The sequence below is a fragment of the Pseudomonas sp. ACN8 genome, assembly GCF_002303925.1.
Taxonomy (GTDB): domain Bacteria; phylum Pseudomonadota; class Gammaproteobacteria; order Pseudomonadales; family Pseudomonadaceae; genus Aquipseudomonas.
In genome coordinates this window covers 1-115,343 of the sequence record NZ_MRCS01000005.1, presented here as the reverse complement: position 1 = coordinate 115,343, position 115,343 = coordinate 1, and the positions used below count along the sequence as shown (strand labels likewise).

Annotated in this window: 93 protein-coding genes, 3 tRNA genes, 1 other RNA gene and 1 pseudogene (1 of these 98 running past the window's edge); 59 read left to right on the top strand and 39 right to left on the bottom strand. The window is 59.0% G+C overall.

Annotation, left to right across the window (positions count from 1 at the left end; all coding sequences use genetic code 11):
* Positions 1-548, bottom strand: the 5' portion of a protein-coding gene (locus tag BSF44_RS04445) for a DUF932 domain-containing protein (protein ID WP_095942440.1). Its footprint begins 421 nt before the window's first position; only the first 548 of its 969 coding nucleotides appear in the window; its start codon is at positions 546-548; its stop codon lies beyond the left edge, outside the window.
* A 77-nt stretch (positions 549-625) separates the two neighbouring features.
* The gene (locus BSF44_RS04440) at positions 626-955 is read right to left on the bottom strand and encodes a hypothetical protein (RefSeq protein ID WP_095942439.1); all 330 of its coding nucleotides are present in this window, start codon (positions 953-955) and stop codon (positions 626-628) included.
* 404 nt (positions 956-1,359) lie between these two features.
* Here BSF44_RS04440 and BSF44_RS04435 point away from each other — a divergent pair, with 404 nt between their 5' ends.
* The 3 genes from BSF44_RS04435 (at position 1,360) to BSF44_RS04425 (ending at position 4,547) form a co-directional block, all read left to right on the top strand.
* Entirely contained in the window at positions 1,360-2,034 is a 675-nt protein-coding gene (locus BSF44_RS04435) for a hypothetical protein (protein ID WP_141249991.1), read from the top strand.
* 522 nt (positions 2,035-2,556) lie between these two features.
* Positions 2,557-3,843, top strand: a complete 1,287-nt coding sequence (locus tag BSF44_RS04430) for a hypothetical protein (RefSeq protein WP_095942437.1) — start codon at positions 2,557-2,559, stop codon at positions 3,841-3,843.
* A 68-nt stretch (positions 3,844-3,911) separates the two neighbouring features.
* A complete protein-coding gene (locus tag BSF44_RS04425; protein ID WP_077182409.1) occupies positions 3,912-4,547 on the top strand; it encodes a hypothetical protein in 636 nt (211 codons plus the stop codon).
* Positions 4,548-4,962: 415 nt separating this feature from the next.
* Here the strand turns inward: BSF44_RS04425 and BSF44_RS04420 are convergent, their stop codons facing one another.
* The 4 genes from BSF44_RS04420 to BSF44_RS04405 form a co-directional block, all read right to left on the bottom strand.
* Positions 4,963-7,005, bottom strand: coding sequence for a DUF262 domain-containing protein (locus BSF44_RS04420; RefSeq protein WP_218194541.1), 2,043 nt, complete (start codon positions 7,003-7,005; stop codon positions 4,963-4,965).
* Positions 6,983-8,479, bottom strand: coding sequence for a DUF262 domain-containing protein (locus tag BSF44_RS04415; RefSeq protein WP_095942435.1), 1,497 nt, complete (start codon positions 8,477-8,479; stop codon positions 6,983-6,985). Before BSF44_RS04415 ends, BSF44_RS04420 begins: the two co-directional genes overlap by 23 nt.
* Positions 8,480-8,495: 16 nt before the next feature.
* The gene (locus BSF44_RS04410) at positions 8,496-9,230 is read right to left on the bottom strand and encodes a hypothetical protein (RefSeq protein WP_095942434.1); all 735 of its coding nucleotides are present in this window, start codon (positions 9,228-9,230) and stop codon (positions 8,496-8,498) included.
* A gap of 187 nt (positions 9,231-9,417) precedes the next feature.
* A complete protein-coding gene (locus tag BSF44_RS04405; RefSeq protein ID WP_095942433.1) occupies positions 9,418-10,065 on the bottom strand; it encodes a HEPN domain-containing protein in 648 nt (215 codons plus the stop codon).
* 219 nt (positions 10,066-10,284) lie between these two features.
* On the opposite strand from BSF44_RS04405, the gene BSF44_RS04400 reads away from it, so the two are divergent.
* The 3 genes from BSF44_RS04400 (at position 10,285) to BSF44_RS04390 (ending at position 15,796) form a co-directional block, all read left to right on the top strand.
* Positions 10,285-11,766 (top strand): hypothetical protein, encoded by a 1,482-nt coding sequence (locus tag BSF44_RS04400; RefSeq protein ID WP_095942432.1) that lies wholly within the window; start codon positions 10,285-10,287, stop codon positions 11,764-11,766.
* A 63-nt stretch (positions 11,767-11,829) separates the two neighbouring features.
* Positions 11,830-15,219 carry a TM0106 family RecB-like putative nuclease gene (locus BSF44_RS04395; protein WP_095942431.1) on the top strand — a complete coding sequence of 1,130 codons (3,390 nt, stop codon included), beginning with the start codon at positions 11,830-11,832 and terminating at the stop codon, positions 15,217-15,219.
* Positions 15,194-15,796, top strand: coding sequence for an ankyrin repeat domain-containing protein (locus BSF44_RS04390; protein ID WP_095942430.1), 603 nt, complete (start codon positions 15,194-15,196; stop codon positions 15,794-15,796). The genes BSF44_RS04395 and BSF44_RS04390 overlap by 26 nt, the downstream gene beginning before the upstream one ends.
* Here BSF44_RS04390 and BSF44_RS04385 read toward each other — a convergent pair.
* Entirely contained in the window at positions 15,783-16,658 is an 876-nt protein-coding gene (locus tag BSF44_RS04385; protein WP_095942429.1) for a WYL domain-containing protein, read from the bottom strand. The two genes, BSF44_RS04390 and BSF44_RS04385, sit on opposite strands and share 14 nt — an antisense overlap.
* Before the next feature lie 119 nt (positions 16,659-16,777).
* On the opposite strand from BSF44_RS04385, the gene BSF44_RS04380 reads away from it, so the two are divergent.
* The 8 genes from BSF44_RS04380 (at position 16,778) to BSF44_RS04345 (ending at position 23,659) form a co-directional block, all read left to right on the top strand.
* Positions 16,778-17,035: a hypothetical protein gene (locus BSF44_RS04380; RefSeq protein WP_095942428.1), complete on the top strand. Its 258-nt coding sequence runs from the start codon at positions 16,778-16,780 to the stop codon at positions 17,033-17,035.
* A 32-nt stretch (positions 17,036-17,067) separates the two neighbouring features.
* The gene (locus BSF44_RS04375; protein WP_095942427.1) at positions 17,068-17,268 is read left to right on the top strand and encodes a hypothetical protein; all 201 of its coding nucleotides are present in this window, start codon (positions 17,068-17,070) and stop codon (positions 17,266-17,268) included.
* Positions 17,269-17,404: 136 nt separating this feature from the next.
* Positions 17,405-18,274, top strand: coding sequence for a GTPase (locus BSF44_RS04370; RefSeq protein WP_095942426.1), 870 nt, complete (start codon positions 17,405-17,407; stop codon positions 18,272-18,274).
* Positions 18,275-18,290: 16 nt separating this feature from the next.
* Positions 18,291-18,845, top strand: a complete 555-nt coding sequence (locus BSF44_RS04365; RefSeq protein ID WP_095942425.1) for a hypothetical protein — start codon at positions 18,291-18,293, stop codon at positions 18,843-18,845.
* On the top strand, positions 18,842-20,605 hold the full coding sequence (locus tag BSF44_RS04360; RefSeq protein WP_095942424.1) for a dynamin family protein: 1,764 nt from the start codon (positions 18,842-18,844) through the stop codon (positions 20,603-20,605). Before BSF44_RS04365 ends, BSF44_RS04360 begins: the two co-directional genes overlap by 4 nt.
* Positions 20,602-22,245, top strand: coding sequence for a GTPase (locus BSF44_RS04355; protein WP_256588963.1), 1,644 nt, complete (start codon positions 20,602-20,604; stop codon positions 22,243-22,245). Before BSF44_RS04360 ends, BSF44_RS04355 begins: the two co-directional genes overlap by 4 nt.
* On the top strand, positions 22,238-22,507 hold the full coding sequence (locus BSF44_RS04350) for a YkgJ family cysteine cluster protein (protein WP_095942422.1): 270 nt from the start codon (positions 22,238-22,240) through the stop codon (positions 22,505-22,507). Before BSF44_RS04355 ends, BSF44_RS04350 begins: the two co-directional genes overlap by 8 nt.
* 33 nt (positions 22,508-22,540) lie before the next feature.
* Positions 22,541-23,659, top strand: coding sequence for a GTPase (locus BSF44_RS04345; protein WP_095942421.1), 1,119 nt, complete (start codon positions 22,541-22,543; stop codon positions 23,657-23,659).
* Positions 23,660-23,852: 193 nt separating this feature from the next.
* Here BSF44_RS04345 and BSF44_RS04340 read toward each other — a convergent pair whose 3' ends face one another.
* The 9 genes from BSF44_RS04340 to BSF44_RS04300 all read right to left on the bottom strand — a co-directional run bounded on the left by BSF44_RS04340 (position 23,853) and on the right by BSF44_RS04300 (position 34,464).
* The gene (locus BSF44_RS04340; protein ID WP_095942420.1) at positions 23,853-25,109 is read right to left on the bottom strand and encodes an integrase domain-containing protein; all 1,257 of its coding nucleotides are present in this window, start codon (positions 25,107-25,109) and stop codon (positions 23,853-23,855) included.
* A gap of 184 nt (positions 25,110-25,293) precedes the next feature.
* Positions 25,294-25,690: a transfer-messenger RNA gene (ssrA, locus tag BSF44_RS04335) on the bottom strand.
* Positions 25,691-25,784: 94 nt separating this feature from the next.
* Entirely contained in the window at positions 25,785-26,063 is a 279-nt protein-coding gene (locus tag BSF44_RS04330; protein ID WP_095942419.1) for a hypothetical protein, read from the bottom strand.
* 330 nt (positions 26,064-26,393) lie between these two features.
* Entirely contained in the window at positions 26,394-26,666 is a 273-nt protein-coding gene (locus tag BSF44_RS04325) for a hypothetical protein (RefSeq protein ID WP_095942418.1), read from the bottom strand.
* A 200-nt stretch (positions 26,667-26,866) separates the two neighbouring features.
* Entirely contained in the window at positions 26,867-29,677 is a 2,811-nt protein-coding gene (locus BSF44_RS04320) for an FAD-binding and (Fe-S)-binding domain-containing protein (RefSeq protein WP_095942417.1), read from the bottom strand.
* Positions 29,674-30,345 (bottom strand): lactate utilization protein, encoded by a 672-nt coding sequence (locus BSF44_RS04315; protein ID WP_095942416.1) that lies wholly within the window; start codon positions 30,343-30,345, stop codon positions 29,674-29,676. Before BSF44_RS04315 ends, BSF44_RS04320 begins: the two co-directional genes overlap by 4 nt.
* Positions 30,345-31,799, bottom strand: coding sequence for a LutB/LldF family L-lactate oxidation iron-sulfur protein (locus tag BSF44_RS04310; RefSeq protein WP_095942415.1), 1,455 nt, complete (start codon positions 31,797-31,799; stop codon positions 30,345-30,347). The genes BSF44_RS04315 and BSF44_RS04310 overlap by 1 nt, the downstream gene beginning before the upstream one ends.
* Positions 31,796-32,620: a (Fe-S)-binding protein gene (locus BSF44_RS04305; RefSeq protein ID WP_095942414.1), complete on the bottom strand. Its 825-nt coding sequence runs from the start codon at positions 32,618-32,620 to the stop codon at positions 31,796-31,798. Before BSF44_RS04305 ends, BSF44_RS04310 begins: the two co-directional genes overlap by 4 nt.
* A 149-nt stretch (positions 32,621-32,769) precedes the next feature.
* The gene (locus BSF44_RS04300) at positions 32,770-34,464 is read right to left on the bottom strand and encodes a lactate permease LctP family transporter (RefSeq protein WP_095942413.1); all 1,695 of its coding nucleotides are present in this window, start codon (positions 34,462-34,464) and stop codon (positions 32,770-32,772) included.
* Between the two features lie 261 nt (positions 34,465-34,725).
* Between BSF44_RS04300 and BSF44_RS04295 the strand changes: the two genes are divergently transcribed.
* Positions 34,726-35,493 carry a GntR family transcriptional regulator gene (locus BSF44_RS04295; protein ID WP_095942412.1) on the top strand — a complete coding sequence of 256 codons (768 nt, stop codon included), beginning with the start codon at positions 34,726-34,728 and terminating at the stop codon, positions 35,491-35,493.
* Between the two features lie 63 nt (positions 35,494-35,556).
* Here the strand turns inward: BSF44_RS04295 and smpB are convergent, their stop codons facing one another.
* Positions 35,557-36,039, bottom strand: a complete 483-nt coding sequence (smpB, locus tag BSF44_RS04290; RefSeq protein ID WP_008057382.1) for an SsrA-binding protein SmpB — start codon at positions 36,037-36,039, stop codon at positions 35,557-35,559.
* 118 nt (positions 36,040-36,157) lie between these two features.
* On the opposite strand from smpB, the gene BSF44_RS04285 reads away from it, so the two are divergent.
* The 3 genes from BSF44_RS04285 to BSF44_RS04275 are packed head-to-tail and all read left to right on the top strand — an operon-like array spanning position 36,158 to position 38,310.
* On the top strand, positions 36,158-37,561 hold the full coding sequence (locus BSF44_RS04285; RefSeq protein ID WP_095942411.1) for a sodium-dependent transporter: 1,404 nt from the start codon (positions 36,158-36,160) through the stop codon (positions 37,559-37,561).
* Between the two features lie 7 nt (positions 37,562-37,568).
* Complete coding sequence (locus tag BSF44_RS04280; RefSeq protein ID WP_095942410.1) at positions 37,569-38,003, top strand: type II toxin-antitoxin system RatA family toxin; 435 nt, start codon at positions 37,569-37,571, stop codon at positions 38,001-38,003.
* On the top strand, positions 37,996-38,310 hold the full coding sequence (locus BSF44_RS04275) for an RnfH family protein (RefSeq protein WP_095942409.1): 315 nt from the start codon (positions 37,996-37,998) through the stop codon (positions 38,308-38,310). The genes BSF44_RS04280 and BSF44_RS04275 overlap by 8 nt, the downstream gene beginning before the upstream one ends.
* Before the next feature lie 61 nt (positions 38,311-38,371).
* Here the strand turns inward: BSF44_RS04275 and BSF44_RS04270 are convergent, their stop codons facing one another.
* The gene (locus BSF44_RS04270) at positions 38,372-38,899 is read right to left on the bottom strand and encodes an outer membrane protein assembly factor BamE (RefSeq protein ID WP_007973139.1); all 528 of its coding nucleotides are present in this window, start codon (positions 38,897-38,899) and stop codon (positions 38,372-38,374) included.
* A 97-nt stretch (positions 38,900-38,996) separates the two neighbouring features.
* Between BSF44_RS04270 and fur the strand changes: the two genes are divergently transcribed.
* Positions 38,997-39,401, top strand: coding sequence for a ferric iron uptake transcriptional regulator (gene fur, locus BSF44_RS04265; RefSeq protein ID WP_003197684.1), 405 nt, complete (start codon positions 38,997-38,999; stop codon positions 39,399-39,401).
* A 79-nt stretch (positions 39,402-39,480) separates the two neighbouring features.
* Here the strand turns inward: fur and recN are convergent, their stop codons facing one another.
* Positions 39,481-41,154 (bottom strand): DNA repair protein RecN, encoded by a 1,674-nt coding sequence (gene recN / locus BSF44_RS04260; protein ID WP_095942408.1) that lies wholly within the window; start codon positions 41,152-41,154, stop codon positions 39,481-39,483.
* A 240-nt stretch (positions 41,155-41,394) separates the two neighbouring features.
* On the opposite strand from recN, the gene grpE reads away from it, so the two are divergent.
* From grpE to BSF44_RS04220, 8 genes are all read left to right on the top strand, one after another.
* Complete coding sequence (gene grpE / locus BSF44_RS04255) at positions 41,395-41,961, top strand: nucleotide exchange factor GrpE (RefSeq protein ID WP_095942407.1); 567 nt, start codon at positions 41,395-41,397, stop codon at positions 41,959-41,961.
* Between the two features lie 102 nt (positions 41,962-42,063).
* On the top strand, positions 42,064-43,980 hold the full coding sequence (dnaK, locus tag BSF44_RS04250; protein ID WP_007973133.1) for a molecular chaperone DnaK: 1,917 nt from the start codon (positions 42,064-42,066) through the stop codon (positions 43,978-43,980).
* Between the two features lie 294 nt (positions 43,981-44,274).
* Complete coding sequence (dnaJ, locus tag BSF44_RS04245; RefSeq protein ID WP_057716482.1) at positions 44,275-45,399, top strand: molecular chaperone DnaJ; 1,125 nt, start codon at positions 44,275-44,277, stop codon at positions 45,397-45,399.
* Positions 45,400-45,409: 10 nt separating this feature from the next.
* Entirely contained in the window at positions 45,410-46,213 is an 804-nt protein-coding gene (dapB, locus tag BSF44_RS04240; RefSeq protein ID WP_057716481.1) for a 4-hydroxy-tetrahydrodipicolinate reductase, read from the top strand.
* A gap of 259 nt (positions 46,214-46,472) precedes the next feature.
* A complete protein-coding gene (gene carA, locus BSF44_RS04235; protein ID WP_095942406.1) occupies positions 46,473-47,609 on the top strand; it encodes a glutamine-hydrolyzing carbamoyl-phosphate synthase small subunit in 1,137 nt (378 codons plus the stop codon).
* Positions 47,610-47,726: 117 nt separating this feature from the next.
* On the top strand, positions 47,727-50,948 hold the full coding sequence (gene carB, locus BSF44_RS04230; protein ID WP_095942405.1) for a carbamoyl-phosphate synthase large subunit: 3,222 nt from the start codon (positions 47,727-47,729) through the stop codon (positions 50,946-50,948).
* 2 nt (positions 50,949-50,950) lie between these two features.
* On the top strand, positions 50,951-51,427 hold the full coding sequence (greA, locus tag BSF44_RS04225) for a transcription elongation factor GreA (protein ID WP_034148383.1): 477 nt from the start codon (positions 50,951-50,953) through the stop codon (positions 51,425-51,427).
* A gap of 28 nt (positions 51,428-51,455) precedes the next feature.
* Complete coding sequence (locus BSF44_RS04220) at positions 51,456-51,860, top strand: MFS transporter (protein WP_095942404.1); 405 nt, start codon at positions 51,456-51,458, stop codon at positions 51,858-51,860.
* 9 nt (positions 51,861-51,869) lie between these two features.
* Here the strand turns inward: BSF44_RS04220 and BSF44_RS04215 are convergent, their stop codons facing one another.
* Positions 51,870-52,178, bottom strand: coding sequence for a YhbY family RNA-binding protein (locus BSF44_RS04215; RefSeq protein WP_007942889.1), 309 nt, complete (start codon positions 52,176-52,178; stop codon positions 51,870-51,872).
* A gap of 105 nt (positions 52,179-52,283) precedes the next feature.
* On the opposite strand from BSF44_RS04215, the gene rlmE reads away from it, so the two are divergent.
* From rlmE to BSF44_RS04130, 17 genes are all read left to right on the top strand, one after another.
* The gene (gene rlmE / locus BSF44_RS04210) at positions 52,284-52,916 is read left to right on the top strand and encodes a 23S rRNA (uridine(2552)-2'-O)-methyltransferase RlmE (protein WP_095942403.1); all 633 of its coding nucleotides are present in this window, start codon (positions 52,284-52,286) and stop codon (positions 52,914-52,916) included.
* A gap of 199 nt (positions 52,917-53,115) precedes the next feature.
* Positions 53,116-55,026, top strand: a complete 1,911-nt coding sequence (gene ftsH / locus BSF44_RS04205; RefSeq protein ID WP_095942402.1) for an ATP-dependent zinc metalloprotease FtsH — start codon at positions 53,116-53,118, stop codon at positions 55,024-55,026.
* A gap of 8 nt (positions 55,027-55,034) precedes the next feature.
* Positions 55,035-55,886: a dihydropteroate synthase gene (gene folP, locus BSF44_RS04200; protein WP_095942401.1), complete on the top strand. Its 852-nt coding sequence runs from the start codon at positions 55,035-55,037 to the stop codon at positions 55,884-55,886.
* A gap of 16 nt (positions 55,887-55,902) precedes the next feature.
* A complete protein-coding gene (glmM, locus tag BSF44_RS04195; protein ID WP_095942400.1) occupies positions 55,903-57,240 on the top strand; it encodes a phosphoglucosamine mutase in 1,338 nt (445 codons plus the stop codon).
* A 66-nt stretch (positions 57,241-57,306) separates the two neighbouring features.
* Positions 57,307-58,062: a triose-phosphate isomerase gene (gene tpiA, locus BSF44_RS04190; protein ID WP_046038710.1), complete on the top strand. Its 756-nt coding sequence runs from the start codon at positions 57,307-57,309 to the stop codon at positions 58,060-58,062.
* A gap of 4 nt (positions 58,063-58,066) precedes the next feature.
* On the top strand, positions 58,067-58,450 hold the full coding sequence (gene secG, locus BSF44_RS04185; RefSeq protein ID WP_017336473.1) for a preprotein translocase subunit SecG: 384 nt from the start codon (positions 58,067-58,069) through the stop codon (positions 58,448-58,450).
* Between the two features lie 22 nt (positions 58,451-58,472).
* Positions 58,473-58,558 (top strand) — tRNA-Leu (locus tag BSF44_RS04180).
* Between the two features lie 97 nt (positions 58,559-58,655).
* Positions 58,656-58,732: transfer RNA gene (locus BSF44_RS04175), tRNA-Met, on the top strand.
* 138 nt (positions 58,733-58,870) lie between these two features.
* Positions 58,871-59,329, top strand: a complete 459-nt coding sequence (rimP, locus tag BSF44_RS04170) for a ribosome maturation factor RimP (protein WP_007973115.1) — start codon at positions 58,871-58,873, stop codon at positions 59,327-59,329.
* Between the two features lie 59 nt (positions 59,330-59,388).
* Positions 59,389-60,870 (top strand): transcription termination factor NusA, encoded by a 1,482-nt coding sequence (nusA, locus tag BSF44_RS04165; RefSeq protein ID WP_007900474.1) that lies wholly within the window; start codon positions 59,389-59,391, stop codon positions 60,868-60,870.
* A 27-nt stretch (positions 60,871-60,897) separates the two neighbouring features.
* The gene (infB, locus tag BSF44_RS04160; protein WP_095942399.1) at positions 60,898-63,423 is read left to right on the top strand and encodes a translation initiation factor IF-2; all 2,526 of its coding nucleotides are present in this window, start codon (positions 60,898-60,900) and stop codon (positions 63,421-63,423) included.
* Positions 63,424-63,582: 159 nt separating this feature from the next.
* Positions 63,583-63,984 (top strand): 30S ribosome-binding factor RbfA, encoded by a 402-nt coding sequence (rbfA, locus tag BSF44_RS04155; protein ID WP_007973108.1) that lies wholly within the window; start codon positions 63,583-63,585, stop codon positions 63,982-63,984.
* 3 nt (positions 63,985-63,987) lie between these two features.
* Positions 63,988-64,905, top strand: coding sequence for a tRNA pseudouridine(55) synthase TruB (gene truB, locus BSF44_RS04150; protein ID WP_095942398.1), 918 nt, complete (start codon positions 63,988-63,990; stop codon positions 64,903-64,905).
* A 143-nt stretch (positions 64,906-65,048) separates the two neighbouring features.
* A complete protein-coding gene (gene rpsO, locus BSF44_RS04145; protein ID WP_015093441.1) occupies positions 65,049-65,318 on the top strand; it encodes a 30S ribosomal protein S15 in 270 nt (89 codons plus the stop codon).
* Positions 65,319-65,524: 206 nt separating this feature from the next.
* Positions 65,525-67,630: a polyribonucleotide nucleotidyltransferase gene (gene pnp, locus BSF44_RS04140; protein WP_007915263.1), complete on the top strand. Its 2,106-nt coding sequence runs from the start codon at positions 65,525-65,527 to the stop codon at positions 67,628-67,630.
* A 138-nt stretch (positions 67,631-67,768) separates the two neighbouring features.
* Positions 67,769-67,844 (top strand) — tRNA-Thr (locus tag BSF44_RS04135).
* 132 nt (positions 67,845-67,976) lie between these two features.
* On the top strand, positions 67,977-68,282 hold the full coding sequence (locus BSF44_RS04130) for a DUF6388 family protein (RefSeq protein WP_095942397.1): 306 nt from the start codon (positions 67,977-67,979) through the stop codon (positions 68,280-68,282).
* Positions 68,283-68,403: 121 nt separating this feature from the next.
* Here the strand turns inward: BSF44_RS04130 and nadC are convergent, their stop codons facing one another.
* Entirely contained in the window at positions 68,404-69,252 is an 849-nt protein-coding gene (gene nadC, locus BSF44_RS04125; protein WP_095942396.1) for a carboxylating nicotinate-nucleotide diphosphorylase, read from the bottom strand.
* Positions 69,253-69,515: 263 nt separating this feature from the next.
* Here nadC and BSF44_RS04120 point away from each other — a divergent pair.
* The 4 genes and pseudogenes from BSF44_RS04120 to BSF44_RS04105 form a co-directional block, all read left to right on the top strand.
* A pseudogene (locus BSF44_RS04120) lies at positions 69,516-70,880 on the top strand (DUF1631 family protein); the annotation flags it as partial.
* A 95-nt stretch (positions 70,881-70,975) separates the two neighbouring features.
* Positions 70,976-71,536, top strand: coding sequence for a 1,6-anhydro-N-acetylmuramyl-L-alanine amidase AmpD (gene ampD, locus BSF44_RS04115; protein ID WP_095942395.1), 561 nt, complete (start codon positions 70,976-70,978; stop codon positions 71,534-71,536).
* A complete protein-coding gene (ampE, locus tag BSF44_RS04110) occupies positions 71,533-72,369 on the top strand; it encodes a regulatory signaling modulator protein AmpE (protein WP_095942394.1) in 837 nt (278 codons plus the stop codon). The genes ampD and ampE overlap by 4 nt, the downstream gene beginning before the upstream one ends.
* A 189-nt stretch (positions 72,370-72,558) precedes the next feature.
* Positions 72,559-74,589: a methyl-accepting chemotaxis protein gene (locus tag BSF44_RS04105; protein ID WP_095942393.1), complete on the top strand. Its 2,031-nt coding sequence runs from the start codon at positions 72,559-72,561 to the stop codon at positions 74,587-74,589.
* Between the two features lie 126 nt (positions 74,590-74,715).
* On the opposite strand, the gene BSF44_RS04100 is transcribed toward BSF44_RS04105, so the two are convergent.
* Together BSF44_RS04100 and cra are read right to left on the bottom strand one after the other, a co-directional pair.
* Complete coding sequence (locus tag BSF44_RS04100) at positions 74,716-75,495, bottom strand: TatD family hydrolase (protein ID WP_095942392.1); 780 nt, start codon at positions 75,493-75,495, stop codon at positions 74,716-74,718.
* Positions 75,496-75,498: 3 nt separating this feature from the next.
* A complete protein-coding gene (gene cra / locus BSF44_RS04095; protein ID WP_095942391.1) occupies positions 75,499-76,494 on the bottom strand; it encodes a catabolite repressor/activator in 996 nt (331 codons plus the stop codon).
* Between the two features lie 290 nt (positions 76,495-76,784).
* Between cra and ptsP the strand changes: the two genes are divergently transcribed.
* The 4 genes from ptsP (at position 76,785) to BSF44_RS04075 (ending at position 84,076) form a co-directional block, all read left to right on the top strand.
* A complete protein-coding gene (gene ptsP / locus BSF44_RS04090; RefSeq protein WP_095942390.1) occupies positions 76,785-79,646 on the top strand; it encodes a phosphoenolpyruvate--protein phosphotransferase in 2,862 nt (953 codons plus the stop codon).
* Complete coding sequence (gene pfkB / locus BSF44_RS04085; protein WP_095942389.1) at positions 79,646-80,587, top strand: 1-phosphofructokinase; 942 nt, start codon at positions 79,646-79,648, stop codon at positions 80,585-80,587. Before ptsP ends, pfkB begins: the two co-directional genes overlap by 1 nt.
* An 11-nt stretch (positions 80,588-80,598) precedes the next feature.
* Complete coding sequence (locus tag BSF44_RS04080; RefSeq protein WP_095942388.1) at positions 80,599-82,338, top strand: PTS fructose-like transporter subunit IIB; 1,740 nt, start codon at positions 80,599-80,601, stop codon at positions 82,336-82,338.
* A gap of 196 nt (positions 82,339-82,534) precedes the next feature.
* Entirely contained in the window at positions 82,535-84,076 is a 1,542-nt protein-coding gene (locus BSF44_RS04075) for an alkaline phosphatase (RefSeq protein WP_095942387.1), read from the top strand.
* Between the two features lie 129 nt (positions 84,077-84,205).
* On the opposite strand, the gene BSF44_RS04070 is transcribed toward BSF44_RS04075, so the two are convergent.
* Together BSF44_RS04070 and BSF44_RS04065 are read right to left on the bottom strand one after the other, a co-directional pair.
* Complete coding sequence (locus BSF44_RS04070) at positions 84,206-86,734, bottom strand: sulfite reductase flavoprotein subunit alpha (protein WP_095942386.1); 2,529 nt, start codon at positions 86,732-86,734, stop codon at positions 84,206-84,208.
* Positions 86,735-86,988: 254 nt separating this feature from the next.
* Positions 86,989-89,313, bottom strand: coding sequence for a TonB-dependent siderophore receptor (locus BSF44_RS04065; RefSeq protein WP_095942385.1), 2,325 nt, complete (start codon positions 89,311-89,313; stop codon positions 86,989-86,991).
* A 206-nt stretch (positions 89,314-89,519) separates the two neighbouring features.
* On the opposite strand from BSF44_RS04065, the gene BSF44_RS04060 reads away from it, so the two are divergent.
* Together BSF44_RS04060 and BSF44_RS04055 are read left to right on the top strand one after the other, a co-directional pair.
* Positions 89,520-90,200, top strand: coding sequence for a Fe2+-dependent dioxygenase (locus BSF44_RS04060; protein WP_095942384.1), 681 nt, complete (start codon positions 89,520-89,522; stop codon positions 90,198-90,200).
* A complete protein-coding gene (locus BSF44_RS04055; RefSeq protein ID WP_256588960.1) occupies positions 90,201-90,962 on the top strand; it encodes a tetratricopeptide repeat protein in 762 nt (253 codons plus the stop codon). It abuts the gene before it with no gap.
* Positions 90,963-91,119: 157 nt separating this feature from the next.
* Here the strand turns inward: BSF44_RS04055 and BSF44_RS04050 are convergent, their stop codons facing one another.
* The 5 genes from BSF44_RS04050 to BSF44_RS04030 all read right to left on the bottom strand — a co-directional run bounded on the left by BSF44_RS04050 (position 91,120) and on the right by BSF44_RS04030 (position 96,395).
* The gene (locus BSF44_RS04050) at positions 91,120-92,283 is read right to left on the bottom strand and encodes a type III PLP-dependent enzyme (RefSeq protein ID WP_095942382.1); all 1,164 of its coding nucleotides are present in this window, start codon (positions 92,281-92,283) and stop codon (positions 91,120-91,122) included.
* Positions 92,284-92,944: 661 nt separating this feature from the next.
* Positions 92,945-94,102 carry a betaine/proline/choline family ABC transporter ATP-binding protein gene (locus tag BSF44_RS04045; protein WP_095942381.1) on the bottom strand — a complete coding sequence of 386 codons (1,158 nt, stop codon included), beginning with the start codon at positions 94,100-94,102 and terminating at the stop codon, positions 92,945-92,947.
* Positions 94,099-94,752, bottom strand: a complete 654-nt coding sequence (locus tag BSF44_RS04040) for an ABC transporter permease (RefSeq protein ID WP_095942380.1) — start codon at positions 94,750-94,752, stop codon at positions 94,099-94,101. The genes BSF44_RS04045 and BSF44_RS04040 overlap by 4 nt, the downstream gene beginning before the upstream one ends.
* 12 nt (positions 94,753-94,764) lie before the next feature.
* The gene (locus BSF44_RS04035; RefSeq protein WP_095942379.1) at positions 94,765-95,658 is read right to left on the bottom strand and encodes a glycine betaine ABC transporter substrate-binding protein; all 894 of its coding nucleotides are present in this window, start codon (positions 95,656-95,658) and stop codon (positions 94,765-94,767) included.
* A gap of 20 nt (positions 95,659-95,678) precedes the next feature.
* Positions 95,679-96,395, bottom strand: a complete 717-nt coding sequence (locus BSF44_RS04030) for an ABC transporter permease (RefSeq protein WP_095942378.1) — start codon at positions 96,393-96,395, stop codon at positions 95,679-95,681.
* 439 nt (positions 96,396-96,834) lie between these two features.
* On the opposite strand from BSF44_RS04030, the gene BSF44_RS04025 reads away from it, so the two are divergent.
* Positions 96,835-98,418, top strand: coding sequence for a peptide chain release factor 3 (locus BSF44_RS04025; protein ID WP_095942377.1), 1,584 nt, complete (start codon positions 96,835-96,837; stop codon positions 98,416-98,418).
* Between the two features lie 338 nt (positions 98,419-98,756).
* Entirely contained in the window at positions 98,757-99,011 is a 255-nt protein-coding gene (locus tag BSF44_RS04020; RefSeq protein ID WP_095942376.1) for a hypothetical protein, read from the top strand.
* Between the two features lie 195 nt (positions 99,012-99,206).
* Here BSF44_RS04020 and BSF44_RS04015 read toward each other — a convergent pair whose 3' ends face one another.
* The 9 genes from BSF44_RS04015 to BSF44_RS03975 form a co-directional block, all read right to left on the bottom strand.
* Positions 99,207-100,187, bottom strand: a complete 981-nt coding sequence (locus BSF44_RS04015; protein ID WP_095942375.1) for a peptide ABC transporter ATP-binding protein — start codon at positions 100,185-100,187, stop codon at positions 99,207-99,209.
* On the bottom strand, positions 100,187-101,155 hold the full coding sequence (locus tag BSF44_RS04010) for an ABC transporter ATP-binding protein (RefSeq protein ID WP_095942374.1): 969 nt from the start codon (positions 101,153-101,155) through the stop codon (positions 100,187-100,189). The genes BSF44_RS04015 and BSF44_RS04010 overlap by 1 nt, the downstream gene beginning before the upstream one ends.
* Before the next feature lie 10 nt (positions 101,156-101,165).
* The gene (locus tag BSF44_RS04005) at positions 101,166-102,077 is read right to left on the bottom strand and encodes an ABC transporter permease subunit (protein ID WP_095942373.1); all 912 of its coding nucleotides are present in this window, start codon (positions 102,075-102,077) and stop codon (positions 101,166-101,168) included.
* A gap of 10 nt (positions 102,078-102,087) precedes the next feature.
* Positions 102,088-103,098, bottom strand: a complete 1,011-nt coding sequence (locus tag BSF44_RS04000) for an ABC transporter permease subunit (protein WP_095942372.1) — start codon at positions 103,096-103,098, stop codon at positions 102,088-102,090.
* Between the two features lie 72 nt (positions 103,099-103,170).
* The gene (locus tag BSF44_RS03995) at positions 103,171-104,766 is read right to left on the bottom strand and encodes an ABC transporter substrate-binding protein (protein ID WP_095942371.1); all 1,596 of its coding nucleotides are present in this window, start codon (positions 104,764-104,766) and stop codon (positions 103,171-103,173) included.
* 78 nt (positions 104,767-104,844) lie between these two features.
* Positions 104,845-106,278 carry an OprD family porin gene (locus tag BSF44_RS03990; RefSeq protein WP_095942370.1) on the bottom strand — a complete coding sequence of 478 codons (1,434 nt, stop codon included), beginning with the start codon at positions 106,276-106,278 and terminating at the stop codon, positions 104,845-104,847.
* A gap of 173 nt (positions 106,279-106,451) precedes the next feature.
* Entirely contained in the window at positions 106,452-108,053 is a 1,602-nt protein-coding gene (locus tag BSF44_RS03985) for an ABC transporter substrate-binding protein (protein ID WP_095942369.1), read from the bottom strand.
* A 303-nt stretch (positions 108,054-108,356) separates the two neighbouring features.
* Positions 108,357-109,982, bottom strand: a complete 1,626-nt coding sequence (locus BSF44_RS03980; protein WP_095942368.1) for an ABC transporter substrate-binding protein — start codon at positions 109,980-109,982, stop codon at positions 108,357-108,359.
* A gap of 471 nt (positions 109,983-110,453) precedes the next feature.
* Positions 110,454-111,170 carry an SIMPL domain-containing protein gene (locus BSF44_RS03975; protein ID WP_095942367.1) on the bottom strand — a complete coding sequence of 239 codons (717 nt, stop codon included), beginning with the start codon at positions 111,168-111,170 and terminating at the stop codon, positions 110,454-110,456.
* Between the two features lie 317 nt (positions 111,171-111,487).
* Between BSF44_RS03975 and BSF44_RS03970 the strand changes: the two genes are divergently transcribed.
* The 3 genes from BSF44_RS03970 (at position 111,488) to BSF44_RS03960 (ending at position 115,128) form a co-directional block, all read left to right on the top strand.
* Entirely contained in the window at positions 111,488-112,750 is a 1,263-nt protein-coding gene (locus tag BSF44_RS03970) for an ATP-binding protein (protein WP_057716443.1), read from the top strand.
* Complete coding sequence (locus tag BSF44_RS03965; RefSeq protein ID WP_007973041.1) at positions 112,743-113,303, top strand: response regulator transcription factor; 561 nt, start codon at positions 112,743-112,745, stop codon at positions 113,301-113,303. Before BSF44_RS03970 ends, BSF44_RS03965 begins: the two co-directional genes overlap by 8 nt.
* 97 nt (positions 113,304-113,400) lie before the next feature.
* Positions 113,401-115,128: an ABC transporter ATP-binding protein/permease gene (locus tag BSF44_RS03960; protein ID WP_095942366.1), complete on the top strand. Its 1,728-nt coding sequence runs from the start codon at positions 113,401-113,403 to the stop codon at positions 115,126-115,128.
* Positions 115,129-115,343 lie beyond the last annotated feature (215 nt).

Sequence of the window (115,343 nt, the reverse complement as noted above, 5' to 3'; positions counted from 1 at the left end):
GGCACCTTGATTGCGCGGGTAGCGCCGTTCAGGGAGATGGTCAGGGTATTGTTGCAAACTACACGCACGGTGGTCGGGGTCGCGGTGGTGGCCAGCGTGCCGTCACAGGATGTGGCTAACAGAAGATAGCCATTCACTTGATCGTTCCCCTTCAGCACGGTTGTCTGCCCGGTTCTGGCCAGAGCCCAGAACTTGCGGCCACCTTTGAGTATCCCAGCTGTTTCCAACTCATAGCCGGAGACCTCCGTCAGATCTCTGTAGAACTCCAGCACCTCACGAGGCTGCACGACCTGGTAGCGGTTGGAAACCACCGACAAGGGGGCCTTGGTGTCAGAGCGGTAGAGAACCTTTTGTTCCGGAAAGGAGTGAATTGTGCCTAGGTTGCCAACAGTGTCGGCCTTGAAGTGAACTGGGCTGTCCTGGATTTGCCAGTTCATGCCGGCTTCTCGCTGCCAGACCTCAAGCGGTTGTTTTTGCGTCAGGCGGTTACCCAAACCATGCCAAGGGGTAGCGCCAACGTATGCCATTTGTTCGACGAGATGAGCCATGGGAGTGATTCCTTTGGGTGCGTACGGGCATAAATGCTGTGCACGCGCAGCATTTACCGAAGAATGTTGTAAGAGGATTAGGCTGGTAGGTTGAAGCGATGATTGCAGGCGAGACAAAGGTTGTTGGCGAACACATGGCGATCGAGTTTTTCGCCAAGCTGAGCACCGAGGGCACAGCCGCCTGCACCTCCAGCGAGCCCGCCGAGGATGGCACCAGAAACTGTGCCGAGGGTGATGCCAAGAGGGCCGGCAATAGCGCCGACAGAGGCGCCCACCTGGCCTGCTGCCAGAACGGCGCTCGCACCACGAGCGGCTCCGCCTACGGTTCCAACAGCTGCGCCAATCTTCATGGCTGTTTGTAAAGATGCGATCTTGGGGGAGTTACACAGAGGACAATGCAATGACATGGTTCTGAGCTCCATGGGGTGGATGTCATGGCAGTGATGTAGGACTGAATTTTTTTTGAGTCGAATCGTAATCGGCCTCCATGACGATTAAGTGCAGCAATCGGCCGATTCTGTTGAAAAGTCGGTTTGCCCAAAATGCTCGAATATTGATGGGTGAAAACATCTCTCTCGCACGCTACAACGTGAAAACCAAGCCGGATTTTTTCAATAGAATCGGCCAGAAGTAGTCATGGAATGACTACAAATTTGAGCGCGATTCAAGGTAGGTACAGCAGACCTTAGTCGGCAGCACCAACTGGAGCTACCGTCTCACGAGCCCTGGGAGATGCAAGGCTGAGGTGGGAGGCTTAATGCCGCCACTGTAGGATGTCCCAGCTGCGGACTTATCGGGAATTATGAAGGGAATGGCCAAGCCACATGCATCACTGTATACGAGATTCAAGCGCTGGTTCCGCAGGCCTAGTAACCCTGCAGGTAACGTCTATTACGCACGGCTAACCACTCCCCAGGGTCTTTTTTACAAAATTGGCTTCACGACCAAGGCTAGCCTGGTCGATCGCATGGCGTATGGTGGTCACGGCGATGAAAAACTTATCGATAAAGTGTTTTTCTTCACGCAGCTCGAGGATGCATGGGATGTTGAGCAAACACTGCTGGACCACCTCAGTAAGCATCGCGCTTTTGGAAAGTACAGCAATAACCCGTCCCAGCCTCTAAGCGGAAGGGGGCAGTCTGAGCTCTTCGCGTCCGACATTCTCGGGCTCGATGCTGCTCTTTATGCTCCTCAGGAAGTGACGACACTTGAGGCATGCGAGTACGACTCAAATCAAGCGGCGGACGGATGTTTGGGAATATTCATCGGAATAGTGCTGGCCCCATTTACGCTGGGGTTTTCACTGTTCTTTATCTTTGGCGGGCTCATGGAGTTCATTACGGCTACTAAAAAACGAACGGTAGCGGAGAAGAAGGAAATTGTGCGCAGACCCCGGCCTAAGCATCCTGAGGAAATCCAAGTCCTTATTGATTCGCTGAGTGAGTTGAATATTCCAGCTAGCGCACAGGAGAAAACAGAAGCTTGATCCGCTTCCATGCTGCATCGCGGGCCTTCGAGAGTGACCGATATTGGCCGATTCTGTTGAAAAAGTAAGTCCTTCCAGACTGCCCGCATGCTGACGGCTGAAAACGTCTTTTTTAGCGCGCAGTTACGCGAAATCTGAGCCGGAGTACTCTGCTCAAAATAAAAATTTCAATTTCAAGTACGTACTTTTCTGCCGTGGAGACTATGGCCGACTGTTTTCAACAGAATTGGCCGATTGCTGCCTGTCAGGAAGGGCAACAAATGGCCAGAAGCAGCAGTTCGCGACGAGCAGCTCTGGTAACCCATAACTACAACAACCCTAACGCTGCGCGCCGAGTAACCCAGGCGCCTCCCAGAGCCGATTCCGCCGGCAGGATACAGGTAGGCCCCTATCAACCGTGGCGGACGAGTCGAAGAGCGCGAGCGACTGATTCGGACCGAGAAAATACCGGCCCAACACCGGCACCGCTGAGCAACTGCCCTACTAACGGAACGAGCTCGAACAGATCAGGAGAACAACTCGATGGACCACACACTTTTCGAGCGCTACTCACCTGCCATCCGCAGGCTCGGCACGGCGGGCGCCAACAGTCCCGAGCTCGTGATTGAAAACACAGGCAGAGACATCCTCAGGTACATCCCTTTCGAACACGTCAACGCTGATGCCAAGTTGGTCATCGTGGGCATCACCCCAGGCCCCAACCAGCTGCGATTGGCGTACGGCGAAGTCCAGCGACTAATGGCCGTTGGCATCCCGACTGCAACGCTGCTTCATGAAGTGAAAAAACTTGGTGCATTCGGTGGCAGCGCCATGCGCCCAAACTTGCTGCGCTATCTGCGGCACTTCAAGTTCGACAAGATCCTGCGCATTCCAAATGTAGAGTCCCTGTGGGAAGAAAACGCCGACTTGTTCCACGGAACCTCGGTCATACCTCACGCGGCCTTTACAACAACGCCTGAGGGTGGCGAATCCATGTTTGCGGGCTCATTTGCCTACCTGATGGCTTCCCCTTTATTTCGAGAGTGCTTCATGGACTGCTTCGTCTCCACACTCCGCGAAATTAACCCAGACGCCCTGTATATCGGCCTGGGCGATTGCCCCGAAGACGCGTTGCAATGGTGCGTCGATAACGGGTATGTGCACGCCCGGCAGTTTTTGGGTTCTTTCTGCCATCCTTCAACCAGTGGCGGCAGCGCACCGAGTGTGTATATCAGAGATAAAACACTCAGTGACCTGAAGCCAGCAGACCCTGTACGTCACAGAGTTGCGAAACTCGATCGTGCCTATGCGCGAATGGCTGGCGCAACTGCGTTGCTTCTGCGCGGCGCTGCGCCAATGTCGGAACCGCCACGCGCCGTCCCTCTACCGGATAGTACCCAAGCTGCCCTTGCCCCACCGCCTCCGGCCAAGCCAGCCCGCAAGACCGTAGCTGTCCCATGCGATGAATTCACCAATAAGGTGATCAAGCAGATTGAACAGAGCGGATACGTGCTCGTTAGGGAGAGCAAATACCTTGCAGAGTTTTGCGCTGCCGGCCAGACGGTTTATTTATTGAAAGCAAGGACCCGCATCAACAACATCTGTCTGATGGTTCACCCCAACATCATCAGGGGGCACTTGGTAGATCTGCTGGCGGAAATTGCCGTCAGCACAGGCCATCGACACCACTCAAGCATGTCGAAGTTTCCATCGAAATTGCATAATGGCAAGCAACCCATCACTTATGGCTGGCTTGTGAGCGTTGGCGGCCTGGCAGACGTCAATGCTGTGGTGGAAGGTCTGCTTGAAATAAAACCGGCTACAAGCTGAATTGTCGTTGTCAAAATGAGCCGAAGTTTGCGCTTGGCAGACCCATCAATCTGTTATGGAAGAACACAATGAGCGAACACATCTGCGTGCGTTTCCCGACCCCGAATTTCGACCGGCTGCTGGAAACCTTGCCACTCAAAGGCGCGAAGGTATTCAAGACCGGTTCCAGTTCAACTATCTTCGAGAAGGGTGACAGTTTGCTGCGGCTAACCCTGCAAGGCAGTGGCCATAACTTCCTGGCGCAACAATCGGCTGCGGGTAACCCAAACGTGGTCAGGGTACTGCACAACTATGGTGCGGTGGCGTTATCGGACACCTACGAGTCTGGCCCTGAGGTAGAGTTCTACTGGCTAGCGCAGGTCGAGCGCCTGGTTGATATTGAAGTGGGCAGCGAGCCTGTTCTTGAGGCTTGGCTTGCGCGATTCGATGAAGAGGGGCAGCCTGGCTCGAGGGACTTACCCGTTGTTGCACAGCAATGTCGTGAACTGGCGCGCGCTCACAGGCAGTATGCTGGGTTGATGGAGACGCTGGCGCTGGCGGCGGAGTTTCCGGGGATTGAGTCGATGGACCTGCGGCTGAGTAACTGCATGCGACGGCCTTTGACCGGGGAGTTGGTTTGGACGGATCCGTTAGATGATTGTTTCTACGAACCAGACACCAATGTGGAAATTTCACTGGATGTACTCTTCGCGCTTCTCAAATGACGGGTAATCTAATCCATACACACGTTTTCGGGCCACGTCTTGCCAGGACTATGTGACCAGCTTTTTAATGAATTTTGGCTCTTCTCAGTGAACATATGCTCAGACCCATCTGGCACGCTAAATCTCCCCTGATTTTCTAGCTGCTGCGACAGGGAACTTTGGGTCGTCATTAGCCGGTCGTGGCAGACTGAGATCGACCCAAATGGACGGTAGTAAGGGATTGGGCTCCAAGCTTTGCGGGAGCGGGCTTGCACGCGATGGCATCATCCCAGTGGTTCGCAGTGTAATCCTGCTTACGCCGTAGATGCTGAACCGTCGCTCCTGGCTGTGGATTCATCGGGCGACATCGCTGCAGGGTTATCACCTGTCGTTGCGCTTAATGGATAGCGCTGATAACGCTTGCTTCACCGTCACCCTAGTCGATGGTGAAAACCCTTTGGTAATGGCATTGCAGTGCCGCCAGCATGGCAGCCTGATGAGCATCGGCCGCGACCTCTCCCCACGTTTCCTTCGAATAGATCAAGTCCATTTTCAGGGAGTCAGGCCGCTTCTCGTACGCCCGCTTGTTGAGGAATCGCTGGCGCTTTTCGTTGTAGGGCAGATTACCGTACTCCGAGTTGATACTGCGCGAGACAAGCGCGAGATTGCCAAAGCGGTCCAGCCAATCCCGCGAGACCGTGTTGGTATCGATCGCCTGTGGGGTCTGCGGCGAAATATGCTCTACCGAGTTCTTCGCGGTGAAACGGAAATTGCCCCAGAACTCATGATCACGTTGCTGTTCATACCAAAGCACGAAGTCCAGTTTATAGAACCAGTAATGCGCAAATCTGACGCCATGGTCCTCCGTCAGCACAGCTTCGAACTGCAGCGCCGAAGCGGTACGCCAGGGATCGTCCATGAACCGGCGGCTACGTACGACCAGCGCAGCATCCGTCACTTCTCCAAGCAGCTGGTTATCCAGATGGCATAGGAAGCCGTAGTACCGCTCGATTTCACCGCCACCACCCCGCACGGTGTGCGCATGCTTGTGGATAAAGTACAGGAAGGGGGTCAGCCAGTAATGGGTGGTGATTTCCTGCGAGTGATACAGCATGCTCTGCAGCAACGATAGGCCCTGGTGCACGGCATTGTCGCGACTGCGATTGATGTAACGCTTGTCTTCACTGGCGGAAATCGAGGTGTGGCAGACCTGATGGATTTCGTCATCGCCCTGATCGACCCACTTGATCACATACTCGTCCCACAGCACACGCATGCGCCAGAGCAGATCAATGAACCCTTGCGCCCTCGCCACACGCTGCGCCGAATCCGCTGGCGCCAGCAAGTGGGCTTCAAACAGGGCGAGCAACTGCCGATCCAGCACACGCGGCAGATCCGCCTGCCCTTGCTCCTTCAGCCAGATACGCAACACATGAAGCAAGAAGAGTGGAAAGCCGATGATGCTCCGCGCCCAGGGGGCTTCTCCGTCATCCTCAGCGATGGCTGCCGGAGACGCGCCGATATCGGTAACAGAGCCGTCAACGATGGCCTGCAAGGTCAGGCGGTCGTAGCCATCCGTTTGCGGGGAGTCGGTCTTTCGATCGAGCAACCCGTGTACGGCGCCTGCATGGAGCAGTTGCCCCTTGTTATAGAGATCCCCCAGTCGGTGCGCCTCCAGCTGGGTTTCCAGACACAGATTGCGCTCGACAAAGCCACTCATGTCGGCACAGGCATTCCACAATGCCGCGAAACGGAAACGGCTTTCCGCGGGGATGTCCTGCAGCAACCTAGCCTTGAGGATCTCGTGGTGCTGTAGCTGGATACCACGGTTGTTGATGACTTCGAACAGCTTGTTCAGGTCCATGCCCTCAGGCACTTGCGTGAGCACCAGCGATACATTGCGATACACAAAGCTGGCCAGCGCCTTGAGATATTCATCATCAACAGGCCCGCCGTCCGCACGCTTGTAGGTCTGCGCGAAGGAGGCCATCAATTGCTGAGCCTCTCTCATGCTCTGAGTGTCGATGATTTCGCTGCTCGTCGCTTTCCCCCCCGGCATCATGCTGGCAAGGAAGTCGTTCACCTGCTCCCGGATTGAGAAGTGCAGACGCGGAATCGTCCTTTCCTTCAGCACAACCCTACTGAAGTCCTCCATCACCTGGCTCCATACCGGCACCGTGCTGAGCATCCACAACGTGGTGAAACGCTGCTGGCCGTCGATCAGGTCGAAGCGGCGCATGCCCTGATTGCGATCTTCATCGGTGGTTTTTTCCACCAACAGCGTGCCGCCCAGGAAGAACTGCGTGTCGCCTCGATCGAAAGCATTGGCGATGTCTGTCAGCAGTGTTTTGATCTGCTCATCACCCCACACATACAGGCGCTGGTAGATCGGCACATTGAAACACCACGCAGCGTCTTTCCTGTTGGCCAGCTGTTGCAGAGTGCAGAGGCTGGAATCAATGCTCATGGCGACCTCCATGGGAGGCTTTAAGAAACACCTCAAGCCATTGCGATTTGTCCGCAAGGTTGCGGCATTCAGGATCCGCCTGCACTTTGTAGAACGCCAGAACAGCCCGTTTGTATCGACCTTGCACACCATTCCCCACTTCAATCGTTTCATCGGCATACAACGATGCCACGGCCTTTTGGCGCTTTTGCAGAAAGTCCAGCACCTGTTTCGGATGGTAGCTTTGTGCGATCACATCCAGCAGGTTTAGCTCGGCCAACCTGAAGAAGTTGGCGGCGGTTTCCTGCTTGACCTGTTTTTTCTCCAGGCGAATTGCGCCCAGCAGAAACTCCAGGCGTAAGGCAAACGCGGTCAGTTGCTCGACTTCGAACTGATCCATGTACACCAGGCTGCAGAGCATGAAAATTTCGCGCAGATACTCCTGGTTGTTGCACAGCAGCTGTCGATATATCGCGCGGAAAAAACTCACCTGCGCGCACGGCGCAGGATCGTTCATCAGCCTCTGCAGCAGGGCGGCATACTTGTCTGCGTAGAGAAAGAAGCCCACGCCCTCATGAATGGGCTGGCGCAGTGCCATCGGCAAGTTCGCGGGGTTGTGGCTGATGCGCAGATGACTGCCGTGCAGTACGTGCTCTCCGTCGCCCGTCAGCGTCAACGCAGTTGCCAGCCGATTGTGTCGGGTGGCGTAGAGCGGCACGCTGTCGACGCTGCTGCGGCTGTCCGCAACGTGGTTCCATGTGTCGCACTGGAACTCGGTCAGCAGCGTCTCGTGTCTGCCCGCTGGAGTTTGCGCACCGCGCCAACGTCGCGCACGCCAGAGAAAACGATTGAACAGGTTGGGGGCAAAATCCTGGCCGGGCGACAGTATCGCGGGTTGACGTTGCAGCGCCTCCCAGCGCTCGGCGCAGTGCTGCTGCAGGGCTGTCTTCAGATCGCCCTCAGCGTCTGCGTGATCGATCGCACGCAGGTGATAGGCCTTGAGCAGGTCGGTGGCCCGCAGAGGCACGCCGCGATTGTTCTGGGTATCGAAAAAGGTGAAGGCAAGGTCGCTGCTGTCCACCTCGATCACCGTCAGACGAAGCTTTCCGATGATCTCCGGTGCAATCGGCTCTTGCTGCTTCAACGCCTGAATCCCTTCACGGATATGTCGTGCGGACTGCCCCGAATAGCTGAGCACCTGGCCCGCTGGCAGTGCACCGGTCGCGCGGTGATACAGCAGCGACAACGCCGTGATGCGCTGCTGACCATCGATGATGAACCTTCTCGATTGGTGCACATCGCGATGCAGCAATACCGCGCCAATGTAGTAAGGCAAGGTTTTGTCCGGCTGGCCTGCGAACTCTGCGAGATCACTGGTCAGTTGCAACAGCTTGTCCGGGCCCCACACGAAGCCGCGCTGATAACTGTCCAGTGCCAATGGCCAACCTACCTTTAGCAGATCGTCGAATGCCAGGGTGCTGACCCGGACAGGAGATTCATGCGTCATTTATCGGCTCCCCTGCTCAGCTCTCTTCCCAGCGTTTGCGCAACGTCCTGATCCGGGCATCCCCCCGCAACGCACGCCGATCCGGTCCACAGAGCGCGACCGAACCTTCCGGTAGACCAAAGACTTCCTCGATGGCTGCCCGAATGCTGCTGACCTTCGCATCCGAACGTGCGGCCCGATAGCGCACCGCCCTTCGCTCGGCAGTGGCCACGGCCTGGTCTGCACCCTGCTCATCCTCGGCATCTGGTTCCTCGACATCCCAGTCCTCGTCCTCTTCATCCCCCTCTATAAGTTCCGGATCATCATCGGCCTCTTCGGCCTCTTCGGTCAGGTCAGCCAGGCTCTGACCATTGGAATACCAAGTGCAGGCGTCCTCCTGCTCCCATACCAGCCCATCCTCGACATGAAAGGTGCGCAGGGCTATGGAGGACGAAACGTAATCGCTGAACCGCGACTTCACCGCTGGCAACCGCTCGAAGCCAGCGCCCAAGGCCAGTAGAACCTTATTAGGGCCGGCAACCAACAGGAATTCAGACCAGCTCTGCTCACGGAAATTGACGCTGGCAGAAGCGTACATGTAAAGGGTTGCGCGAAGTGATGCGTCCTGTTCGGCCAACTGGGTCAGTACCTGCATCACAGTGCGGTAGATACTAAAGCCCGCATTTTCGACGGAGTGCGAGTCGACCTCGACAGTGGGCAATGGCGACCCTTTGTTGACGAACGACAGCTCCGATACCGATTTCTTGATCATTGCATTCTTTCCTTGAACAGTTCGTGGGCGGGAACGGGCGCAGTTTGCGCCCAAAGTCCCCGCATTTTCGCAGTCCCTCTGATTGAGGACGAAGATGTCATGCTCGACAGTGGCAAGTTAGGTGATGAGGATGAACAGCCAGCGGAATCACTTCGTTCGTGATCGCGTGATTGGAAAGTCCCACGACCTAAGAAACAACCGGATAACAAGCATCACCCCATAGCGTTTCCGGGTTATCCAGCATCAGCAAAATAATCACTGGCACCAACTTGCCGAGAAGGTTTGAGCAGTCGCGCAGCTGATCCCGGTTCACACTGCTGTTCCAGGTTGCGCCCCCATGCATGACCTGGTTTCGCAATGTATAAATTCGATTGAACAGAACGCCGAGCACTGCTGGGGTATTGCGGTTGGCCAACGCTTGCTGCGCTGCTCGCCGACCGCTGGCAAAGCGCTCGGTCCACTGTTGCTCGCTGATCTTGCCGTTCTGGTAATCCCAGAAGCTCTGGAACACGTAGGGGTTGTCCAGCAACGCGCGAATGCTGCCGGAGAACGCGGACCAGACCAGATTCTCGATCAGGTTGGCCGTGTCGAGCGCGCAGAGTTTGTCCAGGAACGCCGTGAACGTGGACTGCTCGGAAAGGCGGTACTGCTCGTCAATATCGGTGGCGTAGGCCGAGTTGAAGGCGATCCACAGGAAGATAAAACGCCCATCGACATCGTCAGCTTGCTCGGCACGATTGAGCCAACTCAGCGCCCGATGAACACGCAAGGTGAGGTTGGGATGATGACTTTCACGTTCCTGTCGATGACGGGTCTTGAGTGCTTGATGGTCCATGGGGTGCCGATCCTTGAGGTCATGGGCAGTACGTCAACAGATTGGGAGCGTCTGAAAACTTTACATATTTTTGATTAAACCCAGGCATGGGTAGAGAAGTTTCTATCGAGGGCCTGAGAACCTGCTCCATTTGTTTACCTGTACGGACAAACAACATGGACGGGGGCTGTGGTTTTGCTTAGGGTATGGCCATTCGATATTACCTGCAAGGTGGTCTGCATGAAGCGCGAACAGTTCCTGGCGCAACCTGAAGTTGAGTCCTTCATCGCATGGCTCGCAACGAACTTGCCGACGTTGACGTTCAAGCTGCGCTTCAAGGCGAGCAAATTTGTGCCGGGCGGTTTAACCGCTGATGTTCAGGGTTTCGAGCAGATTCTTGAGCAATACCGCTGGAAAGCAAGCTGGCAAGATACCCATCAAAATTCGGTGGATTCACAAACCTGGGCTGAAACTCAACGCTCTCTCGGACAACTTCGCGAGTGGCTGACGAGTGCGGTCAACCGGGGGGACGAACAACAAGCGCTTCAGGCGTGTTTGCAGATTCTTCGTTGGGGTGGTGTCCGGGGAGCCATTCCATTTTTGCACCGGCTGGCCGAAAAGGGCGAGCTGTCGAGCTATCTGCGGGAAATGGCCGGGCTCATGTCGCTCGACGGCGACAATGATCTGAATGATCTCGACGCGATCAGTGTCGAGCGTTTCGATGCTGGCCTGACCAAGATTCACGCCTTGCTCGATCCGTCGGGTTCACCCATCTATGACAGTCGCGTCGGCGCAGCGATAGGCATGTTGTATTCGCTGTTTCGCCAGCAATGGACGGGGAGCGGCAAACCTCTGCTGGCTTTCCCGTCTGGAGGCGCTCGTGGCAGCCAGATCCGCAACCCGGGAGCGTTCTTGAACGGACTGGCGGCGCCGCAATTTTCGGCGATCGATTATGCCGCATGGGCACGTTGGCAGGTGCGGTTGGGGTGGATTATCCGAGCCCTGCTCGAGCGTACCGGCTGGTTTGCCGAACAAGGGGCTCTGCCCGCGCGATGCCACGCCTTCGAGGCCAGCCTGTTTATGCTCGGCTATGACCTGCGGTGCTTTGGTGTAACTCTGGCGACTGATCCGAAAGAAGCAGTGCCAGAGATCGACGCGCAGAAAAGTGAACGTGACGCCACCGGCTGGGTGCCTACCGGGCACCCCTTCAGTCAGGTCCTCAAGGATTATCTGGCCTTCCGCCGCAGCGGTTCGCTCGACGATAAAGCGTCCTTCGTTGCCTGGCTGTTGACGAACCCGCGTAACGAGAACCCGCTCACGCGTGCTACGGCGCAGGGCTACTGTTTCGCGTTCTCGATTGAGGAGTTCGACCTGTTCGGCCGGCCGCTCGCAGAGCTTGAGCGAATCGTCGCGGGTGGCAAGGATGGACTGTGTGCGGCACTGGCAAGCGAGACATTAGAGCAGTTCACCGTGGGTGATGAGCGGGTAAGTGTCTGTTTGGTGGATGTATTGATCACGGGCAATGCGTATCGGCGGGCGACGACCGACAAGGAGCGAACCGATTACATCTTGAGCGCCGGATATGCCGGTACAGAGAACTCTGCAAGGACGCTGATGGCGTTGGGGCGTAACGTGGGCAAGCACTTCGGCCTGCTCGATGCACAACATTTGCCGACGACCTTATTCGAGCAGTTTTTCCGCGGATGCTCGCTCGACGCCTGACTCCCACACGACATTGAATTAGCGTGAAGCGTTCCTGGGTGCTTCACCGGACTGGAAACGACCATGCAAACCCGAAACGGAATTCAGTTGTACTCCGCCTCAGACATCTGCGGTTTTCTTGAGTGCCAGCACCTCACGGCGCTGGATCTTCAGAACCTTGTCATCCCTATGGAGAAAGCGGCGGCAAGCGAACAGAACCGTTTGATCCAGGACAAAGGTCTGGCCCATGAAGCGGCCTTTTTCGAACGGCTCAAAAACCAATACGCCAACGTTGTCGACATTGCCGAGGGCAATCCGAGTTTCGCGCGCCGGGTGGAACTGACCATCCAGGCCATGAAGGCCGGCGCCGATATCATCTTCCAGGCGTCGCTTCAGGAAGGCGCCTTTATTGGTCATGCCGACTTCCTGCGCAAAGTGCCGCGGGTGTCGGCGCTGGGCGACCACAGCTATGAGGTGATCGACACCAAGCTGGCGAAAACGGCCAAGGCCAAGTTCCTTGTACAGGTTGCGCTTTATTCACGAATGCTGATCTCGATCCAGGGCGTACAGCCACAGTTCATGTACGTCGTACTCGGTGATGCTGCGTGTACCGAGCAGGCATTTCGGGTCGCCGACTACGCCGATTATCTGGAGCATGTGCTACAGCGTTTCGAAGCGTTCGTGAACGGTGCCGAGCGACCCGTTACCTACCCGGAGCCATGCGGGCATTGTGGGTTCTGCGCCTGGCGTGATCGCTGCGACGAACAACGACTGCAGGACGATCACCTCTCGGCGGTAGCTGGTATCAGTCGTTCGCAAATCCAGAAGTTACAGAGTGCCGGCGTGACCACATTGCACCAGCTGGCGGACAGTACTGACGACCTGCGCATTCCAAAACTGCAGACAGAGTCATTGAGCAAGTTGCGGCATCAGGCGCGTTTGCAGTTCCAGGGGCGTTCCAGTGATGTCCCGCTATTCGAGCTGCTTCCCGTGTCGGGTGAGCGACGTGGTTTTTATCGGATGCCCAAGGCGGTCGAGGGCGACCTGTTCTTCGATATGGAGGGCAATCCGCTGGAAGAGGGCGGCCTGGAATACCTCTTCGGTCTTTACATCGACGAGGGTGGGCAGCGAATCTTCAAACCCTTCTGGGCGCATACCCGAGAAGAAGAAAAGGTCGCCTTCGAGCAGTTCATCGACTGGGTCACCAGCCATCTTAAGCGTTACCCCGACGCGCATATTTACCACTACGCCAGTTACGAAGAGACAGCTATCAAGCGCCTGATGAGCCAGCACGGGACGCGTGAAGCACAAGTGGACTGGTTGCTGCGCAACGGCAAACTGATCGATCTGTACAAGGTTGTGCGCGAAGCGATCCGGGTGTCCGAGCCCAGCTACTCGATCAAGAATATCGAGCACTTTTACATGGATCAGCGCGACGGCGACGTCACCAATGCCGGCGCGAGCATCGTGTTTTATGAGCGGTGGAAAGAGACCGGCGAATCGGCGTTGCTTGAGCAGATCGAGCGTTACAACGAAGACGATGTGCTATCGACCTATCTTCTGCGTGACTGGCTGTTGGAAATAAAACCGTCGAATGCAGGCGCTTTTCTCAGGCCTGAAGCCGAAAGCGAGAAATCCATGGCGGAGCAGAAGGAGATCGAGATTCGTCTGGAAGATTATCGCGATCGTTTGCTGGGTGATCTGAGCACCGACGACGAGGCCATGAGTGACGAGGATCAGGTCACGTTGCTCACCTTCCAGCTACTCGACTTCCACCGCCGTGCAGAGAAACCGACGTGGTGGCAACTGTTCAGCCGCCAGGACATGACAACTGAGGAGCTGCTGGAGGACATCGAGAGCCTGGCCGGTTTGCAGCGCACGAAAACACTGCCGGAACCGATCAAACAGTCATTTTTGTATGAGTACAGTTTCGAACCCCAGGAAACCAAAATGCGTGCCGGTTCTCAGGGCGTCATCACCGAGTCCCTGGCCAGCGTACAGCTGGTTCATCTGGACCATGACAACGGTCTGGCGACATTCAAGGCTACCCAGAGAAATGCGCCGCCTGATTACTTCGACATGATTCCCGGCAGGCCGATCCCCTCTACGCCTCTGCGCAAGGCGATGTTCCGTTATGCCGACAGCCTCTTGGCTGGCGAACAGCACTTCCAGGCGGTTGCGGACTTCCTGTATCGACGCGCCCCACGGGTGAAAGATGTCGAGCCCGGTGCACCCCTGCTTGATCCAGGCCTGCCGACGGTTGAAGCCATCAAGCAGGTGGTTCGTAACCTCGAACACAGCGTGCTCTTTATTCAGGGACCGCCAGGTGCAGGCAAAACCTACACTGGCTCGCACGTCATCGTTGACTTGCTCAAGGCGGGCAAGCGCATCGGCGTAACATCCAATTCGCACCACGCCATCAACAACCTGCTGGCGGCGGTTGAATCTCGTGCGCAAGAAGAGGGGTTCACTTTCACGGGGTTGAAAAAGTCCTCGGACGGAGAAGGTACGGAGTTCACCGGCCGCTGCATTCGTTCCATCGAGGACAAAAAGGAATTCCTCGATGCCTGGGGGCCGAACATTGACTTGACGGCCGGCACCGCCTGGCTATTTGCCGATCCCGCCTTCACCGAGCAACTGGACTATCTCTTCATCGACGAGGCTGGCCAGGTGAGTGTGGCGAATCTGGTCACGATGGGCATGGCTGCGCGTAACATCGTCCTGATGGGCGATCAGATGCAATTGTCGCAACCGGTGCAAGGCGTGCATCCGGGTCGCTCCGGCGATTCCATCCTCGACTATCTGCTGGATGGTACGCCTACCATCGCGCCTGATCGTGGGGTGTTCCTGGCGCAAACCTGGCGGATGCACCCCCACGTTTGCTCATTCATTTCGCAAGCCGTTTACGAAGGGCAACTTTCTTCGGCGCCAGGTACCGAGCAACGGGTGTTGTTACTGGATGGCCAGCGACCGGAGGTGCCGACCAGCGGGCTGATGTTTTGCCCTGTGGCGCACGATGGCAACAGCCAGAGTTCGGACGAAGAAGCGGCGCAAGTCAAAGCGCTTTACGCTTACTTCTTGCGGCAGCGTTATGTGGATAACAAGGGCGCAGAGCACGCGATCTGCATCGAAAACATCCTCGTAGTAGCACCCTATAACCTGCAAGTGCAGTTGTTGAAACAGGTGCTGCCAGCGGGCGCTCGTGTCGGCACTGTGGATAAGTTTCAGGGACAAGAAGCGGAGATTGTCATCGTATCGATGGCGACCTCGAATGAAGACTACTTGCCCAGAGACATTGGTTTCCTGTACTCGAAAAACCGCTTGAACGTGGCCGTCAGTCGCGCCAAATCCCTGGCTTGCATTGTCGCCTGCCCGGACCTGACCGCCGTGCGATGCATGACGCCCCACGAAATGAGCCTGGTCAACGGCCTGTGCATGGCGGTCAGATATGGCACGGTCGATCGCCATGCTTGATCGCCTCGAAGACAGGGCTGAGCTTGGCCTCAGCGACTGGCACCTCTGTGTACTGCTCGATGATGTACAGCCTCTCAATCCGCAGGGGTTGAATCAGCGCGACCTGGCAGGCGACACGCCACTGGACATGGCCTACCGGCTGAACCGTAGCGGCCTGATCGACACGCTGGAGCTACTCGGCGCCCGGGGCAACCCGCAGATTCGAAGCTGGGCCGGCCGGGGCAGCTTTATGCCCCACGACAAGTACATCCACCTGCCTGCGCGATACGGCAATGTCAAAACCCTGCAAGCCCGTTACCGGCTGGGCGCCAGCCTCAATGACCGTGACAGGCTGGGGAACACGCCGCTGCATTGGCTGCTGGTCAACGGCCACTTGAAGGCCGCCCGGTACTTCATCGACCGCTACGTGACGTTCGGCCTTGATCTGGGCGCGAAGAACCACCAGGGCAATACCGTGCGCAATATCGCCCTGCTCAACGGCCATCACGCGCTGGCGCAACAGCTACTCACGGCTGAAATCGAAAACTGCATCCGTGCGTTGCGTCTCTGGCGGGAAATGGGCCTCAATCATGCATGAGCCATGGCCTCAGTTCCTTGATGTTGCTGACCACGATCTGCTGAGCCTCAGGGTTGGTGGCCTGGTTTCGTGGGTCGACCTGATAGCGGCGCAATACATACTTAACCAGCGCCTTGCGGCTGGCGACTACCAGTTGTCCATCCGTCATACCGAAATCGGTTTCTATGATTGCCTGCTGCGCTGCATTCAAGCGGCCATCGGGTGCAAAGATGATGGGTACTTCGGTATTCCAGTCCACGTCCAGCTCACGTGTGTTCTGCGACTCGTCGAGCAAATCCGGATCGCCCCGCAGGCGGCTCAACACAAAATCGCGGTACTCGCGGTTTTTCTCGCAATATGCGCGCACATGCCAGCGCATCCCGGTGTACACCAGGGTGTGAGGGGCAATCAGGCGGATTTCCACGTTCGGGGTGTTGAGCGAAACGTACTCGGTCTCCAGGCGCAAACCGTCGCGACAAGCCGTGAGCAAGGGCCGCAGGATTTCTGGCCGAATCGGCCGGTCGGGTACTTCGAGCACCTTGGTATGGGCGTAAGCCAGGGCCAGCCCATCGATATGCGGTGCCCGTTCATTGTTCTGGTAAAGCAGGTGTAGGTAGGCACTTGCGCTGTCATCGATGAAAAGCGGTTTGAACTGCTTGCTCGGTACATAGCCCTTGCGTTGCTTGTCATATGTCAAGTTTCGGGGCGCATGTTCATTGATGTAGGTGTTGATGTCTTTAGAGGCTTGCTGGCGGCTGATGCCGAAGCTCTGGATCAAGTGACCCGTGGTCAGTCGGCCTTCCCACCAGGCGACGGTCTCGATCAAACGATAGCGAAGTGCCAGGTCCCAGCGCACTTGTTCGATGGATTGCTTGCGTTTCATATCCGCTCCATGTGGTTGAATACTTTACCTGTATAAGTCTACATTCTAGACCTGTCGTTAATCACTACATATCGTGTCTCTGTCTTCGGAATACATCGAAGACATGAAAGGATGTGAGCATGAGTATGCCGGATGTGGTTTCGACGGGCGCATTGGTGGTGATGGGTGTGATCCTGCTGGTGCTGGTACAGCAGTGTTTGAAGTTGAGCGAGCTTTGGAAAATGGTCGCGCATTATCAGAAGGATTTGCACTGGGCGCAGATCTGGGAAGCGGAAAACCGCGAACTGCGTTCGGCGTTGCGGGCCGAGCGAGAGCACGTCGCGCAGTTGCAGCGAAAGCTGGAAATCCTGCAGGCGCTGATCCCGGTCGAAGAATAATCCGCGGCATTGCTCTATAGGAGAACCGATTCATGCCGATAAAACCCAGGCCCTTCACGTTTGTGTGTGAAGACTGCAACTGGAAGAAAACTATTGCACCGCGCAGCGATGCATTGATGCCCGGCGACTGGTTCGTCACCTGCCCGAAGTGCGGCAGCACCGCCCTGAAAATGCGTGCGGCGGGCTGGCTTGAGGCAGCCGTAGCGGAGCTTATGGCACGACGGGGGCTTTAAGCCGCGCGACGGTAGGCATGAACAACGCGGCTGCGGTCGATCATGGCAATGTGGCATTATTTGTAGATATCTTGATATACCGCAGTCGCACAACGCGCTGTCGTTGGACGATGGCGCCCCAAGGAGTTTCAGGTTTATGGATCAAGCAGTGCTGTACATCGATGCGCTAGAGGCCGAGTGCAAACGTCTCCAGCAGCAACACACAGAGACCGCGCCACTCAAGCCGCGCATCGCTGCCTGGGGGGTGGTCAAGGCTGGCAAAAGCTCGTTGCTCAACATGCTGAGCGGGCATGTACACAAGGAATATTTCGCCACCGGCGCGGTGCGTACCACCCGCGAAAACCAGCAACTTGAGCTTGAGCACTACGTGCTGGTCGATACACCGGGCCTGGGCATCGACCAGAGCGACAGCCGGCAGGCCATGGAAGGGCTCGATATCGCCGATATCGTGCTGTTTGTTCACGCGCCTCCGGGGGAGCTGGACGAGGAACAAGTCAACCTGCTGCTCAAACTGCGTGACATCCATGGCGATGCGCTCGAACAGCGGCTGGTGTTGGTGTTCAGTCTTCTGGACTTGGATCAGAACGGCGCGATGGCGCAGGTGCGTGAGCGCATTGAAGGCCAGGTGCTGCGTTGCCTGGGGTTCCAGCCGACGTGCTTTGAAGTCTCCAGCCGTCGTTATCAGCGCGGTGTTGAGTTGGGCCGCGAAGGGATGCAGGCCAAAAGCGGCATTCCTGGCCTGGCCCTGCACCTTGACCAAATGTCGAGCGAGATGGCCCCGTCACTCGCGGCGGCTCGCCAGCAGCGCCTGGTGGAACGCCGTGAGGAATTGAGCGCAGCGCTCGACCAGGCCATCGATCAAGAGCAAGTACAGATCCAGAAACTCTGCGCGCCCTACACCCGCACAGCCACCGCCTTTATCGAACTGATGAGCAGCGTTCAAAGCAGTTTTTCGGCCAAGACCGCCGAGATCCGCACCGCCCGCGAAAAGTTGAACAGCCTTTAAGTCAAGGAGACTTGCAATGCCTCTACCCTGGTTGATTGGTGCCGCTGCGGTGGCCGCCGTGACAGCGATCGTCAAGGCGGTGTCTGATGACAGCCCGTCTTCGAGCTCATCCAGCTCTTCAAGCTCTGGTGATGCCGAGCGCCGCAAGCAGGAACGTGCCGCCAAGCAAGAGCGAGAGCAGCAAGGCTTGAAGGATCGGATCTCGAACCTGGAAAAAGATCGCCGCGAGCAGTTGAAAACGCAGCTCAACAGCGCCGCCCAAACCCTGGGTCAGCCCGTGAAGACAATGGCTCCGGCAAAGACGGCAACTCAGCTGGAGCAGGCCGTCGCCAGTACGCAATCTTCGGGCTCAGCTTATGGCGATGCGATGAAGATCATTCTGCGCGCTGACTCGGCGTTTTCTGCGGTGAAATCCAAGCGCTTCCTTTTGCAGCTCAATGTTCTTGAAGTCCTGACTGCGCCGCTGGCTGCCCAACAGGCGCAGCAGCAGGCCCAGGTTCAACTCCAGCAATCGGTGGCGCGAATCAAGCGTCTGCAGCAATTGAAAAGCACCGTGGAGCAGCTTGTATGAATGCCGTAACCCGCGACGAATTGATGGGTGCTTTTGAAAGGCTCCAGACCCAGTTTGAGCAACAGAAAAGCGATATCCACGCCAAGGATCGTACGTTCAATTTGCTGCGCCAGGAGTTTATCTCCAGCAACCTCGAACACACCCAGGCGCTGCTTGGCGCTGTCAGCAGCGACAACCCGTTGCACAAGCTGGCGCAAGGTCTGTCGCAGCGTCTGGCGGACCAATTCGAGGTGTGGCAAAAACAAGTCAAAGCCCGCGTCAAAGGTGCGGAGTTCCGCGAAAACGTTAACGATTCGCTGCTGGTATTCGTCTACGGCAAGGTCAAGTCCGGCAAAAGCTCACTGGGCAACTACGTTGCCTGGGGCCATAGCGAGCCTACGGCGCAGTTGAAGGCGCAGGCGAAGGTTCAACCGATGTACTTCTCTGCCGAGCAGACGGCGGTGGAAGGCGGTGACAAGCACAAGGAGGCCGAACAGAATTTGCAGTTTCGCGTCGGCGCCACCGAAGCGACCAGCTCGATCCAGGGCTTTCGCTTGCCCGGCCTGACCTGGGTCGATTCGCCCGGCCTGCATTCGGTCAACCGGGCCAATGGTGACCTGGCGCGGGAGTACGTCGAACACGCTGATCTGATCCTCTACACCATGAGTTCCCAAGCCCCGGGCAGGGCTTCCGATATGGGCGAAATCGGTGAGTTGCTGGCCGACGAGAAGTCATTGATGGTGTTGCTGACCGGCAGCGATACCACCGAGGAAGATGAGGATGACGACGGCAACGCGGTGTGTGAGATCGTCATGAAGCCGGCGAAGGATCGGCAGGCACAAGTCGATTATGTGAACAACGAGTTGCAGAGGCTGGACAGCAATGCGCTGAAATACACGCGTGTTGTGCCGCTGTCGACACGCTTCGCGCAAACCCGCCCGGAAGCTCTGGCTACCAGTGGTGTGGGGCAATTGTTTCAGACGCTCAAGGCCATCTGCGACAGTAATGCGCTGCAGCTCAAGCTGGCCACGCCGATGAAAAACTTGAGCAACGCGATCCAGGACACGGCGGCGGACCTGGCCCTTGTGGCGGACCTGGCCAACGGCTTCGAGCAGCAGATCCGCGAGCAGGGCAAGGTCATCGAGCAGGAAGTGCGAAACCTGGGTCTGGCGGGCGCCGCGCAGATGAGTCGCTACGTCAATCAACTGTTCGACGCTGGCTACGACGACAAGCTTGAAGGTAAGTTGCGTGACCAGCTGACGCGTGTTCTGGGTGACCGGGCTGATGACGCGATGAAGCACATCGACAAGACACAACAAGCCGGGTTGCGCCGCGCCTTCGACGCAAGCCGCTTAAGTGCCTTGCCTGAATACCGCGAAGTGACTGTTGCCAAGGAATACCGAACCGGCACCGAATCGGGGACCAAGACGGCCTGGGGCGCGGGCGGGACACTGTTGGGCGCCGCGTTGGGGTTTGCCGTGGGAGGCATACCCGGAGCGCTCCTCGGTGCGTCCATTGGCAGTGCTTCCAGTCTTGCCGGTCGAAGTGCCAAGGCCCGCTATGAAACGCACCAGGTGGTGGTCGGCGACAACCTGGAGGAGCAGCGCCAAGCCGCCCTCGACGCCTATGCCAACGCCGTGCCGGCCCTGCTGGCCGAACATGTCATGGGCCTGTATGAACCGGTGCGCGCCAGCATGCAGCGTTATTGTGAGGTGCTCGTCAACGAGATTAGCCGCTTGAACGACAGACTCGATTCCCTCGTGGAGACTCCACAGCCATGACTCAACAACCCCCAATGTCCCACGTCCTGTCGCTCTACGATGACGTGGAGGAGCTGTGTGCCGTGTACAACCCCTCGGCTACACCGGCCATCCGCAAGATGGTGGCGGCTCGGAAGGCCAGCGCTGCGGCGACCATCATGGTTTACGGCGTATACAACGCGGGCAAAAGCACGCTGATCAATGCGTTGCTCGGCGCCGAGCAGGCGCAGGTTGCCGATACGCCGGAAACCTACAAGATCCAGGGCTACCGCTGGGGCGACTTCGAGATCCTCGATACGCCGGGTATCGACGCACCGCAAGCCCACGAGCAGGTGACGCGCGAGCAGTTGTATGGCGCCGATGTGGTGATCTTTGTGGTCAACCCGTTGGGCGTTGTCGAAGAAGAAGCCACGCTTTCGGCGCTGTTGGAGTTGGTCGCACGCAACAAGCAGATCTTCCTGGTGCTCAACCGCAAGAACCCGCTGGAGCCGCTGGAAGCCGAGCGAATCAAGGACCAACTGCGCGAACGCCTCCAGCAAATGGCCCAGGCGCGCGGGTTGCCGCCAGTGTTGCAGGCTATTCCGATCCTAGAGGTCAACGCCCGGTCGGCGCTCAAGGCCAAGCTTGAGCACAAAGGCAATCTGCTGCAGAACTCGGGCTTTCCGAAGTTCGAAAGTGAGCTCAACCACTTCTTTGCCTCGATAGAGCAGCGTCAGATTGTTGCCAGCGTGGCCACCGATTTGAGCGGTTTCCTGGGTGAGACGCTGGCGCTGTTGGACCAACAGCGCGACCAGGCCTCCAGCGCTCGCATCGATGCGTTTTACGCGCAAATTGCACGGCGTGAGATTGATCTGCGCTCGCTGCTTAAAGCGTCGGTACAAGCCAAGGCGGCCGGGGTGTCCAAGGGCGCGATGATGGCGATGCACCAGGACGCCGAGGGCGCCCAAGCCAAGATCGACGGGCTGATCCGGCGCGCCAACGAACAAGTGTGTGGCGAGCTGGATGACGAGCTCAAACGCCTGGCGCTGGATGCGGCGCAACTGCTCGAAGAGATGCTCGAGCAAGTCCGTGTGCAGCACGCAGACATGCCGTCCACGGGCGCGTTGAATATCCCCGGCGCTTCAGCTGGCGAACTCGCAGGGGCTACAGATTCGGCCGTCGATATGAGCTTGCTGGAAGCGGGTGTGCGCCAGGCGGGGGGAGCGCTGAAGACCGAGCACGTGGTGACGGTGATGAAGTTGGGCAAGGAGTGGCTGCCCACCCTGTTCAAGGGGATTGGTCCGATCACCATGGGTAAAGTGGCTGAGCAGGTTGTAGGCAAGGTGCTGCCTGCCATCGGCGTCGTCTACCAGGTCGGTAAATTGATTTACACAGCTTTTGCCGGCGACCCGGAGCAGCAACGCCTCGAAGAACAGGCTCGCCAGGAGCAGCAGGAGCGTGAGCGGCGCGACCAGGCGATCAAGAGCCTGGGTGACGATATTGCCTGGGAGTTCTCGCGGGCATTGATCGAGGTGGTGGAAGCCAATATCAAAAGCAACTTTGCGCTGGTCAACGACAAGCTCAAGGCCTTGCGCGGCAGCCTCAGCCAGACCGAGCGCAAGCTAAGCGAAGATCGCGAACTGCTGGTGCAATGCCAGGTCACCCTGGATACCTATGTCTGAACACCGCCAGGCATTCCCCTGCAACCGCTGCATGCAGTGCTGCAAGCGTGTCCACCTGTTGCCACAAACAGCCGGGATGGACCGGGGTGACGGGGTGTGCAGGAATTTGGACGAAGCCGATGGAGGCTGCCGTATCTACGCAATTCGGCCGGATATCTGCCGCGTGGATCGGCAATACGAGCTGAATTATCAACGGACGATGACTTGGGATGCGTTCGTGGAAATAAACGCAGCGGCCTGCAAGCAGCTGCAAACGGTGTGATGTGTTGATCATTTGAATTTTAAGGAGGCAGTAATGTTGGACGTAGCTGATCGGCAACAGGACGCTATTGATGAGGTCATTCGTGACGCCGTGCGGGGTTCCGGCAAGGTCAATATCGTCGTCGCAGGCAAGACGGGCGTGGGTAAAAGCACCCTGATCAACACGGTGTTCCGTGGGCAGTTGGCGAAGACAGGCTCCGGCACCCCGGTGACGCAGCAGATCGAAGAGATCACCAAGGAAGGTCATCCAATCACGATCATCGACAGCAAAGGTCTGGAGTTGAAGGACTACGCGACCATTCTCAAGGATCTGGAGAGCTTCCTTGAGTTACGTGCGGGGCATCACGATGAAAACAAGCACATCCATGCGGCATGGATTTGCATTCAGGAAGGCGGTGATCGGATTGAGCAGGCGGAAATCGATCTCTGCCGTGTGTTGATCGATCAATCCATTCCAGTGGTGGCGGTTGTCACCAAAAGCATGTTCGCCAAGGACGTTGACTTTCACCTCAAGGTCAAAAAGCTGTTGCCCGGCGCTTCAGCCGTAGTACGGGTGCGCGCAGAGGCGCAACAGATCGAAGACGACGAAGGCAACGTTTTCAAGTTCGGAGTCAAAGGTATCGACGAGCTGATCTATGAATCTGCGAGGCTGATCCCCGAAGCAAAAAAGCGTGCATTCGCGAATGCATTGAGCTCGCGGCATCAATCTTCAATGAAAATCAAAGTCGAGCAGGCTGAGAAGGAAGTATTGATCGCCAGCGGCCTGGCAGCGGCGGCTGGGGCTACGCCGATTCCATTTTCAGACTCTTTTGTATTGATACCGATTCAAGTCGGGATGCTGGCTAAGATTGGTGTGACGTTTGGAATGGAAGTCAGTACCAGTGCGTTGACGACCCTGGTGGCATCGGCGCTGGGTTCGAGTGCAGCAAGCTTATTGGGCCGGGCGGTCGTGACCGGTTTGCTCAAAATGATTCCAGGTGTGGGCAGTGCGGTAGGCGGCACTATCGCCGCGACAACGGCTGCGACGCTGACGAAAGGTTTGGGAGCGGCCTACATTTCGGTGTTGACGGATTTCTGCAATAACAACCCGGGCAAGGAGCTTAATATCAGTTTGATCGGTGATGAGTTGAAGAGAAAACTCTCACTCAAGTAGTTTGCGACTTCTATGTCGACCTGTCAGGGATCTGATAGGTCGACAAGCGGTTCCGGAGTTTCAAAACTAATACTTTCTCTACGAAAATGCTTTTCGGATGGACACGGTGTTTTATGAAATGTCGGAGGGCCCAGGTTCAACGGTGTTATCTCTGATCGAGTAGCACTGGTTTTCTCCGACGCTGAGCTGTGGGTCAGCGTATTGACACGACTTTTCTGTCTCTACTTTCTTTGATAGCTGCCACCGACAGGCTGCCAGTTGCCGCTTCTTGGATGTGCTCACTCCACCAGGCCATCATCGGGCGTCTACGCTCAATGTAGTCGGCTCGGTTGTAGGCGCTGCGTACCTCATCTTTATCGACGTGCGCTAGCGCAACCTCTATTAACTCAGGATCCCAACCGTGTTCATTGAGGATGGTACTCGCCATTGAGCGCATGCCGTGACTGACCAGGCGCCCCTCGAAACCCATACGTTTCAGCGCCATGTTGGCGGTCTGGCTGTTGCAATGGGTGCGAGGGTCTCGGTCTGCAGGGAAAACGTACTCCCGACGTCCACTGTAGGGCTTGATCGCTTCCAAGAGCGCCAAAGCTTGTTCAGTGAGCGGAATGATGTGTATCCGACGTTTCTTCATGCGCTCCGCCGGTATCGTCCAGATCTTCTTTTCGAAGTCGATATCATCCCAACGGGATGTGGCAGCCTCGGCTGGCCGAGTCATGGTGTGAAGTTGCCACTCAATTAGGCAGCGCGTAGTTCTTTTTATGCTGGCATTGGCAATTGCCACCATGAGCTCTTTCAGCTCATCGGGTGCAAGGGCCGCCATATTTTTCTTTTTGGGCTTTTTAAAGACGGCTCGAATGCCACTGAGCGGATTCGCGTGAATCAATCCCGAATTGACACCATACGTCATGATCTCATTGAGGCGTTGGGTTAGACGTTTAACGGTTTCGAGACTGCCCTTCGTCTCGAGGGGGCGCAGCAAATTTATGACTTTAGGGGCCGTGATAGCAGAGATTGGGGTGGTGGCCAGATCAGGGAAGACATGCAGCGTGAGGGAGCGCCAAATATCCTCGGCGTATGCAGGGGTAACTGAATCCTTTTTGAGCTCGAACCACGCTTTCGAGATATTTTCGAAAGTGTGTTCCGTGGCTGCTTTTTTCGCGTGCCTCTCGGCGTCGCGTTTCTCTTTAGGGTCCAGCCCCTGGGCGACGAGCTCTCTCGCTTCCACGGTTCTCTTGCGTGCTTGAGCCAGGCTTACCTCAGGAAAGGTGCCCAATCCCATATTTATCCGCTTTTTCGTCACGGGTTGGATGTAATTGAAATTCCATAGCTTTGAGCCATTGATTCTCACTCGCATTTGAAGGCCGTTGCCGTCGGTGAGTATGTAGTCCTTTTCCTTTGGCTTCGCGGCTTTGACTTTTACGTCTGAAAGGCGCGTGGCTTGGGCCCCCATGGTGTATTCCAGTGCTGTTTATGTATTCCAAAAAATAGCAGCTGAGGGCTTGGAATACCACTTGGAATACACGAAATCGTAGATGGTCACGGATGCTGGTGGACGCTCGTGGACTCTAAACCCTTGTATTTACTGGATTTAAGGCACAAAAAAAGACGTCCGTGGACGTCTTTAGATGATTGTTTGGTGGAGCCGGGGGGATTTGAACCCCCGTCCGCCAGTACTCCGCTGTCGGTACTACATGCGTAGCCGTGTCTATTAAGTTAACCCTCAGCGACCCGACGGGCAGGGTGCTTTGGGCGAGTTGTGTAAGTTTTAGCCGCTTCGTCCACAACGTACTGCACGGCGATTCTGTTCTATATGACAATCACTTTGGGTTTACAGACATCCCCTGGTGATTGCTGGACCCGAAGGTACCAGAAGCTCAGGGCTAAGGCTGCTTACGCAGCGAGAGCGAATTCCTGGCCGTAGTTTTCGTCATTGGCAACTATAAGTAGTTGCAACAGTGGATTTACGAGTTCTGTTACCAACTCGGCATGCACCTAAAGTTTCGCAACCGGCGTCGAATCCTAAACGGCCCCGAGCCTGATGCTCTGTGAATCAAGTGAGCAGCAGGCCTGTACAGTGTACGTCATCACGCCCCGGAAGGCCAACCCGAAGGTTGACCACTACAGATCATGGGTTTGGCTGGTTGCTCTGACTGCCCGCGAGTGCCAATGCCTGGGTGGCCTCGATGACGCATTTATTGTCGTCTCCGGAGGCTTGTGAGGCTTCGGCGCTGGACATCAGCCTTTTGATCTCCATTGAGGTGTTTGTGGCGGTCGCCGGCAGCGCATTCACTTTGCCTTTGAGCTCTTGCAACTTGCTCGTACAAAGGTTGTTGTCCGCGGCAAATACAGGAGAGGCCAGCATGGCAGCAGCAATGAACAGGCCAGCGAGTGTGGTGCGTTTCATGGGTATCTCCTTGAGCTGATGGTCTCGGTGCTGCCGTATGAGCGGACGGTCAAGCCGAGCCCGAAGAATCAGCCACGATCTGACGGGGCCTACCTCAAAGACTACGATTCAACGCAAGAATTCGGTTTTTCAGACAATGTGCCGAGCTTTTGCAGCGACGGGGGTTACACATTTCCAGACCCCGGATGCAACAAAACCCGCAACTGGCGGGTTTTGGTTTGCTTCGTATCGGGCGCAGCCGGGCTTTGAACTCCCGGCTGCCAGTACTCCGTTGTTGATGTACGCCAGCGCGGCCCGGAAGGCCAACCCGAAGGCTGGCCATGAACCGGGTTACTTCCCGCCTTTTTTCGCGTCAGTGACGGCCTTGATGATGTCGTTGGTCTCGGCGACGCAATCATCAGTGCCTTCCTTGGTGCCTTTTGCCTGGTCGGCTTTGGCTTGCTCGACGGAGGCTTTTACCTGCTCAGTCATTTCCGGAGGAATCTGTGCCTTGCCGTTTTCGATGGTTTTCAGGTTGACCGCGCAAAGGTCTTCTGCAGCAAACGAAGTGGAAGCCATGATGGATGCAGCAACGAACAAACCTAACAGCACAGAACGATTCATGTGTTTCTCCTTGAACTGAAGGACCAGCATTGCTGGCTATCAAATCGGTCTACCGAGTTTTGGGAAGGTCCCGCATTGGCGGGACTTGATCAGTGGACTGCGGCGGCACATCAGGGTTCTTTTTTCTGCTGTAGAACTGTTGATTCCGGCAAGAAGCATCAAGGAGGGCGCATTGATGCGCATGCCTTGATGTCCAGATTTCAGGGCTCCCTAGCCTGGGTAACGCGGTCCACCAGATAGACTAGTCCGTGGTAGTCAATGCCGCCATGTTGCGTCAGACCGATCTCACAGGTGCGGCTGGTGGAAATCCCTTCGCTGCACTGTTGCACCGCGTCCTTGAGCGTGCGCAGCGAATGGGCGTTCAGCTCCGGGGTGGTGAAACCCTTGTCGCCGGCGAAGCCGCAGCAGTGAATGCCTTCGGGAATGATCACGTTTTTGCTGCACTTGCGCGCCAGGTCGATCAACGCCTGGCTTTCCCCGAGGTGCTGGGTGCTGCAGGTGACGTGAACGGCGATCGGCGCCTCCTGAGGCGTGAAATCCAGGCGATCCATCAGGTGCGTGCGGATGAAACGCACCGGGTCGTACAGGTCCAGACGGACTTCACCGAGGTCTTGAACCAGGCGCAAGGTGCAGGGGCTGGTGTCGCAGTAGATCGGATCGAGCCCGCCACGGCTGGCGTGAAGCAAGGCGCCGATCAGTTCCTGACGTTTGTGCTCGGCTTGTTCGGCGTAGCCTTTGGAGGCGAATGGCTGACCGCAGCACAGGTTGTCGAGGTTGTCCGGGAACACCACTTGATATCCGGCCTTTTCCAGCAGGCCGCGGGTCTTGTCGTGCAGCGACATTTGCTCCGTGTCGCCTGCTGCCGGCCCCATGGCGCGGGATACACAGGCCGCCACATAGACCACGCGCGGGCGCGCGTCCGTCACTGTCGGGCTGAAGCGAATGGCTTTTTCCGGTTGCGGCATCGCGTTGGTCCATTGCGGGACCTGACCCTTGGACAGGCGCGTCAGCGTCGCCGACAACTTCGCCAATCTCGGCGCTCCCAGCAACATCCGCGCGCCATTGGCCACGTGCAGCGTGAAACGCGCCCCTTGCAGTGCCGTGGCGAAGTTTCCTTCAAGCCAGTTGGCGGTTTTCGTATGCGTCGCTTTCCGGCTGCGGAGCTTTTTCACCAGCTCGCCGGTATTGATGCCTACAGGGCAACGTTGTGCGCACAGGCCTGTCGCGGCGCAGGTATCGATGCCTTGATAGTCGTAGGCGGCTTCGAGTTCGGACGTATCGATGCCCGCGCGTTTTTTCGCCTGAATGTCGCGCCAGATCACAATGCGTTGGCGCGGGCTCAGGGTCAGGCCTTTCGACGGGCAAACCGGTTCGCAGAAGCCGCACTCGATGCACTTGTCCACAATCTCGTCAGCGGCGGGCAGGGGCTTGAGGTGCTTGAGGTGGATCTGTGGGTCTTCGCTGAGCACCACGTCCGGGTTGAGAATGCCGTTGGGGTCGAGCAGTCTTTTGAGTTGCCACATCAACTGGTAGGCATCGCTGCCCCATTCCAGTTCAACGAAGGGCGCCATGTTGCGCCCGGTGCCGTGTTCGGCTTTCAGCGAACCGCCGAACTCCACCGCCACCAGTTGCGCCACGTCGTCCATGAACGCCTGATAGCGTGCGACTTCTTCCGGGCTGTTGAAGCCTTGGGTGAAGACAAAGTGCAGATTGCCTTCCAGGGCGTGTCCGAAAAGGATTGCTTCGTCGTAGTGATGTTTGTCGAACAGTTCGATCAGGCGGTTGACGCCGATGGCCAGCTGTTCGACCGGGAAGGTGACGTCTTCGATGATCACCGTGGTGCCGGTCTTGCGCACAGCGCCGACGGCGGGGAAGGTGTCTTTGCGGATGGCCCAGAGGCGGGCGTTTTCCTGCGGGTCTTCTGTGAAGTCGACCTGCTTTTCCACCGGGAACGCCTTCAGCGACGCCATGATCTGCGCCAGTTGCTCGTGCAGCAAGGTGGACGACGCGGCGCGGGATTCGATCAACAGCGCACAGGCATTGTTCGACAGATGCTGTACGAAAGCGGGCATGCCGGGTTTGTTTTGTACCGAGCGCAGGCTGCGGCGGTCCAGCAATTCCACGGCCGACACCGGTTGGCTTTTCAACACAGTCACTGCGTTGCAACAGGTTTCCACGTCCGGGAACACAATCAGGGCCGAAGCCTTGTTCGGGTGGTCGATCACGGTGTCGTAGGTCACGGCACTGATGAACCCGAGCGTGCCCTCGGAGCCCACCAGCAAGTGGCTCAAGATATCCACAGGCTCGTCGAAATCCACCAGGGCATTGAGCGACAGGCCGGTGGTATTTTTCAGACGGTATTTGTGGCGAATTTTCGCAGCCAGTTCGGCGTTTGCCCGGGTCTCGCGTCCCAGGGTTGCCAAGCGCTCCAGCAATGCGGCATGGCTTTGGCGAAATGCCGTGACGCTGGCGGCATCCTCGGTATCGAGACGACTGCCGTCGGCCAGCACCAGGCGAATGCCGGCCAGGGTGTGATAGGTATTTTGCGCCGTGCCGCAGCACATGCCGCTGGCATTGTTGGCGACGATGCCGCCGATCTTGCAGGCGTTGATCGAGGCCGGGTCCGGACCGATCTTGCGTCCGAACGGTGCCAGCCAGGCATTGGCCTGAGCGCCGATCACACCCGGTTGCAATCGAATTTGTGTGCCCTGGTCGCGAATCTCGCGACCGTTCCAGTTATCCCCCAGCACGATCAGCACCGAGTCGCTGATGGCCTGGCCGGACAGGCTGGTACCGGCGGCGCGGAAAGTCACCGGCACTTGATCCCGTTGCGCCAGTCGCAGCAGCGCCACTACTTCGTCTTCGGACTCGACGCGGATCACCAGTTGCGGAATCAAACGATAGAAACTGGCGTCGGTGCCGAAGGCCAGGGTCGACAGCGGGTCATCGAAACGTCGTTCTGGTGGAATCAGTTGCTGTGCATCACGCAGGAAAGCGGCCGGTAGACTCATTGGTCCTCCAGGATCAGTACCACCAGGTCTTTCGGGCCGTGGGCGCCGTACGCCAGCACTTGTTCGATGTCGGCGGTCTTCGACGGGCCGGACACCAGCAGCGCGTTGGTCGGCATGCCCTGGGCCCACTCGAATTCCTGCTGCACCTGATAGAAGTTGTCGCGGATTTCGCTGGCCTTGAGCAGGGCGAAATGCACCGGTGGCACCAGGCTCATCAGGCGTGGCTCTTCCCTTGTCGGCCAGAGAATCAGGCTGCCCGTGGCAGCGATGGCGCCGAGGGTGGTGGTCAGGCTCGCCGGGGTGTCGTTGAACAACTCGGCTTTCCATTCTTCAACCGGGCGGTCGTAGGCCTTGAGCGTTGGCAGGTCGGGATTGTTCGCCCAGTGTTGCGTGATCCGTTGACCGTGGGGCGTTGTCGGTGCGATCAGCAGGCTCGGCAACTGGCGGTCCCGCAGCAATTGCGCGAGTAGCGTCGGCCACTGCTCACCGGACGTCAGATGAATTTCCGTATGCACCGCTTCCATCAATTTGCGCAGTTGCGCAATGCGTTGCTCAGGCGCGTAGGTGTAAGGCTGGGTCACCAGATCGACATCAAAGTTGTCAGCCACTGGCGTGGTGCCTGTCAGGCTTTTACGCAGTTTGGCGAGGATATTTTGCTTGGCGCTCATCAGCGGTCTCCCTGTTTGGCCAAATGTTCGCGGGCCATGTCATGCAGCGAGCGGGCAGCGGGTTTCGGTGCGCTGTGGTTTTGCGTCCATGGGCCGACGTTGCTCGGCGTGAGGGCGCGCAACCGGGTGGCGAAGAAACCGAACAGGCGATACAGCGTCGGCGAACTGTTGAGCTTCGCCCAAGCGTTCCAGATGAACCGCTCTTTGCGTGAGTACTTGCTGCCCTGACCGCGCATCACTTGATGAGGGCTGTCCGGGGCCTTGACGTTTTCTTCCCGCAGGCGTCGCAGCAAAGCAGGGATCGGGATTTTCACCGGGCACACTTCACCGCAGGCACCGCACAGCGACGAGGCGCTCGGATGATCCGGCACTTTCGCCAGGCCAACCATGTGTGGGGTGATGATTTTTCCGATAGGGCCGGGGTAAACCTCCCCATAGGCATGGCCGCCGATTCGGGTGTAGACCGGGCAATGATTCATACAGGCGCCGCAGCGAATGCAGTTCAGGGTCTGGCGCAGTTCGCTGTCGGCAAAGGCCTGGCTGCGGCCGTTGTCGAGCAGTACCAGATGCACTTCCTGCGGGCCGTCGAGTTCATGCTCCTTGCGCGGGCCGGAGATCATGTTGACGTAGGTGGTGATCGGGATGCCCAGGGCCGAGCGGGTCAGCAGCGACAGCAGCGGTACTACGTCGCGCAGGTTTTCCACGACTTTTTCGATGCCGGTGACGGCGATGTGCACGGGTGGCACCGTGGTGGTCATGCGACCGTTGCCTTCGTTTTCCACCAGCAGCAAGGTGCCGGTTTCGGCCACGGCGAAGTTGACGCCGGAGACACCGATGTCCGCTTCGAAGAATTTCTGCCGCAGGACTCTGCGGCCGATCTGAATGAGTTGGTCAACGTCCTTGGTGTATTCCACGCCAAGTTTGTCGTGGAACAAGGACGCGACCTGACCGGCATTCTTGTGGATTGCCGGCATGATTATGTGTGAAGGCTTCTCGTGGTCGAGCTGGACGATGTACTCGCCCATGTCCGATTCCAGGCATTCAATGCCCCGATCAGCGAGGAAGTGGTTCATCTCCATCTCTTCGCTGACCATCGATTTGCCCTTGATCACTTGCCGCCCCTCGTGAGCGCGGATGATCGAGAGGACGATACCATTGGCCTCGTCCACCGTTTCCGCCCAGTGCACTGTCACACCGTTGCGGGTCAGGTTCTGTTCCAGTTGTTCGAGCAGGTCGGGCAACTTGGAGAGCGCGCGGGCACGGATTGCATTGCCCAGTGCGCGCAAGTGTTCTCTTTCATGGGCATCGCTGAACGCCGCTGCCCGTTTGGTCATCAATGAATCCATCGCCTTGCGAAAGTTGCCTCGCAATTGCGCGTCACCCAGCGCCTTGTGGGCGCGGGTTCGGAAATCTTCTTCTACGGCGACCGTAGGAATAATCGTCGAGGTGCTCATTTCGCACCTCCGGTTCGCTGCCAGAGGAAACTGGCCAGATGCTGACCGCGCAACGCTTCCTGCTGCTTTTCCAGCGAGCCGTTGATGTTCATCAAGCAGCCGCAGTCGGCACTCAATACCTTGTGCGCGCCGGACTCCTTCAGCGCCCGGGTCTTGTCAGCCACCATCGCGCCGGAAATGTCTGGCATACGGACGCTGAATGTCCCGCCAAAGCCACAGCACTCACTTTCGTGATCGTGATTGACCCGCTCCACATTGCTCAACTGCGCCAACAACTCGCGGCCGTGCAGGTGGGTGTTCATCTCACGGCGTGCCGAACACGAGGTGTGCAGCGCCACTTTCACCGGCTCGCCGCTGTCCTTGAGCTGCACCTTGCAGACAAACAACAGGAACTCGGCCAGCTCAAAGGTTCTGGCCGCCAGGGCCTGGACCTGTTCCAACGTGTCTGGCTCGTCCTTGAACAAGTCAGCGTAATGTTCGCGCAACATGCCAGCGCAAGAACCTGACGGCACCACCACCGGATAGTCGTCGGCAAACAGCGCCAGTTGCGAGCGCGCCACGGTCCGTGCCTGTTCGGTGTAACCGGAGGTGTAGGCCGGTTGGCCGCAGCAGCTTTGCCCTTGCGGGTATTCGACACGAATGCCTTCGCGTTCCAGCAGGTGGATCGCATCCATCCCGGCTTGCGGGTAGAACAAATCGACCACGCAGGTCCCGAACAGGTAGACCCGTGACGGTTTCTCGCTGGGGTATTGCCGAGGCTCGGGCAGTGGCGGGGCGACACGGGTCGCATTCGGCACGGCGTTGTAAAAAAGCTCGCTCATCAGGCGGTCTCCGGGTGGTCCCGGTTATTCGTCTGTCGAGGCTGCTGAATATAGAGACGGAAGCTTTCAGCAGCCTTACAGACCGGGGTGTGAATAGCGGACGCCGGGGGCGTGGCCCGGCGTCGGTTTTTATCGTGTTGCCTGTAGCCTTAATGCACCAGCATGCCGGTGAACCAGTAAGCCTGGGCCAACGTGATCAAGCCGACAATCGTTGCAAAGAATAGGCTGTGCTTGAGGGTGAAGCGGAACAGATCCGATTCTTTGCCCACCAGACCTGTCGCGGCGCAGGCCACGGCGATCGATTGTGGCGAGATCATCTTGCCGGTCACGCCGCCGCTGGTGTTCGCCGCCACCAGCAAGGTGTCGTTGACGCCGATCTGGTGCGCAGTGGTTGCTTGCAGCGAACTGAACAGCGCGTTGGACGAGGTATCGGAACCGGTGAGGAACACGCCCAGCCAGCCGAGGAACGGCGAGAAGAACGGGAAGGCCGCACCCGTCGCCGCCAGCACCAGCGCCATGGTCGAGGACATGCCCGAGTAGTTGGTGACGAAGGCAAACGCCAACACCATGCCGATGGACAGGATCGGCCAGCGCAGTTCGTAGAAGGTCTCTCTAAAAGTGGTCAGACCAGTTTTGATATTGATCTTCAACACCAGCATGGAGATCAGGGCCGAGAAGAAAATCGCCGTGCCGGTGGCGGAAATCGGGTCCAGTTTGAACACTGCCGGAAGGGCGGTCGGCGCGGCCACGATCGGTGCGACCTTGATCACCATTTGATCCAGATGCGGGATGGCGAAGTTGAATACGAAGCTGTACATCGAACCGCCGGCGGCGAACATCGCCTTGAACGGCTTCAGGGTCCAGATGGTGACCAGTACCGTCAGGATCAGGAACGGCGACCAGGCCTTGAAAATTTCCCCAAGGCTGTAAGGCGAAGCCACGGTGGTGCGCTTCTGGCCGAAACCACCGACGCTGGCGCTCACCACGGAGGCCGAGACAGCACCGACGATGTGTTGGCCGGCGGCGCGTTTGGGTTGCCAGACTTTCAGGAACAGGGTCAGGGAAATCAGGCTGGCCAGGGCCGAGGTGATGTCCGGCAGTTCCGGGCCGATGAAGTTCGAGGTGAAGTACTGGGTCACGGCAAAGCTCAAGCCAGCTACCAGGGCTGCCGGCCAGGTTTCCCGCACGCCTCGCAGGCCGTCCATCATGAACACCAGCCAGAACGGTACGAACAGCGACAGCAGCGGCAGTTGGCGACCGGTCATGGCGCCGATCTTGAACGCGTCGATGCCGGTGACTTGGCCGGCAACGATGATCGGAATGCCCAGAGCACCGAAGGCCACCGGTGCGGTGTTGGCGATCAGGCACAAGCCAGCGGCGTACAGCGGGTTGAAGCCAAGACCTACCAGCAGCGCAGCGGTAATCGCCACGGGTGCGCCAAAACCGGCCGCACCTTCGAGGAAGGCGCCGAAGCAGAAACCGATCAGCAGAACCTGCAGGCGCTGGTCATCGGTGATCGACAGGACCGAACTGCGGATGACTTCAAACTGCCCGCTCTTGACCGTCAGTTTGTAGAGGAACACCGCTGCCACGATGATCCAGGCAATCGGCCACAGGCCATAGGCGAAGCCATACCCGGCGGCGGCGAACGCCATATCGACCGGCATCTGGAAAGCGAAGATCGCCACCAGAATCGACAAAGCCAGGGTGATGCTGCCGGCCACATGCCCTTTGAGGCGGAACACGGCCAAAGCCAGGAAGAAAAACACGATGGGGATGACGGCGGCGAGTGCGGACAGGCCGAGGCTGCCGAGCGGGGTATAGAGCTGTTGCCAGGTTTGCATATGGGGTGGCCCCTAATTGTTGTTGGTCAGGCACTGATCAGCGTTCTTGGATAATTGGTAAGACCAATTTACAATCGCTGTTGGCTAGGGTAAAAGCCTTGTAGGCGGTGTGTCAATTTGCCGCCCTAAAACTTTTGTCGAATGCGAAGTGCGCAGGTCGTCTGTCTGGTCTTGCCAAATGCGCAATGGCAGGTGCTGGCGCAGCGCCAATAGGCCAGAATAGAGCCCCGGCGAGCCGTCGGATCGTGGAGTAATCGAGTTATGGGGTTTGATCAGATTCGTCAGCGCCGTTTGTCTGACGATATTGTCGAGCAGCTTGAGGGCATGATCCTTGAGGGCACGCTCAAAGCGGGTGAGCGCTTGCCGGCCGAGCGCGCGCTGGCCGAGCAATTTGGCGTGTCACGCCCTTCGTTGCGCGAAGCCATTCAGAAGCTGACCGCCAAGGGCCTGCTGGTCAGTCGCCAGGGTGGCGGCAACTATGTGGTGGAATCGCTGGGTAGCACCTTCAGTGATCCCTTGTTGCATCTGCTGGAAAGCAACCCCGAGGCGCAGCGCGATCTGCTGGAGTTTCGCCATACGCTGGAGGCGTCTTGCGCCTACTACGCGGCGCTGCGTGCCACGGATGTGGATCGCGAGCGGTTGACCGCGGCATTCAACGAATTGCAGGACTGTTATTCGCGTCACGAAGAGGTGAGTCGTGCCGAAGAAGGGGCGGCGGACGCAAGCTTTCACCTGGCGATCGCCGAGGCCAGCCACAATGCCGTGTTGCTGCACACCATTCGCGGGCTGTTCGACCTGCTCAAGCGCAATGTGGTGACCAACATCGGTGGCATGTACAAGCAGCGCACTGAAACCCGCGACATGCTGATCACGCAGCATCGGGAGTTGTATCAGGCGATTATCGAAGGGCATGCGGAGCTGGCGCGGGAAGTTTCCAGTCGACACATTCTGTATGTGCAGGAGGTGCTGGAAGAGGTGCGTCAGGAAGTGCAGCGCGTGGCCCGGGCGGAGCGGCGCAAGGGGATGTAGTCAGTTCACTGTGGCGAGGGAGCTTGCTCCCTCGCCACAAAAAGCCGCGATCAGGCCGAAAGATTAATCTTCCTTGCCCTTGTTGCGCACCGCACGCTGCAACTCGCGACCAGCGTCGCGTTCGCGTTCGGTATCGCGCTTGTCGTATTCCTTCTTGCCCTTGCCCAGGGCGATCTCGCACTTGACCATGTGCTTGCTCCAGTACCAGGACAGGCACACGCAGGCGTAACCCTTTTGCTGCACGGCCGCGGCCAGCTTTTCCAGCTCGCGCCGGTTGAGCAGCAATTTACGGGTGCGCACCGGATCCGCGATGACGTGGGTACTGGCGGTCGTCAGGGGCGTAATGTGGCTGCCGAGCAGCCAGGCTTCGCCATCCTTGAGCAGCACGTAGCTGTCCACCAGCTGCAGCTTGCTTGCCCGCAGACTTTTTACTTCCCAGCCGGCCAGGACCAGACCAGCCTCGAACCGATGTTCGATGAAGTAATCGTGTCGCGCCTTTTTGTTTTGCGCGATGGTCCCTGTTGGGTGTTTCTTCTGTTTAGCCATAGGGGCGGCATTATAGGGACTTGCACGCGAGTCGGCTACGGTATCGCTACGTGCTTGAGCAGGTTGATTGAATCCCGGACAATGCGGCCTCTTTTTTGAACGCTTGGGCGTGATAACGATGTCGACAGACAAGGTTTCTGTCCACGGCAGTTGGGCTAGCCGCTGGGTCTTCATACTCGCCGCGACCGGTTCGGCCGTGGGGCTGGGTAGTATCTGGAAATTCCCGTACATGGTCGGCGTATACGGCGGCGGTGCTTTCGTGCTGATGTTCCTGGCCTGCATCGCGCTGATCGGGGTGCCGGTGATGCTGGCGGAAACCCTGATCGGCCGGCGTGCCCGGCAGAGTCCGGCCAATGCCTTGAAGATCCTGGCGACCGAGGCGGGGCACTCACCCAAATGGTCCTGGGGCGCGTTTGCCGGGATGATCACGGCGTTGCTGATCCTGTCGTTCTACAGTGTGGTCGGTGGCTGGTCGCTGGACTACATCATCGACATGGGGCGTGGCGATTTTCAGGGCGCGACGCCTGATCAGGTGGGGGCTTACTTCGGCAATGTGATCGCCGATCCCTGGCGCCTGACACTTTGGCACACGATTTTCATGCTGCTGTCAGCTGTGGTGATCGCCAAGGGCGTGGTTGCCGGGCTTGAGCGCAGTTTGCGCATCATGATGCCGTTGTTGTTCGTGATGATCCTGGTGCTGCTGGGCTACAGCATGACTACCGGTCATTTCATGGAGGGCGTGCATTTCATGTTCGACTTCCACCCGGAAAAGGTCCTGGACGGCTTGCTGCCGGCGATGGGGCATGCGTTCTTTTCCCTGAGCGTGGGCGTCGGCTCGATCATGATCTACGGCGCCTACATGCCGAAGAGCTCGTCTATATCAGGGACGGTCGTTGGCGTGGCGCTGCTCGACACGTTCGTTTCCCTGGTGGCCGGTCTGGCGTTGTTTCCGATTGTGTTCGCAGCGGGCCTGAATCCGAGCGAAGGCCCGGGGCTGATGTTTGTCAGCCTGCCGTTTGCCTTCGGTAACGTGGCGTTCGGGCAATTGATGGGGGTGGTGTTCTTCGTGCTGGTGGCGGTCGCTGCCTGGAGTTCGGCGATCTCCCTGCTTGAGCCGATGGTGGCCTACCTGGTCGAGCGCACTAAAGTGAGTCGTGCCTGGGTCACCTTTTGGCTGGCTTTCAGCTGCTGGTTTGTCGGCCTGGGCACGGTGTTCTCCTTCAATATCTGGAAGGAGGCCAAGTTCTTCGTGAACGAAGGCGGGATGTTCCACCTCTACCAATGGGGAGCAACCGGTGGCCTGGACTTCTTCGGTGTGATCGATTTCTTCACCTCGCGACTCATGTTGCCGCTTGGCGGTTTGTGTTTCGTGGTGTTTGCGGGCTGGATCATGGGGCGTGAAGCGGTGCGCGACGAGTTGTCGATCCGCAACCCTGCGCTGTTTGGCCTGTCCTTGTTCTTGATGCGCTATGTGGCGCCCATCGGCATTCTCGTAGTGTTTGCCGCCCAGCTGTGGAAGTGACGCTGACATGACGACACACATTTCACGTTCGGCCTTGCTGCCGTACCCGGCGCAAGCGCTGTATGACCTGGTCAACGACGTGGCGCGCTATCCGGAGTTTCTGCCGTGGTGTTCCTCGGCCGAAATCCTGGAGAGCACCCCTGAGCATATGCGGGCGAGCGTCGGCGTGGCGAAGGGTGGCCTCAGTCAGCATTTCGTGACGCGCAACACGCTGGTTGCGGGGCAGTCGATCGAAATGAACCTCGAAGAGGGTCCTTTCACCCAATTGCATGGCATCTGGGTATTCAAGGCGCTGACTGACAAAGCCTGCAAGATCAGCCTCGATCTGTCGTTCGATTATGCCGGGCCACTGGTTCGTGCCACCTTGGGGCCACTGTTCAATCAGGCGGCGAACACTTTGGTGGATGCGTTCTGCCAGCGCGCCAAGCAGATACATGGTTGAGGAAATGATTGAAGTCGAGGTGGTCTACGCGGCCGTAGACCGTCAGGTGCTGCTGACAGTGGCCGTGCCTGTCGGAACGACCGTGCGTGCGGCCTTGCTCAGGTCGGCCGTGGCTGAAGAGTTTCCGGAGCTGGATCTGGCCCATTGCCCTGTGGGGATCTTCGGTAAGGTGGTGGCTGACCCGGAAAGTCGGGCAGTCCAGGCGGGGGATCGCATCGAGATTTACCGCCCGTTGCTGGCTGATCCGAAAGAGGTGCGCCGACTGCGGGCAGCGAAAGCTGCCGAGGCCAAAGCGCGGAATCAGTGAGTGGCTGAAACGCCAGACAATAAAAAGCCCGGGCATGCCGGGCTTTTTATTGCGTCGCAAATTATTGCGGCGAGGTGTCCAGTGGTTGCGGCGTCGGGACCGGAACGGTTTCTACTCCGTCGACGTCCTTCTGGATCTGATCCAGCAACGAACCTGGCTTGACCGGTTTTTCCGGTTTTGGCTTCTCGACGTTTTCTGCCGGGGCGGCCACTGTCGTGCCGCTGTCCTTGCCGAGAATGGCTTCGTCACGGCTCACGCCGGGCATGAAATCACCGGAGAGGCTGACAAGCTGATCATTTGGGTTGAAGATAACGCTAATGCGTTCCTGTTGGCGTTCACCGCCACCCGGTTGCAGGCTGTACAGATAATCCCAGCGATCGGCATGGAACGTGTCGGTCAGCAGAGGGTTGCCCATGATAAACCGTACTTGCTTACGGGTCATTCCCGGGCGTAACTGGTCTATCATGTCCTGCGTGACGACATTGCCCTGCTGGATGTCGATTTTGTAAACCCCGGGGAATGAACAACCGGCGAGTGCGAGCAGTCCCACAAAGGTGAAACTGGTTAGCAAGAGCTTGGTGTTTTGCATCGGTGGGCGACTTCCACTATCTTGGCTGGGACAACGTAAACGCCGATCATACCCGCATTAAGAGAAGCTGCGAAGCAGCATCGCGAGAAAGCTGACCATGGTTGAAAATAGCGAACTACGCAAAGCCGGCCTCAAAGTGACCCTGCCACGGGTCAAAATTTTGCAAATGCTCGATTCCGCCGAGCAACGCCACATGAGTGCCGAGGATGTCTACAAGGCCCTTATGGAGGCTGGTGAGGACGTCGGTCTGGCCACGGTTTACCGTGTTCTGACCCAGTTCGAGGCAGCTGGCCTTGTGGTGCGGCACAACTTCGACGGAGGCCATGCGGTCTTCGAGCTGGACGACGGCAAGCATCACGACCATATGGTCAACGTCGAAACCAGCGAAGTGATCGAATTCTTCGACGAAGAAATCGAGCGGCTTCAGAAAGCAATCGTCGACAAGTATGGCTTCGAGATGGTTGATCACAATCTGGTGCTGTACGTGCGCAAGAAAAAGTAAGCATGTCGCGCGAACATCAGTTCGCGAAACGAACGAAGGCGACCCCAGGGTCGCCTTCGTGCTTTCTGCCTTTATTTATTCAGGCTTTTGCGGCGACCACCATTTTTTTGGCATGCGCCAGGGACTCCTTGGTGAGATCGATGCCGCCCAGCATTCGTGCGACTTCTTCGACGCGATCGTTTTTGCTCAATTTGGATACGGCCGTGCGGGTGGCGTCTTCGCCGCGCACTTTGTGCACAAATAGATGCTGATGACCTTGCGCCGCCACTTGCGGTAAGTGGGTCACAGTCAGTACCTGCCCGCGCTCGCCGAGCCTGCGCAGCAGCTGGCCGACGATTTCCGCGGTCGGGCCGCCAATGCCGACGTCGACTTCGTCGAACACCAGGGTCGGTACACGGGAGGTCTGTGCGGTGATCACCTGGATCGCCAGGCTGATCCGCGACAGCTCGCCTCCGGATGCGACTTTTGCCAAGGCTTTCAACGGTTGGCCCGGGTTGGCGCTGACCAGCAGTTCAACCTGTTCAAGCCCGTTAGGCAGCAGTTCGTCGCTGCTGTTTGGGCGCAACTCGATGGTGAAACGCCCGCCAGGCATGCCCAGGCGCTGGATTTCCTGCTCCACGGCGCTGGCCAGGCTACTCGAGGCTTGATGGCGCAGATCGCTCAGCTCGCGAGCCCTTTCCTGGTAATGGCGAGCGTATGAAGACAGCTCGTCGCTCAGTCGCTCGATGGATTCGTCGTTGGCATTGAGGGTTTCGATTTCATCCAGCAGTTTCTGCTGCATCTCGGCGACTTCGGTCGGCTGGATGCGGTGTTTGCGCGCCAGGGTGTAGATCGCGTCGAGGCGTTCTTCCAGATATTGCAGGCGGGCGGGGTCTGCATCGAAATTGTCGAGAAAGCGATTGAGTTCGCCAACAGCTTCTTCGACCTGGATCTGTGCGCTGGTCAGCAGGCTGCTGGCTTCGCCCAGAGCGCCGACTGAATTGTTCACGCTGGAAAGGCGGTTGAGGCTGGCTGTTAGCGCATTCAACACATTCCCGGAATCACTTTCACTGCATTGCTCGACGACTTGCCGGCAGATGCCGAGCAAGGTCTCGGCGTTGGTCAGGTTCTTGTGTTCCTGCTCCAGCTGCTCCAGTTCGTTGTCGCCAAGGCCAAGGTTTTCCAGTTCTTCGAGTTGATAGCTGAGCAACTGATGTCGGGCGCGTTGCTCGTCGCCGGAGTTGGAGAGTCGCTCCAGCTCCTGGCGGGTCTGGCGCCAGCGCTGGGCGGCGAGTTGAACCTGACGGGCCAGATCGGTCGCGCCGGCATATTCATCGAGCAGGCGACGGTGGGTATCGGTCTTGAGCAGGGACTGGTGTTCGTGCTGGCTGTGAATGTCGATCAGCAGCTCGCCCAGCGCCTTGAGGTCGCCCAGCGGGCAGGGCGTGCCGTTGATGTAGCCGCGCGAGCGCCCTTCGGATGTGATGACCCGGCGCAGGATGCACGGACCGTCGTTTTCGAGGTCGCGCTCGGCCAGCCAGGCGCTGGCTTCCGGAATGTCGACCAGATCGAAGGTGGCCAGGATGTCGGCCTTGTCGGCGCCGGGGCGGACCACGCCGCTGTCGGCGCGATCGCCCAGGGTCAGGCCCAGCGCGTCGAGCATGATCGACTTGCCCGCGCCGGTTTCCCCGGTGATCACGCTCATCCCGCGATCGAGTTCGAGATCGAGATGTTCAACGATGGCGTAGTTGTGTACGGACAGGTGCACCAGCATATGGGCCGCTCCCAGGTGTTAGGTCTGGTTATTTATACAGTGTTTTGTTTCTGGCTGACAATGCCCCTCGTTAGCTCGATTCGCTCGGTCCGACGAAAGTCTTATCGCGACCGGCAATGACAAAGCAGTTGTTTTTTGTAGGGTTAATCGTTGAGCCCCCTTGAAGCCGGATTTTGCGGCCCCATATAGCTGGGCAGAAGCGCGAGTTGAGCTCGCGGACGAAATTGAAAGGAGAAATCTATGGCTGACGAACAGACAGTGGATACGCAAAACCCAGACGCCAACCAGGCGCCCGAGGCTTCGGGTGATGACCTGGCGGCTCGTGTACAAGTGCTCGAAGAGCAACTGGCAGGCGCTCAGGATCAGGCTTTGCGTGTAGCCGCCGATCTGCAGAACGTCCGCCGTCGCGCCGAGCAGGATGTGGAGAAGGCTCACAAGTTCGCGCTGGAAAAATTCGCCGGCGACTTGCTGCCGATCGTCGACAGCCTGGAGCGCGGCCTGGAATTGTCCAGCCCGGACGACGAAAGCATCCGTCCGATGCGCGAAGGCATCGAGCTGACCCTGAAAATGTTCCAGGACACCCTCAAGCGTTATCAGCTTGAAGCGATCGATCCCCATGGCGAACCGTTCAACGCCGTTCTCCATCAGGCGATGGCCATGCAGGAAAGCGCCGATGTCGAGCCGAACAGCGTTCTGAAGGTGTTCCAGAAGGGCTATCAGCTCAATGGCCGCCTGCTGCGCCCGGCGATGGTCGTGGTCAGCAAGGCGCCTGCGCCGGTTTCGCCTTCGATTGACGAGCAGGCTTGAAATCCGCCGCAAGGCCCCCATTTATAAGTCAAGCGTTTAAGTGCTACCGCAGTTAGCCACCACTGCTGCGGCAACCAAATCCAAAGTTTCGGGAGAGTGAACATGGGCAAAATTATCGGTATCGACCTGGGGACTACCAACTCCTGCGTCTCCGTGCTGGAAAACGGCAAGGCAAAAGTTATTGAAAACGCTGAAGGCGCGCGTACTACGCCGTCGATCATCGCTTACGCCAACGATGGCGAAATCCTGGTTGGCCAGTCGGCCAAGCGTCAGGCCGTGACCAATCCGCATAACACCCTGTACGCGGTGAAGCGTCTGATCGGTCGTCGTTTCGACGAAGAAGTCGTACAGAAAGACATTCAGATGGTCCCTTACAAGATCGTCAAGGCTGACAACAGCGACGCCTGGGTTGAAGTGAACGGCCAGAAAATGGCACCGCCACAAATCTCGGCTGAAATCCTGAAGAAAATGAAGAAGACCGCCGAAGACTACCTCGGCGAGACCGTGACTGAAGCGGTGATCACCGTTCCGGCCTACTTCAACGACAGCCAGCGTCAGGCCACCAAAGACGCCGGCCGCATCGCTGGCCTGGACGTAAAACGTATCATCAACGAACCAACCGCAGCTGCTCTGGCTTACGGTATGGACAAGGCCAAGGGCGATCACACCGTGATCGTTTACGACCTGGGCGGTGGTACTTTCGACGTTTCCGTGATCGAGATCGCTGAAGTCGATGGCGAGCACCAGTTCGAAGTGCTGGCCACCAACGGTGACACGTTCCTGGGCGGTGAAGACTTTGACATTCGTCTGATCGACTACCTCGTCGACGAATTCAAGAAAGAAAGCGGCATGAACCTCAAGGGCGACCCGCTGGCCATGCAGCGCCTGAAAGAAGCCGCTGAAAAAGCCAAGATCGAACTGTCCTCGAGCCAGTCGACCGACGTGAACCTGCCGTACATCACTGCAGACGCCACCGGTCCCAAGCACTTGAACGTGAAGATCTCCCGCGCCAAGCTCGAAGCGCTGGTGGAAGACCTGGTTCAGCGCACCATCGAACCTTGCCGCATCGCAATGAAAGATGCCGGTATCGACGTTGGCGCGATCAACGATGTGATCCTGGTAGGCGGTCAGACCCGTATGCCACTGGTTCAGAAGCTGGTGACCGAGTTCTTCGGTAAAGAAGCTCGTAAAGACGTCAACCCGGACGAAGCGGTTGCCATGGGTGCTGCCATCCAGGGTGCGGTACTGGCCGGTGACGTGAAGGACGTTCTGCTGCTCGACGTCAGCCCGCTGACCCTGGGTATCGAAACCATGGGTGGCGTGATGACCGCGCTGATCGAGAAAAACACCACGATTCCTACCAAGAAATCGCAAGTGTTCTCGACTGCCGACGACAACCAGGGCGCCGTGACCATTCACGTGCTGCAAGGCGAGCGCAAGCAAGCCGCACAGAACAAGTCCCTGGGCAAGTTCGACCTGGCCGACATTCCACCAGCTCCACGTGGTGTGCCGCAGATCGAAGTGACCTTCGACATCGACGCCAACGGCATCCTGCACGTCGGTGCGAAGGACAAGGCTACCGGCAAGACTCAGTCGATCGTGATCAAGGCCAACTCCGGTCTGTCCGACGAAGAAATCGAGCGCATGGTGCGTGATGCCGAGGCGAACGCCGAGGAAGACCGCAAGTTCGAAGAGCTGGCCGCTGCCCGTAACCAGGGCGACGCACTGGTTCACTCGACGCGCAAAATGGTTACCGATGCTGGCGATAAAGTGACTGCCGAAGAGAAGACGGCAATCGAAGCAGCCGTAGTTGCCCTGGAAGCCGCTGTCAAAGGCGACGACAAGGCTGCTATCGACGCCAAGGTTGAAGAGCTGTCGAAAGTCTCCGCTCCAGTGGCGCAGAAGATGTACGCCGAACAGGCTCAGCCTGCTGAAGGCGCTGCACCGCAGGGCGAATCGGCTGAGAAGGCTGACGACGTTGTCGATGCCGAGTTCGAAGAAGTCAAAGACCACAAGTAAGTTGTTGGTCGGCCGGTTGACTGCCTTCAGGCGGTGACTGGTAGGATGTCGCCGCGCGGGAGCTTGCTCCCGCGTTGGCGTATCTGGAATACGCGAATTTTTACAGCATGCGACACGGTTCGCGTGTTGTCGGCATGGTCGGGAATGCTCCTGCTTTCCGAGCTGAAAGTGCCATCGAAATAAAGACCAGGATCGTTGAATTGACGTGAGTTGGGTCCGGGCCTGTATTGGGGCTCAACGAGTTCGGCAAACTCAGGAGGGTTTTGTCGGACGTCCTCAAGAGTGCGAAGACTTATGGCAAAGCGTGACTATTACGAAGTGTTGGGTGTTGAGCGTGGCTCAAGCGAAGCGGACCTGAAGAAGGCTTACCGTCGCCTGGCGATGAAGCACCACCCGGACCGTAATCCCGATGACAAGGCGTCGGAAGAGATGTTCAAGGAGGCCAACGAGGCCTACGAAGTGCTGTCCGACTCCAGCAAGCGCGCGGCGTACGACCAGTACGGCCATGCCGGTGTCGATCCGAGCATGGGTGGTGGCGGTGCCGGTTTCGGCGGTCAGAACTTCTCCGACATCTTTGGTGATGTCTTCAGTGACTTCTTCGGTGGCGGTCGCGGCGGTTCCCGTGGCGGCGCTCAGCGCGGCAGTGACTTGCGCTACACCCTGGAACTGGACCTCGAAGAGGCGGTGCGCGGTACGACCGTGAATATCCGCGTTCCGACGCTGGTCAACTGCAAGCCTTGTGACGGCTCCGGCGCCAAGAAAGGCTCCGCGCCGGTGACCTGCCCGACGTGCGGCGGTATCGGCCAGGTGCGCATGCAGCAAGGCTTCTTCTCGGTGCAGCAAACCTGCCCGCGCTGCCATGGCCAGGGCAAGATCATTTCCGATCCGTGCGACTCCTGCCACGGCGAAGGTCGTGTCGAAGAGTACAAGACCCTGTCGGTGAAAGTGCCGGCCGGTGTCGATACCGGTGACCGCATTCGTCTGTCCGGCGAAGGCGAAGCAGGCGCTCAAGGTGGCCCGACGGGCGACCTGTACGTGGTGATCAATGTGCGCGAGCACTCGATTTTCCAGCGCGATGGCAAGCATCTGTTCTGCGAAGTGCCGATCAGCTTCGTCGATGCGGCGCTGGGTGGCGAGCTGGAGATTCCGACTCTTGATGGTCGGGTCAAGCTGAAGATCCCTGAGGGGACTCAGACCGGCAAGCAGTTCCGTGTGCGTGGCAAGGGTGTCGCGCCTGTGCGTGGCGGCGGTGCCGGTGACCTGATGTGCCGTGTGGCGGTCGAGACTCCGGTCAACCTGAGCCGTCGCCAGCGTGAAATGCTCGAGGAGTTCCGTAGTTCGCTGGCGGATGACAACAGCCATTCGCCAAAAACCACCGGTTGGTTCGAAGGCGTGAAGCGCTTCTTCGGCGATTTGTAAGGAGACAGGCATGCGACGTATTGCAGTGATGGGCGCCGCCGGGCGCATGGGCAAGACCCTGATTGAAGCGGTGCAGCAAACCCCGGGCGCCGGTCTGACGGCGGCGGTGGATCGTCCCGACAGCACGTTGGTCGGCGCGGATGCCGGTGAGCTGGCTGCGCTGGGTCGTATCGGCGTGCCCCTGTCCGGTGATCTGGATCGGGTGGTCGACGAGTTCGACGTGCTGATCGACTTCACGCACCCGACGGTGACCCTGAAGAACCTGGCTTTCTGCCGCAAGCACGGCAAGGCCATGATCATCGGTACCACCGGTTTCAGCGTTGAAGAAAAGCAATTGCTGGCGGAAGCGGGCAAGGACATTCCGATTGTCTTCGCGGCCAACTTCAGTGTCGGGGTCAACCTCTGCCTGAAGCTGCTCGACACGGCCGCTCGCGTTTTGGGCGACGATGTCGATATCGAAATTACCGAAGCTCACCATCGGCATAAGGTCGATGCGCCGTCCGGCACTGCCGTGCGCATGGGCGAGGTAATTGCCGATGCGCTGGGGCGTGATCTGAAGAAGGTGGCGGTGTATGGCCGCGAGGGCCAGACCGGCGCTCGTGATCGCGAGACCATTGGTTTCGCTACGGTTCGTGCTGGCGACATCGTCGGTGATCACACCGTGCTGTTCGCCGCCGACGGCGAGCGTGTCGAGATCACTCACAAGGCGTCCAGTCGCATGACGTTCGCCAAGGGCGCGGTACGTGCTGCTTTGTGGCTGGATGGGCGCGAGCCTGGCCTTTACGACATGCAAGACGTGCTCGATCTGCGTTAAGATGCACCCGAAATCGGGCTCGCGCACCGCGTTTGAGCCCGGTTTTGTTCCGCCAGGCGACGTCCTGTCGCATTCTCCAGCCTTTAAGGCTCATTGGCGGTAGACCAAAAAAGCCTTTTTCTGTAAGCTACAGCTTTAGTGTGTCCACTAAAAGCGCGCAGAATAATTCAGTGAACAAGCGGGGTGACGTGTCCATACGTCACTCCGCTTTTTTACAACCTGCGATCGCCCTTTCAGGCTTTATTTACGGGAGGTCTTCTTGACTAAGCCAGCCATACTCGCCCTTGCTGATGGCAGCATTTTTCGCGGCGAAGCCATTGGAGCCGACGGTCAAACCGTTGGTGAGGTGGTGTTCAACACCGCAATGACCGGCTATCAGGAAATCCTTACCGATCCTTCCTACGCCCAACAAATCGTTACCCTGACTTACCCGCACATCGGCAACACCGGCACCACGCCGGAAGACGCCGAGTCCAACCGCGTCTGGTCTGCCGGCCTGGTCATCCGTGACCTGCCGCTGGTGGCGAGCAACTGGCGTAACACGATGTCCCTGTCCGACTACCTGAAGGCCAACAATGTTGTGGCCATCGCCGGTATCGACACCCGCCGCCTGACGCGCATCCTGCGTGAAAAAGGCGCGCAGAACGGCTGCATCATGGCCGGTGACAACATTTCCGAAGCTGCCGCCATCGCCGCCGCCCAGGGTTTCCCTGGTCTGAAAGGCATGGACCTGGCGAAAGTCGTCAGCACCAAGGAAAGCTACGAGTGGCGCTCGACTGTCTGGGATCTGAAAACCGACGGCCACGCGACCATCGAAGCCTCTGAGCTGCCGTACCACGTGGTTGCCTACGACTACGGCGTCAAGGTGAACATCCTGCGCATGCTGGTCGAGCGCGGTTGCCGCGTGACCGTCGTGCCCGCGCAAACCCCTGCCGCCGACGTGTTGGCGCTGAAGCCGGACGGCGTGTTCCTGTCCAACGGCCCTGGTGATCCGGAGCCTTGCGACTACGCGATCCAGGCGATCAAGGACGTGCTGGAAACCGAGATCCCGGTCTTCGGTATCTGCCTCGGTCACCAGCTGCTGGCCCTGGCCTCCGGCGCCAAGACCCTGAAAATGGGTCACGGCCACCACGGTGCCAACCACCCCGTCCAGGATCTGGACAGCGGCGTGGTGATGATCACCAGCCAGAACCACGGTTTTGCCGTAGACGAAGCGACCCTGCCGGCCAACGTTCGCGCGATCCACAAATCGCTGTTCGACGGCACCCTGCAAGGTATCGAGCGTACCGACAAGAGCGCCTTCAGCTTCCAGGGTCACCCGGAAGCCAGCCCTGGCCCGAACGACGTAGCGCCATTGTTCGATCGCTTCATCACCGAGATGGCCAAGCGACGCTGATCGCTCGCCCTGATGTAGCAAAGCTTGAGGGTGGCCCCGTACCGGCGGCCCCCTCAAGGCTTCAGAGATTGAACAAGACGGCTTGCCGACTGACCTGCGGATTTGAGTGACAAACCCATGCCAAAACGTACAGACATTAAAAGCATCCTGATTCTCGGCGCTGGCCCGATCGTGATCGGCCAGGCCTGCGAATTCGACTACTCCGGCGCCCAGGCCTGTAAAGCCCTGCGCGAGGAGGGTTACCGCGTCATCCTGGTGAACTCCAACCCGGCCACCATCATGACCGACCCGGCCATGGCCGACGCCACCTACATCGAGCCGATCAAGTGGCAGACCGTTGCCAAGATCATCGAAAAAGAGCGTCCGGACGCGCTGCTGCCGACCATGGGTGGCCAGACCGCTCTGAACTGCGCCCTGGACCTGGAGCGCGAAGGCGTTCTGGAGAAGTTCGGCGTAGAGATGATCGGTGCCAACGCCGACACCATCGACAAGGCTGAAGACCGTTCGCGTTTCGACAAGGCGATGAAGTCCATCGGCCTGGCGTGCCCGCGTTCCGGTATCGCCCACAGCATGGAAGAGGCCAATGCGGTCCTCGAGAAGCTCGGCTTCCCGTGCATCATCCGTCCGTCCTTCACCATGGGCGGCACCGGTGGCGGTATCGCTTACAACCGTGAAGAGTTCGAAGAAATCTGCGCCCGTGGTCTGGACCTGTCGCCGACCAAAGAGCTGCTGATCGACGAATCGCTGATCGGCTGGAAAGAATACGAGATGGAGGTTGTCCGCGATAAGAAGGACAACTGCATCATCGTCTGCTCCATCGAAAACTTCGACCCGATGGGTGTGCACACCGGTGACTCGATCACCGTGGCTCCGGCACAGACCCTGACCGACAAGGAATACCAGATCCTGCGTAACGCCTCCCTGGCGGTACTGCGCGAGATCGGCGTGGAAACCGGCGGTTCCAACGTTCAGTTCGGCATCTGCCCGAACACCGGCCGCATGGTCGTGATCGAGATGAACCCGCGAGTATCGCGTTCCTCGGCGCTGGCTTCGAAAGCCACCGGTTTCCCGATCGCCAAGGTCGCGGCCAAGCTGGCTGTGGGTTACACCCTGGACGAGCTGTCGAACGACATCACCGGCGGCAAGACCCCGGCGTCCTTCGAGCCGTCCATCGACTACGTCGTCACCAAGTTGCCGCGTTTTGCCTTCGAGAAATTCCCGAAAGCCGACGCCCGCCTGACCACTCAAATGAAGTCGGTCGGTGAAGTCATGGCCATCGGCCGTACCTTCCAGGAATCCCTGCAGAAAGCCCTGCGCGGTCTGGAAGTGGGCGTTTGCGGTCTGGACGAGAAGGTTGATCTGGCCAACCCGGAAAGCATGAGCGTACTCAAGCGCGAGCTGACCGTGCCGGGCGCCGAGCGTATCTGGTACGTGGCGGACGCGATGCGCGCCGGCATGACCGTCGAAGACATCTTCGGCATGACCATGATCGACCCTTGGTTCCTGGTGCAGATGGAAGACCTGATCAAGGAAGAAGAGAAGGTCAAGACCCTGGGCCTGACCAGCATCGACCGCGATCTGATGTTCCGCCTCAAGCGCAAAGGCTTCTCCGATATGCGCCTGGCCAAATTGCTGGGTGTGACCGAAAAGAGCTTGCGCGCTCACCGTCACAAGCTGGAAATCTTCCCGGTCTACAAGCGCGTCGACACCTGCGCCGCCGAGTTCGCCACCGATACTGCCTACCTCTACTCGACGTACGAGGAAGAGTGCGAAGCGGCGCCATCGGGTCGCGACAAGATCATGATCCTGGGTGGCGGTCCTAACCGTATCGGCCAGGGCATCGAGTTCGACTACTGCTGCGTACACGCGGCACTGGCCCTGCGCGATGACGGCTACGAGACCATCATGGTCAACTGCAACCCGGAAACCGTTTCCACCGACTACGACACTTCCGATCGCCTGTACTTCGAACCAGTGACCCTGGAAGACGTGCTGGAAATCGTCCGCGTCGAGAAGCCAAAAGGCGTGATCGTCCAGTACGGCGGCCAGACTCCGCTGAAACTGGCGCGTGCCCTGGAAGCAGCTGGCGTGCCGATCATCGGCACCAGTCCTGACGCCATCGACCGTGCCGAAGACCGTGAGCGTTTCCAGCAGATGGTCCAGCGCCTGAACCTGCGTCAGCCGCCAAACGCCACCGTGCGCAGTGAAGACGAAGCCATTCGTGCCGCCAGCAAGATCGGTTACCCGCTGGTGGTGCGCCCGTCCTATGTACTGGGCGGCCGCGCGATGGAAATCGTCTACGAAGAAGAAGAGCTCAAGCGCTACCTGCGTGAAGCGGTTCAAGTGTCCAACGACAGCCCGGTGCTGCTGGACCACTTCCTCAACTGCGCCATCGAAATGGACGTGGATGCGGTCTGCGACGGCAAGGACGTGGTAATCGGCGCGATCATGCAGCACATCGAGCAGGCTGGTGTTCACTCCGGTGACTCCGCGTGCTCGCTGCCGCCGTACTCGCTGCCGGCGCACATCCAGGACGAGATGCGCGAACAGGTCAAGAAAATGGCCCTGGAGCTCGGCGTGATCGGCCTGATGAACGTACAGTTGGCGCTGCAAGGCGACGACATCTACGTCATCGAAGTCAACCCGCGCGCTTCCCGCACTGTGCCGTTCGTGTCCAAGTGCATCGGTGTTTCCCTGGCAATGATCGCGGCTCGCGTCATGGCCGGTAAGACCTTGAAGGAAATCGGCTTCACCAAGGAAATCATTCCAAACTTCTACAGCGTGAAAGAGGCGGTGTTCCCGTTCGCCAAATTCCCAGGCGTTGACCCGATCCTCGGCCCTGAGATGAAGTCCACCGGTGAAGTGATGGGCGTGGGCGACACCTTCGGTGAAGCGTTCGCCAAGGCCCAGATGGGCGCGAGCGAAGTGCTGCCGACCGGCGGTACTGCGTTCATCAGCGTGCGTGACGACGACAAGCCGCTGGTTGCGGGCGTGGCCCGTGATCTGATCAACTTGGGCTTCGAAGTGGTCGCCACTGCCGGTACTGCCAAGCTGATCGAGGCTGCAGGCCTGAAAGTGCGCCGTGTGAACAAGGTGACCGAGGGTCGTCCGCACGTGGTCGACATGATCAAGAATGACGAAGTCACCCTGATCATCAACACCACCGAAGGTCGTCAGTCGATTGCTGATTCGTACTCCATTCGTCGTAATGCCCTGCAGCACAAGATTTACTGCACCACCACCATTGCTGCTGGCGAAGCCATCTGTGAAGCGCTGAAGTTCGGTCCCGAGAAGACCGTGCGTCGCTTGCAGGATCTACACGCAGGATTGAAGGCATGAGCATAACGAAGTACCCAATGACCGTTCAGGGCGCTCGCGCCCTGGAAGAAGAACACACTCACCTGACCAAGGTCGTTCGTCCGAAGCTCAGCCAGGACATCGGTACGGCCCGCGAGTTGGGTGACTTGAAGGAAAACGCCGAATACCACGCTGCCCGTGAGCAGCAGGGTATGGTCGAGGCGCGGATCCGTGATATCGAAGGCCGAATTCAGAATCAGGTCATCATTGATGTCACGACCATTCCGCACACCGGCAAAGTGATTTTCGGCACCACCGTTGAAATCGCCAACGTCGAGACGGATGAGCGCGTCACTTACCACATCGTGGGTGAGGATGAGGCTGACTTCAAACTCGGCAAGATTTCGGTGGGTTCGCCACTGGCCCGCGCCTTGATTGCCAAGGAAGAGGGTGATGTGGTCGCCGTGAAAACGCCTGGCGGCGTTATCGAGTACGAGATTGTCGAAGTTCGTCACATCTGAAGGTTGGCGCCCGCTTCGTGCGGGCGCCATGCTTTGGCAACTGACCCAGATGTTGTGGGTCGGCGGCCTGTGGCTGTTGCAAATCGGTCTGCTGCCGGTGCTGGGGCGAATTGGCCTGGCGCCGCTGCTGATCGACGAAATCGCAGGCATGCTCAATACGCTGGTAACGGGATTCGCTACGGCGTGTGTGATTTTTCAGGCTTTGGTGCTGGTTAAGGCCGAGGGCCTTGCCAGTCTATGGCGGGATATTCGCGGGCAGCTGCTGTTGATGTCGCTGTGTGCGTGCGCGATGTACTTCGCGGTGCGTTTCGGCTGGCCGGATGCCGATCGTTGGCAGGTGTTCAGCTATCTTGTCCTGGGCTTTTCCGGGCTGGTGCTGGTGTTGCAGCCGATGCCGGGGTGGAGTGGCAGGGTGCGCGAAGCACACCCTTGACCCTTGCCATCACTTGAAGCGATGGACGTTCGACAGCTGCTTGTTGACGCTGAAGTTCTTGCGGTAGATCAGTGCCATCTTGCCGATGACCTGGACCAGATCCGCTTTGCCGACCTTGCAGAGCTCTGCAATGGACGCCAGGCGCGATTCGCGATCGAGGATGTTGAGCTTGATCTTGATCAGCTCGTGATCCGCCAATGCGCGTTCGAGTTCGGCTAACACACCTTCAGTCAAACCATTGTCTGCCACAATCAAAACCGGTTTCAGATGGTGGCCAATGGATTTGTACTGTTTCTTCTGCTCTTGAGTGAGCGGCATAATCTGACCCCTGCGTCTGATCTTGTAAAAAGCGGCGGCCAGTTTACCCGAGCGAGTCCGGGACCGCCCAGTTAATCACGACCCGTTTTATTTTCGAGGTGGCCCGTGGCCCGTTCCAAGACAAGCCTTAACTGGCTGAAAGAACATTTCAACGACCCATTCGTCAAAATGGCACAAAAAGACGGGTACCGTTCCCGCGCCAGCTACAAACTGCTGGAGATCCAGGAAAAGGATCGTCTGATCCGCCCGGGCATGAGCGTAATCGACCTTGGTGCGGCCCCGGGTGGTTGGTCCCAGGTGACCAGTCGTCTGATTGGTGGGCAGGGCACACTGATCGCTTCTGACATTCTGGAAATGGACAGCATCCCGGACGTCACCTTCATTCAGGGCGACTTTACCGAGGATGCCGTACTGGCCCAGATCCTCGATGCCGTCGGAAATAAGGAAGTAGACCTTGTGATTTCCGACATGGCCCCCAATATGAGTGGATTACCGGCCGTGGACATGCCGCGAGCGATGTTCCTGTGCGAGTTGGCACTGGATCTTTCGACTCGGGTGCTCAAGCCCGGTGGTGATTTTTTGATCAAGATCTTCCAGGGCGAAGGCTTCGACGAGTTCCACAAGAGCGTTCGCCAGCAGTTCGAGAAGGTGCAGATGCGCAAGCCGACCTCATCGCGCGACCGTTCTCGCGAACAGTACCTGCTGGGTCGCGGTTTCCGCGGACGCAGTGAGGGTTGAGTGAATTTTCGATCAGGGTGATAGGTTTTTTGTATTACGCCTTGTCAGAATTAGCGAATATTGTGTAGGAAGTGTTTCACAAAGGGTTACAGACGGCGCCTGCCAAGTTGTAGGTAATGTAGTAAGTTAGGCCGGTGAATATCATGCGAAGCGCGCGTCAGTAGCGGAGCTTGCTTCAGAGGGTAGTTAATTGAACGATATGGCAAAGAATCTGATCCTGTGGTTGATCATTGCGGCTGTCCTGGTGACGGTGATGAACAACTTCTCCAGCCCTAACGAGCCGCAGACCCTCAACTATTCCGACTTCATCCAGCAGGTCAAGGATGGCAAGGTCGAGCGCGTGGCGGTTGATGGCTACGTGATTACAGGCAAGCGCAACGATGGCGACAGCTTCAAGACCATCCGTCCCGCGATCCAGGACAACGGCCTGATCGGCGACCTGGTGGATAACCACGTCGTGGTCGAAGGCAAGCAGCCTGAACAGCAATCCATCTGGACTCAGCTTCTGGTCGCCAGCTTCCCTATCCTCGTGATCATCGCCGTGTTCATGTTCTTCATGCGCCAGATGCAGGGCGGTGCCGGTGGCAAGGGCGGGCCGATGAGCTTCGGTAAAAGCAAGGCGCGCCTGCTCTCGGAAGATCAGGTGAAAACGACCCTGGCTGACGTTGCCGGTTGCGACGAAGCCAAGGAAGAAGTCGGTGAACTGGTCGAATTCCTGCGCGATCCGGGCAAGTTCCAGCGCCTGGGTGGTCGCATTCCTCGCGGTGTGCTGATGGTCGGTCCTCCGGGTACCGGTAAGACCTTGCTCGCCAAGGCCATCGCCGGCGAAGCCAAAGTGCCATTCTTCACCATTTCCGGTTCCGACTTTGTCGAAATGTTCGTCGGTGTCGGTGCCAGCCGTGTTCGCGACATGTTCGAACAGGCCAAGAAACACGCTCCGTGCATCATCTTCATCGACGAAATCGATGCGGTCGGTCGCCATCGTGGCGCCGGCATGGGTGGCGGTCACGACGAACGCGAGCAGACGCTCAACCAGTTGCTGGTCGAGATGGACGGCTTCGAAATGAATGACGGCATCATCGTGATTGCCGCGACCAACCGTCCTGATGTACTGGACCCTGCGCTGCTGCGTCCGGGTCGTTTCGACCGCCAGGTAGTGGTCGGTCTGCCGGACATCCGTGGTCGCGAACAGATTCTCAAGGTTCACATGCGCAAAGTGCCGATGGGCGACGACGTTGCTCCGGCCGTGATCGCTCGTGGTACTCCAGGCTTCTCCGGTGCTGACCTGGCCAACCTGGTGAACGAGGCATCGTTGTTCGCTGCCCGTGCCGGCAAGCGCATCGTCGAGATGAAAGAGTTCGAACTGGCGAAAGACAAGATCATGATGGGCGCCGAGCGCAAATCCATGGTCATGTCCGAGAAAGAAAAACAGAACACGGCTTATCACGAAGCGGGCCACGCCATCGTGGGGCGTGTCGTGCCGGAGCATGATCCGGTGTACAAGGTGTCGATCATCCCGCGCGGTCGTGCGCTGGGTGTGACCATGTTCCTGCCGGAAGAAGATCGTTACAGCCTGTCCAAGCGTGCGTTGATCAGCCAGATCTGCTCGCTGTACGGCGGTCGTATCGCTGAAGAAATGACCCTGGGCTTCGATGGCGTGACCACCGGTGCCTCCAACGACATCATGCGCGCCAGCCAGATTGCGCGGAACATGGTGACCAAGTGGGGTCTTTCGGAAAAGCTCGGTCCGTTGATGTATGCCGAAGAAGAGGGTGAAGTGTTCCTCGGTCGCGGCGGTGGCGGTCAGGGTGCAAGCTTCTCTGGTGAGACAGCCAAGCTGATCGACTCCGAAGTACGCAGCATCATCGATCAGTGCTATGGCACGGCGAAGCAGATTCTCACGGACAACCGTGACAAGCTCGATGCGATGGCTGATGCCTTGATGAAGTACGAAACGATCGATGCCGAGCAGATTGACGACATCATGGCCGGTCGTCCGCCTCGCGAGCCGCGCGACTGGTCGGGTGGCACGGGTACTTCCGGTACTCCGCCGGTGGTGCAGGATGAGCGTCCGGAAACACCGATCGGCGGTCCTGCTGCTGACGTATAAGGTTTGAAATGACTTCTGTTCAGTCCTCGACCCGGTTGCCTTGCGGCAACCGGGTTCTTGATTTGGCCCAGACGCATGTCATGGGTATTCTCAACGTCACCCCTGATTCTTTCTCCGATGGTGGCCAATACAGCCAGCTCGACGCGGCCATGCGCCACGCCGAAGCCATGGTGGTGGCCGGTGCGACGCTGATCGACGTCGGTGGAGAATCCACCCGCCCCGGAGCCAGGGTCGTATCGCCACTCGAAGAGCTGGAGCGCGTAGCTCCCATCGTCGAGCGCATCAGCCGCGAGCTGGATGTGATCATATCGGTCGACACCTCAACGCCAGCCGTCATGCGAGAAGCCGCGCGCCTGGGTGCCGGGTTGATCAATGACGTGCGTTCGTTGCGTCGCGATGGTGCCCTGGATGCTGCAGCGGCCACCGGCCTGCCGGTCTGCCTGATGCATATGCTGGGCGAGCCGGGCGATATGCAGGACAATCCGCAGTATCAGGATGTCACAAGGGAAGTCGGCGAGTTTCTCGCTGAGCGCCTGCATCAGTGTTCTTTGGTGGGCATTCCGGCTGAGCGGGTCATTCTTGACCCCGGCTTTGGCTTCGCCAAAACCTTGCAGCACAATCTAAGCTTGTTCAAGCATATGGAAGCCCTGCATGCCTTTGGGCGGCCACTTCTGGTGGGCGTTTCGCGCAAGAGCATGATAGGTCAGGCCTTGAACCGGCCGGTCGGAGAGCGCTTGTATGGCGGTCTTGCTCTCGCGGCCCTGGCTGTGCAGAAGGGCGCGCGTATTTTGCGCGTCCATGACGTGGCCGAAACAGTGGATGTGGTGAGAATGATCGCCGCAGTGGAATCAGCCGAATAAGAATCATGGAGCATTTATGACTAGGAAATATTTTGGTACCGACGGTATTCGTGGTCGGGTGGGTCAATACCCGATTACTCCTGATTTCATGCTCAAGCTCGGCTGGGCTGCTGGCATGGCTTTTCGCAAGATGGGCGCCTGCAAGGTGCTGGTCGGCAAGGACACCCGAATTTCCGGCTACATGTTTGAGTCGGCGCTCGAGGCGGGCCTGACGTCGGCAGGTGCCGATGTGATGCTGCTGGGGCCGATGCCGACTCCGGCTATCGCCTATCTGACGCGCACTTTCCATGCCGAGGCTGGCATCGTGATCAGTGCGTCGCACAATCCCCATGATGACAACGGCATCAAGTTCTTCTCCGGTAAGGGCACCAAGCTCCCGGATGAAGTCGAACTGATGATTGAAGAGTTGCTCGATACGCCAATGACCGTGGTGGAGTCGAGCAAGATCGGCAAGGTCTCGCGAATCAACGATGCGTCGGGACGCTATATCGAATTCTGCAAGAGCAGCGTGCCGACCGGCACCAGCTTCTCGGGCCTGAAAATCGTCATCGATTGCGCTCACGGTGCGACCTACAAAGTGGCACCGAGTGTGTTTCGCGAGTTGGGCGCTGAAGTCGTCGTGCTGTCGGCGCAGCCGAATGGTTTGAATATCAACGACAATTGCGGTTCGACCCATATGGGGGCGCTGCAGGCTGCCGTTGTGGCCGAGCAGGCCGATCTGGGTATTGCCTTCGATGGTGACGGTGACCGCGTTCAGATGGTCGATCACACCGGTGCGGTGGTGGATGGCGACGAATTGCTGTTCATCATTGCCCGTGATCTGCATGAGCGCGACAGGCTGCAGGGCGGTGTGGTCGGAACCCTGATGAGTAACCTGGGGCTGGAACTGGCCCTGGCGGACCTGGGCATTCCATTGGTGCGTGCCAACGTCGGCGATCGCTATGTCATTGCCGAGCTGCTGGAGCGCAACTGGATCGTGGGGGGTGAAAACTCCGGGCACATCGTATGCTTCAGTCACACCACCACGGGTGATGCAATCATTGCGGCGCTGCAGGTGTTGATGGCGCTGCAATCGCGTGGCGATGGTCTGGCGCAATCCCGGCAGGCGCTACGCAAGTGCCCTCAGGTGTTGATCAATGTGCGATTCGGTGGCGGCGCAAGTCCTCTCGATCATCCGTCGGTCAAGGAGGCCAGTGAGCGTGTGACCAAGGCCATGGCAGGTCGGGGGCGTGTGCTGTTGCGCAAGTCCGGAACCGAACCACTGGTGCGTGTGATGGTCGAAGGCGAAGACGAAACGCAGGTTCGCGGCTATGCCGAAGAGCTGGCAAAACTGGTTACTGAAGTTTCTGCCTGAATTCGGCTTGCCAGCCATGATTGTGTTGGGTAACATCTGCGCCCACTTTGACCGACGAGGTACAGCATGCGTCGCCCTATGGTAGCTGGTAACTGGAAGATGCACGGTACCCGCGCCAGCGTCGCTGAGCTGATCAACGGCCTTCGTGACTTGGCCTTGCCGAGCAGTGTTGATGTCGCGGTATTCCCGCCTTTCCTGCATATCAATCAAGTGATTGATGGCCTGGAAGGAAAGTCGATTTCGGTCGGCGCGCAGAATTCTGCGGTGGAATCCGGACAAGGTGCGTTGACCGGTGAAGTTGCACCGAGTCAGTTGGTGGATGCAGGTTGTTCCCTGGTGCTTGTCGGGCACTCCGAGCGCCGCCAGATCATGGGCGAGCAGGACGCAGTGCTGATCCGCAAGTTCGCAGCGGCACAGGCATGTGGCTTGATTCCGGTGTTGTGCATAGGGGAAACCCTTGAGCAGCGTGAAGCCGGAAAAACTCTTGAGGTTGTCTCGCGTCAGCTGGGCAGTATCATCGAGGAGCTGGGTGTCGGTGCCTTTGCCAAGGCAGTGATCGCTTACGAGCCGGTCTGGGCCATTGGTACCGGGCTGACTGCAACGCCGCAACAGGCGCAGGATGTGCACGCAGCCATTCGCGCCCAGTTGGCGGCAGAGAATTCTGAAGTCGCACAAGGTGTGCGGCTTCTATACGGCGGCAGCGTGAAGGCGGCCAATGCGGTCGAACTGTTCGGCATGCCGGATATCGATGGGGGCCTCATTGGTGGGGCTTCCCTGAATGCAGATGAGTTCGGTGCGATCTGTCGCGCCGCGGGAAACTGAAAAAATGCTGGAAACAGTCGTAGTCGTTTTTCATCTGCTGGGTGCATTGGGCGTAGTGGCTCTGGTTTTGCTGCAGCAGGGTAAAGGTGCGGATGCTGGCGCGTCTTTCGGAGCAGGTGCTTCAAATACTGTGTTCGGAAGCCAAGGTTCCTCTACCTTTCTTAGTAAGTTTACTGCTATACTTGCCGCAGGTTTTTTCATAACCAGCTTGGGGTTAGGTTACTTTGCTAAAGAGAAGGCTCACCAGCTGACTCAAGTAGGTCTCCCAAATCCAGCGGTACTGGAAGTTCCAAAGCAACAACCGGCTTCTGATGATGTCCCGGTGCTTCAAGAGCAAAAGTCGGCTACTCCAGCGACTGACGTGCCTCCAGCTCAAGAGCAGAAGTAAGAAGGGTTTCAAACGTAGTATTGCCGAGGTGGTGGAATTGGTAGACACGCAACCTTGAGGTGGTTGTGCCCATAGGGTGTAGGGGTTCGAGTCCCCTTCTCGGTACCAATTAGTCAGGAGAGCCCGCTGTTGCGGGCTTTCTTGCAGGTGGAAGGTTACATTGACCCTGTAGGGGATCGGTCGTATACTTCCGCCCCAGCTTTGTCGCGGGGTGGAGCAGTCTGGTAGCTCGTCGGGCTCATAACCCGAAGGTCGTCGGTTCAAATCCGGCCCCCGCAACCAGTTTAAGGAGCCCCTTTTAAGGGGCTTTTTGTTAGCTGGACACTTTCAACGCCGCTGTTCGACGGCGTTTCAAGGATGGGCGTTTCGCCCATTTTTTTATTTTGCATAGCATGCACATACATGCACTAGGGGGTTCAGGTGTCGAGCAAGCTAGAAGAGTTGCAGGCCTTGCTGGCCCCGGTGGTCGTGGCCCTAGGCTATGAATGCTGGGGTATCGAGTTTTCGGCTCAGGGTCGTCACTCGATGTTGCGCGTTTATATCGATAAAGAAGGCGGCGTGCTGGTGGACGATTGCGCCATCGTCAGCCGCCAGATCAGCGGTGTGCTGGATGTTGAAGATCCAATCTCCGTTGAGTACACCCTTGAAGTTTCCTCGCCTGGCATGGAACGCCCTCTGTTCACTCTTGAGCAGTTTGCAAAATTTGCCGGTGAACAAGTGAAGATCAAGCTGCGCTCGCCTTTTGAAGGACGACGCAACTTTCAGGGCCTTCTGCGCGGCGTAGAAGAGCAGGATGTCGTGGTGCAGGTAGAAGACCATGAGTTCCTGTTGCCGATCGATATGATCGACAAGGCCAACATTATTCCCAGTTTTGACTGAGGCGTGCCAGATACTGCGGATCCCGCGGATCCAATGGCTTGCGAAAGGCGAGGCGTACGATGAGCAAAGAAGTACTGCTGGTTGTTGAGTCGGTATCCAATGAAAAGGGCGTACCGGCAAACGTGATTTTTGAAGCGCTGGAGCTGGCCCTGGCCACTGCTACCAAAAAGCGTTTCGAAGACGAAGTTGATCTGCGTGTGGAAATCAATCGCCACACCGGTGCTTACGAGACATTCCGTCGCTGGACGGTCGTCGAAGAAGCAGACCTGGACGATCCGGCCATCGAAACCTGGCCGAGCAAGGTTGCCGAAACGCATCCTGGCGCCAAGGTCGGTGACGTCGTAGAAGAGAAGATCGAGTCCATCGAATTCGGCCGTATCGCTGCACAGACTGCCAAGCAAGTCATTGTGCAGAAAGTTCGCGAAGCCGAGCGCGCTCAGGTTGTTGACGCTTACCGCGAACGCCTGGGTGAAATCATCTCCGGCACCGTGAAAAAAGTCACCCGCGACAACGTGATCGTTGATCTGGGCAACAACGCTGAAGCGTTGCTGGCCCGTGAAGACATCATTTCTCGCGAAACTTTCCGGGTTGGCGTGCGTCTGCGTGCGCTGCTCAAGGAAATCCGCACCGAGAACCGCGGCCCGCAGCTGATCCTGTCGCGTACCGCGCCGGAAATGCTGATCGAGTTGTTCCGCATCGAAGTGCCGGAAATTGCCGAAGGCCTGATCGAAGTGATGGCTGCGTCCCGTGATCCGGGTTCGCGTGCCAAGATCGCCGTTCGCTCCAAGGACAAACGCATCGACCCGCAGGGCGCTTGCATCGGTATGCGCGGTTCGCGCGTCCAGGCAGTGTCGGGTGAGTTGGGCGGTGAGCGTGTTGACATCGTTCTGTGGGACGACAACCCGGCTCAATTCGTGATCAACGCCATGTCCCCGGCCGAGGTTGCGGCAATTATCGTTGACGAAGATGCCCACGCAATGGACATCGCCGTTGGCGCAGACAATCTGGCTCAGGCCATCGGTCGCGGTGGTCAGAACGTGCGTCTGGCTAGCCAGTTGACTGGCTGGACCCTGAACGTGATGACCGAATCGGACATCCAGGCTAAGCAGCAAGCAGAAACCGGCGACATCCTGCGCAACTTCATCGACGAGCTGGAAGTCGACGAAGACCTCGCACAGGTGCTGGTAGATGAAGGCTTCACCAGCCTGGAAGAGATTGCCTACGTACCGTTGGAAGAAATGCTCAACATCGACGGCTTTGACGAAGAAACCGTCAACGAGCTTCGCGCTCGTGCCAAGGATCGTTTGTTGACCAAAGCCATCGCTACTGAGGAAAAGCTGGCAGACGCCCATCCGGCCGAAGACCTGCTCTCGCTTGAGGGTATGGACAAGGATTTGGCGATGGAACTGGCGGTGCGCGGCGTAATTACCCGCGAAGACCTGGCCGAGCAGTCTATTGACGACCTGCTCGACATCGACGGCATTGACGATGATCGTGCCGGCAAGTTGATCATGGCCGCCCGAGCCCACTGGTTCGAGTAATTAGGCGCGGCCTGAGGAGAGAAGTGCATGACGCAAGTCACGGTGAAACAACTGGCCGATGAGGTCAAAACACCGGTAGAGCGCCTGTTGCAGCAGATGCGTGAGGCAGGTCTGCCGCACACCGCCGCCGAAGAACATGTGACTGACAGTGAGAAGCAATCGTTGCTGACTCACTTGAAAAGCAGCCACAAGGCGAAAGTGGAAGAACCACGCAAGATTACGCTGCAGCGTAAAACCACCAGCACCCTGCGTGTTGCTGGCAGCAAGAGCATCAGCGTTGAAGTACGCAAGAAGAAAGTCTTCGTACAGCGCAGCCCGGAAGAAATCGAAGCCGAGCGCAAGCGTGAACTGGATGAACGTCGCGCAGTAGAAAATGCTGCTCGTCAGAAGGCTGAAGAAGAAGCCAAGCGTCGCGCCGAAGAAGAAGCGCGTCGCCAGCCTGCTACTGCGCAGACCGCTCAAACCGTACCTGTTGCAGCGCCTGCTGCGGTGGCCGAGCCAGTTCGCGAAAGCGCACCGGTTGTGGCGGCTGCTCCAGCGCCTGCGGCCGATACCCGCAAGCGTGACGAACAGCGCCGTCCGGACAAGCCACGTGCCGACGACAGCAACCGTCGCGGTAGCGGCGATGGCGAGCGCAAAAACGCTCCGCATCGTGCTTCCGTCAAGGAAAAGGCTCCGGCTCCACGTGTTGCTCCACGTACTACCGACGAAGAAAGCGATGGCTTCCGTCGTGGTGGTCGCGGCAAGGCCAAGCTGAAGAAGCGCAACGCTCACGGTTTCCAGAGCCCTACCGGTCCTGTCGTGCGCGAAGTGAAGATCGGCGAAACCATCACTGTTGGCGATCTCGCCCAGCAGATGTCGGTGAAGGCTGCTGAAATCATCAAGTTCATGTTCAAACTGGGTACTCCAGCGACCATCAACCAGGTACTGGATCAGGAAACTGCCCAACTGGTTGCTGAAGAGCTGGGCCACAAAGTGACCCTGGTCAGCGACACCGCCCTGGAAGATTCCCTGGCCGAGTCCCTGAAGTTTGAAGGCGAGGCAGTTTCCCGTGCACCAGTCGTGACCGTAATGGGCCACGTTGACCACGGTAAGACTTCCCTGCTCGACTACATTCGTCGTGCCAAGGTTGCTGCTGGCGAAGCCGGTGGTATCACCCAGCACATCGGTGCTTACCACGTTGAAACCGATCGTGGCATGGTGACGTTCCTCGACACCCCTGGTCACGCTGCGTTTACCGCAATGCGTGCCCGTGGTGCCAAGGCGACCGACATCGTGATCCTGGTGGTTGCAGCGGACGACGGCGTGATGCCACAGACCATCGAAGCCGTTCAGCATGCCAAGGCAGCTGGCGTACCGTTGGTAGTAGCAGTGAACAAAATCGACAAGCCGGGCGCCGATCTCGATCGCATCCGTAGCGAACTGTCGGTTCACGGCGTGACGTCGGAAGAGTGGGGTGGTGACACGCCGTTCGTACCGGTCTCGGCGAAGATGGGTACTGGCGTCGACGAACTGCTCGAAGCCGTATTGCTGCAAGCCGAAGTCCTGGAGCTGACTGCAACTCCATCGGCTCCTGGTCGCGGTGTCGTGGTTGAATCCCGTCTGGACAAGGGCCGTGGCCCGGTGGCTACCGTTCTGGTTCAAGACGGTACCCTGCGCCAAGGCGACATGGTCCTGGTCGGTTCGAACTATGGCCGCGTTCGCGCCATGCTCGACGAGAACGGCAAGCCAATCAAGGAAGCCGGTCCGGCCATCCCTGTCGAGATCCTCGGCCTGGACGGTACCCCGGACGCTGGCGACGAGATGAGCGTGGTTGCCGACGAGAAGAAAGCCCGTGAAGTGGCTCTGTTCCGTCAAGGCAAGTTCCGCGAAGTCAAGCTGGCCCGTGCTCACGCCGGCAAGCTGGAAAACATCTTCGAAAACATGGGCCAGGAAGAGAAGAAGACGCTCAACATCGTCCTCAAATCCGACGTCCGTGGTTCGCTGGAAGCGTTGAACGGTGCCTTGAACGGCCTGGGTAACGACGAAGTGCAGGTGCGTGTGGTCGGTGGCGGTGTCGGTGGTATCACCGAATCCGACGCCAACCTGGCACTGGCCTCCAACGCTGTACTGTTCGGCTTCAACGTGCGTGCCGATGCCGGCGCGCGCAAGATCGTCGAGCAGGAAGGTCTGGATATGCGTTACTACAACGTGATCTACGACATCATCGAAGACGTCAAGAAAGCCCTGACCGGTATGCTCGGCAGCGATGTTCGCGAGAACATCCTGGGTATCGCCGAAGTGCGTGACGTGTTCCGTTCGCCGAAGTTTGGCGCGATCGCCGGTTGCATGGTTATCGAAGGTGTTGTGCACCGTAACCGTCCAATCCGTGTACTGCGTGAAGACATCGTTATCTTCGAAGGCGAGCTGGAATCCCTGCGCCGCTTCAAGGATGACGCTTCCGAAGTACGTGCCGGCATGGAATGCGGTATCGGCGTGAAGAGCTACAACGACGTTAAAGTCGGTGACAAGATCGAAGTCTTCGAGAAGGTGCAGGTTGCTCGCAGCCTCTAATTCGCGCACTTCGGGAGCCGTGACGGGTAGCCGCATGCAAATGCGCAGCTCGTCACCAGGACTCTAAACGCAACGCCCGGTCTGGCTTCTGTCAGGCCGGGCGTTTGCCGCTTTCAGACCACACGGGTTTCACCGTGAGGCAGTAACAGGTAACAAGACATGGCAAAAGAATATAGCCGTACCCAACGTATCGGCGATCAGATGCAGCGCGAGCTGGCACAACTGATCCGTCGTGAAGTCAAAGACCCGCGCGTCGGCCTGGTCACCATTACCGCTGTGGAAGTCAGTCGTGACGTCGGTCACGCCAAGATCTTCATCACCGTGATGGGTCAGGACAGCGCCGAAGAAATCGCACAAAGCATCAAGGTGCTCAACTCCGCCGCCGGTTTCCTGCGCATGCAGCTGGCTCGCGAGATGAAGCTGCGTAGCGTTCCACAGCTGCACTTCCACTACGACGAAAGCGTCGTGCGTGGCGCGCACCTGTCGGCATTGATCGAGCGCGCAGTGGCTGAAGACAATCAGCATCCGGTTGCGGCAGAAGCCGAAGACACCAAGGAGTAATCGGTGGCTCAGGTCAAACGTATCCGTCGTAACGTCAGCGGCATTATCCTTCTCGACAAGCCGCTGGGGTTCACCTCCAACGCGGCCTTGCAGAAGGTTCGCTGGTTGCTGAACGCCGAAAAGGCAGGTCATACCGGTAGTCTCGATCCCTTGGCCACCGGCGTGTTGCCGCTGTGCTTCGGTGAGGCGACCAAGTTCTCGCAATACCTGCTCGATTCCGACAAGGGTTATGAAACCCTGGCGCAACTGGGCAAGACCACCACCACGGCGGATGCCGAAGGTGAAGTTTTGCAGGAACGCCCGGTGACCGTTGGTCGCTCCGATGTCGAGGCTGTACTGCCGAAATTTCGTGGGCAAATCAGTCAGATACCGCCGATGTACTCGGCGCTCAAGCGTGATGGCCAGCCGCTGTACAAGCTGGCTCGTGCGGGCGAAGTAGTGGAGCGCGAACCGCGTTCTGTTACTATTACGCGCTTGGAATTACTGGCCTTCGAAGGTGATACTGCGCGGCTGGCGGTGGATTGCACCAAAGGCACCTATATCCGTACCCTGGTGGAGGATATCGGTGAGCAACTCGGTTGTGGCGCTTACGTTGCAGAACTGCGACGTACCCAGGCCGGGCCATTCACCCTGGCGCAGACGGTTACCCTCGAAGAGCTGGAAGCGGTACATGCCGAAGGCGGCAACGAAGCGGTCGATCGCTTCCTGATGCCATCGGACAGCGGCCTGCTGGATTGGCCACTGTTGCAGTTCTCGGAAGCGAGTGCGTTCTACTGGCTCAACGGCCAGCCGGTACGTGCCCCGGATGCTCCGAAGTTCGGCATGGTGCGGGTACAGGATCACAATGGTCGTTTCATCGGTATCGGTGAAGTGAGCGAAGACGGGCGCATCGCGCCGCGTCGACTGATTCGGTCAGAATGACCGAAACCAGTCTGTGTAACAGCAGGCTGGCGAGGGTGGCTGTCAACAGGCACGGTCACTACTCTTTTTTAGATACAGGGATTTGTCCCTGGCCTGTTGAAACTGTTTTTCGACAAACAGTTTCCTGATAAAAGGATTGCCTCATGGCTCTCGACGTTCAAGAAAAAGCTCAAATCGTAGCTGACTACCAGCAAGCTGTTGGTGACACTGGTTCGCCAGAAGTGCAAGTTGCACTGCTGACCGCCAACATCAACAAGCTGCAAGGTCACTTCAAGGCCAACGGTAAAGACCACCACTCCCGTCGTGGTCTGATCCGCATGGTTAACCAGCGTCGTAAGCTGCTGGACTACCTGAAAGGCAAGGATCTGGGTCGCTATCAGACTCTGATCGGTCGCCTGGGTCTGCGTCGCTAATAAGCGATTGCGCTAGAGGTTGGCTGTCTGTCGTGCACCAGCGGGTTTCCCGCTGGTGCATGGCAGGCTTCCAGCCTCAAGTTTTATCTGGATACCTGCTTTACCTGAGTGACACCTGGACAAACCAGTCGGGCCGATTCCCGACATTGCCCAAGAATTTCGCAAGAAACCAGTTCCCCCAAGAGCCACAAAGAAGGTAGGACACCGTGAACCCGGTAATCAAAAAATTCCAGTTCGGTCAGTCGACCGTTACCCTCGAGACTGGCCGTATCGCCCGTCAGGCCTCCGGCGCAGTATTGGTCACCGTTGACGACGACGTCAGCGTATTGGTGACCGTAGTCGGTGCAAAACAAGCCGATCCAGGCAAGGGCTTCTTCCCTCTGTCTGTTCACTACCAGGAAAAGACTTACGCTGCCGGTAAGATCCCTGGCGGTTTCTTCAAGCGCGAAGGCCGTCCTTCCGAGAAAGAAACCCTGACTTCCCGACTGATCGACCGTCCGATCCGTCCGCTGTTCCCTGAAGGCTTCATGAACGAAGTGCAGGTAGTCTGCACCGTCGTTTCCACCAGCAAGAAGACCGATCCGGACATCGCTGCGATGATCGGTACCTCGGCTGCCCTGGCGATCTCCGGCATTCCTTTCGATGGCCCGATCGGCGCTGCCCGCGTTGCGTTCCACGAAAGCACCGGCTACCTGCTGAACCCGACCTACGAGCAACAGGCGGCTTCGAGCCTGGACATGGTCGTTGCCGGTACTTCGGACGCCGTGCTGATGGTTGAATCGGAAGCCAAAGAGCTGACCGAAGACCAGATGCTGGGCGCGGTACTGTTCGCTCACGACGAGTTCCAGGTTGTGATCAACGCCGTTAAAGAACTGGCCGCTGAAGCTGCCAAGCCAACCTGGACCTGGGCTCCTGCGCCAGAAGCCACCGAACTGCTGGGCGCTATCCGTGCCGAGTTCGGCGAAGCGATCTCCCAGGCCTACACCATCACCGTCAAGGCCGACCGTTACGCTCGTCTGGGCGAGTTGAAGGACCAGGTCGTTGCCAAGCTGTCCGGTGAAGAAGGCCAGCCTTCTTCCAGCGAAGTCAAAGCGGCTTTCGGCGAAATCGAATACCGCACCGTTCGCGAAAACATCGTTAACGGCAAGCCACGTATCGACGGTCGCGACACCAAGACCGTACGTCCATTGAACATCGAAGTCGGTGTTCTGCCCAAGACCCACGGTTCGGCTCTGTTCACCCGTGGCGAAACCCAGGCTCTGGTCGTTGCAACTCTGGGTACTGCCCGTGATGCACAGCTGCTGGACACCCTGGAAGGCGAGAAGAAAGACCCGTTCATGCTGCACTACAACTTCCCACCATTCTCGGTAGGCGAGTGTGGTCGCATGGGTGGCGCTGGTCGTCGTGAAATCGGTCACGGCCGTCTGGCCCGTCGTTCGGTTTCGGCCATGCTGCCTGCCGCTGACGTGTTCCCGTACACCATCCGCGTGGTTTCGGAAATCACCGAATCCAACGGTTCGAGCTCGATGGCTTCCGTTTGCGGCGCTTCCCTGGCCCTGATGGACGCCGGTGTGCCGATGAAGGCGCCGGTTGCCGGTATCGCCATGGGTCTGGTTAAAGAAGGCGAAAAATTCGCCGTCCTGACCGACATCCTGGGTGACGAAGACCACCTGGGCGACATGGACTTCAAGGTAGCCGGTACCGCCAAAGGCGTCACCGCGCTGCAGATGGACATCAAGATCAAGGGCATCACCGAAGAGATCATGGAAATCGCTCTGGGCCAAGCCCTGGAAGCGCGCCTGAACATCCTCGGCCAGATGAACCAGATCATTGGCCAGTCGCGTACCGAACTGTCGGCCAACGCTCCGACCATGATCGCGATGAAAATCGACACCGACAAAATCCGTGACGTCATCGGTAAAGGCGGCGCGACCATTCGTGCGATCTGTGAAGAGACCAAGGCTTCGATCGACATCGAAGACGACGGTTCGATCAAGATCTTCGGCGAAACCAAGGAAGCGGCTGAAGCTGCACGTCAGCGCGTTCTGGGCATCACCGCTGAAGCCGAGATCGGCAAGATCTACGTGGGCAAGGTTGAGCGCATCGTCGACTTCGGCGCATTCGTCAACATCCTGCCGGGCAAGGACGGTCTGGTTCACATCTCCATGCTGAGCGACGCTCGCGTTGAGAAAGTGACCGACATCCTGAAAGAAGGCCAGGAAGTGGAAGTGTTGGTACTGGACGTGGACAACCGCGGTCGTATCAAGCTGTCCATCAAAGACGTGGCAGCAGCCAAGGCTTCGGGCGTTTAATCACGCCTTACGCCTGAGCGCTTCAACGTTGTAGAAAGTGCCCCGCAGTGAAAGCTGTGGGGCATTTTTTTGTCTGCAGGAAATTGAGACGTTCCGGAAGTTGCCTGCCCCTGAAGTCAGTGCTAGGTTTAGCCCACCGCCCGTGTAGCTCAGCCGGTAGAGCAGCGCACTCGTAACGCGAAGGTCGCAGGTTCGATTCCTGTCTCGGGCACCAGCAAGACTTGTTTTCAGATGATCCCGAATGGTTCTGAAGGCCAGACAAACCGCGCTGCTTACGGTTTTTTGCGTCAGAGAGATCCTTGATGATCCAGATCCATCTTCCATTCCCCAGATCAACGAGAACGCCATGACAATAAAAGAATTGACCCAAGAAGCCAGACACGAAGAAGCACTGAAAAAGTACGTGCTGGATGTGCCGGATCTGATGGAAGAGATCAAGGACCTGAGTGCCGATGATCAGAAAGACCAGATTCAATGGGCGTTCGAGGACGAGGCCGAAGCCCAGGGCCTGCAGCCGTGGGAGCTGACGCTCAAGTACACCTCAACGCCGGAAGAATACGAAGCAGAACGCCTGAAGTTGCACAAAGAAGCTGCCGAGGTGTTGGGCGTCGGGTGGGAAGAGTACTGCGAGATGAACAACCTGGTGGTTTGACACGAACTGTAGGAGCGAGCTTGCTCGCGATGGTCGTAAACGATTACGCGGGTTTATTGGTTAAACGTGGCGCTCTCGGGTACATCGCGAGCAAGCTCGCTCCTACAATTTGTACGTGTGATCAGAGACTCAGGCGCATCGACAGATCAACCGCCTTCACATCCTTGGTCATCGCACCGATCGAAATGTAATCCACCCCGGTCTGTGCAATCGGCAGCAACGTGCTTTCGTTGATCCCGCCGCTGGCCTCCAGCTTGGCCTTGCCGGCGTTCAGGCGCACGGCTTCGCGCATGTCGTCCAGGCTCAGTTCGTCGAGCATGATGATGTCGGCACCGGCCGCCAGCGCTTCTTTCAATTCATCCAGGCTTTCCACTTCAATCTCGACCGGTTTGCCCGGGGCAATCTTGTGCGCGGCGGCGATGGCCTGGGCGATACCGCCGCTGGCGGCGATGTGGTTTTCCTTGATCAGGAAGGCGTCATACAGGCCAATGCGGTGGTTGTGGCAACCGCCGCAGGTTACGGCGTACTTTTGCGCCAGGCGCAGCCCCGGCAGTGTTTTGCGGGTATCGAGCAGCTTGACCTGAGTCTCGGCCACGAAGTCCGCCAGGTACTGCGCGCGGGTCGCCACGCCGGAGAGCAGCTGCAGGAAGTTCAGGGCGCTGCGTTCGCCGGTCAGCAGCGAGCGTGCAGGGCCTTCGAGGTGGAACAGCACCTGGTTGGGCGCCACCCGTTCACCGTCGGCAACCTGCCAGTGCACCGCCACCCGTGGGTCCAGTTGCCGAAACACGTTATCCACCCAGGCGGTGCCGCTGATGACGGCCGCATCGCGGGTAATGATGGTGGCCTTGGCCAGGCGTTCGGCCGGGATCAACTGCGCGGTGATGTCGCCGCTGCCGATGTCTTCACGCAACGCACGGCGCACGTTGGCTTCGATTTCGGCGGTCAGATCGGCGAGATGTAGGTTCGGCATAACGGACTCCACAAACAAAGTGGCTCGATTATAGGGCCATGGCACGGACCAACCCAAGGCATCAGAGCGTTACGTTGGCACGGGCGCCTGCATTTGGTCGAATCCCTGCCATTGTCGTGTTGGTCATCGTTGCCAAGCAAACGCCTGTTTGAGAGCAGATGCAGAGTCTTCTGGCGCAAGGGGGAGTTTTTAAAAGATAATTCGCCTTGTATTTGACGTCATGAGTTTGACGAGTTGACGCATCACCGTTCCAGGGAGGCCGAATGCACAACGACGGGAATGTAGTGCCTTTGCACAAGGCAACTACCGACCAGGTGGCTCACTCGCCACTCGCCCGACTGCCGGCGATTCTTCTTCAGGTTCGCGACAAGGCCGCGCAACAGCTGCGACACGGATTGCAGGCGCTGTTCGACAACGCCGACGACACCCTCTTCGAAATGGCCGACCGCGCCCGCTGTGACATCGAGCAGAACATCTTCTTTCAAGCGATGCGCGATTTGCGCCTCAAGCGCAAAAGCATCGAGCGGGTTTTTCTCGAGCAGCTTTTCGCCGCGTTTATCCGACTTGCCCACTACGAAAGCGCGTTTGCGGCCTTGCCCCAGACTCTGGCGGCCGATACCTCGACGGCGCAACCCGATGACGAGCGCGAGCGCACGGTCGCGGTGCAGGCGATGGTCAGCCGGGTGCTGGATCGCGACGGTTTCGCCCTGGACCAACTGACGGCCCGACTCTGTGCCTTGTTGGGCAAGGAGCCGGGCGACCTGCACAACCCTCTGGGTCCGGCGATGTTCTGCGAATACTTTTTGCAAGCCGCACGCCAGCTCGGGCTTGAGATCAAGGTCAAGCTGATCATCCTCACGTTGTTCGAACGCTATGTCCTCAGCGAGGCCGATCAGCTTTACGCAGAAGCCAATCAGCTGCTGCTCGCCACCGGTGTCTTACCCAACCTGAAACTGGCCCCGGTGCGTCGTACCACGGACCGACCTGACAAAAGCGTCACGGTCGGACTGACCGATGAGGGCCCCGATCCGATTTCCACGCGAGATCTGTTGCGCCTGCTTTCGCACTTGCAGCAATACGTGCCGGCACCGGCGGCCGTTGATGATTTCGATCTGCGCAACCAGCTCGAACAGTTATTGACCCGAGTCAGCGTCAAAAGCGGTCGGTCGCGGGTTTTCGGGGAGGCCGATGAAGATGTGATCAACCTGGTCGCCATGCTTTTCGAATGCATGCTCGATGATCGCAACCTGCCGGATTCCCTCAAGGCACTGATTGGCCGATTGCAGATTCCACTGGTCAAGGTGGCGGTGCTCGACAAGAGCTTCTTCAGTCGCAGCAATCATCCGGCGCGACGTCTGCTCAACGAAATCGCCAACGCGGCCATGGGGTGGGGAGCCTGTGACGATCATGAGCGTGACAGCCTTTACGTGCGCATCGACCAGGTCGTACAGCGTCTGTTGAATGACTTTGTCGATGACCCAGCGATATTTTCCGAATTGCTGGCCGACTTTCTCGCGGTTACCCAGGGCGAGCGCCGTCGCACCGACCTGGCCCTGGAGCTGCGCAACGGCGTGGCGCGAGTGCTTGACGACACCTTGCTGTTCGAGCGGGCGCTGGAGTCGGTGATCGGCAACCTCAAGTGCCTCAATCGCGGCAAGTGATCGCGCCCCGGGGGATTATCGCGGCATACTGTGCCAATACAGTCGACGTTGAAGGAATCGGTATGCAGTTGGACCCCGCGAGCGGTTGGATTCAGGGTGTGCATGTCTGCCCCTCACCCAACTTCAATGCGCGCCCCACAGGCGAAATTTCCCTGCTGGTGATCCACAACATCAGCCTGCCGCCAGCGCAGTTCGCCACCGGCAAGGTGCAGGAATTTTTCCAGAATCGTCTGGATGTCACCGAACACCCCTATTTTGAAGGGATCGCGGATTTGCGGGTGTCGGCGCACTTTCTGATCGAACGTGACGGTACCGTCACCCAGTTTGTTTCATGTCTTGAGCGTGCGTGGCATGCGGGTGTCTCGTGCTTCGAGGGGCGGGAAACCTGTAACGATTTTTCCGTGGGCATCGAGCTTGAAGGCACGGATGATCTGCCGTTCACTGACGCGCAATACAGCGCATTGACAGCCCTGACCCGCCAGTTGCAACAGGCGTTCACGGCAATCACCACAGAGCGCATCTGCGGGCACAGCGACATTGCACCGGGGCGCAAAACCGATCCAGGGTCGGCGTTCGACTGGGCACGCTATCGTGCCGCCCTGGCACAAGAGGAAGGACGATGAGTTTTCTGGTGTTGCTGTTGGCGGTATGGATCGAGAAGTTCTCGGCCCTGCGTCATCGGGTTCAGCGTGACAATGGCTGGACACACGAGCTGAACAAGCTTGAGGCCAGCCCGCGACTTTCGGAGCGGCCATGGCTGGTGTTGGCGGTAATGGTCTTGTTGCCGGTGGCGTTGCTGGGTTTGCTGCTGGTCGTCATCGAGCCGGTGGCCTACGGGTTACTGGCGTTGCCGATCCATTTGCTGGTGGTGATCTACAGCCTGGGGCGCGGTGATCTGTTGGGTGATCTCGGACCGTTCCGTGATGCCTGGCGTCGGGAGGACCTGCAAGCGGCGGCCCATGTCGCCAAGCGCGATCTGGATATCTGCGCAGACAGTGGCGAGCAGTTGCTGGAGCAGGTCGAAGGGCATTTGCTGTGGGAGGCCTACCAGAGCTTTTTCGCGGTGATTTTCTGGTACTTCCTGTTGGGACCGGTCGCGGCGCTGAGTTATCGGCTGCTGGCGCTGGCCGAAGAACACGGGAAAAACCCGGCGGTGGTAGAGCGCGCCGGGCAACTGCGTCATGCCTTCGACTGGTTGCCGGTGCGTCTGCTGGCGGCGAGCCTGGCGTTGGTTGGCAATTTTGTCGCGGTCAGTCGGGTCATGCTGCATGAGCTGCTGAACTGGAACATCAGCGCCGCGCAATTGATCGTGAAAGTCGGGCTGGTGGCCGGTGAAATTCCGGCACCGGTGAGCGGCGCCGAAGGTATCAACAATCTGGACCGCATCTGGGCGTTGCTGCTGCGTGCGGCGGTGCTCTGGTATGCCGGGTTTGCGTTGTGGACGGTCCTGCATTAACGCTGCATTCAGAAAAGCTCCTTGATCACAGGGCGGTCACTAGTGCGAAGTGCTTCGCCCTGTCGTTAACCTTAAGTTACAAAACCTCCTGCCGATTTAAGTTATACAGAGATAGCGCCGAATAGTGGCTATCTGCCGTCTGTCTGCGCCCGCCAATAAAAAAAATAAGAAATCGAAGGGAGACATCCAGTGAAGAGCTTGCTCTATCCCGCTGTCGCACTGATGAACCGCCTGAGCTTCGGCATGAAGTTCAGCCTGATCAGCGTACTGTTCCTGGTGCCGATGCTGGTGACCAACTTCTATCTGGTGCGGGACTCCTATCGCGAATTCCAGGGCACGCGCATCGAACTGCAAAGTCTCGACCTGTTGGGCAGCAGCCTGACGCTGCGGCGCGATCTGGAAACCCTGAACAACCTGGTGCAGATCAATGTCAGCCTCGGCCAATCCGGCAAGGCCGGCAATGTCGAATCGAAAATCAGCACCCTCGAGCAGAATATTCTGACTCGCCTGCAAGGGCTGACACCGATGGCCAGCGACCCGGAGCAGGTCGCGGTGTTTGATGGTAAACGCGATGAAATGATCACCGCGTTCAAGGCCCAGCAAACGGAAAACTCCCTGCAAAGCAAAAGTGCCTTGATCGGCAAACTGGTGGGCAGCGCGCAGATATTCAGCCAGCTCATCACCAGCCAGTCGGGCCTGAGTCGCGACAACCAGAGCGACATGCGCCAGTTGAGCGAGCTCGTCACCCTCGTCACGCCACGGGTCACCCAGATCCTGGGCGAAGGTCGGGCGATGGGGTCTTACTCGTTGGGGCAGGGGTTCATCAATTCGGCTTCGAGTACCCGTTTCGATGAATTGCTGGCGCAGATTGAAAAGCTCCAGGCCGAGTATGGCCTGAAGTTGCAGGATGCCCTGGGTTCCAGCAAGGCTGCGCGTGAGACCCTGGCCGCTCAGGCCGATAGCAGCCGGGCATCCTTGAAGAAGGCCAGCGAGCTGTTCGAAGAGCAAGTGGTCATGGCCGATACCCTCGACGCGCCGTGGCAGGGTTTTTACGATCAGGTCACTGCCCTGATGGACCAGACCTACCAACTCAACGAAGCCACCCTGAAGTATCTGGGCCCGCAGTTACAGCAACGCCTGGACCAGAACCGCACGCACATGGTGTTGCAGGCCGTGGCGCTGTCAGTCGTATTTGTGCTGATCTTTTATCTCTACGGCGCTTTCTACGCCTCGACCCGCACCACGCTCAAGCGCCTGGGGGCGGTGATGGACAAGGTGGCGGCCGGCGACATGACCGTGACCTTCAGTGCCCACAGCCGCGATGAGCTGGGGGAGTTGGGCGAGGTGTTCAACGGCACGGTGAAAAAAATCCATGACCTGATCGAGCGGGTGGGGCAGACCGTCAGCGAAGTCGAGCGTCAGGCCGGGCAAGTGCAAAACGTTTCCGCGCAAAGCAACCAGGCCGTCGCCGGGCAGCGCACGCAGATCGAACAAGTGGCCACGGCCATGAACCAGATGTCGGCCACTTCCCAGGAAGTGGCGCGCAGTGCCGCCGCGGCGGTGAGCAGTGCCCACAGTGTCAACGATGAGACCATCAGTGGCCGCAGTCTGGTGGAATCTCAGCAAGGCAGCATTGCCGCGCTGGCCAGCGAGATCGATCAATCGGTACTGGTGATCAACCAACTGGCCAGCGACAGCCAGTCCATCAGCCGCGTGCTCGAAGTGATCAAGAGCATCGCCGAGCAGACCAACCTGCTGGCGCTCAATGCCGCCATCGAGGCAGCGCGGGCCGGTGAGCAGGGCCGTGGTTTCGCCGTGGTGGCCGACGAAGTCCGGACCCTGGCCAAACGAACCCAGCAATCGACCGAAGAAATCGAGCAGATGATCGCCAGGCTCCATGGCGGTGTCGGCGCGGCGGTCAAGGCCATGGGCACCAGCCATGAAATGGCCAGCGGCACGGTCGGGCAGTCGGAGAAGGTCCAGCGGGCGCTGGAAAACATCCTGGGAGCGGTCGGCATGATCGTCGACCAGAACCAACAGATTGCCGCCGCCGTGGAGCAGCAAACCGCCGTGGCCCACGACATCGACCAGAACATCGTCGAGATCAATCGCGCCGGCGAGCGCACCGCTGAAGGTGCGCATCAGACCGAAGATGCCAGTCGAGCATTGTCGGCCCAGGTCGTGGAGTTGAAGCAGTTGATCAGCGCGTTTCGGGTTTGAAAGAGCGCTCGGGGACCCTGTAGGAGCGAGCCTGCTCGCGATAACGGTTTATCAGGCGACATTGATGTCGACTGATACTCAGCCATCGCGAGCAGGCTCGCTCCTACAGTGGGCGGGTGCTGGCCGTTATGACCAGTTAAACAACTCGCAGGCATTGGCCGTACTGGCCGTGGCCAATTGCTCGGGGCTGATCGCCATGATGTCGGCCAGTGCCGCGCAGATCGCCGGCAGGTGTGCCGGGCTGTTGCGCTGGCCGGGGAACATGGCTGGGGCCATGTCCGGCGAGTCGGTTTCCAGCACCACAGAATCCAGCGGTAGCTCGGCGAGCACGCGGTGCATGCGCAGCGCTTGAGGCCAGGTCGCAGCGCCGCCAAGGCCGAGTTTGAAACCCAGCTTGATGTATTCCCGGGCCTCTTCCTTGCTGCCGGCAAAGGCATGGATGATGCCTGCCCGTTTGAGCTTGAAGCGTTTGAGCGTGGCAATCACCGCCGCATGGCTGCGCCGCACATGGATCAAGGCCGGAAGATTGAAATCCGCCGCCAGTCGCAATTGCGCCTCGAACAACGCCTGCTGGCGGTCGCGGTCCAGGGTTTCGATAAAGTAGTCCAGGCCGATCTCGCCGACCGCACACAGTTGCCGATGGCCAGCCAGACGGGTCAGCCAGTCACCGAGTTCGCTCAGGTGTTGCGGGCGATGATCGTCCAGGTACACCGGGTGCAATCCGAACGCGGCGTGCAGGTCGGGATCACTCTGCACCAGTTCCCAGACCCGCTGCCAATTGGCCTGATAAACCCCCAGCACCACCATCCGCCGCACCCCGAGGGCGCGGCTTTCGGCCAGCAACGCCTGACGGTCGGCGTCGAAGTCCGGAAAATCCAGATGGGTGTGGGTGTCGATCAGCTCCACGGTTCAGTCCTGGCGAATACGCTGCTTGAACGTGCGCGCGATGGCTTGCACGCCAGGCCGGTAATCCGACTGCTCGATGGCGGCCAGGGCTAGTGCAAGAGCCTTGTCGGCGATCAACTGGTGTTGCTGGGCCATGGCGTTGACCGGCAGCGGCAGGAAGTCCAGCAACTGGGTGTCGCCGAATGTGCCGAGGCGCAGCGGGCGGTTTTTCAGTGGGAAGTCGTGCAGCGCATCGAACACACCCTGAAGCAGCACGTAGGATGTGGTCACCAGGGCATCGGGCAAATGACCCAGACGCTGCAGCAACTCTTCCATCAGTTGTTTGCCGCACTCGCGGCTGAAGGACTCGCCTTCTTCGATCAGCACCTCGCCGCTGAACCCGACGAGCGCTTCTTTGAAGCCGGCGCAACGTTCCTGGCTGATGCTCAGCTCCGGGCGGGCACCGATCAGCGCGATCTGTTTGGGCAAGGGATCGAGCAGGCTGCGGGTCAGTTGCAGGCTGGCCTCGCGGTCGTCACTGATCACCGAGCAGAAATGCTCGGGTTCCATGACCCGGTCGATGGCGATGATCGGAATGCCCTTGGCCTGCAATTGGCGATAGCTGTCGTCGCCGGCCGGCAGGCAACTGGCAACGATCAGTGCATCGCAGCGCCGGGCGCGGAACAGTTGCAGCAGTTGCCGTTCACTGTCCGGCGCATCGTCGGAACTGGCGATCAGCAACTGATAACCCCGGGCCCGCGCGCCTTGCTCCAGCAATTTGGCGATTCGCGCGTAACTGGGGTTTTCCAGATCCGGCAGAATGAAGCCCAATGTGCGGGTGTGCCGGCTGCGCAAACCGGCAGCCTGTGGGTTAGGCGTGAAGCCATGTTGTTCGACGACCGCGCGCACGCGTTCGACGGTGGCGCTGCTGATGCGCTGTTGTTCGGCCTTGCCATTGATGACATAGCTGGCGGTGGTGACGGACACACCGGCCAACTGGGCAATATCACTGAGTTTCAACCCGCTGTTTCCTTGTTTTTTCGAGATTGCCTCGACATTTTCGTCAATCCTAACCGATTAAGGCAGGCGACCATTGTCGCAACGCATCCGACAAGTTGGACTTCAAGGATGGGCCAATATCGAGTAACGTGCCAATCGATCTAGATTAAACGATTCAGCAAGCGTATTTTCTACGCTTTAGGCGCCTTTGGTCGGTTCTGCCGTGAAACCGCCAAAAACGATGGCCAGGCGCCTGAGCTGACTCATTCAAAACAATACCTGGTGCCCCAAGGCGCCAAAAAGGAGAAAGCATGCTCGAGCTCACTGTAGAGCAGATTTCCATGGGCCAGTCGGCCGTGGATAAGTCCGCAGCGCTGCAATTGCTGGCCCGGCATCTGGTCGCCGATGGCCTGGTTGCCGAAGGGTATCTCGCCGGTTTGCAAGCGCGGGAAGCCCAGGGCTCGACCTTTCTCGGTCAGGGTATTGCCATCCCCCACGGTACGCCCGAAACCCGCGACCTGGTGTTCACCACCGGTGTGCGCCTGATGCAGTTCCCTGAAGGCGTGGACTGGGGCGACGGTCATATCGTTTACCTGGCGATCGGTATCGCCGCCAAATCCGATGAGCATCTGCGCCTGTTGCAATTGCTCACCCGCGCCCTCGGTGAAACTGACCTGGGCCAGGCCTTGCGTCGCGCCGGTTCCGCCGAAGCCTTGCTGAAGTTGCTGCAAGGCGCGCCGCAGGAGTTGGCGCTGGATGCGCAGATGATCGGCCTCGGTGTGGCGGCCGAAGATTTCGAAGAGCTGGTCTGGCGCGGCGCACGTTTGTTGCGGCAGGCCGACTGCGTGAGCAACGGGTTTTCCGCCGTTTTGCAACAGGTTGACGCGCTGCCCTTGGGCGATGGCCTGTGGTGGCTGCACAGCGAGCAGACGGTGAAGCGTCCGGGCCTGGCCTTCGTCACCCCGGACAGACCGCTGCGCTATCTCGGCCAGCCACTCAATGGACTGTTCTGCCTGGCCAGCCTCGGTGAGGCCCATCAAGCCCTGCTCGAACGCCTGTGCGCGTTGTTGATCGAAGGGCGTGGCCATGAGTTGGGGCGCGCCACCAGCAGCCGCAAGGTCCTCGAAGTGCTTGGTGGTGAAGTGCCCGCCGACTGGCCCAGTGCGCGAATTGCATTGGCCAACGCTCACGGTTTGCATGCGCGGCCGGCGAAAATCCTCGCGCAACTGGCGAAGAGTTTTGAAGGTGACATCCGCGTGCGCATCGTCGATGGTCATGACAGCGCAGTGTCGGTAAAGAGCTTGAGCAAGTTGCTCAGCCTCGGCGCCCGTCGTGGGCAGGTCCTGGAAATCATCGCCGAACCGGGCATCGCGGCTGATGCGCTGCCAGCCTTGTTGGCCGCTATCGAAGAAGGTCTCGGTGAAGAGGTCGAACCGCTGCCGCCGGTAAGCCAGGCGCGCGAAGTCGTTGCCGATATGGCCGAAGTGGTCCTCGCCCCGATATCTGGCAGCGTGGTTCAGGCGATTGCCGCAGCTCCGGGGATTGCCATCGGCCCGGCGCATATTCAGGTGCTGCAAACCATCGATTATCCGTTGCGCGGCGAATCCGCCGGCATCGAGCGTGAGCGTCTCCAGCAAGCCCTGGCGCAGGTACGCCGTGACATCCAGGGCCTGATCGAGAGCAGCAAGAGCAAAGCCATCCGCGAAATCTTCATCACCCACCAGGAGATGCTCGACGACCCGGAACTGACCGATGAGGTCGATACGCGCCTCAAGCAGGGCGAAAGCGCCGAGGCGGCGTGGATGGCCGTGATTGAAGCGGCGGCCCGGCAGCAGGAAGCGTTGCAGGATGCCTTGCTCGCCGAACGTGCGGCCGACTTGCGCGACATCGGACGTCGGGTGTTGATGCAGCTCTGCGGCATCGAAACCCCGAGCGAACCGGATCAACCGTACATTCTGGTGATGGACGAGGTCGGCCCGTCCGACGTCGCGCGTCTCGATCCCGCTCGCGTGGCGGGGATTCTCACCGCTCGGGGTGGCGCTACGGCGCACAGTGCGATTGTCGCCAGGGCCCTGGGCATTCCGGCATTGGTCGGCGCCGGCCCCGGCGTGTTGCTGCTGGCGCCGGGTACGCCGTTGCTGCTCGATGGCCAGCGTGGTCGCCTGCATGTGGACGCTGACGCGGCGACTTTGCAGCGCGCCACGGCCGAACGCGATACCCGCGAGCAACGCTTGAAGGCGGCTGCTGAACGGCGTCATCAACCGGCGTTGACCACCGATGGCCACGCCGTCGAAGTGTTCGCCAACATTGGTGAAAGCGCCGGTGTGAGCGGCGCGGTGGAGCAGGGCGCCGAAGGCATCGGCCTGTTGCGGACCGAACTGATTTTCATGGCCCACCCGCAAGCGCCCGACGAGGCAACCCAGGAAGCCGAGTACCGTCGCGTCCTCGATGGTCTGGCCGGGCGGCCGCTGGTGGTGCGTACGCTCGATGTCGGTGGTGACAAACCGCTGCCGTACTGGCCGATTGCGAAGGAAGAAAACCCCTTCCTCGGCGTACGCGGCATTCGCCTGACCTTGCAGCGCCCGCAGATCATGGAAGCGCAACTGCGCGCCTTGCTGCGGGCTGCCGACAACCGACCGCTGCGGATCATGTTCCCGATGGTGGGCAGCGTCGACGAGTGGCGTCAGGCCCGCGACATGACCGAACGCCTGCGCCAGGAAATCCCGGTCGCCGACCTGCAACTGGGGATCATGATCGAAGTGCCGTCGGCGGCGTTGCTGGCGCCGGTGCTGGCCCAGGAGGTCGACTTTTTCAGCGTCGGTACCAACGACCTGACCCAATACACCCTGGCCATCGACCGTGGTCATCCGACGCTGTCGGCCCAGGCCGATGGCTTGCATCCGGCGGTGCTGCAACTGATCGACATCACCGTGCGCGCGGCCCATGCCCATGGTAAATGGGTTGGTGTGTGCGGCGAGCTGGCGGCCGACCCGCTGGCGGTGCCGGTGCTGGTCGGCCTCGGGGTGGATGAGCTCAGCGTCGGGGCGCGCAGCATTGCCGAAGTCAAGGCGCGGATTCGCGAACTGGGCTTCACTCAGACTCAAACCCTTGCCCGCCAGGCCTTGGCCGTGGGCAGCGCCAATGAAGTTCGCGCATTAGTGGAGGCCCTGTAATGGCCCGGATTCTTACCCTGACCCTCAACCCGGCGCTGGACCTGACCGTCCAGTTGCCGCGCCTTGAAGCCGGCCAGGTCAACCGCAGCGATGTGATGCACACCCACGCCGCCGGCAAAGGCGTGAACGTGGCGCAAGTGCTGGCCGACCTCGGGCATCAGCTGACCGTCAGTGGCTTTCTCGGCGAAGACAACCTGCAAGCCTTTGAAACGTTGTTCGCCAAACGCGGTTTTGTCGATGCCTTCATCCGTGTACCAGGCGAGACCCGCAGCAATATCAAACTGGCGGAAAGCGACGGGCGCATCACCGACATCAACGGGCCGGGACCGCAGGTCAGCGAGGCGGCGCAGCAGGCCTTGATGGATCGACTGGAGCAGATTGCGCCGGGACACGATGCTGTCGTGGTCGCTGGCAGCTTGCCGTTGGGCGTGAGTGGGCAGTGGTTGCAGGCGTTGATTGTACGCTTGAAAGAACTGGGGCTTAACGTCGCACTCGACACCAGTGGCGAGGCGTTGCGTGCTGCGCTCAAAGCGGGGCCGTGGCTGATCAAACCCAACACTGAAGAGCTGGCCGAGGTGCTCGACTGCGAGGTCGTGTCGGTCAGCGCCCAATCCATAGCGGCGGAGCGTTTGCACGCTCAGGGCATCGAGCATGTGGTGATCTCCCACGGTGCCGAAGGCGTGAACTGGTTCAGCGTCGGCTCGGCATTGCATGCCACGCCACCCAAGGTCAGCGTCGCCAGCACGGTGGGCGCGGGTGATTCGTTGCTGGCGGGGATGCTCCACGGTTTGCTCAGTGCCGATACGCCGGAGCAGACCTTGCGCACCGCCACGGCGATTGCCGCGATGGCAGTGACCCAGATCGGATTCGGCATTGGCGATGCAGCGCAACTGGCGCAGCTTGAACAGGGTGTACGCGTGCGTCCCCTGACAGAACAATAAGAGGGTTTGTCATGAAGTTAGCCATCGTTACGGCCTGCCCGAACGGCATGGTCACCAGTGTGCTGTGTGCCCGGCTGCTCGATGCCGCGGCCCAGCGTCAGGGCTGGAGCACCAGCGTCGAAGTCACCGATGCCGCGCATCCCGAAAAACAACTGTCGGCGGCCACCCTTGACGCGGCCGAGTGGGTGCTGCTGGTGACCAGCGCGCCGGTGGAGATGTCGCGGTTTGTTGGCAAGCGGCTGTTCCAGAGCACCCCGGCCCAGGCCCTGCAGGACGTGGAAGCCGTGCTGCGACGTGGTGCGCAGGAGGCACAGGTCTACGCCGCTGAAGAGGCCGTCGTCGAACCTGTGGCGGTCGTCCAGAACGCGCCGCGACTGGTGGCCGTCACCGCGTGCCCGACGGGTGTCGCTCACACGTTCATGGCCGCCGAGGCCTTGCAGCAAGCGGCCAAGCGCCTGGGTTATGACCTGCAGGTGGAAACCCAGGGCTCGGTCGGCGCGCGCAATCCATTGAGCGCACAAGCCATTGCCGAGGCCGATGTGGTGCTGCTGGCGGCCGATATCGAAGTCGCCACCGAGCGTTTCGCCGGCAAGAAAATCTATCGCTGTGGCACCGGCATTGCTCTCAAGCAAGCCGAGGCGACCTTGAAAAAAGCCTTGGCCGAAGGTCAGCAGGAAAACGCCTCGAGTGCAGCCAAGACAACGGCCAAACAGGAGAAGACGGGCGTTTATAAACACCTGCTGACCGGCGTGTCGTTCATGTTGCCAATGGTGGTGGCCGGCGGCTTGATGATCGCCTTGTCGTTCGTGTTCGGCATCACCGCTTTCAAGGAGGAGGGCACGCTGGCGGCGGCGTTGATGCAGATCGGCGGCGACACTGCGTTCAAGCTGATGGTGCCGCTGTTGGCGGGTTATATCGCCTATTCCATTGCCGACCGTCCGGGCCTCGCGCCGGGGATGATCGGCGGCATGCTGGCGAGCACCCTGGGCGCCGGTTTCATCGGCGGGATCATTGCCGGATTTCTGGCCGGTTACGCGGCCAAGGCGATCAACCGTTATGCACGATTGCCGCAAAGCCTTGAGGCACTCAAGCCGATCCTGATCATCCCGCTGCTGGCGAGCCTGTTCACCGGTCTGGTGATGATCTACGTGGTCGGTAAACCGGTGGCCGGGATGCTCGCCGGGCTCACGCATTTCCTCGACAGCATGGGCACCACCAACGCGATTCTGCTCGGTGTGCTGCTGGGTGGCATGATGTGCGTCGACCTCGGCGGGCCGATCAACAAGGCGGCCTATGCGTTCTCGGTAGGGTTGCTGGCGTCGCAGAGTTACGCACCGATGGCGGCGACCATGGCGGCCGGCATGGTGCCGCCGATCGGCCTGGGCATTGCTACGTTCATTGCCCGGCGCAAGTTTGCGCAGGCTGAGCGCGAAGCCGGTAAAGCAGCACTGGTACTGGGGCTGTGTTTCATCTCCGAAGGGGCGATCCCATTTGCGGCGAAAGACCCGCTGCGGGTGATTCCGGCGAGCATCGCCGGCGGTGCGCTGACCGGTGCGTTGTCGATGTATTTCGGCTGTAAATTGATGGCGCCCCACGGTGGGTTGTTCGTGCTGGCGATCCCGAATGCGATCAACCATGCGCTGCTTTATTTGTTGGCGATTGTGGCGGGGAGCCTGTTGACGGCGGTGGTGTATGCGCTGGTCAAGCGGCCGGAGACGGTGGAGTTGGCGGTAGAACCCGTCACCGCCTGACACCTGTCCTTGTTCCTGCCCCCTGTAGGAGCGAGCTTGCTCGCGATTGCGGTGTGTCAGTCGACATAAATGTTGAGTGTGAAAAGGCCATCGCGAGCAAGCTCGCTCCCACAGGGATCTGCAGCGCTGGGAAGACCTGTGTCATGCCAGGGTCATAGGGCCATGCTTTAGTTTTTCCTTTTTCAGGGAGAACACCATGAGCGATTTCAACCTCGGGCGCCGTCGTGTCATGCAAGCGGTCGGCGCCGGGCTGTTGTTGCCGGGGCTGGCGCCGGCGGTGATCGCTTCGGTCAAGGATCGGCCGCAACTCACCGACGGCGTGCAGTCCGGCGACCTGCTGGGCGACCGGGCAATCATCTGGAGCCGCTGCGATCGCCCCGCGCGGATGGTGGTGGAGTGGGACACCCGCAGCCTGTTTCCCAACCCCCGGCGATTCGTCTCGCCCCTGGCCGATGCGCGCACCGATTTCACTGCCCGGGTCGAGCTCACCGGGCTGCCCGCCGACCAGGCGATTTTCTATCGCGTGCAATTCGAGGAAGCCCAGAGCGGCGTCGCCAGCGAGCCCTGGTTCGGTCATTTGCGCAGCGTGCCGCAAACCCGCCGCGACATTCGCTTTGTCTGGAGCGGCGACACCGTCGGGCAGGGCTTCGGCATCAACCCGGACATTGGCGGCATGCGCATCTACGAAGCAATGCGCCTGCGTCTGCCGGATTTTTTTATCCACAGCGGCGACACCATTTACGCCGACGGCCCGATCCCGGCGCAGCTCACCACGGAAGGCGGCCGGGTGTGGCGCAACATCACCACCGAAGCCAAGAGCAAAGTCGCCGAGACCCTCGATGAGTATCGCGGCAACTATCGCTACAACCTGATGGACGAAAACATCCGTCGTTTCAACGCCGAGGTCCCGCAGATCTGGCAGTGGGACGACCACGAAGTGGTGAACAACTGGTCGCCAGGCAAACAGCTGGATGCGCGTTATCAGGACAAGGATATCCACAGCCTGGTGGGCCGCGCACGCCAGGCCTGGCTCGAATACGCGCCGATGCGTTTGCAGAGCGGCGATGGCGGCGGGCGGATCTATCGCAAGCTTGGCTACGGGCCGCTGCTCGATGTTTTCGTGCTGGACATGCGCAGTTATCGCGGGGCCAACGATGACAATCTGGGCGCTGAAAAACCCTTCCTCGGGCGTGAGCAACTGGACTGGCTCAAGCGTGAAATGCAGGCCTCGAAGGCGCAATGGAAAGTGATCGCCGCCGACATGCCCATTGGCCTCGGCGTGCCCGATGGTGAAGTCAGTCCCGGTGTCGCGCGCTGGGAAGCGGTGGCCAACGGTGACCCCGGCCCGGCCCAGGGGCGCGAACTGGAGATCGCCGAATTACTCGGTTTCCTGCGGGCGCAGCAGGTGCGCAATTTCCTGTTCCTGACCGCGGATGTGCATTACTGCGCGGCCCATCATTACCACCCGGATCGGGCGGCGTTCCAGGATTTCGAGGCGTTCTGGGAGTTCGTCGCCGGGCCGTTGAATGCCGGCAGCTTCGGGCCGAACGCGCTGGATAAGACCTTTGGTCCTGAAGTGGTGTTCGAGAAGGCGCCGCCGGCGCAGAACGTCTCGCCGTTTGCCGGATTTCAGTTTTTTGGCGAGGTGAATATCGATGGGCAAACGGGGGAGTTGAGCGTGGTGTTGCGGGACCTGGACGGGGTGTCTGTATTCGAGCAGAAGTTGCAGCCGGTCTGACTGACTCTGGGTCCCTGTAGGAGCGAGCTTGCTCGCGATGAACCTGAGGATAACGCGCTCATCCTGTATGAACGCGTCATCGTTAACGACCATCGCGAGCAAGCTCGCTCCTACAGGGAAATCATTGGGTCAGTACACGTCGCGGCGGTAGCGGCCCTGTTCGATCAGGCGCTCCACTTCGGCGGCGCCCAGCACCTCGTTGAGCACCTGGTCCACGCCCGAAGCCATGCCTTGAAGGCTGCCGCAGATGTAGATCACCGCACCGTCCGCCAGCCACTTCTTGAGCTCGGCTGCCGATTCACGCAGGCGATCCTGCACGTAGAACTTTTCGGCCTGGTCGCGGGAAAACGCCAGGTCGAGGCGCGCCAGGTCACCATTGATCAGCCACTCCTCCAGCTCCTTTTGGCACAGGTAGTCGTGCTCGCGATGGCGCTCGCCAAACAACAGCCAGTGACGTTGCTGACCATCGGCGATCCGGGCCTTGAGCAGGCTGCGCAACCCGGCCAGCCCCGTGCCATTGCCCAGCAGGATCATCGGCACCGCTTGGGCCGGCAGATGGAAACCACTGTTGCGCCGCACGCGCAGGCTGATGGAACTGCCCACCGGCGCGTGCTCGGTCAACCAGCCGGAGCCGACGCCGAGGTTGCCGTCGGCATGCACTTCCTGGCGCACGATCAATTCCAGCACGCCATCGGCCGGGATCGAGGCAATGGAATACTCGCGCATGGCCAACGGTACGAGGGCCTCTGCCAGTGCTTGAGCGTGCAGGCCGACCAGATGGGTGCGGTTCTCCGGCAACTGGCGGCTGGCCAGGGCCTGTTCGAGGGTTTCTTCCAGGCCGTTGAGTTGCACTCTGGTTTCCCCGTGAATCCCCATGCCGTCGAGGAAGTGCTCGATGGCCCACGGGCAATTGCGTGGCATCACTTCCACCAGGTCGCCTGCCAGCCAACTGCTGGTGGAAGGAGGCTTGAGGCCCAGCAAGTACACCGGCGAACCATTGCTGTCCGGATTGAGCAGTTCACGATGCAGCAGGGTCCAGTTGTTGTAGCCGGGCGCTTGCCAGGTATCGACGGGAGCCTGGCCGGTCAACAGGCCCAATTGCTGTTGCCAGTGACGCAAGGCGTAAGGGTCACCGCTGTCGACCTCCACCGGGGCGAACAAGGTTTTGCCGCCGTGTTCGCCGAGCCAGGTGTGCAGGCGCTTGGCGAATCCGCAGAAGTGTTGATATTGCCGGTCGCCGAGGCCGAGTACTGCATAGTTCAGGCGTTCCAGACTTGGAGTGCGGCCCAGTACCTTGCGTTCGAAACCGCGGGCGCTGTCCGGTGCTTCGCCGTCGCCAAAGGTGCTGACCACGAACAAGGCATTGTTCGATTCATGCAAGTCCTGCTCGCTGACGTCCGCCAACGGTTGCACTTTGACCGGCAAGCCTGCGGCCTGCAATTGCCCGGCGGTTTGCCATGCCAGCTGTTCGGCAAAACCACTTTGGCTGGCGAAGCCGATCAGCCACGTCGGCGCATCGCTGGCGGGTTGCACGAGGTCTTTGCGCGCCTCTTTTATCTGGCGTTTTTTGCGCCGACGATCCAGGTACAGCATCCAGCCTGTGACGAAGAACAGCGGCATGGTCAGCGCGGTGATGGTCAGGATGATGCGCCCGGCGATGCCGAAATAACTGCCGACGTGCAGCGCATAGATGCTGGTCAGCAGTTGCGCCTTGAGGCTCTTGTCGCTGTAGCGATCAACGCGCTTGACCACGCCGGTGGCCGGATCGAGGGTGATCTGGTTCAGGGCGCGGTCGTGAGGCGAACTTTTCAGCAGGAAGTACACAGTCGCGGGTTGCCCGGCCACGGGCGGCATGCGTACGTTATAGGAACTGAGTAGCGGACCGGCCGCGCTGTAGATGCTGCTCCACATCGCCGCGTAATCGGCTGTCGGTGCCGGACCGCTCGGCGCAGGCCCGCGTCCGCCGCGCACGCGTTCGCTCTGCGGTGAGTCGGAGAGCAAGCGGGTCAGGCCTTTGTTGTACCACTCGTAGGACCAGGACAGCCCGGTTATCGCCGCCAGGAGGTAAAACACCAGGCACCAGGTGCCGGCCACCGAGTGCAGGTCCCAGTTGAAGCTGCGGCCCTTTTTCTTCCAGTCCAGAGTCAGCCAGGCGCGCCAGCTTCTCCACTGGCGAGGCCAGCGCAGGTACAGGCCGGACAGGCAGAAAAACACCAGGATCAGCGTGCACGCGCCGGTGATCTGCCGACCTGTGTCACCCATGGCGAGAAAGCGGTGCAGTTGCAACATCAGGCCGAAGAAGTCCTGGCCGGTGGCGTCGCCAAGGAATTCGGCGGTGTAGGGATCGAAGTAGCGCATCTCGCCACGGCGCTCGCCCGGTGGCGGGGTGAACCACACTTTGGCGGCGTTGCCGCTGTCGGTTTCCACGGTGAGCATCGAGACTTTTTTGCCCGACGCGGCTTCGATTCGCTCCACCAGTTCGACGGGCGGCAGCACACCGGCGACCTGTTTATCGACCTGCAACACGGAAGGGTTGAGTGTGCTCAGGATTTCATCCTGAAACGACACCGCCGCCCCGGTGATGCCCATCAGGGCCAGGACCAGCCCGGCGCTGATTCCGAAAAACCAGTGCAACTGGAACAGGGTTTTCTTCAACACGTCGCTCGCCTTGTTCGTTCAAATTGATTCATCACGGCGCGCATTATGCCGTGGGGTTGTCGAGAAGCATTCTTTTTTACGCACAAAGGCCCCGTTCATGTGGATGAACGGGGCCTGGCCACACACCAACTATGTAGGAGCGAGCCTGCTCGCGAAAAACTCGAGAACGACGCGGGGGTCAGGCTAGTCGCGTTATCGTTGACGACCATCGCGAGCATGCTCGCTCCTACAGGAAGTTGTTGGTCGCATTTCCATCAGAAGTGGAAGTTGGTACTCAGCAAAGCGGTGCGACCGGCTGCCTGGTTGGCGAAGTGAGTCGAGAACGCCTTGTCGTAGTAGGTCTCGTCGGTCAGGTTCTGCACGTTCAGTTGCAAATCGACGTTCTTGCTCAGCTTGTAGGCCGCCATCGCGTCGTAACGAACGTAGGAATCGACCATGGTGGTGTTGGCGGCACTGCCGAACACGTCGTCGACATAGAACGCACCGCCGCCAATGGTCAGCTTCGGCGTGACTTGATAGGTCGTCCACAGGCTGGCGCTGTTTTTCGGCGTGTTAGGCAATTCGTTGCCATCGTTGGCTTTGTTTGCCGGCATGTCGCCGCCATCGACTTGCTCGCTGTCCATGTAGGCGTAACCGGCGAAGACCTGCCATTTGTCGGTGAGCTTGCCGGTGGCCGACAGTTCGACACCTTGAACACGGGTTTTGCCGACGTTTTCGTAAGTCGTGGTGTTGGTCTGCACACGAGCGTTTTCTTTCTCGGTGCGGAAGATGTCGGCAGTCAGGGACAGACGATCGTTCAGCAGGTCCCACTTGGTACCGATTTCGTAGTTCTTGGTGGTTTCCGGCTCCATGTCGCTTTTCAGCAGGTTGCCATTGCGATCCGGCGTGCCACCCAACGGGTTGCCTTCCGAACCTTCACCCAGGGTGTTGCCCGGTGGCGTGGCAGACGTCGCGTAGGACGCATAGATGCTGCCGTTTTCGGCGGGTTTGTACACCACACCGAACTGACCGGTAACGAATTCGCTGGTGTCATCGCCCTTGGACGTGGTCACGCTGGAACCGTTGAAGGTTTTGTAGTCGGTGTCGAAATGGTCGTAGCGCAGGCCCATGTTCACCAGCCACTGCTCGGTCAATGTCAGGGTGTCGAACACATACAGTGCGTAGGTGTTGGCCTTGGTGTCGGTGCCCGCGTAGTTGCGCGAGATGGCACCGCTCCACGGATCATTCGGGTTCGGGTTGGACAGCGAGGTGCAGTTGTAACCGCTTGGCGCGCCGATCAGGGCTGGCGAGCAGTTATTGGTTACCGCTGCCGTTCTCGGGGTGGTGTCCGTGTTGACGTTGTACGAGGATTTTTCACTTTCCTCGTGTGTGTATTCGACACCGGTGGAGAAGCTGTTCTTGAACCCGGCGATGTAGATATCACCAAACAGGTCGGTCTGGTTGGTGGTGGTCTCGGTGTTGCTCACGCGGGTATTCGCCCGACGCCAGACACTGCCGTTGTTGACGTTGCCTTTACTGTCGTCCGGCTGGGTCAGGATGTAATCCTGCATGCTGGAGCCGTGACGCAGGGTGTTCTTGATGGTCAGCGAGTCGCTCAGGTCGTGCTCGATGGCGAAGGTCGCGGTGTCGGTGCGGGTCTTGCGGAAGTCGCGATCGGTCAGACCATAGAAGTTGCTGCTGTCACCGCCGTCATTCGGCTTGTCCGGGTTGGACTTGGTACGGGCAGCCGAGCCACCGACCGGGATGGAGTACGGAATACCCGAGTCCGGCAGGTCGTTGCTTTCAAGATGGTAGTAGTCGAGGTTGACGCGAGTGTCGGTGCCCAGACCGAAGGCCAGGGACGGTGCGACACCCCAACGGTCGTAGTTGACGCTGTCACGTCCGGCGACGTTGCTCTCGTGGCTCAGCAGGTTCAGACGGCCAGCGGCGGTGTCGGTGAACTGGTAGTTGCCGTCGAAGGTGTAGCGCTGGGTCTGATCGGAGCCCCAGGTGAAACCACCGTCGAGCGAATCGCCCAGGTGAGCTTTCTTGCTGACCAGGTTGATGCTGCCGCCCGCGGCGCCACGACCACCGATGGCGGAGTTCGGGCCCTTGCTGACTTCGATCGATTCAACGGCGAAGATTTCGCGGCTCTGGGAGCCGGTATCGCGCACACCGTCCAGGTAGGTGTCGCCCTGGGCGTCGAAACCGCGGATGAACGGACGGTCGCCCTGAGGGTTACCGCCTTCACCCGCACCGAAGGTGATGCCCGGAACAGTGCGCAGCGCGTCCTGCAGGTTGAGCGAGCCGGTGTCTTTCAGAACCTGTTGCGGAACGACGGTCACCGAGCGCGGCGTGTCGATCAGCGGGGCGGTGTACTTGGGCGAGGAGGCTTTCTCGACGTTGTAGGTTGTCTCGTCCTGGGCTTCGCCGGTGATGGCGGTGGCGCCCAGCGAAATCACTTTGTCCGGTGCTTTTTCGTCGGTTTTTTCCGCCGCGAAAACCATGTGGCCCGCAGACCCGGCAGTAATCGCCATGCCGATGGCCGATGCGAGCAAACGTGGTGAACTGACCGGTACTTGTGGTTGTTGACGCGACATTTGAATTCCCCTCCCCCAGGATTTGAGGTGGCGGAATATAGGGTAAATACGTATTCGTAACAATTGCGAAATATTACTATTCGCACTGAATTTACATTCTTTACAATTTAACCTTACGGTTTTTGCTGACTCATTCGTCAGATGGGTTTTACACAGGCAATAAGAATCAATACCATTGGCATCCCTTTGTTTTCAGGTGTCTTGCCATGCTGCTGCATATTCCAGGTCTGTTCGAAAAAGACGAGGTGCGGCGCATTCGCGAGGCTCTGGAGCAAGCCGATTGGGCCGATGGCAGGATCACCGCCGGTTACCAGTCGGCCAAGGCCAAGCACAATTTGCAGTTGCCTGAAGGGCATCCGCTGGCCAAGGAAATCGGCGCGGCGATGCTGGAGCGGCTGTGGAAAAATCCGCTGTTCATGTCAGCAGCCTTGCCGCACAAAGTCTTTCCTCCGTTGCTGAACTGTTACACCGCCGGTGGCAGTTTCGACTTCCATATCGACAACGCGGTGCGTCAACCCAAGGGCAGCATCGAGCGGGTGCGTACGGATTTGTCCGCCACGCTGTTCTTCAGCGAACCGGAGGATTACGACGGCGGCGAGCTCGAAATCCAGGACACCTTCGGCACCCAACGGGTGAAGCTGCCTGCCGGTGACATGGTGCTGTACCCAGGCACCAGTCTGCACAAGGTCAACGCGGTGACGCGGGGAACGCGACTCGCCTCGTTTTTCTGGACGCAAAGCCTGGTGCGTGAAGACAGCCAGCGCGCCCTGTTGTTCGAGATGGACGGGGCCATCCAGCAACTGACCCGCGATGTGCCCGATCATCCATCGCTGATCCGCCTGACCGGTACCTATCACAACCTGTTGCGTCGCTGGGTCGAGGTGTAAGTGGCGGATTTTCGTTTACGCCGCGAGGAAATGCTCGACGGTGAGCGCCTGCGCGCGATGCTCGACGAAAGCCCGGCCCGGGCGGCCCAGGCGATTCTGATCGCGGCCCGCGAAGACGTCCTTGATGCGCAGGCGTTGCTCGGGCAGATTTTGCTGGACGGGCAGGGCATTGCTCAGGATCGGCCGCTGGCGCTGCGTTGGTTCGACATCGCCGCGCGGCGCGGGCATGTGATGGCGCGTAACATGCTTGGCCGTTGTCATGAGCATGGTTGGGGCTGTGCTGCCGATGCATCGCTAGCGGCCAGGCATTACCGACTTGCCGCCACGGCAGGGCTGGATTGGGCGATGTACAACTACGCCAATCTGCTGGCGACCGGGCGCGGGGTGGTTGAGGATCAACTTCAAGCACTGAGTCTGTATCGCCGTGCGGCTGAGTCGGGCCATGCAAAATCGATGAATCTGTTGGGGCGGTATCTGGAAGAAGGGCGGGTCTGTCCGGCGGATCCGGCAGCGGCTCGTAACTGGTATCGACGTTCGGCCGAGGGCGGGGATTTTCGCGGGCAGTTCAGCTTTGCAGCGGTCTTGACCGGCGAAGGGAATATCGAGGACGCGTTGGTTTGGCTGCGCAAGGCGTTGGCCGGGGGGAATTTGAATTTTCTGCGAGTGGCGAGTCAGGCGCTGATGGGGGCGGTCGATCCGAGGGTTCAGGCGCTGGCCCACGAATTTCATCATCGTGCCGAAGAATTAACCCCAGTCTCTTGAGCCTTTGTGGGAGCGAGCCTGCTCGCGATGACGTCATGACATTCAACATCAATGTTGACTGAGCTGTCGCCATCGCGAGCAAGCTCGCTCCCACAGGGATTTGCATAAACAAAAAAACCCATGACATGTCATGGGTTTTTTGTTTTTTAGGCAGTCTTTACACGTAGAACGACTTCAGCGGCGGGAAGCCATTGAACTCGACGGCGCTGTAGCTGGTGGTATACGCACCGGTCGACAGCCAGTACAGGCGATCACCGATGGCCAGGTTCAGCGGCAGGCCGTACTTGTAGTTTTCGTACATGATGTCGGCGCTGTCGCAGGTAGGACCGGCGATGACCACTTCTTCCATCTCGCCCTTTTTCTCGGTCCAGATCGGGAACTTGATGGCTTCGTCCATGGTTTCGATCAGACCGGAGAATTTGCCCACATCCGTGTACACCCAACGCTCTACCGCGGTACGGGATTTACGTGCGACCAGTACCACTTCGCTGACCAGGATGCCGGCGTTGGCGATCAGCGAACGGCCTGGCTCGAGGATGATTTCCGGCAGGTCATCACCGAAGTCTTCCTTCAGGAAGCGGATGATTTCCTCGGCGTAGGTTTCCAGGCTGTTGGTGCGGGTGATGTAGTTGGCCGGGAAGCCGCCGCCCATGTTGATCAGCTTCAGGTGAATGCCGTCTTCTTCCTTCAGGCGCTCGAAGATCACTTTGACCTTGGCGATCGCCGCGTCCCAGACGCTGATGTCGCGCTGTTGCGAGCCGACGTGGAACGAGATGCCGTAAGGCACCAGGCCCAGGTCGCGGGCGAGGATCAGCAGGTCCATGGCCATGTCGGTCTGGCAGCCGAATTTGCGCGACAGTGGCCAGTCGGCGGTGGTCGAGCCTTCGGTCAGGATGCGCACATAAACTTTTGCACCCGGGGCGGCCTTGGCGATGTTGCGCAGGTCGGCTTCGGAGTCGGTGGCGAACAGGCGCACGCCCTTCTCGTAGAAGTAGCGGATGTCCTTCGATTTCTTGATGGTGTTGCCGTAGCTGATGTGGTCGGCGCTGACGCCGCGATCCAGCACTTTGTCCAGCTCATAGATAGAGGCGATGTCGAAGCTCGAGCCTTTCTCTTTGAGCAGGTCGATGATTTCCACGGCCGGGTTGGCCTTGACCGCGTAGTAGACCTTGGCGAATTCGAAACCGGCGCGCAGGTCGTCATAGGCCTGGCTGATCATCGCGGTGTCGATCACCACGAACGGGGTTTCCTGTTTGTCGGCGAACGCCTTCATTTTCTGAAAGGTTTCGCGCGCGAAATAGTCTTCGACCTGGATCGACATACCTGGGAGCTCCTAATGGCAAACGAGTAAAAACAATGGGTGCAAATGAACGTCCTCCGTATCCCCACTTTGGTTCGCCTACTTCCCAAGGCATGTCGCCGAAAGCAAAAAGGCCATGGGAAGTGCAGCTTTCCCTTGGCCTTGCTGTCTCGTCGTCAGTACTTGAGCCGGATGGATCGTTTCCAGCATGGACGTTCGGCGCGAACTTTAGGGCGTGAGGGGCTTGAGATCAACAAAAAATGTCGCGTTTTTGCACTCTTCTGACGCGCGTTACGAGCATTACTCTTTGTAACCGACACAGATGACAGTCGGATGTTCCCGAGGAATTCGGAGGTGTTAAAAATACCTGCACGTTCGACGCTTTTGTACGCCAAGTCGCTAGTAACTACGATGGCGTCAACATCGGCGACGTTGCCTGCGAAAAGGTGGGCTGAGAGGGGATTTGACTATTTCAGAACGTGTTTACGGATGGTTTTTACAGACGCCACTGTTGATATTTTTTTCCGGTATGCCGATTACCCAAAAATTGCACAAACCTTGTAGGAGCGAGCCTGCTCGCGATGGCATTTTCACTGCCAACATCGTCGTTGACTGATATTGCGCTATCGCGAGCAGGCTCACTCCTACAGGTTTTGCGTTTTTTACCGGGCGATTTGGGTGATCAGGCGACCACCGCCTCGGCCGGCGAGACGATATTTGTCTTCATCCCGCGCGACCGACCAGAGCTCAGATACGCCGCAATCGACTCCTGCGTGACCTCGCCAAGGAACACCCGCTCGGCATCCATTACCGGCAACCACGCCCGATTGAACTCGTACATGCGTGACAGCAGGATGCGCAAATGTTCGTCGTACGCCGCCGTGGCATTGAAGTCGCGTTGGTACTGCGCGCAGGTGCCGGTCTGACGGTGCAGGTCGCGACGTCGTACGTAACCCAGGGCTTTATTCTCGGCACAAGTGACCACGACATAGCGTCGGTCATGCTCGTCCATCAACTCCAGCGCTTCGGTCACCGGGGTATGCGGGCTGACGGAGGGTGCATTGTCCGCTGCATCTTCGGCTTTCACCAACAGCAGACGCTTGAGTGTGCTGTCCTGGCCGACGAAGTTGCTGACAAATTCATCCGCCGGGTGCGCGAGCAGAGTGTCAGGGTGATCGATCTGCAGCAGCTTGCCGGCGCGGAAGATCGCGATCTTGTCGCCGAGCTTGATCGCCTCGTCGATGTCGTGGCTGACCATGATCACGGTCTTGTTCAGCGCCCGCTGCATGTCGAAGAATTCGTTCTGGATCATCTCGCGGTTGATCGGGTCGACCGCACCGAAGGGTTCGTCCATCAGCAACAGCGGCGCATCGGCGGCCAGTGCGCGAATGACGCCGATCCGCTGTTGTTGGCCACCGGACAATTCCCGTGGATAACGATGCAGGTATTGCTTGGGTTCAAGCTTGATCATGCTCATCAACTCGCGGGCGCGGTCGTGGCATTTCTGCTTGTCCCAGCCGAGCAGCTTAGGCACGACCACTATGTTCTCCTCGATGGTCATGTTCGGAAACAGGCCAATCTGCTGGATCACGTAGCCGATGTTGCGACGCAGGGTCACTTCGTCGAGGCCTGTGGTGTCTTCGCCGTTGATCAGGATTTTGCCCGAGGTCGGTTTGATCAAGCGGTTGATCATTTTCAGCGTGGTGCTTTTGCCGCAACCCGATGGCCCGAGGAACACGCAGATTTCGCCTTCATTGACGGTCAGGCTTACCGAGTCCACGGCTTTCACATCTTTGCCGTTGCTTTGGAAGGCCTTGCTGAGGTTTTGAAGTTCGATCATTTCAGGAGTCCTTTTGGAGTCAGCGAGCGTTGCAGCATTTGCAGGATCAGGTCGGCGATGATCGCCAGCACGCTGACCAGTACGGCACCGACAATCAGCATCGACATGTCGCTGCGGCTGATGGAAGCGAGGATGAGTACGCCCAGGCCGCCGGCGCCGATGGTGGCGGCGATGGTCATGACGCCGATGTTCATCACCACGGCGGTGCGCACACCAGCGAGGATCACCGGCACGGCGATGGGCAGTTCGACCATGCGCAGGCGCTGGCCGAAGGTCATGCCGATGCCGCGGGCGGCTTCGCGGATGCCCGGCTCGACATTGGTCAGGGCCAGGTAGGTGTTGCGCATGATCGGCAGCAGCGAGTACAGGAACACCGCGGTAATCGCCGGCATCGGCCCCAGGCCCTGGCCGAACTTGGAGTAGAACGGCAGCAGCAGGCCGAACAAGGCAATCGACGGCACGGTCAGCAGCACCGTGGCGCTGGCTTGCAAGGGGCCGGCGAGACTCGGGAAGCGCGTCATCAAAATGCCCAATGGCACGCCGACCAGAATCGCCAGGGTCACGGCAATACCGACCAGGGTGATGTGTTGCCACGTAAGGTGTAAGACCAATGGCCAGTCGAGATGGGAAAAGGCGTTCAGGAATTCCATGACTTTTCCTCCTTAATTGATCGGATGCTGGCGCAGAAAATCGGCGGCAACGGCTGAAGGACTTTGGTGCTCGACGTCGACCCGCGCGTTGAGTTCGCGCATGGTGTTGTCGTCGAACAGTTCAGCCAGCGGCTTGAGTTGAGCGGCCAATTGCGGATGCGCATCGAGGTAGGCCTGACGCACCACCGGCGCGGCGGTGTAGTCCGGGAAGTAATGCTTGTCGTCTTCCAGCAGTTTCAGCTTGAAGGCGTTGAGGCGACCGTCGGTGGTGTAGACCAGGCCGGCAAACACCTGGCCGTTACGCAACGCGGTATAGACCAGGCCGGCGTCCATCTGCCGGATGTTCTTGCGGGTCAGGTTCATGTCGTAGAGCTTGACCATGCCATCCAGACCGTCCGAACGGTTGGCGAACTCGGTATCCAGCGCCACCAGGTTGTTGGTCTCGGCTTCCTTGCGCAGCACCCTGTTCAGCTCACTGATGGTGTTGATTTGCGGGTATTGGTCGGCGACGTTCTTCGGCAGGGCGAGGGCGTAGGTGTTACTGAATTTCGACGGGGTGAGCCAGACCAGGCCTTTTTTCGCGTCGAGTTCTTTTACTCGGGCGTAGGACTGTTCGCTGTCGAGTTTTTCGGTGACATGGTTGTAGGCCACCAGCGAAACGCCGGTGTATTCCCAGAGCATGTCCAACTGGCCACTTTCGTGGGCGCTGCGGGCCAGATTGCTGCCCAGGCCGCCGGTCACTTGCACCTCGTAACCCTTGGTGCGCAGGTACTGCGAGGTGATCTCCGCCAGCAGTGTCTGCTCGGTGAACACCCGAGCGCCGATGCGGATCAAGGGTTTGTCAGCGGCTTGGGCAAATCCTGCGAACAGCAGGACGCAGCCTAGTAAAAAGCTTGATGTTTTCATGACGATTCCTTTGCCGGGGCTTAAGACGGGCGCAAGCCGCGTTCGAGCCAGAGGCGGCTGGCGAGTGTCACCAGGCCGTCGAGCAACAAGGCCAGCAGAGCGGTGCAGGCCGCGCCGAGCAGCAATTGCGGCTGATTGTTCAGGGCGATGCCAGGGAAAATCAGGCTGCCGAGACTGTTGGCGCCGATCAGGAACGCCAGCGGCGCCGTCCCGACATTGATCGCCAATGCCACGCGCACACCACCGATGATGATCGGCACCGCGTTGGGCAATTCGACTTTCCACAGCACCTGGAGCGGGGTCATGCCGATGCCGACGGCGGCTTCCTTGAGCGAACCCTGAACGTTTTTCAGGCCTTCATAGGTGTTGCGCACGATGGGCAGTAGCGAGGCGAGGAACAGGGCGAAGATGGCAGGACCGCTGCCGATGCCGAGGATGCCCAGGGCAATGGCCAGGACGGCGAGCGGCGGAACGGTGTTGCCGATGTTGAAGAACTGCATGAAGCGTTCGGCGCGGCCGACCATGGACGGGCGGCTGAGGAAGATGCCGGCAGGAATGCCCACGACAAGGGCGGCCAGCATGGAAGCGAGGACGAGAACCAGATGAGCTTGCAGGTAAAACAACAAATCGTCGCGGTAAAGTTCGATCGTGTTGATGCCGATCCATTGGATCAGCAGGGCCAGAAGGGCGATTACCAGCGCGCCTCCTATCAGCCCTTTGCCATAGTGGATAGCCACAGGCGGACTCCTTTTTTCAGTCGGCGAACACTTTTTCGTGTGGCAACGCCATTCCTGGCTGCCGAAAAAATGATCGCGATAAGCAGCTCTTGCCGAGCGCGTTCCACTGTAGGAGCGAGCTTGCTCGCGATGGGCGTCAACGATAACGCTGGGTACTTGAATGTACGCGTTGTCTGGACGTTTTTCGCGAGCGAGCTCGCTCCTACAGAGGGTAAGCGCACGGCTATCGAGCCATGAGCACAGCCTCGTCAGGCCGAATTGCAGGTGTTTCAGGCCCCCGACGAGTGGTCGTAACGGGGGAGTGGACGTCTCCTTGCTTTAAAAGGTTCCCATCTGAAGCAGCATTTGGCCACCCCTAATATGCTCAACGGTTCGGTTCTTGGATCAACTTGGGCTATAATCTGCGCCCTTTTTTGAATCACCTGCCAGGCGATTTCCCATGACCAAACAGGCCGCCGAAGTCGCGAAACGCCGCACTTTCGCCATTATTTCCCACCCCGATGCCGGTAAGACCACCATCACCGAGAAGCTCTTGCTGATGGGCAAGGCGATTGCGGTAGCCGGTACGGTGAAATCTCGTAAGTCCGATCGCCATGCCACCTCCGACTGGATGGAAATGGAAAAGCAGCGTGGTATCTCCATTACCACGTCGGTCATGCAGTTCCCGTATCGCGAACACATGATCAACCTGCTCGACACCCCGGGCCACGAAGACTTCTCCGAAGACACCTACCGCACCCTGACGGCGGTGGACTCGGCGTTGATGGTGCTCGACGGCGGTAAAGGTGTAGAGCCACGGACCATCGCCCTGATGGACGTCTGCCGTCTGCGTGACACGCCGATCGTCAGCTTCATCAACAAACTCGACCGTGACATCCGCGACCCGATCGAACTGCTCGACGAAATCGAGGCCGTCCTCAAGATCAAGGCGGCGCCGATCACCTGGCCGATTGGTTGCTACCGCGACTTCAAGGGCGTGTATCACCTCGCCGATGACTACATCATCGTGTACACCGCCGGTCACGGCCATGAGCGCACCGATGTGAAAATCATCGAGAAGCTCGACTCCGATGAAGCCCGCGCCCATCTGGGTGACGAGTACGAGCGTTTCATCGAACAGCTGGAACTGGTGCAGGGCGCCTGCCACGAGTTCAACCAGCAGGAGTTCCTCGACGGCCAACTGACCCCGGTATTCTTCGGTACGGCACTGGGCAACTTCGGTGTCGACCACGTCCTCGACGCCGTGGTTGATTGGGCCCCCCGCCCACTGGCACGCGTGGCCAACGAGCGTACCGTGGAGCCGGTGGAAGAGAAGTTCTCGGGCTTCATCTTCAAGATCCAGGCGAACATGGACCCGAAACACCGCGACCGCATCGCCTTCATGCGTATCTGCTCCGGCAAGTACGAAAAAGGCATGAAGATGCGCCACGTGCGCACCGGCAAGGACGTGCGGATCGGCGACGCGCTGACCTTCTTCTCCTCCGAGCGTGAGCAGCTTGAAGAGGCGTTTGCCGGCGACATCATCGGCCTGCACAACCACGGCACCATCCAGATCGGCGACACCTTCAGCGAAGGCGAAGTCCTGGGTTTCACCGGCATCCCGCACTTCGCTCCGGAATTGTTCCGCCGTGTACGCCTGAAAGATCCGCTGAAATCCAAGCAACTGCGCCAGGGCCTGCAACAGCTGGCCGAAGAAGGCGCGACCCAGGTGTTCTTCCCGGAACGCAGCAACGACATCATCCTCGGCGCCGTCGGTGTGCTGCAGTTCGATGTGGTCGCCAGCCGTTTGAAGGAGGAATACAAGGTCGAGTGCTCCTACGAGCCGATCACTGTTTACTCGGCGCGCTGGATCGAATGCAGCGACAAGAAGAAGCTTGAGGAATTCTCCAACAAGGCCGTGGAAAACCTGGCACTGGACGGCGGCGGTCACCTGACCTACCTCGCGCCTACGCGGGTCAACCTGGCCCTGATGGAAGAGCGCTGGCCGGACGTGAAATTCCGTGCGACGCGTGAGCATCACTAAGCGCTGAATTGCAAAATCCAAAAGCCCCGACGTGAAAGCCTCGGGGCTTTTTATTGTCTGTTGCAATTCCCTGTAGGAGCGAGCTTGCTCGCGAAGATTCCAGCCGCGCTGCGTTTATCCGGACAGAGCGCGTCATCGTTAACGTCCATCGCGAGCGAGCTCGCTCCTACACGATTCTTCGGTGTTAGTGGAGTTAGGAATAGCCCCTATTCCAAACCGGTCTCCAAACCCTCTGCATTTTCCCCCGCTCGATAGCATCCAATCTGGAGAACCCGGCTGATCGGAACTAGATTTGACTCAGCGCCAGACAGGCACTCAACGAAAGGAAGGAATCGGCTATGAACAGATTGTTTCGCGTTTTACTGCTGTTGAAGGTGATGGTGATGTTTTCGCTCGGAACTTCGATGGCGTGGGCCGAGTGTATCGATCATGGGGAGCAGGCTTCGAGCGGGCAGGCGGGTTATGCGGGGTTGATGATCGCCAAGTCAGAATCGGAACCAGGAGATCAGGGGCAGGGTGGTGCTGACAACGACGATGACTCGACCACCGACGAGCCGGACTCCGATGAGGAAGAAGGCGACAGCCAGACCTAGTCACTCTATTGCAGGCAAAAGAAACCCCCTTCTACCTGAATGATGCGCAATCGAGGCGGAAGGGGGTGAGTTAACGCTGACTGCTTGAGCTACTCAATCCCTGTGGGAGCTAGCCTGCTAGCGATTGCGGTGTACCCGTAAACAGAAATGTTGACTGGTATGCCGCTATCGCCAGCAGGCTGGCTCCTACAGTTTTTATGCCGCGCCGTCGAGGAATTGTTCGGCGTAGTGGCAAGCCACCTGGCGGCCGGCGAGCAGGCGCAGGGCCGGCTCTTCAGTGCTGCAACGCTCGGTGGCGTACGGGCAGCGCTTATGGAAGGCGCAGCCGGACGGCGGGTTCAACGGGTTGGGCAACTCGCCGACGATCTTGATTTTCGGCTTGTCCGGATCCGGGTGGATGGCCGGCGTCGCCGACAACAGCGCCTGGGTGTAGGGGTGCAGAGGGCGGGAGTAAATGTCCTCTTTCGCCCCCATTTCCACCGGACGACCGAGGTACATCACCATCACGTGGTCGGCAACGTGGCGAACCACTGCCAGGTTGTGGGAGATGAACACATAGGCGGTGTTGAACTCCTGTTGCAAATCCATGAACAGGTTGAGCACCTGCGCCTGAATCGACACGTCCAGTGCCGAGGTCGGCTCGTCCGCCACCAGCACTTTCGGTTGCAGCATCATCGCGCGGGCCAGGGCTATCCGCTGGCGTTGGCCGCCGGAGAACATGTGCGGATAACGCTGGTAGTGCTCGGGACGCAAGCCCACTTGCTTCATCATCGCCTGGACTTTCTCGCGACGTTCCGCGGCGCTCAGGTTGGTGTTGATCAGTAGCGGCTCAGCCAGTTGATCGCCGACTTTCTGCCGAGGGTTCAACGAGGCGTACGGGCTCTGGAACACCATCTGCACGTCCTTGCGCAGTTGCTTGCGCTGGGCCTTGTCGGCGCCGGCGACTTCCTGGCCAGCGATTTTCAAGGAGCCGGAGGACGGCTCTTCGATCAGGGTCAGGGCGCGTGCCAGGGTGGATTTGCCGCAACCCGACTCGCCTACGACAGCGAGGGTCTTGCCGGCTTCCAATTCGAACGACACGCCGTTGAGGGCGCGCACGGTGGCGTGACCCTTGAACAGGCCTCGGGACACCTCGTAGTGACGGGTCAGGTTGCGGGCGGTAAGAACGACGGCCATTACGCCACCTCCTGGTTCAGCGGGTAGAAGCAGCGAGCGAGGCTGTTGCTTTTCTGGTCAAGGGCCGGACGTTGTTGACGGCAGTTGTCTTTCACGTACGGACAGCGCGGCGACAGCAGGCAACCCTGCGGGCGGTCGTAGCGACCGGGAACGATGCCCGGGAGGGTCGACAGACGTGAAGCGCCCAGGCTGTGTTCCGGAATCGCCTTGAGCAGTGCTTCGCTGTACGGGTGCGCCGGGATGTCGAACAGTTGCGGCACCTGACCGACTTCGACCGCTTGGCCTGCATACATCACGCACACGCGCTGGGCGGTTTCAGCCACGACGGCGAGGTCGTGGGTGATCAGCACCAGGCCCATGTTCTGCTCTTTCTGCAAGGCCAGCAGCAGGTCCATGATCTGCGCCTGAATGGTGACGTCCAGTGCGGTGGTCGGTTCGTCGGCGATCAGCAGTTTCGGTTCGCCGGCAATTGCCATGGCAATCGCGACACGCTGGCTCATGCCACCGGACAGTTGATGCGGGTAGGCGTCCATGCGGCTGGCGGCACCCGGGATCTCGACTTTTTCCAGCAGTTCGATGGCGCGCTTGCGGGCAGCCTTGCCGGACATTTTCAGGTGCAGGCGCAGCACTTCTTCGATCTGGAAACCGACGGTGTAGCTCGGGTTCAGCGCGGTCATCGGATCCTGGAAGACCATGGACAGGTCTTTACCGACGATCTGTCGACGCTGGCGATTGTTGAGCTTGAGCATGTTCTTGCCGTCGAAATTCAGGGCGTCAGCGGTGACGATCCCCGGATGCTCGATCAGGCCCATCAGCGCCATCATGGTCACGGACTTGCCGGAGCCGGACTCGCCAACGATGGCCAGCACTTCGCCCTTGTCCACTTGCAGGTCGAGACCATCGACGACTGGCGTAGCGGTTTTGTCGCCGAAGCGAACGTTGAGATTCTTGATTTCTAGCAGTGACATGGGAATCTCCTCAGGCGGCGTTCTTGAGTTTCGGGTCCAGCGCATCGCGCAGGCCGTCGCCCATCAGGTTGATTGCCAGCACGCTGAGCAAAATGGTCAAACCAGGCAGGCTCACCACCCACCAGGCGCGTTCGATGTAGTCGCGGGCCGAAGCCAGCATGGTGCCCCACTCAGGGGTTGGCGGTTGTACGCCAAGGCCGAGGAAGCCCAGTGCGGCGGCATCGAGGATCGCCGAGGAGAAGCTCAGGGTGGCCTGAACGATCAGCGGCGCCATGCAGTTTGGCAGCACTGTGACGAACATCAGGCGTGGCAGGCCGGCACCGGCCAGGCGCGCGGCGGTCACGTAGTCGCGGTTCAGTTCGCCCATCACCGCGGCGCGGGTCAGACGAACGTAGGACGGCAGGGACACCACGGCAATGGCGATCACGGTGTTGATCAGGCCAGGGCCGAGGATGGCGACGATCGCCACGGCCAGCAGCAGGGACGGCAGGGCCAGCATGATGTCCATCAGACGCATGATGGTCGGGCCGAGCACGCGCGGGAAAAACCCGGCGAACAGACCCAGCAGGATCCCCGGAATCAGCGACATCACCACCGAGGACAAGCCGATCATCAAGGACAGGCGCGAGCCAGTGATCAGACGCGACAGCAGGTCGCGGCCCAGCTCATCGGTGCCGAGCAGGAACTGCAGTTGCCCACCTTCCAGCCAGGCCGGCGGAGTCAGCAGGAAGTCGCGGTATTGCTCGCTCGGGTCATGAGGGGCGACCCACGGGGCGAAGATCGCGCAGAAAATCACCAGCAGCATGAACATCAGACCGGCGACGGCACCTTTGTTCTTGGAGAACGCTTGCCAGAATTCTTTGTACGGAGACGGGTACAGCAGGCTTTGATCGACTGCTACCGATGGAATTGGAGTGGTCATGGTCATGATCTCAGCGCTGATGACGGATGCGTGGGTTGGCAAAGCCGTAGAGGATGTCCACTACGAAGTTGACCACAATCACCAGGCAGGCGATTAACAGGATGCCGTTTTGCACGACGGGATAATCCCGGGCGCCAATGGCTTCGATCAGCCATTTGCCGATGCCGGGCCACGAGAAGATGGTTTCGGTCAGGACCGCACCGGCCAGCAGGGTGCCGACTTGCAGGCCGACCACCGTCAGCACCGGAATCAGCGCGTTGCGCAGACCGTGCACGAACACCACGCGCGCCGGCGACAGGCCTTTGGCCTTGGCGGTACGGATGTAGTCTTCGCGCAGCACTTCGAGCATCGAGGAACGGGTCATCCGCGCGATCACCGCCAGCGGGATGGTACCCAGCACGATGGCTGGCAGGATCAGGTGGTGCAGGGCGTCGAAGAAGGCGTCCGGCTCGTCGGCCAGCAGGGTATCGATCAGCATGAAGCCGGTGCGCGGTTCGATGTCATACAGCAGGTCGATCCGCCCGGATACCGGGGTCCAGCCCAGGCTTACCGAGAAGAACATGATCAGGATCAGGCCCCACCAGAAGATCGGCATCGAGTATCCCGCCAGGGAGATACCCATCACCCCATGGTCGAACAGAGACCCTCGCTTGAGTGCCGCGATTACCCCGGCCAGGAGGCCCAGGATGCCGGCGAACAACAGGGCGGCCATGGACAGTTCCAGTGTCGCGGGGAACAGGGAGGTGAACTCGCTCCACACGCTTTCACGGGTACGCAGGGATTCCCCGAGATCGCCGTGGGCCAGCTTGCCGATGTAATCCAGGTACTGGGCATACAGGGGTTTGTTCAGACCTAGGCGTTCCATTGCCTGAGCGTGCATTTCGGGATCGACCCTGCGTTCTCCCATCATGACTTCTACGGGGTCGCCCGGGATCATGCGAATCAGCGCGAAAGTCAGCAAGGTGATGCCGAAGAACGTGGGGATCAACAACCCCAGTCGGCGGGCAATAAAACTAAACATCGTGTGTTGTACCTCATCAGCCGGTTAGGCGTGCCCGGCATGCCTGGGTCAGGAATGCCGGGAGTTTTCTTATTACTTCACCTGGGTGGTGGCGAAGTTATTCGTGGTGAGTGGGCTAATGTGATAGCCCTCTACGTTGTTGCGCATTGCGGTAAACATTCTAGTGTGTGCCAAGCTGATCCACGGCTGGTCCTGGTTGAAAATAACCTGGGCCTGTTCGTAGAGCGCTGCGCGTTCGGCCGGGTCGGTTTTTTCCCGGGCCTGATCGATCAGGGCCTGGAACTTGTCATTGCACCAGCGTGCGTAGTTTTCGCCGTTCTTGGCCGCTTCACAACTGAGCATAGGCGTCAGGAAGTTATCCGGGTCGCCGTTGTCGCCCGCCCATCCGGCGGAAACCATGTCGTGCTCGCCGTTTTTCGCGCGTTTGAGCATTTCGCCCCATTCCATCACGCGGATGTCGATCTTGATCCCGACCTTGGCCAGGTCGGCTTGCATCATCTGCGCGCCGAGCATCGGGTTCGGGTTGGTTGCACCGCCTCCGTTGCGGGTGAACAGGGTGAAGGTGGTGCCTTCCGGTACGCCGGCTTCCTTGAGCAGGGCACGGGCCTTGTCCAGGTCACGGGTCGGGTTCTTCAGTGTGTGGTTGAAGCCCAGCAGGGTGTCCGGGAACGGGTTGACTGCGGCTGTTGCATTGCCCTTGCCGAACAGCGCGTTGACAGCCGCTTCCTTGTCGAAAGCGATGTCGATGGCTTTACGCACCCGCACATCGCTCAGGTACTTGTGCGTGGTGTTGATGGCGATGTACGCGACGGTCATCGCGTTCAGTTCATCGACTTTCAGCTTGTCGTCTTTCTTGATGCTCGGAATGTCATCCGGCTTCGGATACAGCGCGACCTGGCACTCGTTGGCCTTGAGCTTTTGCAGGCGCACGTTGTTGTCGGTGGCGATGGCCAGGATCAGCGCATCGGCCGGTGGCTTGCCACGGAAGTAATCCGGGTTGGCCTTGAAGCGAACCTGGGCGTCCTTGTTGTAGCGCTGGAATACGAACGGGCCGGTGCCGACTGGCTTGTTGTTCAGGTCGCCGGTCTTGTTCGCCTTGAGCAACTGGTCGGCGTACTCGGCGGAGTAGATCGAGGAGAAAGCCATGGCAATGTCGGCCAGGAACGGCGCTTCGCGACGGGTCAGGGTGAACTTGACCGTGTTGTCGTCGACTTTCTCGACGCTCTTGAGCAGCTCCTTGAAGCCCATGCTTTCAAAGTACGGGAAGCCCACGCTCGACAGTTTGTGCCACGGATGATTCGGGTCCAGCTGGCGCTGGAAGCTCCAGACCACATCGTCGGCATTCATGTCGCGGGTCGGCTTGAAGTATTCGGTGGTGTGGAACTTGACGCCTTTACGCAAATGGAACGTGTAGGTCAGGCCGTCTTCGCTGATGTCCCAGGAATCGGCCAGCGCCGGAATCACTTCGGTGGTGCCGGGCTTGAAGTCCGCCAGGCGATTGAAGATGGTTTCGGCCACGGCATCGGCGGTGACTGCAGTCGTGTACTGGACCATGTCGAAGCCTTCGGGGCTGTTTTCGGTGCAGACCACCAGCGGCTTGGCCGATACACCCATCGCGACACTCAGCAAGGCAGCCGCGATGGCCGCACGTAGGGGAAGCATTTTCATCAAGAACCCTCTGCAATCAGTTAAAGGACAAAAGCCGAACGGCCGATTCGTCATTGAATCAGCCGTTCGGCACGGGCATTACAGGATGTTGAACGGAACCGTGGTCACGAGACGGAACTCGTTGATGCTGCCGTCAGCCTGGTTTTCGCTGGCACGGTGAGCGGTGTAGGTGCCGCGGATCGTGGTGGCCTTGAGCGGGCCGCTCTGCACGGCGTAGGTCGCGCCGATGCCGTATTCATAGTGGTGTTCGCCATCCTGGGACTGGATGCCGTCGTAACCCTTGCCTGCCACGCCGCCGTTGCCGGTGTAGTGAGTACCGTCGATGCCCCAGCCGCGAGCCTGGTAGATGTTGAACTTCAGGCCCGGCACGCCGTATTCGGCCATGTTCAGACCATAGGCAACCTGGAACGATTTTTCGTTCGGGCCGTTGAAGTCCGACAGCAGGGAGTTGGCCAGGTAGATGCCGTTGGTTTCGTGCAGGTAGTCGAAGTACTCGTTACCGTTCACTTCCTGATACGAGAGGGTCAGGGTGTGCGCCTGGTGGGTCAGGCCGAACGACAGCGAGTAGGTGTCGTTGTCGATATCACCGATCAGGGCTTTACCGGTTTCCTTGGTTTTATAGTAGTTCAGGCCGGTGGTCAGGCTCAGTACCTGGCTGTCGCCCAGTACGTGAGAGGCGCCGAAGTAGTACTGGTTCCAGATGTCTTCAGCCTGGGTCGCCCAGAGGCTGGTGGTCAGGCTGGCAAATGGGGTGTAGGTGATACCGCCGGTGTGAACGTGGTCGGTTTCGACGATGCCGTTGGCGTATTCGGTGCGGAATTTGCGCTGGCTTTCTTCGGTACGCGGTGAGTTGCGGTCGAAGGTGGCCAGGTCGAAGGCCAGGTTGTTCAGCTCTTCGCTGTGCAGGGCCACGCCCTGGAAGCTCGAAGGCAGTGCACGGTTACCGATCACGTCGACCATCGGGCTGCTGAAGTTCATGCGGCCGGCGGTCAGGGTGCTGTTGGAGACACGCGCCTTGACGTTGGCCAGGCCCAGTTTGCTCCACTGGCCTTGAGCGTCGCCGCCTTCTTTGGTCAGGGTACGGTTGTTGCCCGCGCCTGGACGAGAGCCCGGCGCGCCACCGTTGTTGGACGCAAGGTCTTTGCGGTCCCGGTCCAGGGCGATGGCGTTGTAGGCGGCGACTTCAGTGCTGAAACCGACAGTACCTTCGGTGAAGCCCGAGTTGTACTTGAGGATGGTGCCCTGGACCCAGTTGATCCGGCGATCGGTCGGGGTCGAAACACCGTCCTTTTTGTAGGCGAACTTGGCACCACGATGCAGTTGCTCGTTGGCGTACCAGTTACGCGTGGTGCCGGTGATCGACTGGCCTTCGACAAAGCCGGTGGCTTCGCTTTGGGCGTTTTTCTCGTTCACGGTAACCGGGGTGAAAGCCTGGCTTTGGGATTCTGCGTAAGCCGTGGCGGTTACGCTGCTTATGGCCAAGGCCAATAACGCGGTGCTGCTCAGTTTCATGGGTAAAGCTCCTTACTTTCTTTTTTTATGCCGGTCTTTTTTTGTGATCCGGCTATTGGTTTTGAACTCATTCACGGCATCGCAAACGTTTGCTGTCTGCCAAATTGGCGAAAGACGGCAAAGCGTCGGCGTGAGGGCGGAAAATCCGCCCCCCGGCATTTCTGGCTAATCGGTTATTTTTCTATGCTGACACCCGAGAAAACGTTGCGACCGAACGGGCTCACCTTGAACCCTTCGATTTTTGCGCTCAGCGGCTGGTTGACCGTTGAGTGAGCGACTGGCGTGATCGGCACCTGTTGCTTGAGGTACTGCTGCGCCTGTTTGTAGAACAAGGTGCGCTGGTCGCGGTCGGTGACGACCTTGGCCTGCTTGATCAGCTTGTCGTAAGCCGGATCACACCACATCGAGTAGTTGTTGCCGCCAATGGCGTCGCAACTGTAGAGCGTGCCCAGCCAGTTGTCCGGATCACCGTTGTCACCGGTCCAGCCGATCAGGCTGATGTCGTGCTCGCCATTCTTGGTGCGCTTGATGTACTCGCCCCACTCATAGCTGACGATCTTGACCTTGAGGCCGATCTTCGCCCAGTCGGCCTGGAGCATCTCGGCCATCAACTTGGCGTTGGGGTTGTACGGACGCTGGACCGGCATGGCCCAAAGGGTGATTTCGGTGCCTTCCTTGACGCCGGCAGCCTTGAGCAATTCCCTGGCTTTTTCCGGGTTGTAGGCGGCGTCCTTGATCGTGTCGTCATAGGACCATTGGGTCGGCGGCATGGCGTTGACCGCCAGTTGCCCCGCGCCCTGGTAGACGGCATTGAGAATGCCTTGCTTGTTCACCGCCATGTCCAGCGCCTGGCGCACTTCGAGCTGGTCGAAGGGTTTGTGGCGCACGTTGTAGGCGATGTAGCCGAGGTTGAAACCAGGCTTCTCGATCAGTTGCAGGGCCGGGTCGTTCTTCAGCGCAGTCACATCGGCAGGGCGCGGGTGCAGGGTGATCTGGCACTCGCCGGCCTTGAGTTTCTGCACGCGCACCGAGGCGTCGGTGTTGATGGCGAAAATCAGGTTGTCGAGCTTGACCCGGCTCGGATCCCAGTACTGCTGGTTGCCGGTGTAACGGATGTTCGAGTCTTTCTGGTAGCTCTTGAACACGAACGGCCCGGTGCCGATCGGCTTCTGGTTGATGTCGCTCGGCTTGCCTTCGGCCAGCAGCTTGTCGGCGTATTCGGCCGAAAGGATGGCGGCGAAGCTCATGGCGATGTTCTGGATGAACGCGGCGTCCACGCTATTGAGCGTCATGACCACGGTCAGCGGCCCGGTCTTTTCGACCTTGGCGATGTTCTTGTTCAGGCTCATGCCGTTGAAGTAAGGAAACTCTGTCGGATAAGCCTTACGGAAAGGTTGCTGCGGATCGAGCATGCGATTGAAGGTGAACAGCACGTCATCTGCATTGAAGTCGCGGGTCGGCGTGAAGTATTTGGTGGTATGAAACTTCACCCCTTCGCGTAGGTGAAACGTGTATTTGAGGCCGTCCTCGGAAATATCCCAGCTCGTGGCCAGGCCCGGTACGACGTTGGTCGCGCCTTTTTCAAACTCCGCCAACCGGTTGTACAGCGGCTCGGCGGCGTCGTTGTCGGTCGCAGTGGTGTACTGCGCCGTGTCGAAACCGGCGGGGCTGCCTTCGGAGCAGAACACCAGACTGTTGTTGGCGGCCTGGCTGATGGAAGTGGCGGCCAACAGGCCGGTGCCCAGCAATGCGGATAAAACCAGGGTATGGCGCATAACGCTTCCTTTTCTCTCAAAGTGTTTTCAATGAGCCGCCGTCCCGTCCGCGGACGTAGAGGCATCACTGATTTCAAGCCATGCACACAGCAGTAACCGATGACCCACGCGTGCACTGGTCAGATCCCGACGGTATGAGCCATGGGTCCGGCAGTAAATGCGTAGAGTCCTAAAGACTCGTAGGAAATGGCAACGCGTCCTCGCCCGATGCTGTAGTCAGCTGCGGATTAGGATGTAGGCGAATTCCTGCCTTCTCGGAAGATAAAGCAACGGCGACGTCAGGGACGTCGCCGTTGCAAAACCTTATTTGCTGACGCTGACGCCGTAGAAGGAGTTCAAGCCAAATGGGCTGATCTTGAAGTCCTGCACGTTGGCGCGCATGGGTTGGAACACCGTCGAGTGAGCGATAGGTGTCATAGGCACGGCGTCTTTGAGGACGTGTTGCGCCTGTTTGTACAGCTCGGTGCGTTTGCTTTGGTCCGAAGTGCGCTTGGCTTGCTTGACGATGTCGTCAAACTTCTTGTCGCACCATTTGGAGAAGTTGTTGCCTTCCAGCGAGTCGCAGCCGAACAGCACGTTCAGCCAGTTGTCCGGATCACCATTGTCACCGCTCCAGCCAATCAGCATCGCCTGGTTCTCGCCACCTTTGGAACGCTTGATGTACTCGCCCCACTCGTAGCTCTGGATCTTGACCTTGAGGCCGATCTTGGACCAGTCGGACTGCAGCATTTCTGCCATCAGCTTGGCGTTCGGGTTGTATGGACGCTGTACCGGCATCGCCCAGAGAACGATTTCGGTGCCATCTTTCACGCCGGCTTCCTTGAGCAGCTCTTTGGCTTTCTCAGGGTTGTACGGCGCATCCTTGATGGTGGTGTCGTAGGACCACTGGGTCGGAGGCATGGCGTTGACCGCCAGCTGGCCGGCACCCTGGTACACGGAGTCGATGATCTGTTGCTTGTTGACCGCCATGTCCATTGCCTGACGCACTTTCAGGTCAGCCAGCGGGTTCGCATCGGTTTGTCCCTTGACCTTGGGCATCACGTTGTAGGCGATGTAACCGAGGTTGAAACCCGCCTGGTCAGGCAGCTTCAGGGTCTTGTCTTCGCGCAGTGCCTTCAGGTCGGCCGGACGAGGGAACAGGGTGACCTGGCACTCGTTCTTCTTCAGCTTCTGGATACGTACCGATGGGTCGGTGGTGATGGCGAAGATCAGGTTGTCGATCTTCACGTCGTCAGGCTTCCAGTAGTCCTTGTTCCCGGTGTAGCGGATGTTGGAGTCTTTCTGGTAGCTCTTGAACACGAACGGGCCAGTACCAACCGGCTTCTGGTTGATGTCGGCGGCCTTGCCGTCCTTGAGCAGCTGGGCAGCGTACTCGGCGGACTGGATCGAGGCGAAGCTCATGGCCATGTTCTGGATGAACGCGGCATCAACGTCCTTGAGGGTGAACTTGACAGTCTTGTCGTCGACTTTATCGATCTTGGTGATGTTGGTATCCATCCCCATGTCGGTGAAGTACGGGAATTCAGTCGGGTACGCTTTGCGGAACGGGTCATCCTTGTTAATCATGCGATTAAAGGTGAACAGCACGTCGTCGGCGTTGAACTCACGAGTTGGCTTGAAGTACGGCGTGGTATGGAACTTGACGCCTTCACGCAGGTGGAAGGTGTACGTCAGGCCGTCATCGGAGACGTCCCAGCTGGTCGCCAGACCAGGAATTACGGCGGTGCCGCCGCGCTCGAACTGGGTGAGGCGGTTGAACATGGTTTCTGCAGAGGCGTCGAAGTCGGTTCCGGTGGTGTATTGACCTGGATCGAAACCGGCCGGGCTCCCTTCGGAGCAGAACACCAGGTTAGTCGCTGCTTGGGCGAACGGTGCGCTGGCTAACAAGCTTGCGCCAACTAAAAACGGAATGACCGCGTGTTTAAGCATGGTGGCCTCATGATTTGTTGTCATTTTTGGAATTAGAGGACGACCTCGTGAGTCGTGCCTGCGGATACTTATGCAGGGGCCATACCCAATGCAAGATCCAGAGTGACTACTAGCCTTAAACAGTGGCACGAACGTACCTTAATGTCGCATTTGTGTAATTTCTGGCGCATTTGACCGTTTGCGCGGCTTTTTTACTGTGCAAATGACGCACTTTTGCAGTGCGCCCGCGGTCCTGGTTGCTCCCGAGTGGGGCGAGGGTGTTACTTATTCATACCCCGAATTGTGGGGTGGGTATGGCGTGAATAAGAGTGGTTATTGTTGCACCGATAGTGGCCAATCGAACTCAGTTGCACCCGGTACAACTGCCAGCTTTTCCCGGTGGTCTCTCCAGTTATAGCTCATGCCTGAAAACTGCCAAAAAAAACGGCGATCATCTGAATGATCGCCGTCTTTTGTTTGCGGGCTATCGATTCAAGGCATCAGCACTTCAATCGAACCATCCGCGGTCATGCTGACCTGGCTGGTGCCGGCCTCGACATCCGGCGTCACCGGTGCGCTGTCCATGGCGGCGGCTTTCATCATCATCGGCGCGCGCATGTAAGGCTGTGGATAACCGTTGCTGTTGAGGTTCAGGTTGACGATTTTATAGCTCTTGCCGCCCAGAGCATCAGTCGCAAGCTGGGCACGAGCCTTGAACGCGCTCACGGCGTCTTTGAGCAGGGCGTCTTCGCTGGCCTTGCGGGTCGGGGTGGCGATGGCGAAGTCCATGCCGCCCATTTTCAGGTCGGTGAGCAGTTCGCCGGTCAGCTTCGACAGCGCGGCGAAGTCCGGGCTTTCCAGGCGCAATTCGGCGCGCTCGCGCCAGCCGGTGATTTTCTGGCCCTTGGTGTCATAGATCGGGTAGCTGTTGCGGCTGCCCTGGCGCAGGGTGATGTCCTTGACCTGCCTGGCCTTGGCCAGCGCCTTGTTCATGGTGGTGCTGACGTCGGCGGCGAGTTTGGCCGGGTCGGTGTTCTGTTCCTCGGTGTAGAGGGTCACGATCATCAGGTCGCGGGCCACCTCCTGACTGACTTCGGCGCGCAGGGAAATCTGGTTGTAATGAAGCTCGTCGGCGGCCAGGGCCGGGAGGCTGGCGACGGTGCCAACGCTCAGGGCGAGGAGGGCGGCGCTGCGGCGGAATGTGTGCATGAAGGCTCCTTGAAAGGTGCGCAGGGGTATGATCCGGGCCTGCGTGAAACCATCAGACTCTAGCTTTTATGCTCCGGTTCGCACAGTTACAACTTCTATACAGATGCATCCCTGTAGGAGCGAGCTTGCTCGCGAAAAAACCGAAAGCGCCGCAGGGTATCAGGACTCCCTCGTAATCGTTGACGACCATCGCGAGCAATCGAGCGTCGACCGGCTGCTCCTACAGGCATGTGGCCGTTTGCCGCACTTTTGCCTGTCAGCCCCCGTGCTTGGTTATACTCCCTGCGATCCGCCTGGAGCGCTCATCAGGAGAGCTCATGCTCGCCCCCGTTCAAATCACTTCCGCCACTCGCCAGAACCTCTGGCGGCTGACGTTCATCCGCACGTTGGTGCTGGCCGCCCAGGCCGGTTCCGTTGGCCTGGCCTACTGGCTCGAATTGCTGCCACTGCCCTGGTTTCAACTGGCGGCGACGCTCGCATGTTCAATGCTGCTGTGCGTCTTCACGGCGATTCGCCTGCGCACCTCGTGGCCGGTGACCGAGCTCGAATATGCCGTGCAACTGGCTTGCGACTTGTTTATCCACAGCGCCTTGCTGTATTTCTCCGGTGGCTCGACCAACCCTTTCGTCTCCTATTACCTGGTGCCGCTGACCATTGCCGCCGTGACGTTGCCTTGGCGTTATTCGGTGATCCTGTCGGGTATCGCGCTGACGATGTACACGTTGTTGCTGGCGCAGTTCTACCCGCTGCAAACCTTCCCGATCGCTCGGGAAAACCTGCAGGTGTACGGGATGTGGTTGAGCTTTGCCCTCGCGGCTGCGGTGATTACGTTCTTCGCCGCGCGCATGGCCGAAGAGCTGCGTCGCCAGGAAGAGTTGCGCGCCATTCGTCGCGAAGAAGGCCTGCGCGATCAACAACTGCTGGCCGTCGCTACCCAGGCCGCCGGTGCGGCCCATGAACTGGGCACGCCGCTGGCGACCATGAGTGTGCTACTCAAGGAAATGCGTCAGGACCACCATGACCCGATGTTGCAGGATGACCTGAGCGTGCTGCAGGATCAGGTCAAGTTGTGTAAAGAGACCTTGCAGCATCTGGTGCGCGCCGCCGAGGCCAATCGCCGGTTGGCGGTGGAGATGCAGGACGTCACCGATTGGCTTGATGAAGCCCTCAATCGCTGGCACCTGATGCGCCCGGAGGCCAGTTATCGCTTCCAGCGCCTTGGCCAGGGCCCGGTTCCCCGCATGGCACCGCCACCGGACCTGACCCAGGCTTTGCTGAATCTGTTGAACAACGCTGCCGATGCCTGCCCCGAAGGGCTGCAAGTGACGCTGGACTGGGATTGGGAAAACCTCACCATCAGCATTCGTGACCATGGCGCCGGTGTGCCGCTGGCCATCGCCGAGCAAATCGGCAAGCCGTTTTTTACCACTAAGGGCAAAGGCTTCGGCCTGGGCCTGTTTTTGAGCAAGGCCAGCGTGACACGCGCCGGCGGCTCAGTGAAACTCTACAGTCATGAGGAAGGTGGCACGCTCACCGAGCTGCGCCTGCCCCGTGTCGCCCGAGGAGACGAACATGAGTGAAGAGATCCAAGTCGAAGGCGAAGAACTGCCGCATTTGTTGCTGGTCGATGACGACGCCACATTCACCCGCGTCATGGCCCGCGCCATGGCCCGTCGGGGTTTTCGCGTCAGCACTGCCGGTTCCGCCGAGGAAGGCCTGGAGCTGGCCAAGGCCGACCTGCCGGATTACGCCGCCCTGGACCTGAAGATGGACGGCGACTCCGGCCTGGTGCTGCTGCCAAAGTTGCTGGAAATGGACCCGGAAATGCGCGTTGTGATCCTCACCGGTTATTCGAGCATCGCCACCGCCGTCGAGGCGATCAAGCGCGGTGCCTGCAACTACCTGTGCAAGCCGGCGGATGCCGACGACGTGCTGGCGGCGCTGCTGTCCGAGCACGCCGACCTCGACAGCCTGGTGCCGGAAAACCCGATGTCCGTGGACCGCCTGCAGTGGGAGCACATCCAGCGCGTGCTGACCGAACACGAAGGCAACATCTCCGCCACGGCCCGTGCCCTGGGCATGCACCGCCGCACCCTGCAGCGCAAACTGCAGAAGCGTCCCGTTCGCCGCTGAACCTGCGCTGAACGAATGCGGGCCGTATCTCGCGACAAACCGGACCGATCATCTATGATCGGTTCGTGTGCGTACTTTTCTCTATCGAGCCTTATCCATGAATCAGAACGCTGAGTATTCCGCGGTCAACGACGCCGTGCGCGGGCAGTTTTTTCGCAAAGTGTGGGCGATGATCACGCCTTACTGGCGCAGTGAAGAGAAGGTCAAGGCCTGGACACTGCTGATCGCGGTGATTGCGCTGTCGCTGATCAGCGTGGGGATCTCGGTGTGGTTCAACACCTGGTACAAGGATTTCTACAACGCCCTGCAAAAGAAGGACGAGGCCGCGTTCTGGCAACTGATCCTGTACTTCTGTGCGATTGCGGCGGTGGCGATTGTCGGCGCGGTGTACCGGCTATACCTGACGCAGATGCTGACGATCCGCTGGCGGGCATGGCTTACCGAAAAGCACTTTGCACGCTGGCTCGCCGACAAGAATTACTACCAGCTGGAGCAGGGCGGTTACACCGATAACCCGGACCAGCGGATTTCCGAAGACCTCAACAACTTCACTTCCAACACCCTTGAGCTGGGTATCGGACTGCTGCGCAATATCGTCAGCCTGGTGTCGTTCTCGATCATTCTGTGGGGCGTGTCGGGCAGCATTGAAGTTTTCGGCATCACCATTCCCGGCTACATGTTCTGGTGCGTGCTGGTTTACGCGGTGGTCGGTAGCTGGTTGACGCATTTGATCGGTCGTCGCCTGATCGGCCTGAACAACCAGCAACAACGCTTCGAAGCCGACCTGCGTTTCTCCATGGTGCGAATTCGCGAGAATGCCGAAAGCATCGCGTTGTACAACGGCGAGCCGAACGAAAATCGTCGGTTGAGCAGCCGCTTCGGGATGGTCTGGCATAACTTCTGGGACATCATGAAGGTGTCCAAGCGCCTGACGTTTTTCACTGCCGGTTACAGCCAGGCCGCCATCATCTTCCCCTTCATGGTTGCCGCGCCGCGTTACCTTTCCGGCAAGATCGAACTGGGCGAGTTGATGCAAATCAGCTCGGCATTCGGCAATGTGCAGGAAAGCTTCAGCTGGTTTATCAGTGCGTATCAGAGCCTCGCTTCCTGGCGCGCCACCTGCGATCGTCTGTTGAGCTTCCACCAGGCCATGCGCGACAACGAAGAGCGTGCACCGGCCATCGACGTACAGAATTCTGGCTCGGTGCTGAAGGTGCACAACCTCGGCCTGGACCTTGCTGAAGGTCGCCACCTGCTGACCAACGCCGACATGACCGTGAAGGAGGGCGAGCGTGTGATGCTCAGCGGTCGCTCCGGCAGCGGCAAGTCGACCCTGCTGCGGGCGATGGGACATCTGTGGCCGACCGGCCACGGCAGTATTCGCCTGCCATCGGCGCGCTACCTGTTCCTGCCGCAAAAACCGTATTTGCCGATTGGCACCCTGCGTGATGTCCTCAGTTATCCACAGCCCGGCGATACCTATCCGAACGAGCGCTACGCGCAGGTGCTGGAAACCTGTCGCTTGCCGCACCTGATTGCCCGTCTCGACGAAGCCAACCACTGGCAGCGCATGTTGTCGCCGGGTGAGCAGCAGCGCCTGGCCTTTGCCCGTGCGCTGCTTTATGCACCGCAATGGCTGTATATGGACGAAGCCACCTCGGCGATGGACGAAGAAGACGAGGCCACGCTGTATCAGGCGCTGATCGATGAGTTGCCGGGGCTGAGCATCGTCAGTGTCGGCCATCGCAGCAGTCTGAAGCGCTTCCACCCGCGGCATATCCGTATCGAGAATGGTCATTTGGTGGACCAGGCCGTGACCGCCTGAACACCGCAAATCCTTGTAGGAGCGAGCTTGCTCGCGATGGTAGCTAACGATAACGCGCGCTTTCTGAATAAACGCGGCGCTTTCAAGTCCATCGCGAGCAAGCTCGCTCCTACAAGGGGTTAGGTGATCGTACAACCGCGTTGCGCTATGATGCGCTTTCAGCCGCCGACTTTTTCGAGACAGATGTTCACCATGGAAAACCTGAACGACACACC

Excerpts from the sequence above, each read along its gene's own strand:
- BSF44_RS04440 (WP_095942439.1), bottom strand. The coding sequence starts at position 955 with ATGTCATTGCATTGTCCTCTGTGTAACTCCCCCAAGATCGCATCTTTA.
- BSF44_RS04435 (WP_141249991.1), top strand. The coding sequence starts at position 1,360 with ATGGCCAAGCCACATGCATCACTGTATACGAGATTCAAGCGCTGGTTC.
- BSF44_RS04430 (WP_095942437.1), top strand. The coding sequence starts at position 2,557 with ATGGACCACACACTTTTCGAGCGCTACTCACCTGCCATCCGCAGGCTC.
- BSF44_RS04425 (WP_077182409.1), top strand. The coding sequence starts at position 3,912 with ATGAGCGAACACATCTGCGTGCGTTTCCCGACCCCGAATTTCGACCGG.
- BSF44_RS04420 (WP_218194541.1), bottom strand. The coding sequence starts at position 7,005 with ATGGAGGTCGCCATGAGCATTGATTCCAGCCTCTGCACTCTGCAACAG.
- BSF44_RS04415 (WP_095942435.1), bottom strand. The coding sequence starts at position 8,479 with ATGACGCATGAATCTCCTGTCCGGGTCAGCACCCTGGCATTCGACGAT.
- BSF44_RS04410 (WP_095942434.1), bottom strand. The coding sequence starts at position 9,230 with ATGATCAAGAAATCGGTATCGGAGCTGTCGTTCGTCAACAAAGGGTCG.
- BSF44_RS04405 (WP_095942433.1), bottom strand. The coding sequence starts at position 10,065 with ATGGACCATCAAGCACTCAAGACCCGTCATCGACAGGAACGTGAAAGT.
- BSF44_RS04400 (WP_095942432.1), top strand. The coding sequence starts at position 10,285 with ATGAAGCGCGAACAGTTCCTGGCGCAACCTGAAGTTGAGTCCTTCATC.
- BSF44_RS04395 (WP_095942431.1), top strand. The coding sequence starts at position 11,830 with ATGCAAACCCGAAACGGAATTCAGTTGTACTCCGCCTCAGACATCTGC.
- BSF44_RS04390 (WP_095942430.1), top strand. The coding sequence starts at position 15,194 with ATGGCACGGTCGATCGCCATGCTTGATCGCCTCGAAGACAGGGCTGAG.
- BSF44_RS04385 (WP_095942429.1), bottom strand. The coding sequence starts at position 16,658 with ATGAAACGCAAGCAATCCATCGAACAAGTGCGCTGGGACCTGGCACTT.
- BSF44_RS04380 (WP_095942428.1), top strand. The coding sequence starts at position 16,778 with ATGAGTATGCCGGATGTGGTTTCGACGGGCGCATTGGTGGTGATGGGT.
- BSF44_RS04375 (WP_095942427.1), top strand. The coding sequence starts at position 17,068 with ATGCCGATAAAACCCAGGCCCTTCACGTTTGTGTGTGAAGACTGCAAC.
- BSF44_RS04370 (WP_095942426.1), top strand. The coding sequence starts at position 17,405 with ATGGATCAAGCAGTGCTGTACATCGATGCGCTAGAGGCCGAGTGCAAA.
- BSF44_RS04365 (WP_095942425.1), top strand. The coding sequence starts at position 18,291 with ATGCCTCTACCCTGGTTGATTGGTGCCGCTGCGGTGGCCGCCGTGACA.
- BSF44_RS04360 (WP_095942424.1), top strand. The coding sequence starts at position 18,842 with ATGAATGCCGTAACCCGCGACGAATTGATGGGTGCTTTTGAAAGGCTC.
- BSF44_RS04355 (WP_256588963.1), top strand. The coding sequence starts at position 20,602 with ATGACTCAACAACCCCCAATGTCCCACGTCCTGTCGCTCTACGATGAC.
- BSF44_RS04350 (WP_095942422.1), top strand. The coding sequence starts at position 22,238 with ATGTCTGAACACCGCCAGGCATTCCCCTGCAACCGCTGCATGCAGTGC.
- BSF44_RS04345 (WP_095942421.1), top strand. The coding sequence starts at position 22,541 with ATGTTGGACGTAGCTGATCGGCAACAGGACGCTATTGATGAGGTCATT.
- BSF44_RS04340 (WP_095942420.1), bottom strand. The coding sequence starts at position 25,109 with ATGGGGGCCCAAGCCACGCGCCTTTCAGACGTAAAAGTCAAAGCCGCG.
- BSF44_RS04330 (WP_095942419.1), bottom strand. The coding sequence starts at position 26,063 with ATGAAACGCACCACACTCGCTGGCCTGTTCATTGCTGCTGCCATGCTG.
- BSF44_RS04325 (WP_095942418.1), bottom strand. The coding sequence starts at position 26,666 with ATGAATCGTTCTGTGCTGTTAGGTTTGTTCGTTGCTGCATCCATCATG.
- BSF44_RS04320 (WP_095942417.1), bottom strand. The coding sequence starts at position 29,677 with ATGAGTCTACCGGCCGCTTTCCTGCGTGATGCACAGCAACTGATTCCA.
- BSF44_RS04315 (WP_095942416.1), bottom strand. The coding sequence starts at position 30,345 with ATGAGCGCCAAGCAAAATATCCTCGCCAAACTGCGTAAAAGCCTGACA.
- BSF44_RS04310 (WP_095942415.1), bottom strand. The coding sequence starts at position 31,799 with ATGAGCACCTCGACGATTATTCCTACGGTCGCCGTAGAAGAAGATTTC.
- BSF44_RS04305 (WP_095942414.1), bottom strand. The coding sequence starts at position 32,620 with ATGAGCGAGCTTTTTTACAACGCCGTGCCGAATGCGACCCGTGTCGCC.
- BSF44_RS04300 (WP_095942413.1), bottom strand. The coding sequence starts at position 34,464 with ATGCAAACCTGGCAACAGCTCTATACCCCGCTCGGCAGCCTCGGCCTG.
- BSF44_RS04295 (WP_095942412.1), top strand. The coding sequence starts at position 34,726 with ATGGGGTTTGATCAGATTCGTCAGCGCCGTTTGTCTGACGATATTGTC.
- smpB (WP_008057382.1), bottom strand. The coding sequence starts at position 36,039 with ATGGCTAAACAGAAGAAACACCCAACAGGGACCATCGCGCAAAACAAA.
- BSF44_RS04285 (WP_095942411.1), top strand. The coding sequence starts at position 36,158 with ATGTCGACAGACAAGGTTTCTGTCCACGGCAGTTGGGCTAGCCGCTGG.
- BSF44_RS04280 (WP_095942410.1), top strand. The coding sequence starts at position 37,569 with ATGACGACACACATTTCACGTTCGGCCTTGCTGCCGTACCCGGCGCAA.
- BSF44_RS04275 (WP_095942409.1), top strand. The coding sequence starts at position 37,996 with ATGGTTGAGGAAATGATTGAAGTCGAGGTGGTCTACGCGGCCGTAGAC.
- BSF44_RS04270 (WP_007973139.1), bottom strand. The coding sequence starts at position 38,899 with ATGCAAAACACCAAGCTCTTGCTAACCAGTTTCACCTTTGTGGGACTG.
- fur (WP_003197684.1), top strand. The coding sequence starts at position 38,997 with ATGGTTGAAAATAGCGAACTACGCAAAGCCGGCCTCAAAGTGACCCTG.
- recN (WP_095942408.1), bottom strand. The coding sequence starts at position 41,154 with ATGCTGGTGCACCTGTCCGTACACAACTACGCCATCGTTGAACATCTC.
- grpE (WP_095942407.1), top strand. The coding sequence starts at position 41,395 with ATGGCTGACGAACAGACAGTGGATACGCAAAACCCAGACGCCAACCAG.
- dnaK (WP_007973133.1), top strand. The coding sequence starts at position 42,064 with ATGGGCAAAATTATCGGTATCGACCTGGGGACTACCAACTCCTGCGTC.
- dnaJ (WP_057716482.1), top strand. The coding sequence starts at position 44,275 with ATGGCAAAGCGTGACTATTACGAAGTGTTGGGTGTTGAGCGTGGCTCA.
- dapB (WP_057716481.1), top strand. The coding sequence starts at position 45,410 with ATGCGACGTATTGCAGTGATGGGCGCCGCCGGGCGCATGGGCAAGACC.
- carB (WP_095942405.1), top strand. The coding sequence starts at position 47,727 with ATGCCAAAACGTACAGACATTAAAAGCATCCTGATTCTCGGCGCTGGC.
- BSF44_RS04220 (WP_095942404.1), top strand. The coding sequence starts at position 51,456 with ATGCTTTGGCAACTGACCCAGATGTTGTGGGTCGGCGGCCTGTGGCTG.
- BSF44_RS04215 (WP_007942889.1), bottom strand. The coding sequence starts at position 52,178 with ATGCCGCTCACTCAAGAGCAGAAGAAACAGTACAAATCCATTGGCCAC.
- ftsH (WP_095942402.1), top strand. The coding sequence starts at position 53,116 with ATGGCAAAGAATCTGATCCTGTGGTTGATCATTGCGGCTGTCCTGGTG.
- folP (WP_095942401.1), top strand. The coding sequence starts at position 55,035 with ATGACTTCTGTTCAGTCCTCGACCCGGTTGCCTTGCGGCAACCGGGTT.
- glmM (WP_095942400.1), top strand. The coding sequence starts at position 55,903 with ATGACTAGGAAATATTTTGGTACCGACGGTATTCGTGGTCGGGTGGGT.
- tpiA (WP_046038710.1), top strand. The coding sequence starts at position 57,307 with ATGCGTCGCCCTATGGTAGCTGGTAACTGGAAGATGCACGGTACCCGC.
- secG (WP_017336473.1), top strand. The coding sequence starts at position 58,067 with ATGCTGGAAACAGTCGTAGTCGTTTTTCATCTGCTGGGTGCATTGGGC.
- nusA (WP_007900474.1), top strand. The coding sequence starts at position 59,389 with ATGAGCAAAGAAGTACTGCTGGTTGTTGAGTCGGTATCCAATGAAAAG.
- infB (WP_095942399.1), top strand. The coding sequence starts at position 60,898 with ATGACGCAAGTCACGGTGAAACAACTGGCCGATGAGGTCAAAACACCG.
- rbfA (WP_007973108.1), top strand. The coding sequence starts at position 63,583 with ATGGCAAAAGAATATAGCCGTACCCAACGTATCGGCGATCAGATGCAG.
- rpsO (WP_015093441.1), top strand. The coding sequence starts at position 65,049 with ATGGCTCTCGACGTTCAAGAAAAAGCTCAAATCGTAGCTGACTACCAG.
- BSF44_RS04130 (WP_095942397.1), top strand. The coding sequence starts at position 67,977 with ATGACAATAAAAGAATTGACCCAAGAAGCCAGACACGAAGAAGCACTG.
- nadC (WP_095942396.1), bottom strand. The coding sequence starts at position 69,252 with ATGCCGAACCTACATCTCGCCGATCTGACCGCCGAAATCGAAGCCAAC.
- ampD (WP_095942395.1), top strand. The coding sequence starts at position 70,976 with ATGCAGTTGGACCCCGCGAGCGGTTGGATTCAGGGTGTGCATGTCTGC.
- ampE (WP_095942394.1), top strand. The coding sequence starts at position 71,533 with ATGAGTTTTCTGGTGTTGCTGTTGGCGGTATGGATCGAGAAGTTCTCG.
- ptsP (WP_095942390.1), top strand. The coding sequence starts at position 76,785 with ATGCTCGAGCTCACTGTAGAGCAGATTTCCATGGGCCAGTCGGCCGTG.
- pfkB (WP_095942389.1), top strand. The coding sequence starts at position 79,646 with ATGGCCCGGATTCTTACCCTGACCCTCAACCCGGCGCTGGACCTGACC.
- BSF44_RS04080 (WP_095942388.1), top strand. The coding sequence starts at position 80,599 with ATGAAGTTAGCCATCGTTACGGCCTGCCCGAACGGCATGGTCACCAGT.
- BSF44_RS04075 (WP_095942387.1), top strand. The coding sequence starts at position 82,535 with ATGAGCGATTTCAACCTCGGGCGCCGTCGTGTCATGCAAGCGGTCGGC.
- BSF44_RS04065 (WP_095942385.1), bottom strand. The coding sequence starts at position 89,313 with ATGTCGCGTCAACAACCACAAGTACCGGTCAGTTCACCACGTTTGCTC.
- BSF44_RS04060 (WP_095942384.1), top strand. The coding sequence starts at position 89,520 with ATGCTGCTGCATATTCCAGGTCTGTTCGAAAAAGACGAGGTGCGGCGC.
- BSF44_RS04050 (WP_095942382.1), bottom strand. The coding sequence starts at position 92,283 with ATGTCGATCCAGGTCGAAGACTATTTCGCGCGCGAAACCTTTCAGAAA.
- BSF44_RS04045 (WP_095942381.1), bottom strand. The coding sequence starts at position 94,102 with ATGATCGAACTTCAAAACCTCAGCAAGGCCTTCCAAAGCAACGGCAAA.
- BSF44_RS04040 (WP_095942380.1), bottom strand. The coding sequence starts at position 94,752 with ATGGAATTCCTGAACGCCTTTTCCCATCTCGACTGGCCATTGGTCTTA.
- BSF44_RS04035 (WP_095942379.1), bottom strand. The coding sequence starts at position 95,658 with ATGAAAACATCAAGCTTTTTACTAGGCTGCGTCCTGCTGTTCGCAGGA.
- BSF44_RS04025 (WP_095942377.1), top strand. The coding sequence starts at position 96,835 with ATGACCAAACAGGCCGCCGAAGTCGCGAAACGCCGCACTTTCGCCATT.
- BSF44_RS04020 (WP_095942376.1), top strand. The coding sequence starts at position 98,757 with ATGAACAGATTGTTTCGCGTTTTACTGCTGTTGAAGGTGATGGTGATG.
- BSF44_RS04015 (WP_095942375.1), bottom strand. The coding sequence starts at position 100,187 with ATGGCCGTCGTTCTTACCGCCCGCAACCTGACCCGTCACTACGAGGTG.
- BSF44_RS04010 (WP_095942374.1), bottom strand. The coding sequence starts at position 101,155 with ATGTCACTGCTAGAAATCAAGAATCTCAACGTTCGCTTCGGCGACAAA.
- BSF44_RS04005 (WP_095942373.1), bottom strand. The coding sequence starts at position 102,077 with ATGACCACTCCAATTCCATCGGTAGCAGTCGATCAAAGCCTGCTGTAC.
- BSF44_RS04000 (WP_095942372.1), bottom strand. The coding sequence starts at position 103,098 with ATGTTTAGTTTTATTGCCCGCCGACTGGGGTTGTTGATCCCCACGTTC.
- BSF44_RS03995 (WP_095942371.1), bottom strand. The coding sequence starts at position 104,766 with ATGAAAATGCTTCCCCTACGTGCGGCCATCGCGGCTGCCTTGCTGAGT.
- BSF44_RS03990 (WP_095942370.1), bottom strand. The coding sequence starts at position 106,278 with ATGAAACTGAGCAGCACCGCGTTATTGGCCTTGGCCATAAGCAGCGTA.
- BSF44_RS03985 (WP_095942369.1), bottom strand. The coding sequence starts at position 108,053 with ATGCGCCATACCCTGGTTTTATCCGCATTGCTGGGCACCGGCCTGTTG.
- BSF44_RS03980 (WP_095942368.1), bottom strand. The coding sequence starts at position 109,982 with ATGCTTAAACACGCGGTCATTCCGTTTTTAGTTGGCGCAAGCTTGTTA.
- BSF44_RS03975 (WP_095942367.1), bottom strand. The coding sequence starts at position 111,170 with ATGCACACATTCCGCCGCAGCGCCGCCCTCCTCGCCCTGAGCGTTGGC.
- BSF44_RS03970 (WP_057716443.1), top strand. The coding sequence starts at position 111,488 with ATGCTCGCCCCCGTTCAAATCACTTCCGCCACTCGCCAGAACCTCTGG.
- BSF44_RS03965 (WP_007973041.1), top strand. The coding sequence starts at position 112,743 with ATGAGTGAAGAGATCCAAGTCGAAGGCGAAGAACTGCCGCATTTGTTG.
- BSF44_RS03960 (WP_095942366.1), top strand. The coding sequence starts at position 113,401 with ATGAATCAGAACGCTGAGTATTCCGCGGTCAACGACGCCGTGCGCGGG.